General features: G+C 71.8%; 106 protein-coding genes, 1 pseudogene and 1 riboswitch (1 of these 108 running past the window's edge). Of the genes and pseudogenes, 27 read left to right on the top strand and 80 right to left on the bottom strand.

The annotated features are described in order from the left end of the window. Positions 1-153 precede the first annotated feature (153 nt). The 13 genes from AB0C28_RS26445 to AB0C28_RS26385 all read right to left on the bottom strand — a co-directional run bounded on the left by AB0C28_RS26445 (position 154) and on the right by AB0C28_RS26385 (position 10,614). Positions 154-858, bottom strand: a complete 705-nt coding sequence (locus AB0C28_RS26445) for a VIT1/CCC1 transporter family protein (RefSeq protein WP_357852418.1) — start codon at positions 856-858, stop codon at positions 154-156. After that, positions 855-2,237, bottom strand: a complete 1,383-nt coding sequence (gene lgt, locus AB0C28_RS26440) for a prolipoprotein diacylglyceryl transferase (RefSeq protein ID WP_358078080.1) — start codon at positions 2,235-2,237, stop codon at positions 855-857. Before lgt ends, AB0C28_RS26445 begins: the two co-directional genes overlap by 4 nt. Positions 2,238-2,263: 26 nt before the next feature. Then, positions 2,264-3,028 carry a thioredoxin domain-containing protein gene (locus AB0C28_RS26435; RefSeq protein WP_357852413.1) on the bottom strand — a complete coding sequence of 255 codons (765 nt, stop codon included), beginning with the start codon at positions 3,026-3,028 and terminating at the stop codon, positions 2,264-2,266. After that, positions 3,025-3,504, bottom strand: coding sequence for a DoxX family protein (locus AB0C28_RS26430; protein WP_357852410.1), 480 nt, complete (start codon positions 3,502-3,504; stop codon positions 3,025-3,027). The genes AB0C28_RS26435 and AB0C28_RS26430 overlap by 4 nt, the downstream gene beginning before the upstream one ends. A gap of 537 nt (positions 3,505-4,041) precedes the next feature. Next, entirely contained in the window at positions 4,042-4,836 is a 795-nt protein-coding gene (gene trpA / locus AB0C28_RS26425) for a tryptophan synthase subunit alpha (protein WP_358078077.1), read from the bottom strand. Between the two features lie 187 nt (positions 4,837-5,023). Continuing rightward, positions 5,024-6,229: a tryptophan synthase subunit beta gene (gene trpB / locus AB0C28_RS26420; RefSeq protein ID WP_357852505.1), complete on the bottom strand. Its 1,206-nt coding sequence runs from the start codon at positions 6,227-6,229 to the stop codon at positions 5,024-5,026. A 38-nt stretch (positions 6,230-6,267) separates the two neighbouring features. Next, a complete protein-coding gene (gene trpC, locus AB0C28_RS26415; RefSeq protein ID WP_357852405.1) occupies positions 6,268-7,107 on the bottom strand; it encodes an indole-3-glycerol phosphate synthase TrpC in 840 nt (279 codons plus the stop codon). Between the two features lie 122 nt (positions 7,108-7,229). Then, positions 7,230-7,661 carry a DUF2752 domain-containing protein gene (locus tag AB0C28_RS26410; protein ID WP_357852402.1) on the bottom strand — a complete coding sequence of 144 codons (432 nt, stop codon included), beginning with the start codon at positions 7,659-7,661 and terminating at the stop codon, positions 7,230-7,232. Positions 7,662-7,707: 46 nt separating this feature from the next. After that, positions 7,708-8,265 (bottom strand): CD225/dispanin family protein, encoded by a 558-nt coding sequence (locus AB0C28_RS26405; protein ID WP_357852399.1) that lies wholly within the window; start codon positions 8,263-8,265, stop codon positions 7,708-7,710. Between the two features lie 165 nt (positions 8,266-8,430). Next, positions 8,431-9,051 (bottom strand): DUF4190 domain-containing protein, encoded by a 621-nt coding sequence (locus AB0C28_RS26400; protein ID WP_358078074.1) that lies wholly within the window; start codon positions 9,049-9,051, stop codon positions 8,431-8,433. A gap of 110 nt (positions 9,052-9,161) precedes the next feature. After that, complete coding sequence (locus tag AB0C28_RS26395; protein ID WP_358078071.1) at positions 9,162-9,839, bottom strand: Trp biosynthesis-associated membrane protein; 678 nt, start codon at positions 9,837-9,839, stop codon at positions 9,162-9,164. 9 nt (positions 9,840-9,848) lie between these two features. After that, the gene (gene hisI / locus AB0C28_RS26390; RefSeq protein ID WP_357852391.1) at positions 9,849-10,208 is read right to left on the bottom strand and encodes a phosphoribosyl-AMP cyclohydrolase; all 360 of its coding nucleotides are present in this window, start codon (positions 10,206-10,208) and stop codon (positions 9,849-9,851) included. Between the two features lie 55 nt (positions 10,209-10,263). Continuing rightward, complete coding sequence (locus AB0C28_RS26385; protein WP_346111755.1) at positions 10,264-10,614, bottom strand: STAS domain-containing protein; 351 nt, start codon at positions 10,612-10,614, stop codon at positions 10,264-10,266. A 118-nt stretch (positions 10,615-10,732) separates the two neighbouring features. On the opposite strand from AB0C28_RS26385, the gene AB0C28_RS26380 reads away from it, so the two are divergent. Together AB0C28_RS26380 and AB0C28_RS26375 are read left to right on the top strand one after the other, a co-directional pair. Beyond that, on the top strand, positions 10,733-11,590 hold the full coding sequence (locus tag AB0C28_RS26380) for an MEDS domain-containing protein (RefSeq protein WP_357852385.1): 858 nt from the start codon (positions 10,733-10,735) through the stop codon (positions 11,588-11,590). 4 nt (positions 11,591-11,594) lie between these two features. Beyond that, the gene (locus tag AB0C28_RS26375) at positions 11,595-11,972 is read left to right on the top strand and encodes an ATP-binding protein (RefSeq protein WP_358078068.1); all 378 of its coding nucleotides are present in this window, start codon (positions 11,595-11,597) and stop codon (positions 11,970-11,972) included. A 52-nt stretch (positions 11,973-12,024) separates the two neighbouring features. Here AB0C28_RS26375 and AB0C28_RS26370 read toward each other — a convergent pair whose 3' ends face one another. Continuing rightward, on the bottom strand, positions 12,025-13,806 hold the full coding sequence (locus AB0C28_RS26370; protein ID WP_357852382.1) for an ABC transporter ATP-binding protein: 1,782 nt from the start codon (positions 13,804-13,806) through the stop codon (positions 12,025-12,027). Beyond that, positions 13,803-15,593: an ABC transporter ATP-binding protein gene (locus AB0C28_RS26365; RefSeq protein WP_357852502.1), complete on the bottom strand. Its 1,791-nt coding sequence runs from the start codon at positions 15,591-15,593 to the stop codon at positions 13,803-13,805. The genes AB0C28_RS26370 and AB0C28_RS26365 overlap by 4 nt, the downstream gene beginning before the upstream one ends. 116 nt (positions 15,594-15,709) lie before the next feature. Between AB0C28_RS26365 and AB0C28_RS26360 the strand changes: the two genes are divergently transcribed. The 3 genes from AB0C28_RS26360 (at position 15,710) to AB0C28_RS26350 (ending at position 18,241) form a co-directional block, all read left to right on the top strand. Then, positions 15,710-16,339: a TIGR03085 family metal-binding protein gene (locus tag AB0C28_RS26360; RefSeq protein WP_358078065.1), complete on the top strand. Its 630-nt coding sequence runs from the start codon at positions 15,710-15,712 to the stop codon at positions 16,337-16,339. A 317-nt stretch (positions 16,340-16,656) separates the two neighbouring features. Continuing rightward, on the top strand, positions 16,657-16,818 hold the full coding sequence (locus tag AB0C28_RS26355; protein WP_169789240.1) for a hypothetical protein: 162 nt from the start codon (positions 16,657-16,659) through the stop codon (positions 16,816-16,818). A gap of 61 nt (positions 16,819-16,879) precedes the next feature. Next, a complete protein-coding gene (locus AB0C28_RS26350; RefSeq protein WP_358078062.1) occupies positions 16,880-18,241 on the top strand; it encodes a glutamine synthetase family protein in 1,362 nt (453 codons plus the stop codon). 85 nt (positions 18,242-18,326) lie between these two features. Here the strand turns inward: AB0C28_RS26350 and hisF are convergent, their stop codons facing one another. The 9 genes from hisF to hisD all read right to left on the bottom strand — a co-directional run bounded on the left by hisF (position 18,327) and on the right by hisD (position 24,418). After that, positions 18,327-19,088, bottom strand: a complete 762-nt coding sequence (hisF, locus tag AB0C28_RS26345; RefSeq protein ID WP_346111761.1) for an imidazole glycerol phosphate synthase subunit HisF — start codon at positions 19,086-19,088, stop codon at positions 18,327-18,329. Beyond that, entirely contained in the window at positions 19,085-19,495 is a 411-nt protein-coding gene (locus AB0C28_RS26340) for a Rid family hydrolase (protein WP_357852372.1), read from the bottom strand. The genes hisF and AB0C28_RS26340 overlap by 4 nt, the downstream gene beginning before the upstream one ends. Positions 19,496-19,516: 21 nt before the next feature. Continuing rightward, entirely contained in the window at positions 19,517-20,239 is a 723-nt protein-coding gene (priA, locus tag AB0C28_RS26335) for a bifunctional 1-(5-phosphoribosyl)-5-((5-phosphoribosylamino)methylideneamino)imidazole-4-carboxamide isomerase/phosphoribosylanthranilate isomerase PriA (RefSeq protein WP_358078059.1), read from the bottom strand. Then, positions 20,240-20,569 carry a hypothetical protein gene (locus AB0C28_RS26330; protein ID WP_357852366.1) on the bottom strand — a complete coding sequence of 110 codons (330 nt, stop codon included), beginning with the start codon at positions 20,567-20,569 and terminating at the stop codon, positions 20,240-20,242. A gap of 91 nt (positions 20,570-20,660) precedes the next feature. Next, entirely contained in the window at positions 20,661-21,299 is a 639-nt protein-coding gene (gene hisH, locus AB0C28_RS26325) for an imidazole glycerol phosphate synthase subunit HisH (RefSeq protein WP_357852363.1), read from the bottom strand. After that, a complete protein-coding gene (locus AB0C28_RS26320) occupies positions 21,293-21,448 on the bottom strand; it encodes a hypothetical protein (protein WP_346111766.1) in 156 nt (51 codons plus the stop codon). Before AB0C28_RS26320 ends, hisH begins: the two co-directional genes overlap by 7 nt. Next, complete coding sequence (hisB, locus tag AB0C28_RS26315) at positions 21,445-22,038, bottom strand: imidazoleglycerol-phosphate dehydratase HisB (protein WP_106244651.1); 594 nt, start codon at positions 22,036-22,038, stop codon at positions 21,445-21,447. Before hisB ends, AB0C28_RS26320 begins: the two co-directional genes overlap by 4 nt. Next, complete coding sequence (locus AB0C28_RS26310) at positions 22,035-23,105, bottom strand: histidinol-phosphate transaminase (protein ID WP_358078056.1); 1,071 nt, start codon at positions 23,103-23,105, stop codon at positions 22,035-22,037. The genes hisB and AB0C28_RS26310 overlap by 4 nt, the downstream gene beginning before the upstream one ends. Next, a complete protein-coding gene (gene hisD, locus AB0C28_RS26305) occupies positions 23,102-24,418 on the bottom strand; it encodes a histidinol dehydrogenase (protein WP_357852356.1) in 1,317 nt (438 codons plus the stop codon). The genes AB0C28_RS26310 and hisD overlap by 4 nt, the downstream gene beginning before the upstream one ends. A 385-nt stretch (positions 24,419-24,803) precedes the next feature. Here hisD and AB0C28_RS26300 point away from each other — a divergent pair, with 385 nt between their 5' ends. The 3 genes from AB0C28_RS26300 to AB0C28_RS26290 all read left to right on the top strand — a co-directional run bounded on the left by AB0C28_RS26300 (position 24,804) and on the right by AB0C28_RS26290 (position 27,748). Then, a complete protein-coding gene (locus AB0C28_RS26300; protein WP_357852353.1) occupies positions 24,804-24,998 on the top strand; it encodes a hypothetical protein in 195 nt (64 codons plus the stop codon). Positions 24,999-25,046: 48 nt separating this feature from the next. Then, entirely contained in the window at positions 25,047-26,057 is a 1,011-nt protein-coding gene (gene ligD / locus AB0C28_RS26295) for a non-homologous end-joining DNA ligase (RefSeq protein ID WP_357852350.1), read from the top strand. 134 nt (positions 26,058-26,191) lie between these two features. Further along, entirely contained in the window at positions 26,192-27,748 is a 1,557-nt protein-coding gene (locus tag AB0C28_RS26290; RefSeq protein ID WP_358078054.1) for a trypsin-like peptidase domain-containing protein, read from the top strand. A 14-nt stretch (positions 27,749-27,762) separates the two neighbouring features. On the opposite strand, the gene AB0C28_RS26285 is transcribed toward AB0C28_RS26290, so the two are convergent. Then, positions 27,763-28,932 (bottom strand): MFS transporter, encoded by a 1,170-nt coding sequence (locus tag AB0C28_RS26285; RefSeq protein ID WP_358078051.1) that lies wholly within the window; start codon positions 28,930-28,932, stop codon positions 27,763-27,765. A gap of 53 nt (positions 28,933-28,985) precedes the next feature. Here AB0C28_RS26285 and AB0C28_RS26280 point away from each other — a divergent pair, with 53 nt between their 5' ends. Further along, on the top strand, positions 28,986-29,789 hold the full coding sequence (locus AB0C28_RS26280; RefSeq protein ID WP_357852342.1) for a helix-turn-helix transcriptional regulator: 804 nt from the start codon (positions 28,986-28,988) through the stop codon (positions 29,787-29,789). 20 nt (positions 29,790-29,809) lie between these two features. After that, the gene (ybaK, locus tag AB0C28_RS26275; protein ID WP_346111775.1) at positions 29,810-30,304 is read left to right on the top strand and encodes a Cys-tRNA(Pro) deacylase; all 495 of its coding nucleotides are present in this window, start codon (positions 29,810-29,812) and stop codon (positions 30,302-30,304) included. A 30-nt stretch (positions 30,305-30,334) separates the two neighbouring features. Here the strand turns inward: ybaK and AB0C28_RS26270 are convergent, their stop codons facing one another. Both AB0C28_RS26270 and murA read right to left on the bottom strand, forming a co-directional pair. Beyond that, on the bottom strand, positions 30,335-32,764 hold the full coding sequence (locus AB0C28_RS26270) for a transglycosylase domain-containing protein (RefSeq protein WP_358078048.1): 2,430 nt from the start codon (positions 32,762-32,764) through the stop codon (positions 30,335-30,337). A 99-nt stretch (positions 32,765-32,863) separates the two neighbouring features. After that, positions 32,864-34,174, bottom strand: coding sequence for a UDP-N-acetylglucosamine 1-carboxyvinyltransferase (gene murA / locus AB0C28_RS26265; RefSeq protein ID WP_357852335.1), 1,311 nt, complete (start codon positions 34,172-34,174; stop codon positions 32,864-32,866). 63 nt (positions 34,175-34,237) lie between these two features. Between murA and AB0C28_RS26260 the strand changes: the two genes are divergently transcribed. Next, positions 34,238-34,756, top strand: coding sequence for a hypothetical protein (locus tag AB0C28_RS26260; RefSeq protein WP_357852332.1), 519 nt, complete (start codon positions 34,238-34,240; stop codon positions 34,754-34,756). A gap of 17 nt (positions 34,757-34,773) precedes the next feature. Here the strand turns inward: AB0C28_RS26260 and AB0C28_RS26255 are convergent, their stop codons facing one another. Together AB0C28_RS26255 and dnaE are read right to left on the bottom strand one after the other, a co-directional pair. Beyond that, positions 34,774-36,156 carry an amidase gene (locus AB0C28_RS26255; protein ID WP_358078045.1) on the bottom strand — a complete coding sequence of 461 codons (1,383 nt, stop codon included), beginning with the start codon at positions 36,154-36,156 and terminating at the stop codon, positions 34,774-34,776. 114 nt (positions 36,157-36,270) lie between these two features. Then, a complete protein-coding gene (gene dnaE, locus AB0C28_RS26250; RefSeq protein ID WP_357852327.1) occupies positions 36,271-39,798 on the bottom strand; it encodes a DNA polymerase III subunit alpha in 3,528 nt (1,175 codons plus the stop codon). Between the two features lie 190 nt (positions 39,799-39,988). Between dnaE and AB0C28_RS26245 the strand changes: the two genes are divergently transcribed. Then, positions 39,989-41,356: an amino acid permease gene (locus AB0C28_RS26245; RefSeq protein ID WP_357852324.1), complete on the top strand. Its 1,368-nt coding sequence runs from the start codon at positions 39,989-39,991 to the stop codon at positions 41,354-41,356. A gap of 194 nt (positions 41,357-41,550) precedes the next feature. Further along, the gene (locus tag AB0C28_RS26240; RefSeq protein WP_357852321.1) at positions 41,551-42,489 is read left to right on the top strand and encodes an SGNH/GDSL hydrolase family protein; all 939 of its coding nucleotides are present in this window, start codon (positions 41,551-41,553) and stop codon (positions 42,487-42,489) included. On the opposite strand, the gene AB0C28_RS26235 is transcribed toward AB0C28_RS26240, so the two are convergent. After that, the gene (locus AB0C28_RS26235; protein WP_357852318.1) at positions 42,459-43,385 is read right to left on the bottom strand and encodes a chorismate mutase; all 927 of its coding nucleotides are present in this window, start codon (positions 43,383-43,385) and stop codon (positions 42,459-42,461) included. The genes AB0C28_RS26240 and AB0C28_RS26235 overlap by 31 nt on opposite strands. Positions 43,386-43,671: 286 nt before the next feature. On the opposite strand from AB0C28_RS26235, the gene AB0C28_RS26230 reads away from it, so the two are divergent. The 6 genes from AB0C28_RS26230 to AB0C28_RS26205 are packed head-to-tail and all read left to right on the top strand — an operon-like array spanning position 43,672 to position 50,452. Next, positions 43,672-45,534, top strand: coding sequence for a protein kinase (locus AB0C28_RS26230; RefSeq protein ID WP_357852315.1), 1,863 nt, complete (start codon positions 43,672-43,674; stop codon positions 45,532-45,534). Between the two features lie 10 nt (positions 45,535-45,544). Next, positions 45,545-47,278 (top strand): serine/threonine-protein kinase, encoded by a 1,734-nt coding sequence (locus AB0C28_RS26225; protein WP_358078042.1) that lies wholly within the window; start codon positions 45,545-45,547, stop codon positions 47,276-47,278. Continuing rightward, a complete protein-coding gene (locus AB0C28_RS26220) occupies positions 47,275-48,129 on the top strand; it encodes an AraC family transcriptional regulator (RefSeq protein ID WP_358078039.1) in 855 nt (284 codons plus the stop codon). Before AB0C28_RS26225 ends, AB0C28_RS26220 begins: the two co-directional genes overlap by 4 nt. A gap of 11 nt (positions 48,130-48,140) precedes the next feature. Then, entirely contained in the window at positions 48,141-48,803 is a 663-nt protein-coding gene (locus AB0C28_RS26215; protein ID WP_357852306.1) for an AzlC family ABC transporter permease, read from the top strand. Next, positions 48,800-49,111, top strand: coding sequence for an AzlD domain-containing protein (locus AB0C28_RS26210; RefSeq protein ID WP_357852304.1), 312 nt, complete (start codon positions 48,800-48,802; stop codon positions 49,109-49,111). Before AB0C28_RS26215 ends, AB0C28_RS26210 begins: the two co-directional genes overlap by 4 nt. 9 nt (positions 49,112-49,120) lie before the next feature. Then, entirely contained in the window at positions 49,121-50,452 is a 1,332-nt protein-coding gene (locus AB0C28_RS26205; protein WP_358078036.1) for a protein kinase, read from the top strand. A gap of 16 nt (positions 50,453-50,468) precedes the next feature. Here AB0C28_RS26205 and AB0C28_RS26200 read toward each other — a convergent pair whose 3' ends face one another. From AB0C28_RS26200 to AB0C28_RS26190, 3 genes are read right to left on the bottom strand one after another with little or no spacing between them, the layout of a single operon-like run. Continuing rightward, on the bottom strand, positions 50,469-51,398 hold the full coding sequence (locus tag AB0C28_RS26200; protein WP_357852499.1) for an RluA family pseudouridine synthase: 930 nt from the start codon (positions 51,396-51,398) through the stop codon (positions 50,469-50,471). Then, a complete protein-coding gene (gene lspA, locus AB0C28_RS26195) occupies positions 51,391-52,050 on the bottom strand; it encodes a signal peptidase II (protein ID WP_357852299.1) in 660 nt (219 codons plus the stop codon). The genes AB0C28_RS26200 and lspA overlap by 8 nt, the downstream gene beginning before the upstream one ends. After that, complete coding sequence (locus AB0C28_RS26190) at positions 52,014-52,403, bottom strand: TraR/DksA C4-type zinc finger protein (RefSeq protein WP_346109073.1); 390 nt, start codon at positions 52,401-52,403, stop codon at positions 52,014-52,016. The genes lspA and AB0C28_RS26190 overlap by 37 nt, the downstream gene beginning before the upstream one ends. A 469-nt stretch (positions 52,404-52,872) precedes the next feature. On the opposite strand from AB0C28_RS26190, the gene ileS reads away from it, so the two are divergent. The 3 genes from ileS (at position 52,873) to AB0C28_RS26175 (ending at position 57,344) form a co-directional block, all read left to right on the top strand. Further along, a complete protein-coding gene (gene ileS / locus AB0C28_RS26185; RefSeq protein ID WP_357852296.1) occupies positions 52,873-56,019 on the top strand; it encodes an isoleucine--tRNA ligase in 3,147 nt (1,048 codons plus the stop codon). Between the two features lie 223 nt (positions 56,020-56,242). Continuing rightward, positions 56,243-56,794 (top strand): NUDIX domain-containing protein, encoded by a 552-nt coding sequence (locus AB0C28_RS26180; RefSeq protein ID WP_358078033.1) that lies wholly within the window; start codon positions 56,243-56,245, stop codon positions 56,792-56,794. Between the two features lie 211 nt (positions 56,795-57,005). Then, positions 57,006-57,344: a hypothetical protein gene (locus AB0C28_RS26175; protein ID WP_358078030.1), complete on the top strand. Its 339-nt coding sequence runs from the start codon at positions 57,006-57,008 to the stop codon at positions 57,342-57,344. Positions 57,345-57,501: 157 nt separating this feature from the next. Here the strand turns inward: AB0C28_RS26175 and AB0C28_RS26170 are convergent, their stop codons facing one another. The 18 genes and pseudogenes from AB0C28_RS26170 to mraZ all read right to left on the bottom strand — a co-directional run bounded on the left by AB0C28_RS26170 (position 57,502) and on the right by mraZ (position 80,312). Further along, positions 57,502-59,694, bottom strand: coding sequence for a hypothetical protein (locus AB0C28_RS26170; RefSeq protein WP_358078027.1), 2,193 nt, complete (start codon positions 59,692-59,694; stop codon positions 57,502-57,504). Between the two features lie 77 nt (positions 59,695-59,771). After that, positions 59,772-60,647, bottom strand: a complete 876-nt coding sequence (locus tag AB0C28_RS26165) for a DivIVA domain-containing protein (RefSeq protein WP_357852287.1) — start codon at positions 60,645-60,647, stop codon at positions 59,772-59,774. Between the two features lie 106 nt (positions 60,648-60,753). Continuing rightward, positions 60,754-61,041 carry a YggT family protein gene (locus AB0C28_RS26160; protein WP_106244610.1) on the bottom strand — a complete coding sequence of 96 codons (288 nt, stop codon included), beginning with the start codon at positions 61,039-61,041 and terminating at the stop codon, positions 60,754-60,756. A gap of 80 nt (positions 61,042-61,121) precedes the next feature. Next, a complete protein-coding gene (gene sepF / locus AB0C28_RS26155; RefSeq protein ID WP_357852284.1) occupies positions 61,122-61,622 on the bottom strand; it encodes a cell division protein SepF in 501 nt (166 codons plus the stop codon). A gap of 139 nt (positions 61,623-61,761) precedes the next feature. Next, entirely contained in the window at positions 61,762-62,454 is a 693-nt protein-coding gene (locus tag AB0C28_RS26150; protein WP_357852281.1) for a YggS family pyridoxal phosphate-dependent enzyme, read from the bottom strand. A 216-nt stretch (positions 62,455-62,670) separates the two neighbouring features. After that, positions 62,671-64,122, bottom strand: a complete 1,452-nt coding sequence (gene ftsZ, locus AB0C28_RS26145) for a cell division protein FtsZ (protein ID WP_358078024.1) — start codon at positions 64,120-64,122, stop codon at positions 62,671-62,673. Between the two features lie 336 nt (positions 64,123-64,458). Then, on the bottom strand, positions 64,459-65,127 hold the full coding sequence (locus AB0C28_RS26140) for an FtsQ-type POTRA domain-containing protein (protein WP_357852275.1): 669 nt from the start codon (positions 65,125-65,127) through the stop codon (positions 64,459-64,461). Positions 65,128-65,241: 114 nt separating this feature from the next. Then, positions 65,242-66,639: a UDP-N-acetylmuramate--L-alanine ligase gene (gene murC, locus AB0C28_RS26135; protein WP_357852273.1), complete on the bottom strand. Its 1,398-nt coding sequence runs from the start codon at positions 66,637-66,639 to the stop codon at positions 65,242-65,244. Beyond that, positions 66,636-67,712 (bottom strand): undecaprenyldiphospho-muramoylpentapeptide beta-N-acetylglucosaminyltransferase, encoded by a 1,077-nt coding sequence (gene murG / locus AB0C28_RS26130; RefSeq protein WP_357852270.1) that lies wholly within the window; start codon positions 67,710-67,712, stop codon positions 66,636-66,638. Before murG ends, murC begins: the two co-directional genes overlap by 4 nt. Positions 67,713-67,724: 12 nt before the next feature. After that, a complete protein-coding gene (gene ftsW, locus AB0C28_RS26125) occupies positions 67,725-69,014 on the bottom strand; it encodes a putative lipid II flippase FtsW (RefSeq protein ID WP_357852267.1) in 1,290 nt (429 codons plus the stop codon). Continuing rightward, positions 68,998-70,374, bottom strand: a complete 1,377-nt coding sequence (gene murD, locus AB0C28_RS26120; RefSeq protein WP_358078021.1) for a UDP-N-acetylmuramoyl-L-alanine--D-glutamate ligase — start codon at positions 70,372-70,374, stop codon at positions 68,998-69,000. Before murD ends, ftsW begins: the two co-directional genes overlap by 17 nt. Further along, positions 70,371-71,429 carry a phospho-N-acetylmuramoyl-pentapeptide-transferase gene (gene mraY, locus AB0C28_RS26115; protein WP_106244599.1) on the bottom strand — a complete coding sequence of 353 codons (1,059 nt, stop codon included), beginning with the start codon at positions 71,427-71,429 and terminating at the stop codon, positions 70,371-70,373. The genes murD and mraY overlap by 4 nt, the downstream gene beginning before the upstream one ends. A gap of 1,109 nt (positions 71,430-72,538) precedes the next feature. After that, a pseudogene (murF, locus tag AB0C28_RS26110) lies at positions 72,539-73,756 on the bottom strand (UDP-N-acetylmuramoyl-tripeptide--D-alanyl-D-alanine ligase); the annotation flags it as partial. Further along, the gene (locus AB0C28_RS26105) at positions 73,756-75,285 is read right to left on the bottom strand and encodes a UDP-N-acetylmuramoyl-L-alanyl-D-glutamate--2,6-diaminopimelate ligase (RefSeq protein ID WP_357852259.1); all 1,530 of its coding nucleotides are present in this window, start codon (positions 75,283-75,285) and stop codon (positions 73,756-73,758) included. The gene AB0C28_RS26105 and the pseudogene murF, both read right to left, overlap by 1 nt. Positions 75,286-75,325: 40 nt before the next feature. Continuing rightward, positions 75,326-77,056 (bottom strand): penicillin-binding protein 2, encoded by a 1,731-nt coding sequence (locus AB0C28_RS26100; protein WP_357852256.1) that lies wholly within the window; start codon positions 77,054-77,056, stop codon positions 75,326-75,328. 854 nt (positions 77,057-77,910) lie between these two features. Next, entirely contained in the window at positions 77,911-78,702 is a 792-nt protein-coding gene (locus AB0C28_RS26095) for a hypothetical protein (protein ID WP_358078018.1), read from the bottom strand. Continuing rightward, on the bottom strand, positions 78,692-79,657 hold the full coding sequence (rsmH, locus tag AB0C28_RS26090; RefSeq protein WP_358078015.1) for a 16S rRNA (cytosine(1402)-N(4))-methyltransferase RsmH: 966 nt from the start codon (positions 79,655-79,657) through the stop codon (positions 78,692-78,694). Before rsmH ends, AB0C28_RS26095 begins: the two co-directional genes overlap by 11 nt. Positions 79,658-79,880: 223 nt before the next feature. Further along, positions 79,881-80,312 (bottom strand): division/cell wall cluster transcriptional repressor MraZ, encoded by a 432-nt coding sequence (mraZ, locus tag AB0C28_RS26085; RefSeq protein ID WP_106244593.1) that lies wholly within the window; start codon positions 80,310-80,312, stop codon positions 79,881-79,883. A gap of 469 nt (positions 80,313-80,781) precedes the next feature. Here mraZ and AB0C28_RS26080 point away from each other — a divergent pair, with 469 nt between their 5' ends. The 3 genes from AB0C28_RS26080 to AB0C28_RS26070 are packed head-to-tail and all read left to right on the top strand — an operon-like array spanning position 80,782 to position 85,456. Beyond that, entirely contained in the window at positions 80,782-81,759 is a 978-nt protein-coding gene (locus AB0C28_RS26080) for a MoxR family ATPase (protein WP_326626049.1), read from the top strand. Next, positions 81,756-83,021, top strand: a complete 1,266-nt coding sequence (locus tag AB0C28_RS26075; protein ID WP_357852244.1) for a DUF58 domain-containing protein — start codon at positions 81,756-81,758, stop codon at positions 83,019-83,021. Before AB0C28_RS26080 ends, AB0C28_RS26075 begins: the two co-directional genes overlap by 4 nt. Beyond that, positions 83,018-85,456 carry a DUF3488 and transglutaminase-like domain-containing protein gene (locus AB0C28_RS26070; protein WP_358078012.1) on the top strand — a complete coding sequence of 813 codons (2,439 nt, stop codon included), beginning with the start codon at positions 83,018-83,020 and terminating at the stop codon, positions 85,454-85,456. The genes AB0C28_RS26075 and AB0C28_RS26070 overlap by 4 nt, the downstream gene beginning before the upstream one ends. Positions 85,457-85,700: 244 nt before the next feature. Here the strand turns inward: AB0C28_RS26070 and AB0C28_RS26065 are convergent, their stop codons facing one another. The 10 genes from AB0C28_RS26065 to AB0C28_RS26020 form a co-directional block, all read right to left on the bottom strand. Continuing rightward, positions 85,701-86,108, bottom strand: coding sequence for a DUF3040 domain-containing protein (locus AB0C28_RS26065; protein ID WP_357852496.1), 408 nt, complete (start codon positions 86,106-86,108; stop codon positions 85,701-85,703). 230 nt (positions 86,109-86,338) lie between these two features. Continuing rightward, positions 86,339-87,580, bottom strand: coding sequence for a DNA polymerase IV (gene dinB / locus AB0C28_RS26060; RefSeq protein ID WP_357852238.1), 1,242 nt, complete (start codon positions 87,578-87,580; stop codon positions 86,339-86,341). Between the two features lie 128 nt (positions 87,581-87,708). After that, positions 87,709-88,428 (bottom strand): methyltransferase domain-containing protein, encoded by a 720-nt coding sequence (locus AB0C28_RS26055; protein ID WP_357852235.1) that lies wholly within the window; start codon positions 88,426-88,428, stop codon positions 87,709-87,711. 471 nt (positions 88,429-88,899) lie between these two features. Next, on the bottom strand, positions 88,900-89,310 hold the full coding sequence (gene nusB / locus AB0C28_RS26050; protein WP_357852233.1) for a transcription antitermination factor NusB: 411 nt from the start codon (positions 89,308-89,310) through the stop codon (positions 88,900-88,902). Position 89,311: 1 nt separating this feature from the next. After that, on the bottom strand, positions 89,312-89,872 hold the full coding sequence (efp, locus tag AB0C28_RS26045; RefSeq protein ID WP_346107765.1) for an elongation factor P: 561 nt from the start codon (positions 89,870-89,872) through the stop codon (positions 89,312-89,314). 26 nt (positions 89,873-89,898) lie between these two features. Next, positions 89,899-90,948: an aminopeptidase P family protein gene (locus AB0C28_RS26040; protein WP_358078008.1), complete on the bottom strand. Its 1,050-nt coding sequence runs from the start codon at positions 90,946-90,948 to the stop codon at positions 89,899-89,901. 53 nt (positions 90,949-91,001) lie between these two features. After that, entirely contained in the window at positions 91,002-92,615 is a 1,614-nt protein-coding gene (locus AB0C28_RS26035) for a serine/threonine-protein kinase (RefSeq protein ID WP_358078004.1), read from the bottom strand. A 272-nt stretch (positions 92,616-92,887) separates the two neighbouring features. Continuing rightward, positions 92,888-94,168, bottom strand: a complete 1,281-nt coding sequence (locus AB0C28_RS26030; protein WP_357852223.1) for a dicarboxylate/amino acid:cation symporter — start codon at positions 94,166-94,168, stop codon at positions 92,888-92,890. Positions 94,169-94,246: 78 nt separating this feature from the next. Next, on the bottom strand, positions 94,247-94,342 hold the full coding sequence (locus AB0C28_RS26025; protein WP_357852220.1) for a putative leader peptide: 96 nt from the start codon (positions 94,340-94,342) through the stop codon (positions 94,247-94,249). A gap of 44 nt (positions 94,343-94,386) precedes the next feature. Then, positions 94,387-95,430 carry an LLM class F420-dependent oxidoreductase gene (locus AB0C28_RS26020; RefSeq protein WP_357852217.1) on the bottom strand — a complete coding sequence of 348 codons (1,044 nt, stop codon included), beginning with the start codon at positions 95,428-95,430 and terminating at the stop codon, positions 94,387-94,389. Positions 95,431-95,522: 92 nt separating this feature from the next. Between AB0C28_RS26020 and AB0C28_RS26015 the strand changes: the two genes are divergently transcribed. After that, a complete protein-coding gene (locus AB0C28_RS26015; RefSeq protein WP_357852215.1) occupies positions 95,523-96,410 on the top strand; it encodes an endonuclease/exonuclease/phosphatase family protein in 888 nt (295 codons plus the stop codon). A gap of 94 nt (positions 96,411-96,504) precedes the next feature. On the opposite strand, the gene AB0C28_RS26010 is transcribed toward AB0C28_RS26015, so the two are convergent. Genes AB0C28_RS26010 through AB0C28_RS25995 form a run of 4 tightly spaced genes read right to left on the bottom strand, consistent with a single transcriptional unit; the run spans position 96,505 to position 100,189 of the window. After that, positions 96,505-97,113 carry a nucleotidyltransferase family protein gene (locus tag AB0C28_RS26010; protein WP_358078001.1) on the bottom strand — a complete coding sequence of 203 codons (609 nt, stop codon included), beginning with the start codon at positions 97,111-97,113 and terminating at the stop codon, positions 96,505-96,507. Beyond that, the gene (locus tag AB0C28_RS26005; protein ID WP_358077999.1) at positions 97,110-98,261 is read right to left on the bottom strand and encodes an XdhC/CoxI family protein; all 1,152 of its coding nucleotides are present in this window, start codon (positions 98,259-98,261) and stop codon (positions 97,110-97,112) included. The genes AB0C28_RS26010 and AB0C28_RS26005 overlap by 4 nt, the downstream gene beginning before the upstream one ends. Then, positions 98,254-99,330, bottom strand: coding sequence for a VWA domain-containing protein (locus AB0C28_RS26000; RefSeq protein ID WP_357852206.1), 1,077 nt, complete (start codon positions 99,328-99,330; stop codon positions 98,254-98,256). Before AB0C28_RS26000 ends, AB0C28_RS26005 begins: the two co-directional genes overlap by 8 nt. Next, positions 99,323-100,189, bottom strand: coding sequence for a MoxR family ATPase (locus AB0C28_RS25995; protein ID WP_357852202.1), 867 nt, complete (start codon positions 100,187-100,189; stop codon positions 99,323-99,325). Before AB0C28_RS25995 ends, AB0C28_RS26000 begins: the two co-directional genes overlap by 8 nt. Positions 100,190-100,430: 241 nt before the next feature. Here AB0C28_RS25995 and AB0C28_RS25990 point away from each other — a divergent pair, with 241 nt between their 5' ends. Beyond that, positions 100,431-100,670 (top strand): hypothetical protein, encoded by a 240-nt coding sequence (locus AB0C28_RS25990; RefSeq protein ID WP_357852199.1) that lies wholly within the window; start codon positions 100,431-100,433, stop codon positions 100,668-100,670. A gap of 49 nt (positions 100,671-100,719) precedes the next feature. Here AB0C28_RS25990 and AB0C28_RS25985 read toward each other — a convergent pair whose 3' ends face one another. The 15 genes from AB0C28_RS25985 to AB0C28_RS25915 form a co-directional block, all read right to left on the bottom strand. Beyond that, the gene (locus AB0C28_RS25985) at positions 100,720-101,178 is read right to left on the bottom strand and encodes a PH domain-containing protein (RefSeq protein WP_357852196.1); all 459 of its coding nucleotides are present in this window, start codon (positions 101,176-101,178) and stop codon (positions 100,720-100,722) included. Between the two features lie 19 nt (positions 101,179-101,197). Continuing rightward, positions 101,198-101,665: a 6,7-dimethyl-8-ribityllumazine synthase gene (gene ribH, locus AB0C28_RS25980; protein WP_357852193.1), complete on the bottom strand. Its 468-nt coding sequence runs from the start codon at positions 101,663-101,665 to the stop codon at positions 101,198-101,200. A 37-nt stretch (positions 101,666-101,702) separates the two neighbouring features. After that, positions 101,703-102,920 (bottom strand): bifunctional 3,4-dihydroxy-2-butanone-4-phosphate synthase/GTP cyclohydrolase II, encoded by a 1,218-nt coding sequence (locus AB0C28_RS25975; RefSeq protein ID WP_358077996.1) that lies wholly within the window; start codon positions 102,918-102,920, stop codon positions 101,703-101,705. Further along, positions 102,917-103,579: a nicotinamide mononucleotide transporter family protein gene (locus AB0C28_RS25970; RefSeq protein ID WP_357852187.1), complete on the bottom strand. Its 663-nt coding sequence runs from the start codon at positions 103,577-103,579 to the stop codon at positions 102,917-102,919. Before AB0C28_RS25970 ends, AB0C28_RS25975 begins: the two co-directional genes overlap by 4 nt. After that, positions 103,576-104,166: a riboflavin synthase gene (locus AB0C28_RS25965; RefSeq protein WP_357852184.1), complete on the bottom strand. Its 591-nt coding sequence runs from the start codon at positions 104,164-104,166 to the stop codon at positions 103,576-103,578. Before AB0C28_RS25965 ends, AB0C28_RS25970 begins: the two co-directional genes overlap by 4 nt. Continuing rightward, entirely contained in the window at positions 104,166-105,347 is a 1,182-nt protein-coding gene (ribD, locus tag AB0C28_RS25960) for a bifunctional diaminohydroxyphosphoribosylaminopyrimidine deaminase/5-amino-6-(5-phosphoribosylamino)uracil reductase RibD (protein WP_358077994.1), read from the bottom strand. The genes AB0C28_RS25965 and ribD overlap by 1 nt, the downstream gene beginning before the upstream one ends. A 109-nt stretch (positions 105,348-105,456) precedes the next feature. Next, positions 105,457-105,587, bottom strand: a riboswitch (FMN riboswitch). 77 nt (positions 105,588-105,664) lie between these two features. Further along, positions 105,665-106,474 (bottom strand): oxygenase MpaB family protein, encoded by an 810-nt coding sequence (locus AB0C28_RS25955; RefSeq protein ID WP_357852178.1) that lies wholly within the window; start codon positions 106,472-106,474, stop codon positions 105,665-105,667. Positions 106,475-106,612: 138 nt separating this feature from the next. Beyond that, positions 106,613-107,275 (bottom strand): ribulose-phosphate 3-epimerase, encoded by a 663-nt coding sequence (gene rpe, locus AB0C28_RS25950; RefSeq protein ID WP_357852176.1) that lies wholly within the window; start codon positions 107,273-107,275, stop codon positions 106,613-106,615. Positions 107,276-107,404: 129 nt separating this feature from the next. Then, positions 107,405-108,382: a phosphatase PAP2 family protein gene (locus AB0C28_RS25945; protein ID WP_357852173.1), complete on the bottom strand. Its 978-nt coding sequence runs from the start codon at positions 108,380-108,382 to the stop codon at positions 107,405-107,407. A 412-nt stretch (positions 108,383-108,794) separates the two neighbouring features. Beyond that, a complete protein-coding gene (locus AB0C28_RS25940) occupies positions 108,795-110,621 on the bottom strand; it encodes a transcription antitermination factor NusB (RefSeq protein ID WP_358077992.1) in 1,827 nt (608 codons plus the stop codon). An 82-nt stretch (positions 110,622-110,703) separates the two neighbouring features. Next, positions 110,704-111,630 (bottom strand): methionyl-tRNA formyltransferase, encoded by a 927-nt coding sequence (gene fmt, locus AB0C28_RS25935; protein WP_358077989.1) that lies wholly within the window; start codon positions 111,628-111,630, stop codon positions 110,704-110,706. Between the two features lie 4 nt (positions 111,631-111,634). Next, a complete protein-coding gene (gene def / locus AB0C28_RS25930; protein WP_106244554.1) occupies positions 111,635-112,183 on the bottom strand; it encodes a peptide deformylase in 549 nt (182 codons plus the stop codon). A gap of 94 nt (positions 112,184-112,277) precedes the next feature. Beyond that, on the bottom strand, positions 112,278-113,630 hold the full coding sequence (locus tag AB0C28_RS25925; protein ID WP_357852163.1) for a hypothetical protein: 1,353 nt from the start codon (positions 113,628-113,630) through the stop codon (positions 112,278-112,280). A 37-nt stretch (positions 113,631-113,667) separates the two neighbouring features. Next, positions 113,668-115,131, bottom strand: a complete 1,464-nt coding sequence (locus tag AB0C28_RS25920) for a hypothetical protein (protein ID WP_358077986.1) — start codon at positions 115,129-115,131, stop codon at positions 113,668-113,670. 50 nt (positions 115,132-115,181) lie between these two features. After that, on the bottom strand, positions 115,182-115,343 hold the end of the coding sequence (locus AB0C28_RS25915; RefSeq protein ID WP_358078127.1) for a primosome assembly protein PriA. It continues 2,175 nt past the right edge of the window; only the last 162 of its 2,337 coding nucleotides appear in the window; its start codon lies off the right edge, out of view; it ends in the stop codon at positions 115,182-115,184.

Genomic DNA, 115,343 nt, shown 5'->3' with positions numbered 1-115,343 from the left:
AGGTGCCGTGGCGGTTGCCGGGGTCGGGGTCCGCGGCGGGCCAACCTGTGCTGTCTGTGGCCGGGGTCGAGCGGTTGTCTCTGGTGCGGCCCGTTCCGTCGTTGCCGCCTGAACGGCCGCCCTTGGAGCCGGACGGTGATCTTTTACGGGCCATCACAGCCCCGCCGCCCCGACGAGGTTTCCGACGGTGAAGGTGACCACCGCCGCGACCGCACCCACCAGTAGCTGGCGTAGCCCGGAATACCACCAGCTGCGTGCCGTCACCACCGAGACGATCGCCCCGGCCGCGAACAGCGCCACGCCGGACAATCCGGCCGACCAGAGCAGGTCGTGCGCCCCGAGCAGGTACGGCAGCAGCGGCAACAGCGCCCCCACCCCGAACGACAGGAACGACGACACCGCCGCCACCACCGGCGACGGCAGATCGCCCGGCGCGACCCCGAGCTCGTTGCGCGCGTGCACCTCCAGCGCCTGATCGGGATGGAGCGAGATCTGCCTGGCCACCTCGGCGGCCAGGTCGGGCGTCACGCCCCGGTCCACGAACGTCTGCGCCAGCTCCGCCCGCTCGTCGTCGGGATGGCTGGCCAGCTCGCGCCGCTCGACGGCGATCTCGGCCTGGGCCAGCTCGCGCTGGCTGGCCACCGAGACGTATTCGCCGCCCGCCATGGACAGCGCCCCGGCAGCCAGGCCGGCGGCCCCGCCGAGGGCGATGATCCTGGTGTTGGCGGTGCCGGCCGCGACGCCTGCGATGAGCGCGAAGTTCGACACCAGGCCGTCCATCGCGCCGAACACCGATGGCCGTAGCCAGCCTCCGGTGACGTCGCGATGTCGGTGGTGGGCCTCCGCGCGACCGCTCATCGGGAGTTCTTCTCCTTCGTCGCGGGTTCAGGCTCGGGAGATTCGGCGGTGGAAGGCTCTCCTGGGTCGTTGTCCGTCGCCTTGGTGCCCGTGTCGGTGTCGGCAGCACCGGCCTCCGCCGCCGCCGAACCCGTCTCGGTGGAGCCGGTCGTGGTGGGTTCAGGGGCCGCCGGTGCGTCGTCGGTGGCATCCGCGGTGTTGTCCTGGGAGCTCTCCGTACGCGCCGACTCCGGCGTGTCCGCAGGCTCTTCGGCGGCGGCCGTGTCCGGCTGCTGGTCCCCGGCCTCTGGCTGGTCGGAGGCCGCAGGGTCCTGCGCCGAGGGCCCCGTGGACGGCCCCGTGGACGGCTCCGTGGACGGCTTCGTGGACGGCTCCGTGGACGGCTTCGTGGACGGCTCCGTCGTCGTTTCCGGATCCGGAGTCTCGCCGGCCGTGGGGGCGTCGCCTGGAGGGGCGTCGGTCTTGGAGGACTCGCCCGTGCCGGGGTCGGCCTGGCCTGCCGAGTGCTCCGGGTCGGCGTCGGCCTGCGCGCCGGGCTCGTCCGACGACGGTGGCGAGACGATCTCCACGCCCGTCTTGTTGCGGGTGGCGAAGAAGTAGACCAGGGCGAGCACGAACAGCACGATCGAGGTCCACTGATTGATCCGCAGCCCGAGGAAGAGCACCGCGTGGTCGACGCCGCCGACCGGGTCGATGCGCAGCCCTTCGATCCAGAAGCGGCCGAGCGTGTAACCGGCGACGTAGAGGGCGAACAGCCGCCCGTGGCGCAGCGTCAGGGCGCGGCCCGCGAAGATGAGGGCGAAGCCGAGCGCGAGGTCCCACAGCGACTCGTACAGGAAGGTCGGGTGGTAGAGGACGCCGGGCTCGCCGCCGTGCTCGACGTCGATCTCCAGCCCCCACGGCAGCGTGGTCGGCGAGCCGTAGAGCTCCTGGTTGAACCAGTTGCCCCAGCGGCCGATGGCCTGCGCGAAGGCGATGCCGGGCGCGACCGTGTCGGCGACCGCGCCCATGGAGATGCCGCGCTTGCGCACGGCCAGCCAGACGCCGAAGGCGCCGAGCGCGATCGCGCCCCAGATGCCGAGGCCGCCCTCCCAGATGAACAGCGCCTGGATGGGCTCCTTGATCGCGCGCGGGCCGAAGTAGGTCTGCCAGTCGGTGATGACGTGGTAGAGCCGGCCGCCGATCAGGCCGAAGATGACCGCGGGGACCGCGATGTCGATGATCGTCCCTTGCTGGCCGCCGCGGGCGCGCCAGCGCCGCTCGCTCAGCCAGACGGCGACGATGACGCCGAGCACGATGCATAGCGCATAAGCCCGGATCGGGATGATTCCGAGATACCAGACCCCCTGGGAAGGGCTGGGAATCGAGGCAAGGGGCATGTCAGGTGAGGGTAGCGGAAGCGAGGCTACTTGGCCGCCTTCGTAATCTCATCGCGAAGTTGCGACGGGCTGAACAGTACCGGATTGTCTATCTCTGTACCGTTCAATTTCACTGTCGGCGTGTGGTCGAGCTTCTGCGCCTCGCTGACCTTCTTGCTGTACGCGAGCTGCGCGTCGGCGTTCTTGTTCGAGGTCACGCAGGCGTCGAAGCCGGGATCGGTGACGCCGGCGTCCTTGCCCCACTGCTTGAGCTGGTCGGCCGTGAAGCCCACCTCACTCTCGGGGGGCTGGTTCTGGTAGAGCAGGTCGTGGAAGGCCATCCACTGCTTGCCGTCCGCGATGCACCTGGCCGCGCTGCCCGCCCGTACGGAGTTGGACTTGGTCGGCTCCTGCGAGAAGATCGTGATCGGGTGGAAGACCACCTTGGCCTTGCCCTCGGCCGCGAGGTTCTTGAACGTCGGGCCGCTGACCCGCTCCAGCTCCTTGCAGGCCGGGCACTGGAAGTCCTCGTAGATGTCCACCACGGGCTTCGTGACGCCCGCGTTGGCCATCACGACGCTGCCGTCGGGCTGCACGGTGATCGGCGCGAGCGCCGCGCCGGCCTCCTCGGAGCGGGAGATGCTGGCGGCGTACCACGCGCCGAGCCCGACGGCGGCCACCGCGACCACGCTCGCGGTCGTGTAGGCCACCACCTTGCGGCGCCTCTCCTTCGCCCGCGCCTCCGCCTGCTGCGCCTTGATCTTCTCGCGCGCCGACTGCGACTTCGTCTTGGTACGGTCGCCCTTGCTCATCGCTGGTCCCCCTCGTCGTCATCACCTGTGTCACCCTCGATGCCGAGGGCACCGTCGAGCGCGAAGCGCCCCGGCGGGAAGCGCACCGTCCAGGCGCCGAGCAGGACGAGGCCGAAGTCGCGCAGGATGTCGAGCAGGTAGGTCGGCTCCTGGCCCACCCCCAGCTGCCCGCCGCCGCCGAAGCAGCCGCAGTCGATCCGCAGGCCGTTGGCCCACGCCCAGGCGATCCCGAACACGAACGCGAACATGAGCAGCCCGGCGATCACCGCGGCCACCCGGGTGAGCAGCCCGACGATCAGCAGCACGCCGACCACGATCTCCAGGATCGGCAGGGCGTACCCCACCGCGACGGCGACCGGCTCAGGCAGCAACTGATAGGCCTTGACCGCCACGACGGAGTCGGCCGGGTTGCCGATCTTGAGCGCGCCCGCCGCGATCAGCACCCCGCCCAGCACGAGCCGGGCAACGGTTGTCACCCAGGGTATCGCCGTTGTCGCCCTCGGCAACGGTAGAGACGCGGCCACGTGTGTTCTCCTCTGGATCTGCGCGGAAGTCGCGCACAGTACCGGGATCTCCATCTGACCACGCCGCAGATAAGCATCAGCTAAGCGCGTTCCCCCTGGCCGACCTGGGAGAGTCGCCGCTTTTCACGACAAACGACACGAAGAATCGCCACGCCGCACACGGACCCAGGCCACACGGTGAACATGCTCCCCAAGCGCGCCGGCGTCTCCGCGCACGGCACCCGGGCCGCGCCCTCAGCGGGCCGCGCCCTCAGCGGGCCGCGCCCTCAGCGAGCGGGGCCCTCAGCGAGCGGGGCCCTCAGCGAGCGGGGCCCTGGCTGATGGCCGCCCGGTCCCGGCGGCGCGCCACCGAAAGCGCGGCTCCGGTGGGCGCCCAAGCGGTGGCGGTACGTACGTGAGCGCCGGCGCACGCGGCCCCGCACTCAGGCGGCCGACCGGCGTTCGCTCAGCCGCGTACGCCCCACGTTCAGGCGTCCGACCGGCGTTCGCTCAGCGGCGTACGCCTCGCGCCATGTCCCTGGCCAGCGTGGCGATGGACTCCCAGCCGGCCGCCTCGTCGGGCGCGTCGAGGATGCGCCGGATGAACGCCGACCCGACGATGACCCCGTCGGCGTAGGCCGCCACCTCGGCCGCCTGCGCGCCGGTGCCGACGCCGAGCCCGACGCACACCGGCAGGTCGGTGTGGGCCTTGGTCCGCTCGACCAGCCCTTCGGCGGCGACGTTGACGCTCTCCCTGGCGCCCGTGACGCCCATGAGCGAGGCCGCGTACACGAAGCCGGTGCAGCAGTCGACGACGGCCTTGATGCGCTGCTCGGTGGAGCTGGGCGCGACCAGGAAGACCGTGTCGATGCCGGCCGCCGCGGAGGCGGCGCGCCACGGCTCGGACTCCTCGGGCGTCAGGTCGGGCGTGATCGTGCCGACGCCGCCCGCGTTGGCCAGGTCGCGCGCGAACCGGTCGGCGCCGTACTTGTCGATCGGGTTCCAGTACGTCATGACGAGCGTGGCGGCGCCGGTCGCGGCGACGCCCTCCACCGTGCGCATCACGTCGGCGATGCGCGTGCCGTTGGTCAGCGACCTGTGCACGGCGTCCTGGATCGTCGGCCCGTCCATGAGCGGGTCGGAGTAGGGCAGGCCGATCTCGATGACGTCGCAGCCGGCTTCCACCAGGGCCGCGGCGGCGGCGATGCCACCGTCCTTGGAGGGGAAGCCGGCGGGCAGGTAGCCGACGAGCGCGGCCCGGTTGTCCGCCTTGGCCTTGGCGAAAACCGTCTGAAGAGTCGTCATGTCTATCCGTTTCGAAGGTCGAGTCTCACCATGATGCCCTGCCGCGCGCCCGCCCCAGAATCCCCCGCGCCGGTCGGGCGCCGATGTGTCACGGCGGCTTCCCGGCCGCCACGAAGCCGCCACCAAGCCGCCGCCAAGCCGCCGGGCCGCAGAACCGTCGAGCCGCGGTGTCACAGGGCCGCAGGTGTCAGAGGTTGAAGTACTTCATCGCCGTGCCCATGTCCTTGTCGCCGCGCCCGGACAGGTTGACCAGGATGGTGGCCGAGGGGCCGAGCTCGCGGCCCAGCTCCAGCGCGCCGGCCAGCGCGTGGGAGGACTCGATGGCGGGGATGATGCCCTCGGTCCTGGCCAGCAGCGAGAACGCGGCCATGGCCTGGTCGTCGGTGACGCCGTGGTAGGTGGCGCGACCGGTGTCCTTCAGCCAGGCGTGCTCGGGGCCGACGCCCGGGTAGTCGAGCCCGGCGGAGATGGAGTGGGACTCGATGGTCTGGCCCTCGTCGTCCTGGAGCACGTAGGTGCGCGAGCCGTGCAGCACGCCGACCGAGCCGGCGGTGAGGGTGAGCGCGTGCTCACCGCTCTCCAGGCCGTGGCCGGCGGCTTCGTAGCCGTGCAGCGCGACGTCCTGGTCGTCGAGGAAGGCGTGGAAGACGCCGATCGCGTTGCTGCCGCCGCCGACCGCCGCGCACACCGCGTCGGGCAGCGCGCCGGTCAGCTCCAGCATCTGGCGGCGGGCCTCGACGCCGATGATGCGCGCGAAGTCGCGCACGATCTCGGGGAACGGGTGGGGCCCGGCGACGGTGCCGAACAGGTAGTGGGTGGTGTCGACGTTGGTCACCCAGTCGCGGAAGGCCTCGTTGATGGCGTCCTTCAGCGTCTGGGAGCCGTTGGTCACCGGCACCACGGTCGCGCCGAGCAGCTTCATCCTGGCCACGTTGAGCGCCTGGCGCTCGCAGTCGACCGCGCCCATGTAGATGACGCACTCCAGCCCGAGCAGGGCCGCGGCGGTGGCGGTGGCCACGCCGTGCTGGCCGGCGCCGGTCTCGGCGATCACGCGCTTCTTGCCCAGCCGCTTGGTCAGCAGGGCCTGGCCGAGCACGTTGTTGATCTTGTGGGCGCCGGTGTGGGTGAGGTCCTCGCGCTTGAGCACGATCCTGGCGCCGCCGGCCTGCTCGCTGAAGCGCCGCACGTCGGTCAGCGTGGTGGGCCGGCCCGCGTAGGTGCGCAGCAGGTGGTCGAACTCGCGCAGGAACTCCGCGTCGTTCTTGGCCTTCTCGTAGACGGCGGCGACCTCGTCGAGCGCCGGGATGAGCGCCTCGGGCACGTAGCGGCCCCCGAAGATGCCGAACTTGCCGTGCACGTCGGGGTCGTCGCCACGCGCGCCGTTGCCGGCCAGGTCGGCGGCGGTCAGGATGGTGCCTTCGTTTGCCACTGCTATCCCTCTGCTGAGTGGTCGGGGCGCGTCGACGGGTGGGCGCCGGCGGTCACCAGCGCCTCCACTGCCTTGCGCGGGTCCTTTCCGGTGACCAGGCTCTCCCCCACCAGCACGGCATCGGCGCCGCCACGGGCGTAGGCGAGCAGGTCGTGCGGCCCGCGCACCCCCGACTCGGCGATCTTGATCACATTATCGGGGATCTTCGGCGCCAGCTTCGTGAAGACATCGCGGTCGACCTCGAGTGTCTTCAGATTGCGCGCGTTGACGCCGATGACCCGGGCGCCGGCGGCGACCGCCCGATCGAGCTCGTCCTCGGTGTGCACCTCGACCAGCGGGGTGAGCCCGATCGACTCGGCCCGCTCGATCAGCGACACCAGCGCCTCCTGCTCCAGGCACACGACCATGAGCAGAGCCAGGTCGGCGCCGTGGGCACGGGCCTCCCAGAGCTGGTAGGAGGTGAGGATGAAGTCTTTGCGCAGGATCGGGATGTCGACGCGGGCGCGGACCGCGGCCAGGTCTTCGAGGCTGCCGCCGAACTTGCGCCGCTCGGTCAGCACGCTGATGACGTGGGCGCCGCCCGCTTCGTAGTCGGCCGCCAGCGCCGCCGGGTCGGCGATCGCGGCGAGCGCGCCCTTCGACGGGCTGGAGCGCTTGACCTCGGCGATCACCGAGATCCTGTCGCCCCCGAGCGCGGCCATGGCGTCTCTGGGCGCGTGCGCCCGCTCGGCTCGCTGCTTGAGCTCGTCAATGGAGACGTCCCGCTGACGTGCGGCGAGGTCGGCGCGCACCCCGTCGAGGATGTCGTCGAGGACGCTTGGCCCTTCCGTCCGCTCACTCACGCGCTTGAGGTCCCTCCGGTCGGCTGCTGGGGGCGGCGGAGAGTTCGCGTCGCGTCCGCTCTCTCGCCTTTATCCTGCGATGGTATCGGCCCGCGTGGGGTCACCTCGCCACCGGCACCCGGTCAGGGAGCGAGGAACGCCCCGAAGGGCAGATTACGGACGACCCAGTAGACCATGACCACTCCGATGAACACCCACAGCCACGCCGGATGCGCCAGCGTCGTGCGTCGCGGCCGCCCCTGCCACGACCGCAGGACCCACCGTCCCCACCAGAACAGCAGGAACGGGATCATCGCCATGGCGAGCGGGTTGAGCCCGAGCGCGGCGACCGGGTCGAGGTGGGCCAGGGCGTGCATGGTGCGCAGCGTGCCGCACCCCGGGCAGTAGAGCTTGGTGATCGCCAGGAACGGGCAGGTCGGGTAGTGACCGGGCTCGTTGGGATCCACCAGGCCGACCACGGCGAACGCCACGCCAGCGGCGGCCGCAACACCGAGCGGCGGCAGCAGGGCCTTGAGGCGTCTCGTGCCGTGCCGCTCGGTTGTTGCGAAGCTCATGCTCTCAGTATCCGCCTTCCGGTACGTGCTCGTCGTCTCACGCGGCCTAGTACGACGAGTACGAGGACATGCTGGCGGCGAAGATCACGAAGAACAGCACGTACGCGATGATCAGCAGGCCGGAGCCGATGGCGCCGACGATCAGGCTGCGCTTCCACCACGTCTTGGCCTCTTCGGAGGCCTGCTGGGCGCCCGCGTAGTCGCCGATCTGCCACTTCTGGTTCACCTGCGACGACTTGACGATCGACACGACGCCGAGCGGGAGGCAGCAGAAGAGGGTGGTGAGGATGGCGGGGACGAGGTGGTTGTCCGGCGGGTTGCCGCCGGGGCCGCCGGGGCCGCCGCCGTAACCGCCTCCGTAGCCACCGGGAGGCTGCTGGCCGTAGCCGCCACCGCTCGGAGGCTGCTGCCCGTAGCCACCGCCGTAACCGCCACCACTGGGGGGCTGCTGGCCGTAGCCACCGCCACTCGGAGGCTGCTGGCCGTAACCGCCACCGCTGGGGGGCTGCTGGCCGTAACCGCCGCCACTCGGAGGCTGCTGACCGTAACCGCCACCGGGCGGCTGAGCGCCGTATCCGCCGTCGCCCTGGTTACCGTAACTCATGCTAATGACCCCTCATGTCGTCATCTTTGAGTCTGAGTTGCGCGCGGCAGCCTAGCGAGAAACCATCTGCTACGTGGACTAACGTCCATCTTGCGGACAATTCGTAATCGGACCGCAAGCGGGTCGTCACGGTCCGGCTACGCGCGGCACATGTCGCCGCCGGTTTCAGTAGTCGTACGAGGACGACGTGGCGGCGGCGCTCAGGCCCATCAGGGACAGCAGCATGCCGCCGAAGATGAGCCAGCACAACACCCAGATGACAACCGTGATGTACGAAGTGACCAGACCGCCCACGGCCATGCCCGAGCCTTCCTCGCCCGTGCGCTTGATCCGGTTGAGCGCGATGTGGCCGAGGATCACGCCGGGGATGCTGGTCAGGCCGCAGAAGATCAGGCCGATGATGCCCAGGACGAGCGAGGCCACCGCCATGCCGTTGGTGGAGCGGGGCGGCGCGTAGTAACCCGGCTGCCCGTAGCCCTGCTGGCCATACCCTTGCTGCCCGTAACCGCCGTAGCTGGGCGGCTGCTGACCGTAGCCCCCGCTGGGAGGCAGCTGACCGTAGCCGAGCTGCTGCGGATGGCTGGCCGGCTGCTGCCCGTAACCGCCGCCGTAGCCGCCGGGAGGCTGCTGCCCGTAACCGCCGCTGCTCGGCGGCTGCTGGCCGTAACCGCCGCTCTGGGGCTGCTGGCCGTAACTCCGGTCACCACCGTAGGGCTGCTGGCCGTAGCCTCCCCCCGGAGGCTGGGCCCCGTAGCCGCCGTTTTCACCCTGATCCCCGTAGCTCATGAGCCGGCTCCTCAAATGTCCGTGGCGAGTTGCAACGGCAGCTTATTGAGGAAACGTCCGCCTGGCGGACAAGGCTTTAGAACAATGGTGGATCCGCCAGGGCCGGGTGCTCAGCGGGGATCGGTCGGGTCGTCGCCGCGGTCGAGGGCGTCCCAGAGCGCTCTGTCGTCGGCGACCTGCGCCTGCGCGCCGGCGGGCGGGCTCTTCTCCCGGTCGTAGCGGGCCGACATGCCGGCCCACGCGCCCGCGCGCACGACCGCGACCGCTCCCCCGGCGATCATCAGTACGGCCCCCGCGCCGGACACGACGGGCCACCAGGCCACCGGCTCCCAGGGCAGGTCGGTAACGCCGTGCAGCACGTTGCGTTCGCGCAGCCAGCCGGTGACGCCGGCGTCGTCGAGCGCCGTCCACGTCCCGGCCGCGGCGGCCACGCCGCAGAGGGCGAGCAGCACGCCGACGACGCGGCGGCCGAGCCCCTTGGCGGCCAGCACGGCCACCACCCCGGCCAGCCCGGCCAGCGCGGCGGGGGTCAGCACCGGGCCGAGGTCACCGCCGGTGGGCGCGGCCGCCCCGGCGCCGCCGAGCACCCGCACCCAGGTCTGCCCGGCGGCGAAGAGCACCAGGAGGCAGCCGAGCGCGGTCGCCACGACCCAGCCCCACAACTCGCCACGCCCGGAGGCCCGGCCCGATCCGGCCGCCCGGCCGGCCGCCGTATGAGCCCCGTCCGATCCGGAAGCCCGGTCTGCCCGCTCTGCCCCGTCCGGCCCTTCTGCCCTGTCAGCCCCCATGCCGTCCGCCTAGCTCAGCACGATGTCGAGCCGGTCGGCGTCGAAGCAGGTGCGCTCGCCCGTGTGGCAGGCCGCGCCCTCCTGGTCGACCTTGACGAGCAGGGTGTCGCCGTCGCAGTCGAGCGCCACCGACTTGACGTGCTGGACGTGGCCGGAGGTGTCGCCCTTGACCCAGAACTCGGCGCGGCTGCGCGACCAGTAGGTGGCCCGGCCGGTGGTGAGCGTGCGGTGCAGGGCCTCGTCGTTCATCCAGGCCAGCATGAGCACCTCACCGGTGTCGTACTGCTGGGCGATGGCGGGGATCAGGCCGTCGGGGTTGCGCTTGAGCCGGGCGGCGATCTTGGGGTCGAGCGACATGCTGCCATTCAACCAGCCCAGGGTCGTGCCCCCGCCACCGCTGTGCCGCGCAGGCCTCCCCCGGATCTCAGGCCAGGGCCTGGGAGAGCGTGTCGTAAATGGGGAACAACGGCGCCAGATTGGTGCGCCGCAGCCGCCGCAGCACCAGCCCGTCGGGGACCACCAGGGCCATGGTCCCGTCGCGGTCGCGCAGCGCGGCCAGCTGCCGCACCAGCACGCCGAGCCCGGTGGTGTCGATGAACGTCAGCCCACTCAGATCGACCACCAGCCGGGGGCCGTGCGCGCGGACGGCCTCGTCGAGGCACTGGCGCACCCGGGAGACGTTGTCGACGTCGAGCTCACCCGCCAGGCTGACCACCACGAGCTCCCCGTGTTGATGTCGTGACATCTCCAGCACATCCACGCCCATGCTCCTCATGTCCCCTCCCACGGGTGGCCCCGCCGAAAAGGTACACCGGTCTGGGGTGCGTCACAGTGGGTTTTACAGAGAATGCGCTACGTGATGGCGTGGACCGGAGTAATTTCGGAGCCGACGCGTGCTAGGGGAGGACACGATCGTGGTGCACGTCGCGGGCTCCGTCCTCGATCCCGACCTGGGTGATCACGTCTGCCTGCCGTTCGAGGGCGAGCGGGAGCGGATGACGGCCACGCAGGCGTTCACGATGAACGGCCTGCGCCGCCGGACCAAGGTGGTGCTCATCACGCACGCCGACAGCCCCGAGCGGACGCGCGCGTGGCTGGCGCCGCTGGTGCCGGGGTTCGCCGACGCCGAGCACGCCGGGCGGATCGAGATCGTGGCGTGCGCCGACACCTACTTCACCGGCGGCTCGCTCGATCTCGAACGGGTGCACGCGAAGCTGGCCGGCGCCCACGACCGGGCCCGCGAGCACGGGCAGCACGGCGTGTACGCGCTGATCGACGCCTCCTGGGGCGTGGGCGACGCGCGCGGGCAGGCGACGTTCGAGGCGGCGACCAACGAGCTGTTCGGGGAGCGGTGGCTGGCCGCCGTGTGCCAGTACGACCGCCGGCTCTTCCCCCGCGACGCTCTCGACCGGGCCGCCTCGGTGCATCCGATCTCCCCCGAGCAGGCGCTGCTGCGCTTCGCCAACACCTGCTCGCCGCCGGGGCTGCGGGTGTGGGGGGACGTCGACCTGACCAACCGGCCGGCGTTCGCCTCGCTGCTGGCGCGGCTGGAGCACGAACCGGGCGAGGTCGTGGTCGACGCCACCGGGCTCGACTTCATCGACGCCGGCTCGGCGCAGCTGCTCACCGTCACGGCCCTGGCCAGGCCGCTCGGCAGCACCTCCGTGGTGTGCGGGGCGTCGGTGGCCCGGGTGCTCAAGCTGATCAGGGCCGACGAGGTCATCGCCGTGCGCCGGGTCGGCGATGTGTAGACAGGTGTACTGCACGAGCTTCGCACGGGGACGGATCACGTTCCTGCGCAGGGCCGTCGCCGAGCACGCCGGGCGCGCGGGGCTGAGCGGCAGGGGGCTGGAGGACTTCGTGCTGGCCGTCAACGAGATCGTCACGAACGCGGTCGTGCACGGGGGCGGGCACGGGCGGCTGCGGCTGTGGACGCGGGGCGAGCGGCTGTGGTGCGAGATCAGCGACGAGGGGCCGGGGCTGCCGGCGGGGTGGATGGGCGACATGCGCCCGCCCGCGGGGTTCGACTCCTGCGGGCGGGGGTTGTGGCTGACGAGCATGTTGTGCGAGCACATCACGATCGTGTCGGGTCCTGCGGGCACGAGCGTCACCTTCGCCGCCATGTGCGCCTGAGCCTCAGGAGCGGCGGCGCTCAGAGCGGGCAGGGCTCAGGAGCCGGGGGGCGTCAGGAGCGGGCGGCGGAGATCCAGGAGGCGTGCAGGTCGGCGTACACGCCGGGCTCGTCCACCAGCTTCGCGTGCGGCCCGCGCTGCACCAGGCGGCCGGAGTCGAAGACCAGGACCTCGTCCGCGTTCTCCGCCGTGGACAGGCGGTGCGCGATCGAGACGGCCGTGCGGCCCCTGGTGACGCCTTCGAGGGCGCGCGCCAGGCGTACCTCGGTGGCCGGGTCCACCGCGGAGGTGGCCTCGTCCAGCAGGAGCAGGTCGGGGTCGGCGAGGTAGGCGCGGGCCAGGGCGACGAGCTGGCGCTCGCCCGCCGACAGCGACTCGCCGCGCTGCCCGACCGGCGTGGCCAGGCCGGCGGGCAGGCCCTCCAGCCAGTCGGCCAGGCCGAGCTCGGTCAGCGCCAGCTCGATCTCCTCCGCGGTGGCCGACGGCTTGCCGAAGCGGATGTTGTCCTCCAGGGTCCCGTCGAACAGGAAGCCGTCCTGCGGGACCATGACGATCCGTTCGCGCAGGGAGGAGAAGCGCACGTCGCGCAGGTCGTGGCCGTCCACCGTGACACGCCCTGAGCCGGGGTCCATGAGCCTGGTCAGGAGCTTGGCGAACGTGGTCTTGCCCGAGCCGGTCTCCCCCACGATCGCGACGCGGGAGCGGGGCGGGATCTCGATCGTGACCTCGCTCAGCACGGGCACGCCGCCGGGGTAGGAGAAGTGCACGTTCTCGAAGGCGACCTCGATGGGGCCGCGGGGCAGCTGCACGCCGTTCTCGCCGGGGTCGGCGACGTCGGGAGGGGTGTCGAGGACGCCGAGGATGCGGCGCCAGCCGGCGACGGCGTTCTGCGCCTCGTTCAGCACCTCGGTGGCGGTCTGCAGCGGCGAGACGAACAGCGTCACGAGGAACAGGAACGCCACCAGCTCGCCCTGCGTGATGTCGCCCGACAGTCCGAGCCGCACGCCGAGCAGGACGATGCCGGCGATGGCGAGCGCGGCCACGATCTCGGTCAGCGGGAAGACGAAGCCGACGATGGTCTGCGCCCTGGTCTGGGCCTTCTTGTTGGCGTCCACGGCCTGGTCGACGCGCTCTGCGGTGCGCCGCTCCGAGGCGTAGGCCCTGATGACGGCGGCGCCGACGACGGACTCGCTGACGGCGGCCAGCATGTCGCCGGTGCGCTCGCGCACGACCGTGTACGCCCGCGACAGCAGCCGCTGGAAGCGCGGCAGGGCGATCATGAGCGGAACGAAGCAGGCCCAGACCAGCAGCGTGAGCTGCCAGGAGTAGACGAACATCAGGACGGTGGCCACGAACAGCTGGCCGAACGCCACGATGATCATCAGCCCGCCCCACTGCATGAAGGTGCTGATCTGGTCGATGTCGTTGGTGACGCGGGAGACCAGGGCGCCGCGGCGCTCGGTGTTCTGGGTGAGCACGGACAGGTCGTGGACGTGCCGGAAGCCCCGCACGCGCAGGGTGGCCAGGGAGGACTCGGTGGCCTTGTAGAGGCGCACGTTCATCACGTACGCGGCCAGGGCGGTGAGCACCACCGCGGCGGCGCAGATCACGACGGCGCCGGTGATGTACGGAACGTCGGGAGTGCCGCCCTTGAGGCCGGTGTCGATCGTCTGCTGCACCGCGATCGGCACGATGATCTTGCCGATGGTGGCGATGACGGCCAGCGCCAGCGTGCCCGCCAGCCCCTTGCGGAACTCGGGGGTCAGGGAGAGCCCCTGGCGCACCGTGGCCAGCGCGGAACGTTCCGAATCGCGCCGGATGCTCTGGACCGTCATGCGCTGATCTCTTCTTCCTCGATCGGGGGAATGTCGATGGCCGCGCGCTCGGCCTCCTCGCGCTCGTAGGCCGTCACCAGGTTGCGGTAGCCGGGGCAGCGCGCGAGCAGCTCCTCGTGCGTGCCGCGGTCGACGACCCGGCCCCGGTCGAGGTAGACGACCTCGTCGGCCAGCGCGATGGTGGCCAACCGGTAGGCGACGACCACGACCGTCGATGCCTCGGCCGCGTCGCGCAGGCCGTGCAGGATCCTGGCCTCGACCTGGGGGTCCACGCTGGAGGTGGCGTCGTCGAGTACGAGCAGGCGGGGGCGGCGCACGACGGCCCTGGCCAGGGCCAGGCGCTGGCGCTGGCCGCCGGACAGGGTGGCGCCGCGCTCGCCGACCCGGGTGTCGAGCCCGGAAGGCATGCGGGCGACGAACCCGTCGGCCTGGGCCAGGCGCAGGGCGGCCCACACGTCCTCATCCCCAAGATCGTTACCGCCGAGCGCGATGTTGCCGCGTACGGTGTCGTCGAACAGGAAGGTCTGCTGCGGCACCAGCGCCACCGACTCCGCGACGCCCCCGTACGGCAGCTCGCGCAGGTCGACGCCGTCGAGCAGCACCTGGCCTGAGCCGGGGTCGACCAGGCGGGCCAGGAGCTGGACGAGCGTGGACTTGCCCGAGCCCGTGGGGCCGACGAGGGCGACGGTGCGGCCGGCGGGCACGTCGAAGGTGACGTCGTGCAGCACCTCCGCTTCGCCGTAGGCATAGGAGACGCCGCTGATCCGCAACTCGGCCGGGTCGGCGGAGGTGGCGGCGGTGGTGCCGTACTCCATGGAGCCGGTCGCCTCCAGGACGGCCTGCACCCGCTGCCAGCCGACCACGCTGCGCGGCAGCTCGGCCAGCACCCAGCCCAGCGCCCTGATGGGGAAGGCCAGCAGCGTGAACAGGTAGGCCACCTGCACCAGCCCACCGGCGTCGATCGCGCCGGCCGACAGGCGGCTCGCGCCCACGGCCAGGACCGCGAGCACGCCCAGCGTGGGCAGGGCCTCCAGCATGGGGTCGAACAGGCCGCGCACCCGGCCGACGGCGATGTTGGCGTCGCGCAGCTCGTGGGCGCGGCGCCGGAACCGGTCGGTCTCCAGCTCCTCGCGGCCGAGCGTCTTGACGACGAGGGCGCCGTCGAAGCTCTCGTGCGCGATCTCGCTGACCTCGGCGCGCAGCTGCTGGGCCCGGGTGGCGAGGGGGCTGAGCCGGCGCTGGTAGACCAGGTTGAGCACGGCGATGGCCGGGAAGATGAGGAAGCCGACGAGGGCCAGCACCAGATCGGTGAACACCATCGCGACCGCCGCCGTGACCAGCATGACGATCACGCCGACCGCCATCGGCAGCGGCGCGAGGGGCGCCCAGGCGGCCTCGGCGTCGGCGCTGGCGTTCGACAGGAGCTGCCCGGTGGGGTGGCGGTGGTGCCACGACAGCGGCAGCCGCAGGTACTGCTTGGTCACGTCGCGGCGCGACCTGGCCTGCATGCGGTACTGCATGACGCCGGCCAGAATCCGCCGCCCCGCCACGCCGATGGCCTTCAGCAGCGCGGTGCCGAAGATCAGCAGCACGCCGGTCCACAGCGCGCCCGCCGTGACGTCGCCTTCGGTGAACGAGGTCAGCACCACGTTCTGCGTCGCCCAGCCGAGTGCCCAGGCGGAGGCGACGGTCATGCCTCCGTAGAGGGCGCTGGCGGTGACCGCCAGCGCGAAGACCGTCTTCTCAGTGCGGATGGCCACCCCAAGGACACGGAGTCCTTGACGCATCACGGCCGAGGTGACCTTGCTCGCCACGCGGGGGATTTCCTCTCAAGCTCGCACGTTTATACGTATGTCAGTATCACGTCTGATCACTTCGTTATTCCCACCGGTAGGGTTGGCCTGTGACTCATGCTCGTGGCGAACGCACCGCGCTCTGCGACCTGCTCGACCGGCTCGGCCCGGACGAGCCGACCCTGTGCACGGGCTGGACCACCGCCGATCTGGCCGCCCACCTCGCGATCCGCGAGCGCAGACTGGACGCGGCGCCCGGTCTCGCGCTCAAGCCGCTGGCCGGCTACACCGCCTCGGTGCAGAACCGCCTGAAGACGCGCCTGCCCTATCCCGAGCTGGTCGGCCTGGTCCGCTCACCCGGCGGCGTGTACGCCCTGCTTCCCGCGCTCGACGAGGCCGTCAACACGCTGGAGCTGTTCGTGCACCACGAGGACGTGCGCCGCGCCCAGCCCGACTGGGAGCCCCGCGCGCTGCCCGACGACCTCGAACGGCTGATCTGGAAGCGGGTCTCGGGCGGGGCCCGGCTGATGCTGCGCAGGTCGCCCGTGGGCGTGGTGCTGCACCGGCTCGGCGGCGGCGTCGCGCTCGGCGGCCCCAAGGGCGGCGCCCGGGTCGAGGTCACCGGGCGGGCGGCCGAGCTGCTCATGTTCTGCTTCGGGCGGCAGGCGCACGCCAGGGTGGAGCTCACCGGCGAGCCCGACGCCGTCAGCGCACTGCGCGAGGCCACCCTGGGGGTCTGAACGACACGCCGACCGGCCCTGCCCGCGATCGGGCCGCCGAGCGGGATCCGGGCTCGACGCCCGCCCGCCTGCACTCCGATCGACCCTTGTGACCTGGCTGAAAGCCGATCAATCTTCTGTCACGGGGCACCCACCTGCCGCGCCCCTGCCGTCACGGAAATCCCAGCGCGGCAGGCGCTCGCGCGCGGGTTCAAGCCCGTACCATGGCAGGAGAAAGAAGCCCCCCGGTTAGGATCATGTACATCTTCACAGAAGATGCCTAGTGATCGCCCAGATCCGGGTATATACGGCTGGGAATGGACTGCAGGAGGCCCCCCATGCAGGTCAAGAAGGTGATCACGTACGTGGCTGTAGCGTTCGTGGTCTTCTACCTGTTCACCCGGCCGGCCCAAGCCGCCGCCGCGGTCAACGGTGTGTTCGACGGAATCATTCAGGGAGCCAATCAGTTGGCCGTGTTCTTCTCAAGTGTTCTGACCTGACGGAAGGTTCTGTCTGCGTCAGGTGCTTCCAAGCGCTGCCAGATCGTGTTACGCAGGCAGAATGACAGATCGCCCGAGCGGCACCAAGATCAATCAGCTCGATCCCAACGCCCGGCGGATCCTCGAACGGGCCGAGCTTGAGGGCATCGAGCTGATCCGGTTCCTGTACGCCGACCACGGTGGCGTGATCCGTGGCAAGGCGGCTTCTCGGTCGCGGCTGGCCGAACGGCTCAGCACAGGCATCGGGCACACGGTGGCCATGATGGCGATGAACATGCTCGACCAGCTCCAGGATGTCGAGCACATGGGTCCGGTGGGTGAGGTACGCATCGTTCCCGACCCCGCCACGTATGTGCCGCTGCCGTACGCTCCCGGCGCCGCGGCCATGCTGTCGGACCTGCGCCGTCCCGACGGCGCCCCCTGGGAGGCGTGCGCGCGGACGTTTCTCAAGGACGCCATCGCCGATCTGGCGACCGAGGGTTACACACTCGTCGCCGCGTTCGAGCCGGAGTTCACGCTCGGCCGCAGGCTGCCCGATCCGGCGGGCGGGCCCGACCGGCTGGTGCCGATCGACGACACGCTCTGCTATGCCGGGCTGGGCTTCGACACCGCCCACGACTACACGATCAAGCTGATGCGCGCCCTGGAGACGCAAGGGCTGCGGGTCGAGCACTACCATCCGGAGCTGGGCCCCGGCCAGCAGGAGCTGTCCGTGCGCCACGCCCCCGCCCTGCGGGCCGCCGACAACCACGTCATCTACCGCGAGACCGTACGCGGCGTGGCCCTGCGCATGCAGATGTGGGCCTCGCTGGCCCCCAAACCGCTGGCCGACCAGGCCGGCAACGGCACCCACCTGCACCTGTCGCTGTGGAGCGACTCCCGTAACCTGTTCGCCGAGGACGGCGAGGTGCGGGCCGGCTTCATCGGCGGGCTGCTCGCCCACCTGCCCGCCCTCACCGCGCTGACGTGCGGCAGCGTCAACAGCTTCCGCCGGCTGGCGCCCCGCATGTGGTCCAGCGCGTACGCCGTCTACGGTCCCGACAACAGGGAGGCGGCCGTGCGCGTGTGCTCCCCGCTCGGCGACAGCGGCGAGCCCAACCTGGAGCTGAAGCCCTCCGACTCCTCGGCCAACCCCTACCTGTCGCTCGGCGCCGTCATCCACGCCGGGCTCGACGGCATCCGGCGCAAGCTCGACCCGGGCGAGGCCGTGGACGTCGACCCCGACACGGTTCCCGGCCGCTATCCCCGCCTGCCGGCCTCGCTGGAGGAGGCGCTGGACGCGCTGGAGGCCGACGAGGTGCTCATGGAGGCGCTCGGGCCGCTGCGGCGCAACGCGTACCTGACCGTCAAGCGGTCCGAGGCGGCCGCGTTCGCCGCCAAGGACGTCTCCTACGAGCTGTTCAACCATCTGCGGGTGTTCTGACCCGCGCGACAGGGACGCCCGTGACGGAACAGGCCCGGAGCGGCGCCGACGCCCGCCGGGGCGCGGCGGGCGTCAGGACAGAGGTTCAGCGGACCGGGTGGCCCGCCATCCGCAGCGTCTCCTTGACCTCGGAGATCTTCAGGGTGCCGAAGTGGAACACGCTGGCCGCCAGGACGGCGTCGGCGCCCGCCGCGACCGCCGGAGGGAAGTCCTCCAGCCGGCCCGCGCCACCGCTGGCGATCACCGGCACCCGCACGGCCGCCCTGACCGCGCGCAGCATCTCCAGATCGTAGCCGTCGAGCGTGCCGTCGCCGTCCATCGAGTTGAGCAGGATCTCGCCCACGCCCAGCTCCTCGCCCCTGGCGGCCCACTCCACCGCGTCGATCCCGGTGCCGCGCCGGCCGCCGTGGGTGGTCACCTCGAACCCGCTCGCCGTGCCCTGCGCCCGGCGGGCGTCCACGGACAGCACAATGCACTGCGCGCCGAAGCGCCTGGACGCCTCGGTGAGCAGCTCGGGCCTGGCGATGGCGGCCGTGTTGAGCGACACCTTGTCGGCTCCCGCGCGCAGCAGCCGGTCGACGTCCTCGACCGCGCGGACGCCGCCGCCGACGGTGAGCGGGATGAACACCTGCTCGGCGGTCCTGCGCACCACGTCGAGCATGGTCTCGCGCTCGCCCGACGACGCCGTGATGTCGAGGAAGGTCAGCTCGTCGGCGCCCTCCTCGTCGTAGCGCCTGGCCAGCTCGACGGGGTCGCCCGCGTCGCGCAGGTTCTCGAAGTTGACGCCCTTGACCACACGCCCGGCGTCCACGTCGAGGCAGGGGATGACTCTTACCGCAACGGTCATGCTCGCAGTGCCTCTATCTCGATCTCGACCAGCATGCGCGGGTCGACCAGTCCTGCCACCCGCACCCCGGTGCAGGCGGGCCGTACTTTGCCGAAGACCTCGTTGATGGCCCGCCCGGCGTGGTCGAAGTGGCGCTGCTCGACCACGTAGTAGCGGACCATGATGACGTCCTCGCGCGCCAGGCCGCCCATCAGGACGGCTTCGAGCGCGATGTCGATCGCGGTCCGGGCCTGTCTGTAGGCGTCGCCGACGTGGCGCACCTCTCCGTCGACCGTGGACGTGCAGCCGGACACGATCACCCGGTCACCCGCCACCACGGCGCGGGCGTAGCCGTACTTCTCCTCCCAGATGCCGCCCGAGAACACCCGGTATCCGGTGCTTTCCATACCGATGGAACCGACGCTCATCTCGCCCCCTCCCGGCAAGAGCTACACGCGTACCGCGGCCAGCGCGTTTCCCAGTGTGAACGCGTGAGCGTAGAGCGCCCTGCCCACGATGGCGCCTTCCACTCCCTCCGGGACGAGAGAAGCGAGTGCCAGCAGGTCATCGAGGCTGGAAACGCCGCCGCTGGCCACCACGGGCTTGTCGGTACGGGCGCAGATGCGGCGGTAGAGGTCGAGATTGGGGCCCTGCAGCATGCCGTCCTTGGTCACGTCGGTGACCACGTAGCGGGGGCAGCCGTCGGACTCCAGCCGGTCGAGGACCTCCCACAGGTCGCCGCCCTCCTCGGTCCAGCCGCGGGCGGCCAGGGTGGTGCCGCGTACGTCGAGCCCGACCGCGATCCGGTCGCCGTGCTCGGCGATGATCTTCCTGCACCACTCGGGGTTCTCCAGCGCGGCGGTGCCGATGTTGACCCGGCGGCAGCCGGTGGCGAGGGCGGCGGCCAGGGACTCGTCGTCGCGGATGCCGCCGGACAGCTCCACGTTCACGTCGACCCGGCCGATGACCTCGGCGATCAGGTCGCGGTTGGTGCCGCGGCCGAAGGCGGCGTCGAGGTCGACGACGTGGATCCACTCGGCGCCCGCCTCCTGCCAGGCCAGCGCGGCGGCCAGGGGCTCGCCGTAGCCGGTCTCGGTGCCGGCCTCGCCCTGCACCAGGCGTACGGCCTGGCCGTCGGCGACGTCCACGGCGGGCAGCAATACGAGCGACATTCAGATCCTCCGGTCGAAGGCGAGGGTCACGACAACGGGCGCGAGCAACAGGGAGAAGATGAGGACGCCGAAGCTGACCGGGAGCGAGCCCCACATCAGCCAGGCGATCACCTGGACGATCACGAAGCCGAGCGCCACCACCGCGTTCTGGGCGCGGTGGCGGCGGGCGAGCAGGCCGCCCTGGCGGTAGAACCGGATCGGGCGTGGGACCAGGCGGGCCAGCCAGGCGCGGCGGCGGGCCCTGCGGGCCTGCCGTTCCTCGTTGACCTGGATCGCGCGGGCCCGCTCGGCCTCACGTTCGGCCCGCCGCCGGGCGCGTTCCTTGCTCACGGTCTCTCCCGGCGGGCCTGACAGGCCAGGTGCGCGGCAGAGCGGCGGCTCATGGCGCCCCGGGCCGGGTGGTACGCGGCGGCGCGGCGGCTCATATCGTGCCGAGCCAGTTGCGCAGCAGCGCGGCTCCGGCGTCGCCGCTCTTCTCCGGATGGAACTGGGTGGCCATCAGCGGGCCGTTCTCCACCGCGGCCACGAACGGCACGCCGTGCTCGGCCCACGTGACCAGCGGCTCGGCGAAGCCGTCACCCGTGCGCAGCTCCCACTCGCGCACCCCGTAGGAGTGCACGAAGTAGAAGCGGGTGGCCGCGTCGAGCCCGTCGAACAGCACGCTGCCGCCGGGCGCCTTGACGGTGTTCCACCCCATGTGGGGCAGCACGGGGGCTTCGAGCCGCTCGACCGTGCCCGGCCACTCGCCGCAGCCCTCGGTCTCGACGCCGTGCTCCACGCCCCTGGCGAACAGGATCTGCATGCCCACGCAGATGCCCAGCACCGGCCGCCCGCCGGCCAGCCTGCGCCCGACGATCTGCTCGCCGCGCACGCCCTTGAGGCCCTTCATGCACGCCTCGAACGCGCCCACGCCCGGCACGACGAGACCGTCGCAGTCGAGCGCCGCGGCGAAGTCGGACGTCACACTCACCTCGGCGCCGATCCTGGCCAGGGCACGCTCGGCCGAGCGCAGGTTGCCCGAGCCGTAGTCGAGCACCACCACGTTCTTCTTGCTCACCACCACAACACCCCCGCCGTGATCGCCAGAACCGCGCCGACCGCGCAGACGGCCGCGCCGATCTTCAGCCCCTGCTTGAGCAGGGAGAACACACCGCCGCCCAGGAACAGCCCGATGAACACCATCACCCCGGCGAGCAGGTTGTCGGTCACAGGACGCCCTTGGTGCTGGGCACCCCGGTGGCGCGCGGGTCGAGCTCGGACGCCTCACGCAGCGCCCTGGCCAGCGCCTTGAACTGGGACTCCACGATGTGGTGGGCGTTGCGGCCGTAGGGGACGTGCACGTGCAGGCAGATCGCGGCCTGGGCGACGAACGACTCGAGGATGTGGCGGGTCATCGTCGTGTCGTATTCGGGGCCGATCATCGGCGCCATGCCCTCGGGCTCGGAGTGCACCAGGTAGGGGCGGCCGGACAGGTCGACGGTGACCTGGGCGAGCGACTCGTCCAGCGGGCACGACGCACTGCCGAACCGCCTGATGCCCGACTTGTCGCCCAACGCCTCGCGGAACGCCGCGCCCAGCGCGAGCGCGGTGTCCTCGATCGTGTGGTGGGAGTCGATGTGCAGGTCGCCCTCGGTCTTGACGGTCAGGTCGAAGAGACCGTGCTTGCCCAGCTGGGCCAGCATGTGGTCGTAGAAGCCGACCCCTGTGGCCACCTCGACCCGGCCGGTGCCGTCGAGGCCCACCTCCACCAGGACCGAGGTCTCCTTCGTGACACGCTCGACGCGACCTACGCGGCTCACAAGACTCCTTCCAGGGCGGCGCGGAACGCCGTCATCTCCTCGCCCGTGCCGATCGACACACGCAGCCATTCGGGCGGGCCCACCTCGCGGATGAGCACGCCGTGCTCCAGCATCCCCTCCCACACCTTGCGCCGGTCGGGGAAACGCCCGAACAGCACGAAATTGGCGTCGGAGTCGGCCACCGACAACCCCTTGCCGCGCAGCCAGGCCACCGTCGCGTCCCGCTCGCGCCGCAGCGCGTCGACCGTGCCGAGCAGCTCGGCCCGGTGCCGCAGCGCCACCAGCGCCGCCGTCTGGGTGAGCGTCGACAGATGGTACGGCAGCCGTACCAGCAGCAGCGCCTCCACCACGGCCGGATGCGCGGCCAGGTAGCCCAGCCGGGTGCCGGCCATCGCGAACGCCTTGGACATCGTCCGGGTGACGATCAGCCGCGGATGGGCGGGCAGCAGTGTCAGCGCCGACGGCGTGCCCTCCCGGGCGAACTCGGCGTAGGCCTCGTCCACCACGACCATGCCGGGCGCCGCGGCCAGCACCGCCTCGATCGTCTCCAGCGGCTGGGCGGTGCCCGTCGGGTTGTTGGGCGAGGTGAGGAAGACGACGTCGGGGCGGTGCTCCTCGATCGCGGCGGTGGCCTTGCCCGGATCGAGGGAGAAGTCCTCCTCGCGGGTCGCCCTGACCCACTCGGTGCTGGTGCCGCCGGTGATGATCGGGTGCATGGAGTAGGACGGCTCGAACCCCAGCGCGGTGCGGCCGTGGCCGCCGAACGCCTGCAGGATCTGCTGCAGCACCTCGTTGGAGCCGTTGGCCGCCCACACCTGCTCGGTGGTCAGGCTGTGGCCGAGGTAGCCGGCCAGGCCGGCGCGCAGCGCCACCGCGTTCCTGTCGGGGTAGCGGTTGAGCGTGCCCGCCTGCTTCCCGATCTCGCGGGCCAGGTCGGCGACCAGCTCGGGCGAGGGCGGGTAGGGGTTTTCGTTGGTGTTGAGCCGGACCGGGACGTCGATCTGGGGAGCGCCGTAGGGCGTCTTGCCCCGCAGATCGTCTCGGATCGGCAGATCGTCCAGGTTCACGCGGTCTCCGTCGGCACTCGCCAGTCGAATCGGGCCCGGATCGCGGCGCCGTGTGCGGGCAGGTCTTCGGCGTCGGCCAGCACCGACACGTGCGCCGCCGCGCCCGCGAGCGCCTCGCGGGTGTAGTCGACGACGTGGATGCCGCGCAGGAACGACTGCACAGAAAGGCCACTGGAGTGGCAGGCGCAGCCGCCCGTGGGCAGCACGTGGTTGGAGCCGGCGAGGTAGTCGCCGAGCGAGACCGGCGCGTAGGCGCCCACGAAGATCGCCCCCGCGTTGCGCACCCGCGCCGCGACGGCCGCCGCGTCGGCGGTGTGGATCTCCAGGTGCTCGGCGGCGTAGGCGTCGACCACCTTCAGCCCGTCGTCGATCGAGCCGACCAGCACGATGCCGGACTGCCGGCCGCTCAGCGCCTCGGTGATGCGCTCGGTGTGGCGGGTGGCCGAGACCTGGCCCGGCAGCTCCTTCTCGACCGCGTCGGCCAGCTCGGCGCTGGTGGTGACCAGCACCGCGGCGGCGATCGTGTCGTGCTCGGCCTGGCTGATCAGGTCGGCGGCGACGTGGACCGGGTCGGCCGTCTCGTCGGCCAGGATGGCGATCTCGGTCGGGCCGGCCTCGGAGTCGATGCCGATGCGCCCCTTGAGCAGCCGCTTGGCCGCCGCCACGTAGATGTTGCCAGGACCGGTCACCATCGTGGCCGCCGGGCACTCCTCGGTGCCGTAGGCGAACATGGCCACCGCCTGCGCCCCGCCCACCGCGTAGACCTCGTCCACGCCCAGCAGCGCGCACGCGGCCATGATCGTCGGGTGCGGCAGCCCGCCGAACTCCTTCTGCGCCGGGCTGGTGACGGCCAGCGAGCCGACGCCTGCCTCCTGCGCGGGCACCACGTTCATCACCACGCTGGACGGATAGACCGCCCGGCCGCCGGGGACGTAGAGGCCCACCCGGTCGACCGGCACCCACCGCTCGGTCACGGTGCCGCCGGGCACGACCTCGGTGGTCACGTCGGCGCGGCGTTGGTCGCGGTGGACCAGCCTGGCCCGCCTGATCGACTCCTCAAGGGCCGCCCGCACCCTCGGGTCCAGCTCGGCCAGGGCCCGCTCCAGGGTCTCGGCGGGGACGCGGGCGGAGGCGATCTCGACACCGTCGAACCTGGCGGTCAGCTCCCGTACGGCTGCCGCCCCGCGATGGCGTACGTCCTCGCAGATGGGCCGCACCTTCTCCAGGGCGGCCTCGACGTCGAGCTCGGCGCGGGGCAGCACGTCGCGCAGATTCCCGGGCAGGGAAGCGCGCATGTCGATACGGGAAATCACCCTGACAGTCTACGGAGTCCAGACCCTGAATCCGGTTCTGTCCACATCGCGGAACGGCCCGGCGGTCGCGGGGCGGCGCTCGCCGACGCACGCCCCGCGGCCGCCGCACCCCGGACCGGGCCTGCCGGGGTGGCCGCCGTGGCCGTCACGGGGGTACGGCCACGGCCGGGGAAAGCTCCGACACGCACCACTGCCCCCGGCGCGGCCTCACTAACGCGCCACGCCAAGAAAAACTTCGAGTAACCTAAAGTTAACGTTGCGTCGTTTTTACCCGCGCCGCGTGTCGTGGAGGGCGGTTTTCACCGGGTTTCCCGGCGTCTCCCCGCGACCACGGGGGCCGCCGGCATTACCTGTCCATTATGTCCACTCCCATACTCTTACCGGCATGGGACAGTGGCGCGGCCCCGACGGCATCCTGGTGGAGGCGATCATCCTCGACGATCGCCCGCTGCTGCGCGTCTCCCATCAGGTCAACGGCCGCACCTACCTGCGCGGCTACTGCGCCACCGTCGCCGAACTCGGCCAGCACGGTGTCGACCTGGCCGAACTCGTCGAACACACGCCGCTTGACCATCTGTAGACCCCTCCCCGTCACTGTCGATCAAGCAGACGGGGTACGGCATGCACCATGTCGCGGCTGCCGGCCTACTCGCCGATGCTGGCCCAGCTCGGCACCCTGACCTCCGTCCAGGGTGCGGACTGGGCCGTGGAGATGAAATGGGACGGAGTGCGCGCCCTCGCCTACGTCGAGGACGGCGCCGTCCGCCTGATGTCGCGCAACGGCAAGGACATCACCCCCGCCTACCCCGAACTCCAGCTCATGGCGGGCGCCGCCGGCCCGCTCCCCACCGTGCTCGACGGGGAGATCGTCGCCTTCGACGAGGCAGGACGGCCCAGCTTCGAGGCCCTGCAACCCCGCATGCACCAGCGCAACCCCGTCGCTGTCGCCGAACTGACCAGGACCACGCCGGTCACGTTCATGGCCTTCGACCTGCTCCACCTCGGCGACGACAGCGTCATCGCCCGCCCCTACACCGAGCGGCGCGAACTGCTGGAGAGCACGCTCACGCCGGGCTTCCGCTGGCAGGTGCCCGTCTGGTTCGCCGACCACGCCGCGCGGGCCTTCGACTCCTCGCGGCAGCTCGGGCTCGAAGGGGTCGTCTGCAAGCGCACCACCTCGCCGTACCGGCCCGGCCGGCGCAGCGCCGAATGGACGAAGGTCAAGAACGTCAGCACCGTCGAGGTCGTCATCGGCGGCTGGAAACCCGGCGGCGGGCGCCGGTCGGGGACGATCGGGTCACTGCTGCTCGGCGCGTACGACCCGCGCGGGCGGCTGCGCTACGTCGGCCACGTCGGCACCGGCTTCACCGAGACCATGCTGCGCGACCTGCTCGAACGGCTCACGCCCCTGGAACGCCCCGACCCGCCCTTCGGCGAGCCGGTGCCGCGCGAGCACGCCCGCGACGCGCGCTGGGTGGAGCCCCGGGTGGTCGGCGAGGTGCAGTACGCCGAGGTCACCGGTGACGGGCGGCTGCGGCACCCGTCCTGGCGGGGGCTGCGGCCCGACCGCGAACCGGCCGAGGCGAGCACGAACGAGATCCTTCCCCCGAACACGACCGGCGACGCCGCGGCGGGCTGACGTTTCGCTTGTCCCGGCAGGCGAACAGAGTGCGTCCGCCGTCATCCTCGCGACACGCCCACCCCGACCACTCTTCGCACCCTTATGGTGACTTAAAGTGATCGCTATATCGGTCGAGCTGCTCGGGGGACATTGTGCGGAGAACTCTGGTCACCACCCTGATCACGCTGACGGGCGCCGCGCCCGCGCTGCCCGCGGCGGCCGACCAGCCACCCGCGGCGCCGGCCGTCCTGTCGGCCGAGCAGGCGGCGGCCCCGATCCGGCCCGCGTGGGGCGCCGAGGCGTCGCCGCTGATGCGCCCCGGGAAGGCCGTGCGTTACTGGACGCCGGGCAAACAGGCCCAGGCCACCGCCTCCGACCTGCCCCAGAGCCTGCGGAGCACGACCCAGGAGACCACGGCTTCCCGGAACGCGGCCCCCGGAAGCTCAGCCCTGGGAAACGCGGTCGGAGGGAACGCGGCCCCCAAGAGCGCCACCGTGCGGCACAGCGTGCCCCCGGCCAAGCTGATCACCCCGGGCGGCGACGACAACGGATACGCCCGCATGCGCAGGCCGTACACCGACGCGCCCCTCAGCCGCATCAGCGGCCGGCTCTTCTTCGTCAACGCCGCCGGCAGCGGCGACTCCTGCAGCGCCTCCGTCATCCGCTCCGCCTCCAAGCTGCTCATCGTCACCGCCGCCCACTGCGTGTACGGCGTGCCGGACGACTCCTCGACCGGCCGGTGGCACAGCAACTTCGCCTTCGTCCCCGCCTACGACGGCCGAGGCGCCGGCATACGGGAGCGGGAGCCGTACGGGCGATGGGGCGGCCGGCGGGCGTGGAAGCCCGACGGATACACCGGCACCAGCGGCGGCGACTGGAACAGCGTCTACGACATCGCCATCATCGAGGTCGGCAAGCGCGACGGCACCCTTCAGGACGCCGTCGGCGCCTTCACCCCCATGCTCAACCAGGGCGGCAAGCACACGATCACCACCACCGGCTACCCCGGCCTGCTCGGCAGGAAGCCGTACGACGGCAGGGACCAGCTCTGGTGCCTGGGCAGGACCAGGCAGATCGCCGGCGTCAGCCACGCCGAGCCCATGCTCTCCGCCCGCAGCGCCACCGGGGAGACGGGCCGGGCGGGGCGGCTGGAGACGTACAACTGCCATCTGTTCAAGGGGCACAGCGGCGGGCCGTGGGTCATCAAGGGCACCGGCGACCTGGTCGGCGTGCTGTCGGCGGGCAAAGAGGACGGCGAGGCCGACGGCAACTCCGTCGCCAACGCCCTCAACGTCGAAGGCTACGGCGCGATCGTCAAGCAGGCCGACCCTGACGGCGTCTACGACGCGCTGTCCGTCAAGCTGAGCGGCCCCGCGCGCCCGGTCGCGCGCGGCGGCTCGGCGACCGTCACCGCCACCGTCACCCTGCGCGGGCTGGCCGCCGCCGCCCAGGTGCCGGTCCAGCTCGCGTTCCCGGCCGGCGTCCGCCCCGCCTCGGCCGGCGGGGCCGCCTGCAAGAGCGCGGGCCGGAACGTGGCCTGCACGATCGCCGCCGTCCACCCGGGCAGGCCGGTACGGATCACCGCCCGGCTCGACCTCGCGGACGACGCCGCGCGCCGGCTGCCGATCACCGCCCGCGTCACCTCCACCCGCCTCGACCCGACCCAGCGCGACAACGTCAGCACCTTCCGGCTCCAGACCCGCGCCTGACCACCACCCCTTGGTCAGGCCGGCGACGGGGCGGAGCGGCCCTCGTCCGGCCGGGCCGGCACCGGAGCCGGATCCTTCAACGTCCTGGCCAGCAGCCAGGCCAGGACAGGGAACACCATCAGGCAGGCCAGCGCCATCCTGAGCGAGGACGCCTCCGCCACCGCCCCCACCAGCGGACTGGCCAGCCCGCCCACGCTCACCGCCAGCCCCAGCGTCACCCCGCTGGCCGTGCCCACCCTGGTGGGCAGGAAATCCTGGCCGAGCGTGACATGCAGGGAGAACGGCGCGTACAGGGCGATCGACGAGGCGGCGACGAACACGTACGCCACCGGACCGGGCACGAGCACCACGCCCACGACCGCCGGGACGGCCAGCGCGTACGCCAGCCGCATCGTGCGCACCCTCCCCCACCGCGCCGCCAGCCGGCCACCCAGCACCGTCCCCACCGCCCCACCGGCGAACAGCACGAACAACGCCACCGCCCCCGCCGCACCGCCTCCCATGTAGAGGGCCACGAAGGCGCTCAACCCCACGTACACGACGGAACGGAACACGATCACCAGCGTCAGCCTGACAAAAGACGGCCAGTCGTCACTCCCCGCGGCCGGCCCCCCGACCAGCCCTGCGGCCTTGGCCGCCCGCTCACCCCCGGACAGCGCCCTGATCGCCGGCAGCGTCACCACGGCCCCCAGCACCGCCGGCAGCACCAGGAACGGCGAAGCCCCCAGACCCCACCCCGCCAGCAGCGGCGTCACCAGCACGGGAGCCGAGGCGAACCCCAGCGTCCCGCCCAGCGAGAACCAGCTCATCCGCACGTGACTGCCCTCGCTCGCGATCCGGGCCAGGCGCGCGGACTCCGGATGGTAGGCCGCCACCCCCAGCCCCGACAGCGCCACCGCCAGCCAGGTCAGCACGTACGAGTCCGTCACCCCGCCCGCCGCCACCCCCGCCCCGGCCAGCACCATGCTCAGCGGGATCAGCCACGGCATGCGCCATCTGTCGGTCAGCACCCCGAACAACGGCTGCACGATCGACGACAGCAGCGTGGCGGCCAGCACGATGCCGGACACGGCGACATACCCGTAACCGCGCCCGGCCACCAGGAACGGCACGAGAGCGGGGACCGCGCCCTGGTAGAAGTCCACGGTGGCATGGCCGGCGGCGAGCATGGGGATCCTGTTCACGGTTCCATCGTTCATCAGGGCGCTCTGGCTCGCTTCCGATAAAATGCCAACCCATGCCGGAAATCCGCCACCTGCCGCAAGCGCCCACCGGCCGGCGCCCGCTCGCGCCCGGCGCGGGCATCGACGCGCACCGGCACGACACCCACCAGATCGTGTACGCCTGCCGCGGCGTCCTGTCCGTCACCACCGGCGCGGGCATCTGGGTCGCCCCCGCCAACCGGGCCATCTGGGTGCCGGCCGGAACCGTGCACGAGCACCGGGCACACGGGGACACGGACCTGCGGCTGGTGGGGCTGACCGGCAACCCGCTCGGGCTGGAACGGCCGGCGGTGCTGGTGGTAGGGCCGCTGCTCCGCGAACTGATCATCGCCTACACCGACCCCACCGGCACCCCACCGTCCACCGGCCCATCGACCGGCCCACCCGGCGGGAGCGAGGGCGACGGCGGACGGGAGGGTGACGGTGGGGAGCGGGAGCGGTTGCTGGGCGTGCTGCTCGACCAGCTCAGGCGCGCCCCCGAACAGCCCCTCCACCTGCCCGCGCCCAAGGACTCCCGCCTGGCCGCCGTCTGCGCCCTGCTGCACCGCGACCCCGCCGACAACAGCACCCTGGACCGGCTCGCCGCCCGGTGCGGCACCAGCGACCGCACCCTCGCCCGCCTGTTCAGGGCCGAGCTCGGCATGAGCTTCCCCCAGTGGCGCACCCAGCTCCGCCTCCACCACGCCCTCCTCCTGCTCGCCGACGGCGTCCCCGTGACCACCGTGGCGCACCGGTGCGGGTGGGCGTCGGCGAGCGCGTTCATCGACGTGTTCCGGCGGGCGTTCGGGTACACCCCGGGCCGGGCCTTTACAATGTAGATTCGCTACACTGGGATGTCGTGAGCAAGACGAAAGGCAAGGGCGGCACCCCGGCCACCGTGGCGCTGGCCAAGGCGAAGGCGGAGTTCACGCTCCATCCGTACGAGCACGACGCCTCGGCCCAGGCGTACGGCGAGGAGGCCGCCGACGCGCTCGGCGTGCCGTACGAGCGGATCTTCAAGACCCTGGTCGCCGAGGTCGAGGGCGGGCTCGCGGTGGCGGTCGTGCCGGTGGCGGGCAAGCTCGACCTCAAGGCCCTGGCCGGCGCCCTCGACAGCAAGCGGGCCGCGATGGCCGACGCCGCGAAGGTCGAACGGGTGACGGGCTATGTCGTGGGCGGCATCAGCCCGCTGGGGCAGCGCAAGCAGCTCCCGACCGTGGTCGACTCCTCGGCGCTCGGCTTCGACACGATCTACTTCTCGGCCGGGAAGCGCGGGCTGCAGATCGAGACGGCTCCCGCCAACCTCATCACCCTCACCAGGGCCGTGACCGCACCCATCGGCAAGGCCGGCTGAGCTCACCTCCGCACGGGCGCTCAACGCCGTTCAGCGACGGCCCTCGCCACCCTGTTCAGGACGCTGACGCACCGGCGGCCGGACGACCCGTTCGGGACGGCTCGGAGCCTGTACGGCGGGCCGCTGGGGACGGCTCGGAGGCTGGACGGCGACCCGTTCGGGGCGGCTCGGCGGCTGGGCGACCGGCTCTTCGGGGCGGACGCGCACGGACGGCGGTGACGACACGGGAAGGTCGCTGGTGAGCCACTGCCGCAGCCGCTCCGACCGCCGCGGCCCGGGATCGTCCGTGGCCGAGTGACCGAGCAGCCACTCGAACAGCCGCCGGTGCCGCCGCCCGAACGGCCGCACGCCGCGCTTCTTCCGCTCCTCCTCGGCCAGCGCCTCCTTCAGCCCCGGCGTGTGCCCGCCGCCGAAGCGCGCCATGTTCGGCCCGGGGAACCCGCGCGGCTCCGTACGCCGCAGCGCCGGCCCCATCGACTCCACCCAGATCGGCCCGGGCAGCGACGCCCCCTGCACCGACCCGTACGAGCGGCCCCCGATCTCGACCCCGCGCAGCGGGAACTTGTAGGAGCCGCGGATGTCCCCCACGCTGACCGCCGCCGCCAGGGCGGGCGTGTAACCGGCGAACCAGGCCGAGGTGTAGCCGTTGTTGGTGCCGGTCTTGCCGGCGGCCGGCCGCCCGATGCTCTGCCCCTTCATCGTGCCCTGGTCGAAGACGCCCTTGAGCACGTGGTTGACCGCGTCGGCGATCGGCCGCTCGATGACCTGCTCGCACGAGGGCGGCACGTGCGTACGCCGCCCGTCCCTGCCGATGATCTCCATGATGGCCAGCGGCCGGCAGTAGAGCCCCCTGGCCGCGAACGCCGCGAACGACGCCGCCACCGTCACCGGGTCCATCTCGTTGACGCCCAGCGTGAACGTGGGCACCTCGCGCAGCGGCCCGCCGTCGGCACGCGCGATGCCGAGCTTCTTGGCGGTGCGGACCACGTTGCAGAGCCCGACCTTGCGCTCCAGCATCATGTAGAAGATGTTCACCGACTTCCAGGTGCCGGTCTCGATGCTGTGCGGGCCGCCCGAGCCCTCGCCGCTGGCGTTCAGTATGCGGGTGTCCGGGTCGTTCACGGAGCGGCCCGAGCAGTCGCGGTAGCCCTGCGCCGGCGACATCGCCCCAGGCGTCTGGAAGCCGTCGCCGAAGCGCCAGCCCTGCTGCAGCGCCGTGGCCAGGGTGAACACCTTGAACGTCGAGCCGGCCTGGAAGCCCTGGCCGCCCCCGTGCGCCACGTCGGCGGCCAGGTTGAAGGTGGTCTTGGCGCCGTTCTTGCGGTTGCCGGGGTTGCGGCCGAAGCGCTTGCTGGCCGCCATCGCCCTGATCCGCCCGGTCCGGGGCTCCACCATCGCCTCGGCGGCCACTTCGGTGTCCTCGGGTGAGACGTGCTCGCGGATGGCGCGGTCCGCGGCGCGCTGGGCGATCGGGTCGAGGCTGGTCCTGATCACCAGGCCGCCTCTGGCCATCCTGGCCTGCCGCTCGCGGGCGGTGTTGCCGAAGACGGGGTTCGACAGCAGCTCGCGCTGCACGTACAGGCAGTAGTACGGGTAGTCGCTCTGGGCGCAACCGCCCGGCTCGGGCCTGAGCCTGATGTCCAGCGGCGCGGCCTTGGCGTCCGCCGCCTCCTTCTGGCTGATCAGCTTGAGCCCGGCCATGCGGTCGAGCACGAGGTCGCGCCGCATCTTCAGCCGCGCCTGGTGCGTCGCGCCGAGCGAGGGGTCGGTCGAGTACGGCATGCGCACGGCCCCGGCCAGCGTGGCCGACTGGGTCAGCGTCAGCCGGGAGGCCGAGGTGGAGAAGAACCGCCTGGCCGCCGCCTCCACGCCGTACGCGCCCGCGCCGAAGTAGGCGATGTTCAGGTACCGCTCCAGGATCTCGTCCTTGCGGTACTTCTTCTCCAGCGCCAGCGCGTACCGCAGCTCGGTGATCTTGCGGGCCAGGTTCGGGGCGCGGGCCTTGTCCCGTTCGGCGTCGCTGCGGGCGCTCTCCACCAGGATGTTCTTGACGAGCTGCTGGGTCAGCGACGAGCCGCCCTGCCGGATGCCGCCGGCCTGGGTGTTGGTGAGCAGCGCCCTGAGCGTGCCTCTGACGTCGAGGCCGCCGTGCTCGTAGAAGCGGGCGTCCTCGATCGCCACTATGGCCTGGCGCATCACGGGCGCGACCGAGCCGAGCCGGACGGCCGTCCTGTTCGCCTCGTAGAACTGGGCGAACTGGCGGCCGTCCTTGTCGAGCAGCCGGGTCACCTGCGCGAGCGGCTCCTCGTGCGGGGCGGGCGGCAACTCCACGAACGTGTTCGCGACGCTCATCGTGGCCAGGCCGCCGCCACCGACGACGGGCGCGGCCACGGCGGCCACCAGCACTCCCCCGAGTGCCCCCGCCAGCCCGAGCGTGCCGACCGATCTGAGTAGGCTCACGCTAGTTGATCTGCGACGTCCGGATCAGTGGCAAACGCCCGCTTGGCACCTCTTTACCTGGGCATATTCACCGTTGACGTGTGCCGCGGAGCCCTGGCTTCACTGTTGACGCTTGAGGTTGAGCCCCAGCGAGGCGAACTGCTCGAACGGCCGGTGGTAGCCGCGCTCGATGTGGTGCACGCCGCGCAGCGTGGACGTCCCGTCGGCCACCGCCGCCGCCAGCACCGCCGAGAAGCCGGCCCTGATGTCGGGCAGCGTCACGTCGGCGCCCTTGAGCTTGGACACGCCGCGCACGACGGCCGAGTGGCGGGCGTTGGTGTCGTGGTAGCGGCAGGCCGGCCCGCCCAGGCACTGGTCGAACACCTCGATCTCGCAGCCCATCTTCTGCAGCGCGGGCACGTACACCAGGCGGTTCTCGAAGACCGTCTCGTGCAGCACCGACATGCCCTGGCTCTGCGTGAACAGCACCATCAGCGGCGTCTGCCAGTCCGTCATGAAACCCGGGTGCGTGTCGGTCTGCACGGCCGCCGCGCGCAGGCCCTCGGGAGGCGCCGTGGCGCACACGTACTCGTCGTTGATGTCGAACTGGGCGCCCATCCTGGCCAGCGTGGTGATCGCGGTGACCAGGCGGTCCTGGGGGCAGCCGTGCACGCGCACCTCGCCCTGGGTGACCAGGCCCGCCGCCAGGTACGAGAACGCCTCGATGCGGTCGCCGGTCAGCCAGGTGGAGGCCCCGCGCAGCCGTTCGACGCCCTCGATGACGATCCTGCGGTCGGGCGACAGCTCGATCCTGGCCCCCATCCGCTGCAGGAACAGCGCCAGCTCCACCACCTCGGGCTCCATGGCGGCGTTCTTCAGCACCGTCTTGCCCTCGGCCAGCACCGCCGACATGAGGATCGTCTCCGTCGCGCCCACGCTCGGGTAGGGCAGCTCGATCCGGGTGCCGTTGAGCCGCTTGGCCTTGGCGTAGATGCCGGTGTCGCCCACCTCCACCTCGGCGCCCATCGCGCGCAGCGCCTCGACGTGGAAGTTCACCGGCCGCCGCCCGATCGGGTCGCCGCCGACCAGCGGCACGAACGCCTCGCCCGCCAGGTGCAGGAGGGGGCCGAGCATGAGGATGGGGATGCGGTTCAGGCCCGTGAACGCGGCGGGCACCCGCGGCTCGATCTCAGGTCCCTGCTCGATCCTGATCTCGGTACGGGAGATGTCCACGTTGATGCCGAGGGCCCGCAGCATGGCGGCGGTGATCTCGACCTCGCCCACCTCCGGGGCGTTGTGGATGCTGCTCTCGCCGTTGCCCAGCATGGCCGCGACCATGTGCTTGGACACGCCGTTCTTCGATCCGCGTACTTCGACGTCACCCCGGAGCGGGCCGGAGGGTTCTATGAGCCAGACCTCTTCTGCAATCACGAAATGAGCCTAACCGGGGGATACCATCGAGCTGATTCGGCCGTACATGCGAGGGGGAATGGCGTGACGAGGGAAGTACGCGCTTTTGCGGTAACTGTCCTCACACTCGCCACTCTCGGGGTCGCCGCCGGGCTGCTCTGGTCCGGGCTGACCCCGCGCGCTCCGTACCAGGTCACCGAGCGGGGCACGGTGCTGGCCGACCCCGCCACGCAGGCGCTGATCGCGGCCGACGGCTGGTTCGCGGTGATCACGGGCGGGCTCGGGGTGCTGTGCGGCGGCGTGGCCTGGTTCTGCGGGCGGCGCTGGATGCTCGCCGTGCTGCTGGGGCTGTGCGCGGGCGGGGCGCTGGCCTCCTTTCTGACGTTGTGGACCGGCTCCACGTTCACGATCGGCGCGGTCACGGTCGAGGCCGCCGCGACGCCCGGGGTGAAGGTTGTCCCGGGCGCGCTCAAACTGACGGCCTCCGGCGTGCTGGTGTCGTGGCCGCTGCTGGCCGTGGGCTTCTTCGGGCTGCTGGAGGGCATGCACGGCTACCGCGAGTCTCCGCTGCGGCAGCCGTACGGCGGCCTCGACCCGAGCTGACCCGCCACCCGGAGCTCCTACAGCGGCGGCCGGCGCAGGCCGTGGCCGGTGGCCTGTTCGAACGCCCGCGCCACCCGCAGCACCCTGGCGTCCTCGAACGGCCGGCCCACGATCTGCACCCCCACCGGCAGCCCGTCCCCGGTGAACCCGGCCGGCACGGAGGCGGCGGGCGCGTGCAGGACGCTGATCCAGTACGCCGAGCGCATCCAGGCCAGATAATCGGGCAGCGCCTCACCGTTGATCTCGCTCACGTGAGGATGCTCGACCGGGAACGGCGGCACCTGGCTCACCGGCGCGAGCAGCACGTCGTAGGTGTCGAAGAAGGCCGCCATGCGCTGGTAGAGGCCGCTGCGCGCCACCTCGGCCCGGACCAGGTCGGCGCCCGTGACCATGCGGCCCTGCTCGACGTTCCAGGCGGTGTTGGGCCCGAGCCCGCTCTTGTCGCCGTGGGCGAGCAGGTAGAACCAGGCCCGATAGGTCCGGAACGCCTCCTCGGCGCCGCTCAGGTCCAGCTCCACCTGTTCGACGTGGGCGCCGAGCCGCTCCAGGACGGCGGGCGCGGTCGCGGTCACCTCCGCCGTACGCGTGTCCACGGGCAGCCCGCCCAGGTCGGGGCTCCACGCCACGCGCAGCCCCGCCACGCCCTGCTCGGGCTCGGGCGCGAAGACCTCCTTGATCGAGTACGGCGAGCGCCGGTCGAACCCGGCGATGGCCCCGAGCATCAGCGTGACGTCGTCGACCGTCCTGGCCATCGGGCCGGGCACGGACAGGGTGTACCAGGCGGCGGTCTCGGAGTGGCTGGGCACCCGGCCGGGCGTGGGCCGCAGGCCGACCACGTTGCAGAAGGACGCGGGATTGCGCAGGGAGCCGCCCATGTCGGTGCCGTCGGCCAGCGGCACCATGCCGGTGGCCAGCGCGGCGGCCGCTCCCCCGCTGCTGCCGCCGGCGGACTTGGACAGGTCGTACGGGTTCCTGGTGGCCCCGAACACCTCGTTGACGGTGTGGGAGCCGGTGCCGAACTCGGGGGTGTTCGTCTTGCCCATCGTGATCGCGCCCGCCGCGCGCAGCCGCTGGACGACCACGTCGTCCCGGTCGGGCACGTTGTCGGCGAAGAGCGGCGAGCCGTACGTGGTGCGGATGCCCGCCGTGTCGGTCAGGTCCTTGTGCGCGACCGGCACGCCGTGCAGCGGCCCGGCGGGGCCCTCCCGCCGCAGCGTGGCGTCGGCCACCTCGGCCGCTCGCAGCGCCTGGTCGGCGACGAGGGTGACGACGGCGTTGACGTGCGGGTTGACCTGGTCGATGCGGTCGAGATGGGCTCGGACGACGTCCACCGCGCTCACCTGCCTGGTCCTGATCAGCTGAGCCAGCTCGGTCGCGGTCAGGTAGTGCAGTTCACTCACGCCTGCGATCCTGCCCCACCCGTGCCGGAAGTACGACGGCGAGCCTTGCCCACGAACGACACCCGCCCACAGGCGATCATTGCCCACCGGCCGCCGCGAAGCCGTAAAAGATGATCAAGCGCCCAGGCAGGCGGGACCGAGCAGCTGCTTGAGATCGCCCATCAGAGCAGGAGACGGCGTGACTCTGAGCCGATCGCCGACGCGCATGACGGTCGTCTTAGGGCCGTTGTGCACCTGGAGGTGGACCTCGGACGTGCCCGGGTGCGTCGTCAGGATCTCCTTCAGCCGCCCCACCACCGGAGGCGTGCAGCGGGTCAGCGGCAGGCTGACCAGCAGCGGCCCGCCCGCCTCCCGGGTCAGGTCGGGCGCCGTCACCTCCATGGCGATCAGCTTGGCGACCTCCTCCCGCTTGTCGATGCGTCCCTTGACGAACACGATCGCGTCCTCGGCCAGGATCGTCGAGCACAGCTGGTACGCCGACGGGAAGATCATCACCTCGATGGCGCCCTCAAGGTCCTCCAGCTGGGTCAGCACCCACGTGTCGCCCTTCTTGGTGATCTTGCGCTGCACCCCGCTCAGGATGCCGCCCACGGTCACCACCTGCCCGTCGGCCCGGCTCTCGTCCTGCACGGCCGCGACGGAGCAGTCGGCCCCGGCGGCCAGGATGTGCTCGACCCCGAACAGCGGGTGGTCGGACACATAAAGGCCGAGCATCTCGCGTTCGAACTGCAGCAGCGTGTTCTTGTCCCACTCCCCCACCGGGATCTGCACGTCGAAGGTCTGGTCCTCGCCGCCGTCGATCGCGCCGAACAGGGAGTCCTGGCCGATGGCCTCGTTCTTCTTGATGTCGATGATCGCGTCGACGGCCTGCTCGTGCACCATGACCAGGCCCTTGCGGACGTGGCCGAGCGAGTCGAACGCGCCCGACTTGACCAGCGACTCGATCACGCGCTTGTTGCAGACGATGGCCGGCACCTTGCGCAGGAAGTCCTTGAAGTCGGCGAAGCGGCCCTTCTCCTTGCGCGCGGAGATGATGCCGTCGACGACGTTGCCGCCCACGTTGCGCACCGCCGACAGGCCGAAGCGGATGTCGGTGCCACGCGGGGTGAAGTCGAAGTCGGAGTCGTTGACGTCGGGCGGGAACACCTTGATGCCCATGCGGCGGCACTCGTTGAGGTAGAGGGCCGACTTGTCCTTGTCGTCCTTCACCGACGACAGCAGCGCCGCCATGTAGGCCGCCGGGTGGTTGGCCTTGAGGTAGGCGGTCCAGTACGCGATGAGGCCGTAGGCGGCGGTGTGGGCCTTGTTGAAGGCGTAGTCGGAGAACGGCAGCAGGATGTCCCACAGCGCCTTGACGGCGGCGTCGGGGTAGCCGTTGTCCTTCATGCCCTTCTCGAAGGAGGCGTACTGCTTGTCCAGCTCCGCCTTCTTCTTCTTGCCCATGGCGCGGCGCAGCAGGTCGGCGGCGCCGAGCGAGTAGCCGGCCACCCGCTGGGCGATGGCCATGACCTGTTCCTGATAGATGATCAGGCCGTAGGTGGTGTCGAGGATGTCTCTGAGCGGCTCTTCCAGCGCCGGGTGGATCGGCGTGATGTCCTGCTGGCCGTTCTTGCGCAGGGCGTAGTTGGTGTGGGAGTTGGCGCCCATCGGGCCGGGCCGGTAGAGCGCGAGGGCGGCGGAGATGTCCTCGAAGTTGTCGGGACGCATGAGCCGCAGCAGCGAGCGCATGCCGCCGCCGTCGAGCTGGAACACGCCCAGCGTGTCGCCCTTGGCCAGCAGCTCGTAGCTCTTGCGGTCGTCGAGCGGCAGCCCCAGCAGGTCGACCTTCTCACCCGTGGTCGCCTCGATCATCTTGAGGCAGTCGTCCATGATGGTGAGGTTGCGCAGGCCCAGGAAGTCCATCTTGAGCAGGCCGAGCGTCTCGCAGGTCGGATAGTCGAACTGCGTGATGATCGCGCCGTCCGAGTCGCGGCGCATGATCGGGACGTGGTCGGTCAGCACCTCGGCCGACATGATCACGCCGGCGGCGTGCACGCCGGTCTGCCTGATCAGGCCCTCCAGGCCCTTGCCGAGGTCCATCGTCGCCTTGACGTCGACGTCTTCCTCGTAGAGCCGGCGCAGCTCGCCGGCCTCGTTGTAGCGCGGGTGGTCCTTGTCGAAGATGCCGGCGAGCGGGATGTCCTTGCCCATGACGGCGGGCGGGAACGCCTTGGAGACGCGGTCGCCGAGCGCGTAGGGGTAGCCGAGGACGCGGCCGGCGTCCTTGATGGCGGCCTTCGCCTTGATGGTGCCGAACGTGGCGATCATGGCGACCTTGTCGGCGCCCCACTTCTCGGTCACGTAGCGGATGACGTCGCCGCGCCTGCGTTCGTCGAAGTCGATGTCGACGTCGGGCATGGACACGCGCTCGGGGTTGAGGAACCGTTCGAAGATCAGGCCGTGCGGGAGCGGGTCGAGGTCGGTGATGCCCATCGCGTACGCCACCAGCGACCCGGCCGCCGAGCCGCGCCCCGGCCCGACCGGGATGCCATTCTCCTTGGCCCACATGATGAAGTCGGCGACCACGAGGAAGTAGCTCGGGAAGCCCATCTGCTCGATGATGCCGATCTCGTATTCGGCCTGCTTGCGGTGCTCCTCGTCGTAACCGCCCGGCCAGCGGCGGTCCATGCCCTCCCAGACGGTCTTGCGGAAGAACTCGCTCTCCGTCATGCCCTCGGGGATCGGGTAGGTCGGCATGAGGTTCTTGAAGGCGAAGAATCCGGCCGGATCGACCTTCTCGGCCACCAGCAGCGTGTTGCGGCAGCCCTCGGCCCACAGGTCGGAGGAGTCGACCGCGCGCATCTCGTCGGCGCTCTTGATGTAGTAGCCGCTGCCGTCGAAGCGGAACCGGTCGGGGTCGGACAGCTGCTTGCCGGTCTGGATGCACAGGAGGGCGTCGTGGGAGGCGGCGTCGGACTCGTAGGTGTAGTGCGAGTCGTTGGTCACCAGGGGCGGGATGTTCAGCTCCTGGCTGATCCTGGTCAGCCCGTCACGGACGCGGCGCTCGATGTCGAGGCCGTGGTCCATGATCTCCAGGTAGAAGTTGTCCTTGCCGAAGATCTCCTGGTATTTCGCGGCCGCCCTGACCGCCTCGTCGTACTGCCCGAGCCGCAGCCGCGTCTGCACCTCGCCCGACGGGCAGCCGGTGGTGGCCATGAGGCCCTCGGCGTGCTCGGCCAGGATCTCGGCGTCCATGCGCGCCCACTTGCGCACGAAGCCCTCGGTGTAGGCGCGCGAGGACAGCCGCATCAGGTTGTGCAGGCCCGTCTTGTCGCGCGCCCAGATCGTCATGTGAGTGTAGTAGCCGCCCGCCGAGACATCGTCGCGCTTCTGGTGCGGCTCGCCCCACAGCACCGGCTTCTTGTTGTGGCGCAGCTCCGGCGCGACGTAGGCCTCGATGCCGATGATCGGCTTGATCCCGGCGGCGGTGGCCTGCCTGTAGAAGTCGTAGGCGCCGTGCATGTTGCCGTGGTCGGTGATCGCGATGGCGGGCATGCCCAGGTCACCGACCTGTTGGAACATCTGCTTGAGGCGGGCGGCCCCGTCGAGCATCGAGTATTCGGTGTGGACGTGCAGATGGACGAATGAGTCGCTGGACGACATGGAGCGGCGCCTCCCCGTCTCAAGCCGGTGTGCGATCCGACTTTAGTAGGCCCGGCCGACAATCCGGGGCCGCCCGGCCCGGCCCCCCGCCGGCTCTTCGCGCAGGCCCGGCGGACCGGCGTGCCGGAGCCGCCGCGATCGGCCGCACCGATATCCTCGTGGTCACGTAATGTCATCAAGGAGTCACGCCGTGCGCACGCAGACCGACGAGGGTTACCTGCCCGCCCTGGGCAACCGGCAGGTGCAGATGATCGCCATCGGCGGGGCGATCGGGGTGGGGCTGTTCCTCGGCGCGGGGGGCCGCATGGCCGCCGCCGGGCCGGCGCTCGTGCTCTCCTACGCCGCCGCCGGGGTGGCCGCGTTCTTCGTCATGCGGGCGCTCGGCGAGCTCGTGCTCTACCGCCCTGCCTCGGGCTCGTTCGTCGAGTACGCGGGCGAGTTCATCGGCCCGTGGGCCGCGTTCGCCAGCGGCTGGATGTACTGGATCAACTGGGCGTTCACCGGCATCGCCGAGCTGACGGCGATCGCCGCCTACGTGCACTACTGGGCGCCGGCCTTCCCCCAGTGGCTCACAGCCGTGCTCGCCCTCACCGTCGTCATGACGGTCAACCTGCTGTCGGTGCGGCTGTTCGGCGAGCTGGAGTTCTGGTTCGCCATGCTCAAGGTGCTGGCCATCTCGGTCTTCCTGGTCATCGGGCTGGTGCTGGTGGTCTTCGCGGTGGGGCAGGCGGGGCCGCACAACCTGGTCTCCCACGGCGGGTTCTTCCCGACCGGGTTCCCGCTGGTGCTGATGAGCCTGCAGTCGGTGGTGTTCGCGTACGCCTCGATCGAGCTGGTCGGCATCACCGCCGGCGAGACGGCCAAACCGCGCGAGGTCATGCCGAAGGCGATCAACGGCGTGGTGTGGCGGATCGCGATCTTCTACGTGGGCTCGGTGCTGCTGCTCGGCATGGTGCTGCCGTGGACGTCGTACGAGGCCGGCACGTCGCCGTTCGTGACGGTCTTCTCGGGGCTGGGCGTGCCGTGGGCGGCCGACGCGATGAACCTCGTGGTGATCACCGCGGCGCTGTCGTCGTGCAACTCCGGCCTGTACGCCACCGGCCGCATCCTGCGCTCGATGGCCATGAAGCAGGAGGCCCCCCGCTTCGCCGGCGCGCTCAGCTCCCGGCACGTGCCGATCGGCGGCATCGTGTTCACCGCGGCCATGTTCCTGGGCGGGCTGGTGCTGTTCTACTTCATGCCCGAGCGAGCCTTCAACATCGCCACCGCCGTCGCCTCCCTGGGCGTGATCACCACGTGGGGCGTCCTGGTCTACTGCCAGCTGCGGCTGCGCCGTTCCGGCCACCGCTCGGACTTCCCGATGCCGGGCACGCCCTGGACCAACTGGCTGACGCTGGCGTTCCTGGCCCTGGTGGTGCTGCTGATGCCGTTCGCCGACGAGGACCAGCGGGTCGCGTTCTACCTGGTGCCGTGCCTGTTCGCGGCCATCGCCGTGGGCTGGTGGCGGCGCACCGTCTACCGCCGCCGCGCCCCGGCGCAGGCGCGGGCCGAAGCCTAGCCCGCGCGACACGCCCGCCCCGATGATCGGCTGGGTAGTCTCGATGGCGCGAACAGCAGGAACCGTCATCCGGGGAGGTCGCGCTGGACGAGACGAGACGGAAGATCGTCCGGATCTCGGCGGCGGCCGCCATCGGCGTCGCGCTGGCGCTGGCGTGCCTGCCCCTGGGCGTCTACCCCAGGCTGGCCTGCGCCGTGCTCGACGCGGGCTGCCCCACGACCGCTGAGCCGCGCGGCGACCTGCCGCGGGCGGTGCCGATGACAGCGCTGCAGGTGGCCCAGAGCGGCACTTACGTCGCGCTCGGTGACTCCTACTCCTCCGGGGAGGGCGTCTACGACCTCGACAAGTCGCCGGTCAACGACGGGGCCGCGCGCTGCCACCGGGCGACGGGCTCCTACGTGCCGCTGGTCGCGCGAACCTACAAGTTCGGCGGCGGCACCGCCTTCTACGCCTGCAGCGGCGCCACCACCCGCCAGCTCCTGACCGGCCAGTACGGCCAGCCGCCGCAGATCACCCGGGTCGGCCCGGCCGCCAGTCTGATCACGCTCAGCATCGGCGGCAACGACGCCGGCTTCAGCAAGGTGCTGACCGGCTGCATCGTCAAGATCCCGTGGTCGTCGGCCTGCGTCGACCAGGACGCCGCCGTACGCAAGCGCATCGAGGAGTTGCGCACCGACATGGGCAAGGTGCTGCGTGAGCTGCGCGTGCGCGCCCCAGGGGCCCGCGTCATCGTGCTCGGCTACCCCCGGCCCTTCCCCGAGCACCCGGTGGCGAGCGTCGACAACATGAGCGTGGCCGACCAGCGCTGGATCAACGGCATGACGCGGCGGCTCAACGACACGGTGGGGGCTGCGGTGGCCGAGTTCGACCGGGCCATCGCGGCGTTCGGTGCGCCGGGCAGCGCCGAGTACGTGGACGCCTACGAGGCGTTCTCGGGGCACGAGGTGGGGCAGCCGCAGCCGTACCTGAACGGGCTGGCGGTGAACATGGAGGAGCTGACGGTCAACGCGCGCAGCTATCACCCCACGGGTGACGGCTACCGCCGCTTCGCCGACCTCATCACCAAGCAGGTCGCCGCAGGCCCGGGCCGCCCGATGCACAACTACCGCCTGGTCACCCCCGGCCCCGCCTGACCACCGTCGCGTTCCTCGGCCAGGTGCAGGCCCGCCTCGATGATCGCGTTCATGATCGGGGCCAGTCGCGCCTCGCCCAGCGTGGGCGCGCGTACGGCCATCCGCGCGACCAGGGCGCGCTCCCTGTCGAGGTCGCGCCCCGCGAAGCCGCCCACGGGCTTGATCCGCTGCACGGTGCCCGCCAGCTCCGCCCGCCGTTCCAGCAGCGTCGCGAGCGCGGCGTCCAGCCGGTCGATGGCCTGGCGGCACTCCGGCAGGGTGGCCGGCGCCTCGTCCCTGAGCAGCGCGCCCACCAGCACGACCGCCTCCTCGGCCACCAGCCGGTCAGCGCCCGTCCCCGTGCTCGTCCGTGCGTCCGGTGAGCTCGCCCCCACACCCGTACCCTGAATGGGGGTCGGGTCCGGAGAGCCGACGATGAGGCCGTCGGCGCCGGCCGCGACGGCGGCGGCCGACAGGCCGACGTCGGCGGAGACGTCGGCCAGCACGGGACGCCCAGAGGCGACCTTGGCCGCCCGCATGAGCCCGAGGTCCGGCCGGCCGCCCTCGCAGAGGATCACCTGGCCGTCACCCTCGGCCGCGCAGTAGTCGGCCAGCTCCAGCCACTCCGCCACGGAGGCCTCCCGCCGCCGCTCCACCACCACGGGCAGCCCGAGCCCCGCCGCCGCGCGCACCAGCGGGATGTCGCGCGTCCACGACGCCCCCACCACCACGGCGTCCGCGTGCTCGGCGATCGCCGGCAGGTCGTCGGCGGAGTACGGCTCCACGAGGGTGGCCCCCTCGATCGCCTGCCCACGCCGCGCCCGCAGGCTCACCCGGCCGCCGATCACCACGGCGGGCCCCTCGCCCACGAGCAGCCCGCCCACCGGCACCGCGCGCCGTTCCAACGTCGATGACATCCCGACTCCCTGCTCGGCCGGCCCCAGGAGCCGGCGGGACAACGAAAAAGGCAGAGACCGGTGTCTCTGCCTCGGGCCGACTCCAGGTGGTCGCTAGCCTGCGACCGGCTCTCCCGGAGCCGGCTCGGTAAACGCGTAGCGACGGCAAGTCATATCTGAACCCTACACCCCCGTCTCCACCTGCTGGGCAGCACATCTCGTATGGCGGACTGTCCTTCGCGCGAGTCGCCGTTGATCCCTGCCTATGGGAGTATTTCTTGGCCTAGAGGAGGGTTTGAGGCCGTTGATGTCGGATCGCAAGCAGGACGGACGCCGCATCGCCGGCCGCTACCAGCTGCAGGAACCCATCGGCAGGGGCGGAATGGGCATCGTGTGGCGAGCCTACGACGAGCTCCTGGACCGCACTGTCGCGGTCAAGGAGGTCAGGTACGCCGCCGCCCTGGGCGAAGAGGTGCAGCTGCTGAACCGGCGCACAATGCGCGAGGCGAGGGCGGCGGCCAGGTTCGAGCATCCCAACGTGATCGTCGTTCACGACGTGATCGAGGAGGACGGCAGGCCCTGGATCGTCATGCAACTCGTCCAGTCACGCTCCCTCGGAGCCGTGATCAAGCAGGATGGGCCGTTGCCGGCCACGCGGGTGGCGGAGATCGGCCTGGCCATGCTCGAAGCCCTGCACCGCGCCCATGAGGCGGGCGTGCTGCACCGCGACGTCAAACCCGAGAACGTGCTGCTGGCCGACGACGGCCGGGTCGTGCTCACCGACTTCGGCATCGCCACGCTGGAGACCGAGACGCAGCTCACGGTGACGGGCCTGGCCGGCACGCCGGCGTTCATCGCGCCCGAGCGGCTCAAGGGGCTGCCCGCGCGGCGCGAGTCGGACCTGTGGTCGCTCGGCGCCACGCTCTACACGGCGGTGGAGGGCCGCTCGCCGCACGAGCGCGGGATGGCGCTGGCGACCATGCACGCCGTGCTCACCGACGAGCCCGACCCGGCGCAGAACCTGGGCCCGCTCGAAGGCGTGATCAACGGGTTACTGAACAAGGAGCCGGTGCAGCGGCTGACGTACGAGGAGGCGCAGCGCATGCTGCGCGGCGCCATCGCGCAGGCGAGTGCGCCTCCGACCGCCCAGTTCCCGGCGGCGCAGGAGCTGCGCGTGCCCGCCCCGGCGCAGCCGAAGCGGGCCGTCGCCGCGACCGCGCCGAAGCGGCCGGCCAAGGCCAGGCGCCCGTACGCGCCGGTCGAGGACGACACCCCGACCGATCCGAACCTGCTCCCCTCGGCGCCGGAGTCCGAGCCGGTGGCGCCGCCCGAGACGGGTGCGCGCATCCCGCGCCCGCCGGCCGCGCCCTCGCGCCAGGAGACCGCCTCCACGGTGGAGTCGGGCCGGCCCGAGCAGCAGCGCAAGGCCGGGACGGTCATCGCGGCGGCCGTGGCGGTCGTGCTCGTCGCCGGCATCGGCGGCTACCTCGGCCTGCGTTCGGCCCCCGACGAGCCCGCCCAGGACACGGACACCTCCGCGGCGACGGGCGTGACCGGGTCCCCGGCGCAGTCGTCGCCGGGGACGGCCTCCACCCCGCCGCCCTCCCCTTCGGAGACGGCCAAGGAGCCCAGCCCGAGCCCGTCCACGAGTCCGGCCACGAGTCCGCCGGCCAGCCCGTCCCCCGGGAAGAAGAGCCCGATGGACGCGGCGAAGGCCGCGCTGCCCTCAGGGTGGAAGATGTACACGGACAAGAAGCTCGGCTTCTCGATCGGGCTGCCCCCGAAGTGGGACGTTCTGACGCGCAGCGGCAGGCAGGTCAGGTTCAAGGGCCCGGGCGCGGCGTCCAACGCCTACGTCATGATCGAGCAGGCGGCCAAACCGGGCAAGGACCCGTACAAGGACTGGAAGAAGCAGGAGCCGCGACTCAAGAACGGCTTCGGCGGCTACAAGAAGATCGGCATCAAGAAGGTCGAGGGCTTCCACAAGGCCGCCGCGGACTGGGACTTCACCTGGAGGACCAACACCGGGCTGACCCGCGTCCGCGACCGGGGCTTCGTCACCGAGAACGGCAAGGCGTACGCGATCTACTGGCACACGCTCAACAGCCACTGGAAGTCCGACTACGACTTCTTCGAGGGCTTCTGCGCGACGTTCGTGCCCGCCAAATAGACTGCGCGGCGTGCACGTCAGCAAGCGCTACCGACTGATCGAGCCGCTCGGCGAGGGCGGCATGGGAGTGGTGTGGCGAGCCCACGACGAGTTGCTCGACCGTACGGTCGCGATCAAGGAGGTCCGCTACACCGGTGTCGGCGACGCCAAGCGGGCCGAGCTGAACCGCAGGACCATCAGGGAGGCCAGGGCGGCGGGCCGCCTCGACCACCCCTCGGTCGTCGTCATCCACGACGTCGTGGAGGAGGACGGCCGGCCGTGGATCGTCATGCAGCTCGTCCGCTCGCGGTCGCTGGCCCAGGTGATCGGCGAGAGCGGGCCGCTGCGTGAGGGCCAGGCCGCGGTGATCGGCGGCCGGGTGCTCGACGCGCTGCGGGCCGCGCACGCGACCGGGGTGCTGCACCGTGACGTCAAACCCGAGAACGTGTTGCTGGCCGACGACGGCCGGGTGGTGCTCACCGACTTCGGCATCGCCACGCTGGAGACCGAGGCGGGGCTGACCGCGACCGGCGGGCTGGTGGGCACGCCCGCCTACATGCCGCCCGAGCGGCTCAACGGCGAACCGGCGCGGCCCGAGTCGGACCTGTGGTCGCTGGGGGCGACGCTGTACGCGGCCGTCGAAGGGCGGCCGCCGTACAAGCGCGACTCGTGGGCCGCGACGGTGGCGGCGGTGCTGCGTGACGCCCCTGAGCCGCCGGTGCGGGCAGGGGCGCTCGAACCGGTCATCATGGGGCTGCTGCGCCGCGACCCCGCCGCGCGGATGCCGGCCGAGGAGGCCGCCAGGCTGCTGTACGCGATCGCGTCCGCGCCCCGGCCACCGGCGGCGTCCGACCTCCCCTGGAGGGACGAGCCGGGCCGGCAGACGAGCGGCCGGACGGGCAATCCTTCGGGCGGCCACACGAGCGGTCCTGCGGGGGGCCGGGCGGGTGGCCAGGCAGGCGGCCAGGTCGGCGGCCAGGTCGGCGGCCAGGTCGGCGGCCAGGTCGGGCATCGCGGATATGACACGCACGGGTCCGTCCCCTCCGGCGGCGGGGTGCATCCGACGCTGCCCAAGCAGCGGCCGGCCGGGCGGGCGAAGGCGCTGTGGATCGGCGTGCCCTCGGCGCTGGCCGCCGTGGCGGCGCTGGGCACGGCCGGCGTGCTGCTGTCCGACCGCTGGTCCGCGCCGCGCGCGACCCCGGACCCGACGCCCACGTCCGGCCAGGTCACCACCACGCCCGACGCCACCCCTGAGCCCACCCCGACCCGTACCCCCACGCCTGAGCCCACCGTCACGCGCACGCCGCTCCCGGCGGGCTGGAGTTCCTACAGCAACGCGGCGGGCCGCTTCCGCATCGCCCTGCCGCCGCGCTGGCAGGCCAGGAAGGACCCGGAGCGCGACAGCATCCGCGTCACCGGCCCCGGTAGCCCGGGAGCGCTGATCGTGGAGTGGACGGTCCCCGACATCGCGTGGGACGACCCGGTCGAGCACTGGGCCGGCCTGGAGCGGGAGATCAGGGCGAGGGGCGAGTTCTCCGGATATCGGCGGATCGGCATCAGGCCCACCGGCTACCTCGGTCTGCGGGCCGCCGACTGGGAGTTCGTCAGGGTGCGCGGCGGCGAGACGATCCACGTGATCAACCGCGGCTTCCACACCGACGACGGCCGCCCGTACGCGCTCTACTGGGAGACCACGCACGCCCGGTGGAAGCAGGACCGGCACTACTTCGACACGTTCGCCAGGACGTTCAAGCCGGCGCGATGAGTCCGCCCGAGCGTGAGCAGGCCCGGTTCTGGCGGCATCCGGCGGTGCCGGAGACCGACCTGCTCAAAGCCCGTTATGTCACCCACCGCTTCGCCAGGCACGCGCACGACGGCTACGCCATCGGCCTCATCGTGTCGGGGGTGGAGGAGTTCGACTACCGCGGCACGCTGCACCGGGCGAGCGCGGGCGAGATCGTGCTGGTCAACCCCGACAGCGCGCACACCGGGCACGCGGGGGTGCCGGGCGGGTGGGCGTACCGGATGCTCTACCCGTCGATCGGCGCGCTGGAGGCGATCGCCGCCGAGCTGGGCGCGCCCGCGGGCACGCCGCACTTCCCCGCGCAGGTGGCGCGCGACGACCAGGTGGCGCGGCTGCTGGCACGGGCGCACGAGGCGGCCGAGCGGGGCGACGCGCTGGCCGCCTCGACGCTGAGCCGGGCTCTGTTCGCCCGGCTGCTGACCCGGCACGCCGCGCCCAGGCCGCCCGGGGGCGGGCCCGCCGAGGGTCCTGGAGCGGTCCGTGAGGCGCTCGATCTGCTGCACGAGAATCTGGTCGACCCGCCGACGCTGGACGTCCTGGCGGGCGCGGTGGGGGCGCGGCCGTTCGCGCTGCTGCGGGCCTTCAAGGCCGCGACGGGGATGCCGCCGCACGCCTACCTGATCTCGCTGCGGGTCCGCCAGGCGGGCCGGCTGCTGCGTTCCGGCGTACGGCCCGCGCAGGTGGCCGCCGAGGTGGGCTTCACCGACCAGGCGCATCTGAACCGGCACTTCAAACGCATCATGGGCGTGCCGCCCGCCGCGTACCAGCGGGCTGCAGGATCGTACAAGACCGGGACATTTCCCTCCGCCTAACCTCGGGTGGCATGGAAGAGACAACACACCGCTCCGCCGCCGTGCGGGACGGTCTCGGCGTCGGCCTGGCGGTGGGGCTGTCCGGCCTCGCCTTCGGCGCCGCGGCGATCACCGCGGGCCTGTCGGTGCCGCAGGCGTGCGTGCTCAGCCTGCTGGCGTTCACCGGGGCCTCGCAGTTCGCGCTGACCGGCGCGGTGGGCGCCGGCGGCGACCTGGCCGCCGCCGCGCTCGGCGCGCTGCTGCTCGGCGGCCGCAACACACTGTACGGCCTGCGCCTGGCCGACCTGCTCCGGGTCCGCGGCCCGCGCCGCCTGCTGGCCGCCCAGGGCGTCATCGACGAGACCACGGCCGTCACGCTCGCCCAGCCGACCCCCGAGGCCGCCCGCACGGGCTTCGTGACCACGTTCGCCAGCCTGTACCTGACCTGGAACCTCACCACGCTGGCCGGCGCGTACGGCACCTCGTCCCTGGGCGACCCCGGCGTGCTGGGCCTGGACGTGGTGGGCCCGGTCGCGTTCCTCGCCATCCTGTGGCCCCGCCTGAAGGCCGGCGGCGAGCTGCCCGCGCTGGCCGCCGGCGCGGCGGTGATCGCGCTGTGCGCCACCCCGTTCTTCCCGCCGGGCGTGCCGGTGCTGCTGTCGGCCGTGGCCGTTCTGGTGGTGATGGCGCGATGACGCTGTGGTGGGCGATCGCCGTGGTCTGCGCGGGCTGCTACGCGCTGAAGCTGGCCGGACTCGCCGCGCCGCGCAAGGTGCTGGACCATCCGATGGTGCGCAGATTCGCCGAGCTGGTGCCGGTGGCGCTGCTGGCGGCGCTGATCGCGGTGCAGATGTTCACGGAGGACGGAGCGCTGCGCTTCGACCCGGCCCGCGCGGCGGGGCTCGGGGCGGCGGTCGTGGCGCTGCTGCTGCGCGCTCCTTTTCTGGTGGTTCTGGCGGCAGCGGCGGCTGTTACGGCGCTTGTCCGGATCGTTCTTGGGTAGTCGCGGTGCATGTCCGATTCAGCGGTGATGGTCGGTGGGCGATATCGGCTGCTCAAGACGATCGGCCGGGGCGGCATGGGCACGGTGTGGCAGGCCCACGACGAGGTGCTCGGCAGGGACGTGGCCGTCAAGGAGGTGCTGCCGCCCACCGGCCTGACGGACGAGGAGCGCGAGGAGTTCGCCGTACGCACGTTCCGCGAGGCCAGGGCGGCGGGCCGGGTGGCGCACCCCGGCGTGGCCGCCGTCTACGACGTCCTGGAGGAGCAGGGTCACCCCTGGATCGTGATGCAGCTCGTGCACTCCCGCACGCTGGGCGAGCAGATCCGCGACGAGGGCCCCATGTCCCAGCTCGACGTCGCGAGCGTCGGGCTGCAGCTCACGGAGGCGCTGCGCGCCGCGCACGCGGCCGGCGTGCTGCACCGTGACGTCAAGCCGGACAACGTGCTGCTCACCGAGGACGGCCGGGCGGTGCTCACCGACTTCGGCATCGCCACCACCGAGGACGAGGCCCCGGTCACGAGGACCGGCATCCTGATCGGCACCCCCTCCTTCATGGCGCCGGAACGCGCGGCGGGCGGCCGGGCCCGGCCGGCGTCGGACCTGTGGTCGCTGGGGGTGACGCTCTACATGGCGGTCGAGGGCCGCTCCCCCTTCCACCGCGACAACGCGCTGGCGACGCTGGGCGCGGTCATGCACGCCGAGCCGGAGCCGCTGGCCAGGGCCGGCGTGCTCGCTCCCGTGGTGATGGGGCTGCTGCGCAAGGATCCGTCCGAGCGCATGACGCTGGACGAGGCCGCGCGGCGGCTGAGCGTGATCCTGGCGGGCGGCGCACCTGATCAGACCGGCCCTGTCGCGCTGCCCGGCGTGACGCGGCGCGCCGGGCTTCTGGGCCGGCCCGGAGATGGGAGCGGGCGCGGGCGGGCGCTGCCGCTGGCCGTCATCGCCGGGGGCGCGCTCGTCGTGGCGGTCGTCACGGGCGGTGCGGCCTGGTGGTCGAAGCGCTCGGACGACCTGCCGAGCGGCCCCGGCACCGTCCCCGCCGTGGTCGCCAGCACCGCCCCCGACCGGACGACACCGGCCACCGACCGGGCCACCCACCCGACCGGACCTGAGGACACCGCCTCCCGGCCGCCGGCGTCCCAGCCTACGGAGCGCGGCACCGTACCCCGGAGCACCGGCTCTCAGAGCAACGGCCCGCGCAGCACCCCGCCGCCCACGCGCGAGCAGCCGAGGACGCCCGCCCCCAAGCGGAGCGCGACCCCGTCGCGGGAGGCGACGGACGACAAGGAGAAGAAGGACGACACCCCGGCCAGGACACCTGGCCAGGTCGAGGGCTCATAGCCCGGACGAGCAGCCCTCAGGACTCCTCGCGGACGATGTCGAGCGCCTTCTGCAGGTCCTGCGGATAGTCGGTGCTGAACGACATCCACTCCCCGCTCGACGGATGCTCGAACCCCAGCGCCACCGCGTGCAGCCACTGCCGGGTGACCCCCAGGCGGGCGGCCAGCGTGGGATCGGCGCCGTACAGCAGGTCGCCCACGCACGGATGGCGCAGGGCCGACATGTGCACCCTGATCTGGTGCGTACGCCCGGTCTCCAGCTTGATGTCCAGCAGCGACGCCGCCCTGAACGCCTCCACCGTGTCGTAGTGGGTCACGGACGGCTTGCCACCCGCCACCACGGCGAAGCGGCCGTCGCCCGACGGGTGCCGGTCGATGGGCGCGTCGACCGTGCCCCTGAACGGGTCGGGGTGGCCCTGCACCAGCGCGTGGTACCGCTTGTCGACCGTGCGCTCCTTGAAGGCCCGCTTGAGGTGGGAGTAGGCGTGCTCGCTCTTGGCCACGACCATGGCGCCCGTGGTGTTGGCGTCGAGCCGGTGCACGATGCCCTGGCGCTCGGCGGCGCCGCTGGTGGCGATGGTGTGGCCGGCGCCGAGCAGCCCGCCGATCACGGTCGGGCCCGTCCAGCCGACGGTGGGGTGGGCGGCCACCGCGATGGGCTTGTTGATCACGATGACGTCGTCGTCCTCGTACACGATGGTCATGCCCGGCACGGGCTCGGCCACCGGCATCGGCGTGGTCACCGGCGGCGGCATCGTCACGTCGAGCCATGCTCCGGCGTGCACCCGATCGGACTTGGCCGGCTGCTGCCCGTCCACCAGCACCTCGCCGGCCAGGATCAGCTCGGCGGCGCGCGTACGGGAGAAGCCGAACAGCCGCGACAGCGCGGCGTCGAGCCGCTCTCCCTCCAGGCCGTCGGGCACGGGCAGGCTGCGCTGCTCACTCACCGTCACGCACCTCCTTCGACCCGTCGATCTGCACGTTCCGCCAGGCCAGCAGCACCGCCAGGATGCCGCCGCAGACGATCGCCGAGTCGGCGATGTTGAAGACGGGGAAGTAGTCGATGACGGGGAAGTTCCCGGGCAGGACCTCGATGAAGTCGACGACGTGGCCCTGCAGTTGCGTGGAGCGCCCGATCCCCGACGGGTAGCGCAGCAGCCGGTCGGTGAGGTTGCCGATCGCGCCGCCCAGCAGCAGGCCGAGCGAGACCGCCCAGGCCCTGCTGCCGAGTTTGCGCGCCGTACGTATGATCGCCACGACCACCCCGGCCGCGATCAGCGTGAAGACGAACGTCATCCCCGTGCCGATGCTGAAGGCGGCGCCCGAGTTGAAGATCACCCGGAACTGCAGCACGCCGGGGAGCACCACCAGCGGCGGCTCGCCTTCGAGCGTGCGCAGCACCACCGTCTTGGTGACGAGGTCGGCCGCGTAGATCACGGCCGCCAGCGCCACGAGGACCGCGAACAGGCCCCGGCGAGGCCCGCGCCCTGCCGGGGGCGCCCCCTCCCCGCGCCCGGCGTCGGCCGGAGCCCGGTCCTCGGGAGGGTCGTCAGGGGTGCCCGCTACCGGCGCTCCTCCTTCTGCTTGCAGGCCACGCACAGCGTCGCCCTCGGGAACGCCTGGAGGCGTTCCTTGCCGATCGGCTTGTGGCACGATTCGCACACTCCATAGGTCCCTGCGTCGATCCTGGCGATCGCACGTTCGTTCTGCGCGACCAGATCGCGCGCATTCAGGGTAAGGGCGATCTCGCGTTCGCGCTCGTACGTCTTGGCTCCGGCGTCCGCCTGGTCGTCGCCGGCGCCCTGGGTGACGTCACCAGAGGCTATCTCCGACTCGTGACGGTGGATGTCCGCCTCGAGCTCGTCGATCTCGGTCTGGAGCCGGCCGCGGACGTCGGCCAGCTCCTCTTCCGACCACATCGACGGTGTAGCGGTCTGCGTGACTGCCGCCATGCCTGCCTCCATGCTGAACAAGGGCCTAAAGGGTGCGGGCAGCTTAGGATCCTTATAACGGAACGGCAAACGACCCGCCGGACGGTTTACCTCCCCCGTACTATCCCGCCTCGCGCATTCAACTCCTTCTCAGCGGCGTCCATTCCCACAACTTTGCGCCGTTTACGACTCACGTACCGAAGCTCGGGCGCCGGCAGGGCAGCCACCCGGGAAAACCTGGAAGCCTTCGCCCCCGCTCTGCGTTATGGTTTGAGTCTGCAAGGCGTTGATGGGGCCCTCGACTGTGAGGGATATCACCCCGGAGCCGCCGGAAGAACGGCTCTTCGAGCTCATTAGACCCGGCCGCAGTTCGAATGAAGAGGGCCCCGCCCCGAGCGAGGCCAAGAAGGGTGGTACCGCGGAGCCGTCCGGCTTCGTCCCTTCACGCAACAGCCCTGCCGGCCGATCAAGCGTGGAGGTCCCGCCCGAGATGTCTTCTCCGTATTTCCGCTCTCTTTCCGCGCAGGTCGACCTGCCCGCGCTCGAGCGCGAGGTCCTCGACCGGTGGAGGGACGGGAAGATCTTCGAGCGTTCGGTGGAGCAGAACGCCGGCAACCCCTCCTGGGTCTTCTACGAGGGCCCGCCCACCGCCAACGGCCTGCCCGGCGTCCACCACGTCGAGGCCCGCGTGTTCAAGGACCTCTTCCCCCGCTACAAGTCCATGCGCGGATTCAGCGTTCCGCGTAAGGCCGGCTGGGACTGCCACGGCCTGCCGGTCGAGGTCGGCGTCGAGCGCGAGCTGGGCCTGTCCGGCAAGAAGGACATCGAGACGTACGGCATCGCCGAGTTCAACGCCAAGTGCCGCGAGTCGGTGCTGCGGCACGTGGACGCGTTCGAGCAGATGACCGAGCGGATGGGTTACTGGATCGACCTGTCGCAGGCCTACCGGACGATGGACCCGTCCTACATCGAGTCCGTGTGGTGGTCGCTGAAGGTCGTCTTCGACAAGGGGCTGCTGTTCCGCGACTTCCGGATCACCCCCTACTGCCCGCGCTGCGGCACCGGGCTGTCCGACCACGAGCTGGGCCAGCCCGGCGGCTACGAGACCGTCTCCAGCCCGTCGGTCTACGTCCGCATGCCCGTGACCTCGGGCCCGCTGGCCGAGCTGGGCGCGGCGCTGCTGGTCTGGACGACCACGCCGTGGACGCTGGTCTCCAACACGGCCGTCGCCGTCCACCCCGACGTCACCTACGTGGCCGCCCGCACGGCCGACGGCGAGGTGCTGGTCGTGGCCGAGCCGCTGCTGTCGGTGCTCGGCGACGACGTGACCGAGCTGTCCCGCCACACCGGCCGCGACCTGGAGCACACCACCTACACGCGCCCGTTCGACCTGGTCGACATCCCCGGCGCCCACTACGTGGTGCTCGGCGACTACGTCACCGTCGAGGACGGCACCGGCCTGGTGCACCAGGCGCCCGCCTTCGGCGCCGACGACCTGGCCGTCATCAAGCGTTACGACATGCCCGTGGTCAACCCGATCGGCCCCGACGGCCGTTTCCTCGACGACGTGCCCATGGTCGGCGGCCGGTTCTTCAAGGACGCCGACGAGGAGCTGACCGAGGACCTGCGGGCGCGCGGGCTGCTGTTCCGCGGCGGCCACTTCGAGCACAGCTACCCCCACTGCTGGCGCTGCCACACGCCACTGCTCTACTACGCGCTCCCGTCCTGGTACATCCGCACCACCGCGGTCAAGGACCAGATGCTGGCCGAGAACGCCGGCACCAACTGGTACCCCGACACGATCAAGTGGGGCCGCTTCGGCGAGTGGCTGCGCAACAACGTCGACTGGTCGCTGTCGCGCTCGCGCTACTGGGGCACGCCGCTGCCGTTGTGGGTGTGCTCGCAGGACGAGTCCCATGTGACGTGCGTCGGGTCGCTGGAGGAGCTGAGCACGCTCGCGGGCCACGACGTCTCGGCGCTCGACCCGCACCGCCCGTACGTCGACGACGTCACCTTCGGCTGCCCCTCGTGCGGCGCCGAGGCCAGGCGCGTGCCCGACGTCATCGACGCCTGGTACGACTCCGGCTCCATGCCCTTCGCCCAGTGGGGCGAGCGCGGCAAGCCCGAGGGCCTCTACCCGGCGCAGTTCATCTGCGAGGCCACCGACCAGACGCGCGGCTGGTTCTACTCGCTGATGGCCGTCGGCACGCTCGTCTTCGGCCAGTCCTCCTACGAGAACGTGCTCTGCCTCGGCCTCATCCTGGCCGAGGACGGCCGCAAGATGAGCAAGCACCTGGGTAACATCCTGGAGCCGATCCCGCTGATGGACCAGCACGGCGCCGACGCGCTGCGCTGGTTCATGGCCTGCTCCGGCTCGCCCTGGTCGGCCCGCAGGGTGGGGCACAACACGCTGGAGGAGATCGTCCGCAAGGTCCTGCTGACGCTCTGGAACACCTCCTCGTTCTTCACCCTCTACGCCAACGCCGAGTCGTGGACGCCCGAGTCGCTGGCCGAGGCCACCGCCCCGGCCGAGCGCCCGCTGCTCGACCGCTGGGCGCTGGCCGAGCTGCACCGCACGGTCGCCGAGGTCACGGCGGCGCTCGACGAATACGACACCCAGCGGGCCGGCCGCCGCCTGGCCGACTTCCTCGACGACCTGTCCAACTGGTACGTACGCCGCTCGCGCCGCCGGTTCTGGCAGGGCTCGCAGGACGCCTTCGCGACCCTGTACGAGTGCCTGGAGACGGTCCTCAGGCTGATGGCACCCATCACGCCGTTCGTCACCGACCACCTCTGGGACGTCCTGCGCACCCCGGGTGCCCCGTCCTCGGTGCACCTGACCTCCTGGCCGCAGGTGCGCGAGGACCTGCTCGACCCGGCGCTGTCGGACCAGATGGCCCTGGTGCGCCGCCTGGTGGAGCTGGGCCGCTCGGCCCGCGCCTCCTCGGGCGTCAAGACCCGCCAGCCGCTGCGGCGCGCCCTGGTGGGGGCGCACGGCTGGCCGGCACTGCCCGCCGAGCTGCGCGGCCTGGTCGCCGACGAGCTCAACGTCCAGGCCATGGAGGACATGTCCGGCTTCAGCGCCGACCTCGTGTCCTACACGGTCAAGCCCAACTTCCGGGCCCTGGGCAAGCGCTTCGGCTCCCAGACCAAGCTCGTGGCCGCCGCGATGGCCGCCGCCGACCCGACCCGCGTGGCCCGCGCCCTGCGCTCGGGCGCCACGGTCATGGTGGAGGCGGACTCCCTGGGCGAGATCATGCTCGGCCCCGACGAGGTGATCGTCAACGAGCAGCCCCGCTCGGGCTGGGCCGTGGAGACGGGCGCCATCGGCACCGGCACCGGCGAGACCGTGGCCCTGGACCTGGAGCTCGACGACGAGCTGCGCCGCGCGGGCCTGCTGCGCGAGGTCATCCGCCTGGTCCAGGAAGCCCGCAAGTCGACCGGTTTGTCGATCACGGACCGCATCGACCTGTGGTGGACCGCCACCTCCCCCGATCTGGCGGCCGCGCTGCGCACGCAGGGGCAGGTGGTCACGGAAGAGGTCCTGGCCACGACCTTCACGGAGGGCACCGAGGCCGGCCTTCCGTCACACGTGGACGAGGACCTGGGCCTGACCTTCCAGCTCCGCCGCGCCTGACCCCGCTTCACCGAGAGGGGCGCCCTGTCACAGGGCGCCCCTCTCGCTCTCCCCGCTGTGAATCCCGGCGGTGACACCTCACCCCATCAGCCGTCGCAGCGGGGTCAGGCAGAGCTCATCGTGCTTCGGCTCGTGATGCGATTCCGCGGATCATATGACGCGGACCACCGGCTCGGCGTGCTCGTGGAGCGGGTTGTCGGTGGCGCCTGCCATCGTGTCCCGCATGGGTGAGCTGGTCGAGCGGGTGGATGAACGGGACCGCGTGCTGGGAGTCGTGGATCGGGCGGAGGCGGAGCGTCGGCGCTGGATGCATCGGATCGCGACCACGATCTGCCGCGATCCGATCGGGCGGATCCTGGTGCTGCGCCGAGCGGAGCAGCACACTCGTTTTCCCGGCCACTATGACGTGATGGTCGGCGGTGCCGTGAACGTGGGCGAGTCGTATGAGGACGCGGCGGCTCGCGAGCTGGCCGAGGAGCTGGGCGCCGACGTCCCGGTGCGTTTCATGTTCAAGTTTCTGTGCCTGGACGGGGTCGGCCCTGTCTGGTTCGGGGTGCATGAGGCCGTGATCAGCCAGCCGTTGGTGCCAGACGCGTCCGAGATCGCGTGGAATGCCTGGCTTACGGAGCTCGAACTGCGGGAGGTCGTGGATCGATGGCCTTTCGTTCCCGGTGGGCGAGAGGCGTTGCGCCGGTATCTGGTGTCTGGCAACGAGCCCGCTCGTCCGCGCTCAGCGGAGCGCTCTCCCCGGCCAGCCGCCATGCCTCCGGGCTGACCAAGAACGCCAGCAGCCAGCCGGCCGCCCCCGCCAGCGCGACACCGGCGTGCCCGGGCTGCGGCGGCAGAGACGATATCCGCACGCGGCGGCACACGGGGAGATCGGATACCCATACGCCCATTCCATCGCACCGGCGGTTGATTGATACCCGACAGCATGGACGGGGTTCCTGGCGAAGCCGGCATCGGCCACGCCGCTGGAGACACTGTTGGAGCAGCACCGCTCCTGGATGGTGCGAGAGCGGGGCTCGGCCCCGGCTACGGTGCTGAGCTACGAGAAGGCCGCCCGCCGGTTCCTTCGTGAGCAGGCGGCGATCGAGGACGTCTTCGCGCCTCAGACCCTGGCAGGGGCCGACATCAACGCCTTCCTGCTCCGCGACGATCGTGTCTCGGCGGGGTCGGCCAAGGGGCGCATGGCGGCGCTGCGCTTCCTCCATCTAGGCATCCATCTGCGGGGCATCATCGCCTCAGCGCTGGGGACGGCGGTTCTCCGGTCGGTGGCGGCGCTAGGCCGACGTGCAGCCCACCGGCGGTCCGCCGGTCGGTGATGGCGCTAGGCCGACGTGCAGCCCACCATGACGGCAGCCGACACCCAGCCCCAGCTGGACGGCCGCGACAGGAGCACCGCGGTCGGCGTCCTGGTGAGGTTGCCGGACCCGGTGCGGGTCGGAGCGGTGGTTGAGGCGTGGGTGCGGGGATGCTGTTTCAGGAGACGGTCTGGCGGTCGTGCTGGCACACCGAGCAGCTGGTCAGGCCGGCTGCTTCGGCGGCGGCGAGGGTCATCGTCTCGACGCCGGTCTCGCCTGCGCCCCTGACCAGGGGGCAGGCGGTGCTGTGGTAGCGGCGGGTGCCGATGATGACCTTCACGACTCCCTGGCGCTCGCTTCCGCCGGAGCCGGCGGTGGGCTTGCCGACCCCTGGAGCCGGCTCGTCCTTGGTGCCGGACGCCGGGGTTTTCGTGGAGGCGTCGGAAGCGGACGGTCGGGGTGTGCCTGCGGAGGGCCCGCCCTTGGTGGCGGGAGTGTCGCCCTTGGTCGCGGGGCCGCCGTCACCTCGCGGTGTCTCTCCCCTGCCGGTCGCCGTCTTGGGGCCGGCCTTGGGGTCGCCGCCGCCCTCTGTCTTTCCCGGGCCGGCGGCGGGTGCGGCGCCCTGCGGTCGAGCCGGCGTGCCTGGAGGCAGCGGGCCCTTGGGCTTGGCCTGTGACTCGGACGAGGAGGCTGGCCGCTCGTGCAGGATCAGGGTCTCCCCCTGCGACGGCGACAGCGACTGCTCAGAAGGGCTGGAAGAGCCAGAAGGACGCTGGGACGGCTTGGCGCCGGCTCCGGTGGTTCCTCCCGTACTTCCCGTACTTCCGGTACGCCCTGACGTCGGCGACACGGTCACGCGGGGCTGCGGCGCCGTTGCGGGTCCTGGGCCGTCGTCATCCTGGTCATGCGCGTCCCTGGTCTGCCCTGTCTTGCCCGCGGACTGACCGGGCTTGCCTCCGGACTGCCCAGGCGTGGTACCCGGCTTGCCGGCGGACTGGCCCGGCGTGCCCGACTGGCCGCCCTTGCTGCCGGGCTGGCCGGGCGTCGTGCTCGCCTGGCCGCCCTTGGCGTCGGCTTCATCCGGGTGGGTCGGCGTGGTGCCGGGCCGGCCCGGCTTGGCGGTGGGCTGGCCGGGCTTCGTGGCTGCCTGGCCGGGTCTGGCGCCGGACGGCTCCGGGGACGAGCCTGGCCGCTGCGTACCGCCCGTGGCGGGCTGTCCAGGCTTGCCGGCCCCGGTCTGCGGCTTGCTCGAAGGCCCGCTGTCACCGGGTGAGGTGTCGCCGGTGGAGGGCCTACCGGAGGCAGGCGTACCGGGCACACTTGCACCAGCGGCCGGAGTCGCGCCCGAGCCGGGCTTCCCGGATCCGGGGGTGCCGGAAGACGGCCTGCCCGAGGGGGACGTGCTGGAAGACGGGCGGCTCGAAGACGAGTCGGTGGGGCGCGGCCCTGAAGAGGGCTTGCCTGCTCCGGCCTTGCCCGGCCCCGGTGCCCCTTCGGCTCGCTGCCCGGACGCGCCTTCGGCTCGCTGCCTGGACGCTCCCTCGCCTCTCTGGACGAACGGGGGCGGCCGGAAGTATGAGGTCTCCGCCTGCTCTGCGTCCGAGCCGGGCTCGGGGGCGGCGGAGAAAGTGTCGGTGCTGTCGGCCGTCGGACGGCCGAACCACCCGGGGGCGCCATCCTCGTGGGCGGCGGCAGGCTCCGGGTCGGGGGTGGAAGCCTTCGTGTCGGGCTTCGGCGGGGTGACCGGCGGACGGAGGTCGCGGGTCTCCGCGGAGTTTTCGGCCCGGCTCGCCGCGATGTCCTTGACGGGGGCGGACTTGCCGGGGGCGGAACCGGGGGCGACGACGGGCTCGGGGTCGGCGGCAGGCGGCAGCTGCCGTCCGCCGAGCGCTGCGTCCGGCAGGCACGCCGTGCAGGGCGTGAAGCCCTCCTCGCGTGCCTCCTCGTAGGTGAGCTCCTCGTGATCCCGGCCGGTCAGCTGCCTGCAGCCGGATACGTGGTAGCGCTTGCGTCCCGGGATCACCAGCACGATCGCGTCCGGCGCGACGCCGCCCCCGGTGGGGCGGCGCATGGCGGGCGCGGGGACCGTGGCGGTCCGCTGCGGCGCCTGCGGATGCGGTCGGGGGTGCGGCTGGGGCCGCATGGGTGGCTGGTGAGCCATGGGACCGGTCTGGTTGTACGGCGGAGCCGGCGGCATGAGCCCCTTCGGGGGGGTGGCCGGCGCAGCGGCCTGCCCACCTCCGGGAAAAAGCTCGTTACGCCGTAGGAACGCCCCGATCACCAGGAACAGCGCGGACAGCACGCTGACCACGATGGACCACATGATCAGGAACGGCTTCGCCAGTACGAAGCCCGCGATCAGCAGAACCACTGCCGCGAGCACCAAACCAGCACTGATAAGGATCACAGAGGGCTCTTTCGAGTGACAGGTCCTAGTGACCCGCTACTTTACCGGCGGTCGTTGTGGGGACCGTCACCGCCGGGGAAGGCACCCTGCGGAGCCTCTCCGCCGAACGGGCTCTGGCCACCGGGCAGAGGCTGCTGGCCACCCTGAGGCACGGCGTGCGACATGGCGGGAGCCTGGCCCTGCGGGCCGCCGGACATGACCGGGAAGCCGCCGCTGCCCTCCGCGGAGACGTTGAGCTCGGCGAGCTGGTTCTCCAGGTAGAGCTTGAGCCGGCTGCGGTATTCGCGTTCGAAGCTGCGCAGCTCCTCAACCTTGCGCTCGAGCTCGTCGCGCGTCTGCACGAGCGAGCCCATCGCCTGGCGGTGGCGCTCCTGCGCGTCGCGCTCGAGCGTCTCGGCGCGGGCACGGGCGTCGCCGATGACCTGCTCGGCCTGGCGGCGGGCCTTGGTGAGGATCTCGTCGGCCTCGCGGCGGGCGCGGGTGACCGTCTCGTCCGCCTCCCGGCGGGCGTCGGCGATCGCCTGGTCGGCGGTCTGCTGGGCGAGCGCGAGAACGCGGGCCGCGGTGTCCATGTTGTCCTCGGCGGGAGGCATGTTCATGGCCACGGGGACCGGCTGCTGCTGCACCGGCGGCGGCTCGGGGGCCCGCATGGGCTCCGGCTGCGGCGGCGCCATCATCTCGGGCTTGGGCTGCTCCTGGACCGGGGCGGAGGCCATGGGCATGTTCATGCCGCCCGGCACCTTCCCGCGCAGGCACTCGGCCAGCTTGGCGCGGAGCTCCTCGTTCTCTTGGATCAGGCGGTCGAGTTCAGCCTCCACCTCGTCGAGGAAGGCGTCGACCTCCTCCTCGTCGTAGCCCGGTCGCAACCGGGTGGTACTGAACTGCTTGTTCCGCACATCAGCGGGCGTCAGCGGCATTTTTTGGTCTCCTTGGCGCGCTTGGAGTCTGTCCGGAGGACGGTTACCCGAATCACCTCAGCGCGGACACGAGTTGGATCACGACCGAGCGCCGCACGGGCCCGGCTCATCGCAGCGTTCCGGCGATCTGGATCAAGATCAGCACCACGATGAACAGGACAGTGAAGCTTAGGTCAAAGGCCACCGTACCCAACCGGAGCGGAGGAATGAAACGGCGGAGGAACTTGAGGGGCGGGTCCGTGGCGGTGTATGTGGCCTCTGCCAGCACCAGTACAACGCCGGAAGGCCGCCACTGCCGGGCGAAAGCCTGAACCGTCTCAAAGATCATTCTGCCGATGAGCAGCACCAGATAGAGGGACAGGACAACGACCAAGATCCCACCGACGACATCCACGGCCCGGCCGCGCCTCCACTTCTGATGTGCCCGCCCGGCCTCGGTGAGACCGGGTTGGGTCCGATAGGCATACAGAGACTCTAACTCTGGTTGAAGAATCCGCGTTCCGCGATTCGGGCCTTGTCCTCGGCGGTCACCTCGACATTGGCAGGGGACAACAGGAACACCTTGTTGGTAACACGTTCAATGCTGCCATGTAGGCCAAAGACGAGACCTGCCGCGAAATCAACGAGCCGCTTGGCATCGCTGTCAACCATCTCGGTCAGATTCATGATGACGGGGGTGCCGTCGCGGAAGTGCTCGCCGATCGTCCGCGCCTCGTTGTACGTCCTGGGGTGCAGGGTCGTGATGCGGGCCAGATCGGTCGTGCGGCGTTCCAGGATCGTCGTGGTGGGCCTGGGGGCGGGCACCCCGGCCTCGGGCTCGTCGTCGCGGTCCTGGACCGCCACGGGCCGTTCCTCACCGGTACGCTGCACCTCGTCGTCGTAGGCGTAGTCGTCGGTGTAGGTCTCATATCTCTCGTAGCGGTCGTCCTCCACGAGACCGAGGTAGACCGCCATCTTGCGCATCGCGCCGGCCATCGCTACGTCGTCCTCCTGCTCATGGTCGCACTTCCCCTGGGCCCGTCGCCGGGTCCGGGGCGGTAGGCGTGCCCCCTGGAGCTCACCGCTAGATCGACCTCTATCTGGTCGCGGGCTTGAAGACCCACTTGAGGGGACATTACCTGACGAAGGGCTTGCGACGACCGAGCAACGCCGTACCGACGCGCACGTGTGTCGCGCCGTACGCGACGGCCTGCGCGAGGTCCTCGCTCATGCCGGCCGAGATCATCGTGGCCCGGGGGTGCTGCTCCTGCAGGCGCGTGGCCAGGTCCCTGAGCTTCTCGAACGCCCTGGCCGGCTCCTCGCCCAGCGGGGCGACCGCCATGACGCCGCCCAGCCAAACCCCGTCGGCCAGGGCCACCTCGTCGGCGAGCGGGAGCAGGTCGGCGGGACGGGCGCCGCCCCTGGCCGGGTCGTCGTCGAGCGCCACCTGCAGCAGGCACCCGACCGAGCGGCCCTGGCGCACGGCCTCCTTGCTGATCGTCTCCAGCAGCCTGAGCCGGTCGACGGAGTGGATCACGTCGGCGTACCCGACCACGGAGCGGACCTTGTTGGTCTGCAACTGGCCGACGAAGTGCCAGGTGAGCGGCAGCCCGGCCAGCTCGCGAGCTTTGACCGCGGCCTCCTGGTCGCGGTTCTCGCCGACGTCGCGCACGCCCAGCTCGGACAGGATGCGCACGTCCTCGGCCGGACGCGTCTTGGTGACGGCGATCAGCGTGACCTCGCCCCGGTCGCGGCCCACGGCGCGGCAGGCCGCCGCGATGCGCGCGTCCACCTCGGCGAGACCGGACGCGATCTCGTCCCTTCTCACGTGCCTTCTCCCCTCGCGTTCCTCGTACGCCCCGCACAACCAGCCCCGCAAATCCGCCGCAAATCCGCCCCGCACAACAGCCCCGCACAATCCGCCTCGCCTGGCCCGCACACGACGGCGCCGCTCCCGTGTCCCTGCGGGGAGCGGCGTCAGGCGATGTGCGGTTTCCGGCTGCTATTCGACGACTGCTACTTGAGGACTGCTATTCGAGGACGGCTATTTGAGGAAGTCGGGAACGTCGAGTTCCTCTTCCTGCTCCTCGAAGATCACCCGAGGACGTTTGGGCGGCTCCGACATGCGGGAGGTGATGGGCGTGGGCGGGTTGGCGGGCTCGGGCGTGGGCCGGGGGATCGAGACGGGGCCCGACGGCTCGTCCGCCGGCTCGTCGGCGACAGCCTCGGCCGCCTGCGGGGGCTCGACCGGGCGCACGGGCTCGGGGCGCGGCTCGACCCGCGGCTCGGGCCTGAACTCCGCCCGGGGCTCGGGCCTGAAGTCCGTACGCGGCTCAGGACGCGGCTCGGCGCGGAAGTCGGAGCGAGGCTCGGGCCTGACGGGCTCAGGACGCACCTCAGCGCGCGGCTCAGGCCGCAACGCGGGCGGCTCGGACTTCACACTCGGGGACGCCACGCTCGGCCGCACAGGAGACGACGGAGGCGGCGCGGCGGGCTGTGCGGCGGCCGGGCGCCCGGCCGGGCGCGGCACCTGCTTCTCCGCCGGCCCGGGCACGTCGTCGAAGCCGGCCGCGATCACCGTCACCCGCACCTCGTCGCCTAGGGCGTCGTCGATGACCGTGCCGAAGATGATGTTGGCGTCGGGCGCGGCAGCCATGGAGACGAGCTGGGCCGCCTCGTTGATCTCGAACAGGCCGAGGTCGGAGCCGCCCGCGATCGACAGCAGTACGCCGTGGGCGCCGTCGATGCTGGCCTCCAGCAGCGGGCTGGAGACCGCCATCTCGGCCGCCGCCACCGAACGGTCGTCGCCGCGCGCGTGGCCGATGCCCATGAGGGCGGAGCCCGCGCCCGACATGACCGACTTGACGTCGGCGAAGTCGAGGTTGATCAGACCGGGAGTGGTGATCAGGTCGGTGATGCCCTGGACACCCGACAGCAGCACCTGGTCGGCCGCCTTGAACGCGTCGAGCACGCTCACCTGGCGGTCGGAGATCGACAACAGGCGGTCGTTGGGGATCACGATGAGGGTGTCGACCTCGTCGCGCAGGGTCTCGATGCCCGCCTCGGCCTGCGAGGCCCTGCGCCGTCCTTCGAAGCTGAAGGGCCTGGTCACGACACCGATGGTGAGCGCGCCGAGCGATCTGGCGATGTTGGCCACGACGGGCGCGCCGCCGGTGCCCGTGCCACCGCCCTCACCGGCCGTGACGAAGACCATGTCGGCCCCCTTGAGGACCTCCTCGATCTCCTCACGGTGGTCCTCGGCCGCCTTGCGGCCGACATCGGGGTTGGCGCCCGCGCCAAGCCCGCGCGTGAGCTCACGGCCCACGTCGAGTTTCACATCGGCGTCACTCATCAGCAGCGCCTGGGCGTCGGTGTTTATGGCGATGAACTCGACGCCCTTGAGTCCCTCTTCGATCATCCGGTTGACGGCGTTGACTCCGCCGCCGCCGATGCCGACGACCTTGATGACCGCGAGGTAGTTCTGCGGTGCTGCCACGACGAGGGGCCTTTCCGCTCGTTGACTTGCCATTTCGGTGCGGATCATCTCCGCTTTTTGTTAGTTCGGGTAACTCTCGACCTCAGGTTGAGATTTAGATTTATGTCAACCTGAGGATTGATACGGACAGTAGGAGTTACGCTCCAGGCGGGTCAACTAACCGCGCCGCAAGCACGTCCGGCGTGTCGCGGGCTGTCCGTTTCGCTCCGCAGTCACGCCTGGTCGCGGGCCTCCACTGCCGAAAGTCCGGCTTACAGGCTCTCACGCCGCGACCCCCGCCTCGCACAGGCTCGGCGATGCCGTTGCCCCTCGGTTGCCAGACCCTGACGATCACGATCACTTCAGGGTCACCACGTCGGGTGAGCTGACGTCGTACAGGGTGACCGCTCTCTCCCGTCTGAGCAGCGCGACCAGGATGCGGCCCTTCTCCTCGGGCCGGTCGGTGCCGCCCCAGATGACGGTACGGCCGTCGGAGAGGATCAGGGTCACCCCCTCGGCCGTGCCCGCGCGGACCTGCCTGACCTTGGCCGCCACCTCGTCCGGCACGGACCGCACGACCTTGAGCGCCGCCGTCATGACCGGGTCGCCCTGGGCCGGGCGATCGACCTTGAGCAACGGCAGCATGGGCGGCACCGCGTTCTTGACCTCGATCACCACGCCCTGGCCGTCGACGATCGCGAACTTGTCGCCCGTCTGGACGGCGGCGACCGGTTCGCGCTCGACGACCTCGATCTTGAGCGTGCCGGGCCAGACCCGGTCCACCTTGGCGCCGGCGAGCTGTCTGATGGTCAGGACGCGGCTCTGCACGTCGGCGAGGTTGACGGTGGCGAGGGGATGGAGGTCGGGCACGCCGGCCTGCTGCTTGATGCGCTCGCTCGGCACTGTGAGATTTCCCACGATCTCTATCGAACGCACGCCCAGCACGGGCGAGAAGAACACCAGCCACGCGGCGGTGCCCACCACCCCGGCCGTCAGCAGCACCAGGAAAGCCGTGCGCGCCTTCATCGCCCTCCCACCAGCATGCGCCCATGTCGGCACCGAACCTACGCCGACGCACGGCCTGACACCGCGCGCCACGCCCAACCCGCATCAGCGCTGAGGGCCCCCTCAGCACGCGGTTCAGGACAGGCGCGCGACGATCTGCGGCCCGAGCTCGGTCACGTCACCCGCGCCCATGGTGAGGACGATGTCGCCGGGCCTGGCCCGCTCGGCCACCAGCCCGGGCACCGAGGACCGGTCGGGCGCGTACGCCACCCGCTCGGGCAGCAGCGGCACCCGCTCGGCCACCATCGCGCCGGACACCCCCGGCTCGGGATCCTCGCGGGCCCCGTAGACGTCGAGCACGATGGCCTCGTCGGCCAGCCCGAGCGCCGCGCCGAACTCGTCGGCGAAGTACCGGGTGCGCGAGTAGAGGTGGGGCTGGAAGATCGCGATGACCCGGCCCGTGCCGGAGTAGGAGGCCACCACGTCGCGCGCGGCCCGCAGATCGGCGGCCAGCTCGGTCGGGTGGTGGGCGTAGCTGTCGAACACCGCGATGCCGCCCGCCTCGCCCTTGGCCTCGAAGCGCCGCTTGGCCCCGGTGAAGGCGCCCAGCCCCTGCCTGATCTCCTCGAACGGCAGCCCCAGCTCGTCGGCCACGGCGATCACCGCGGTGGCGTTGAGCGCGTTGTGGGCCCCGGGAACGGCCAGGCGCACCTCGCCCCTGCCCTCGACGGTGAACACCGTGCCGAACCCGTCGGGCCTGACGCCGGAGATCCGGTAGTCGTCGCCGGTCACGCCGTAGGTCTTGACCCGCAGCCCGCGCTCGGCCGCCCGGCGGGCCGCCTCGGCCGCGCCCGGGTCGTCAGCGCACGCGATGAGCAGCGAGCCGATCCGGTCGGCGAACCTGGCGAAGCTGTCGTGGACGGCCCGCGGGTCGCCGTAGTTGTCGAGGTGGTCGGCCTCGACGTTGGTCACCACGGCGATGTCGGGGGCGAGCATGAGGAAGGAGCCGTCGCTCTCGTCGGCCTCCGCCACGAACACCTGCCCCTGTCCGTCGTCGGCGCCCAGCCCGGTGGTGACGAGCTGGCCGCCCACGCAGTAGGACGGGTCGGCGCCGCACTTCTGCAGCGCCACGGTCAGCATGGACGTGGTCGTGGTCTTGCCGTGGGTGCCGGCGATGGCGACCGCGGTGCGCCCGGCCATCACGGAGGCGAGGGCGGCGGCCCGCGGGATGATCCGCAGCCCCTGCTTGAGCGCCTCGCCCAGCTCGGGGTTGGAGTCGCGGATCGCGGTCGAGACGACCACGGTGTCGACGTCTCTGATGTGGGAGGCGGCGTGGCCGATGTGCACGGTCGCGCCCAGCTCGCGCAGCTCGGTGATCAGCTCGGAGCTGCGGGCGTCGCTGCCGGTCACCCGTACGCCGCGCTTGAGCAGGATGCGGGCGATGCCCGACATGCCGGCGCCGCCCACGCCGATGAAGTGCACCCGCCCCAGCTCTTCTACGGTGACGGGATCGACCAGCTTGACGAGACTCATCGGGCTATCTCCAACACTTTCCTGGCAAGCATGATATCGGCGTCCTTCCTCCCCAGTCTGGAGGCGGCCTCCGACATGGCGACGACCCGCTCGGGGTCGCGGAGGATGGGCAGCACGTTGTGGATGATCCATTCGGGTGACAGCTCGGCGTCGTCGGCCACCAGGCCGCCGCCGCCGCGGACGATGCGCTCGGCGTTGATGCGCTGCTCGCCGTTGCCGTACGGGAGCGGGACGTAGGCGCCGGGCAGCCCGACCGCGGTCAGCTCGGCGCAGGTCAGCGCCCCGCTACGGCACAGGGCCACGTCGGCGGCGGCGTAGGCGAGGTCCATGCGGTCGATGTAGGGCAGCAGCACGTATTGCGGGTCGCCAGGCGGCGGCTCGTGCTCGACGGTGTTCTTCGGGCCGATGACGTGGAGCACCTGCACCCCGGCCCTGCGCAGCACGGGCGCGGCGGCGAGCGCGGCGTGGTTGATCGACCTGGAGCCCTGCGAGCCGCCGAACACCAGCAGCGTCGGCCGGTCGTTCTCCAGCCCGAACCACGAGCGCGCCTTGTCGCCCGTGGACAGCCGGTCGAGCGTGACGATGTCGCGGCGCAGCGGCGTGCCGATGTATTCGGCCTTGGGCAGCGTGGTCTCGGGGAACCCGCTGAAGACGTGGTCGGTCAGCCGGGCGCCCAGCCGGTTGGCCAGGCCGGGACGCGGGTTGGCCTCGTGGACCACGATCGGCAGGCCGCGCCGCTTGGCCGCCAGGTAGGCGGGCGTGGCCACGTAGCCGCCGAAGCCGACTAGGACGTCGGCCTGGACCCGGTCGAGTATGGCGGCCGTGGCGTTGATCGCCCCGGCGAGCCTGCCCGGCACGGTGAGCAGGCTCGGAGTGATCGCCCTTGGCAGCGGCACGGCCGGCACCAGCTCCAGCTCGTAGCCCCTGGCGGGCACGAGCCGCGACTCCAGGCCGCGCTCCGTGCCCACGCAGGTGATGCCGACGCTCCGGTCAAGATGGCGCAGCGCGTCCGCAAGGGCCAACGCGGGCTCGATGTGCCCGGCCGTCCCCCCACCGGCGAGGACCACCCTCATCTCGGTCACTCCCTAACGTGTCGCTCGGCCTTTGGACGTACCCCCCAGGCCAAGCCAGCTTAGGGCCCGCGCGGCCGGTCCGGGGCCACGAGCCGCCAAGGCCTCTCGCGCACCCGGCTCGCGTTTGGCGAACGACAGCAGCATGCCGAGCGCGGCGAGCGTGGGCAGCAGCGAGGAGCCGCCGTACGAGACGAGGGGCAGGGGGATGCCGGTGATCGGCAGCACGCCGAGCACGGCCCCCATGTTGACGGTGGCCTGCCCGACGATCCAGGCCACCATGGCGGCGGCGGCGAGCCTGGTGAAGGCGTCGTTGACGCGCACGGCGACGCGCAGCCCCGCGTAGCCGAGCAGCCCGAACAGGGCGACCACGATCAGTGTGCCCATCAGCCCGAGCTCCTCGCCGAGGATGGCGAAGATGAAGTCGCTCTCGCCGTGGGGCAGCCAGTTCCACTTCTGCCGGCTCTCGCCGAGCCCGAGGCCGAACCAGCCGCCCGAGCCCATCGCGATCTGTCCCTGCACGGCCTGGTAGCCCGCGCCCTGCGCGTCGGCCCACGGGTCGAGGAAGGCGCCGATGCGCGCCATCCGGTACGGCTCCACCTTGATCATTATCGCCGCCGCGAGCACCGCCAGCGCCATGATGCCGCCGAACAGCTTGACCGGCGCCCCCACCACCCACAGCAGCGACAGGAAGATCATGAACAGCACCAGCGTGGTGCCGAGGTCGCGGCCGAGCATGACCATGACGGCCAGGATCGCGGTGCCGGGCATGAGCGGGATCAGCATCTGCCGCCACTCGATGCGGCCCTGGCGTACGCGCCTGGACAGCAGGTCGGCGCCCCACAGCACGAGCCCCAGCTTGGCCGGCTCCGACGGCTGCACGGTGAACGGGCCGATGTAGATCCACCGCTGCGCGCCCAGCTCGGCCGAGCCGATGAACAGCACCATGACCAGCGCGATGATCGACAGCGCCATCAGCGGGTAGCCGGCCCACCGGAAGAACTTGACCGGCAGGCGCGAGCACAGGTACATCACCGGCACGCCCACCGCGGCCGACAGCGACTGCTTGATGAACCACGAGAACGGGCTGCCGGTCTTGTTCAGCGCCTCGATGCTGGAGGCCGACAGCACCATCATCAGCCCCAGCGCCAGCAGCAGCGCGCTGCACATGATGATCAGGTAGTAGGTGGTCAGCGGCTTGTCCAGCAGCTCCTTGAGCACGCCCAGTTGCTCGCGCGCCCAGCTTCCCGGCCCCTCCTGCGCGGCGGCCGGCCGCCGCACCCGTTCCTCAGCGCTCGTGCTCACGCCGCGCCCTCAGCCCGCGTACGGCACGCGCGAAGGCCTCCCCCCGCGCCGGATAGTTGGCGAACATGTCAAGGGAGGCCCCCGCCGGGGAGAGCAGCACGGTGTCCCCTGGCGAGGCCAGCCGGGCGGCTTCGGTGACGACTCTTTCCATCGCACCAGTGTCCCGATCGGCGATGTCCACGAGGGGGACATTCGGCGCGTGTCGCGCGATGGCTTCGGCGATCCGTGCGCGATCGGCGCCCAGCAGCACCGCTCCGCGCAGTCTCGGGGCCGCCTGGCGCACCAGCTCGTCCACGTCCGCGCCCTTGAGGAGACCGCCCGCCACCCACACGACCGACGGGTACGAGGCCAGCGCGGCGGCGGCGGCGTGCGGGTTGGTGGCCTTGGAGTCGTCGATGTAGTCGACCTCGCCGATCCGGTCCACGTGGGCCAGCCGGTGCGGGTCGGGCACGAAGTCGCGCAGCCCCTGGCGTACGGCCTCGGACGGCACGCCGAGCGAGCGGGCCAGCGCGGCGGCGGCCAGGGCGTTGGCCACGTTGTGCGGAGCGAAGGGGCGCACGTCGTCCAGCGTCGCGAGCTCCTCGGCGGCCTCGACCGGGTCGGCCACGAACGCCCGGTCCACCAGCAGGTCCTCGACCACGCCGATCTCGCCCCGCTTCGGCACGCGCAGCGTGAACCCGACGGCGCCGGGGTAGGGCGCGGCCAGCCGGGCGGCCTCGGGGTCGTCGGCGTTGAAGATCACGGTGCCGGCACGCTCGAAGACGCGGCCCTTGGCGGCGGCGTACTCGTCCATGGAGCCGTGCCAGTCGAGGTGGTCGGGGGCCACGTTGAGCACAGCCGCGGCGTGCGGGGCCAGCGTGCTCGACCAGTGCAGCTGGAAGCTGGACAGCTCGACGGCCAGCGCGTCGTACGGCTCGGCCACCGCCTGGACCACGGGCGTGCCCACGTTCCCCACGGCCAGGGCCTTGTGCCCGGCCGCCAGCAGGATGGAGGTGAGCATGCGGACGGCGGTGGTCTTGCCGTTGGTGCCGGTCAGCGCCAGCCAGGGGGCCGCCTGGGCGGGCCGCAGCCGCCAGGCCAGCTCCACCTCGCCGACGACCTCGACCCCTTCGCGCAGCGCGGCGGCGATCAGCGGGTGGTGCGGCGCCCACCCCGTGGTGACCACCCGCGTCGCGCCCTCGGGCAGCACCATCTCGCCGAAGCGGGTCTCGACGCCCACCCGCGCCAGCTCGGCGGCGGCGGCCAGTTGCCGCTCGCCCTCCGCGGCCTCGACGACGACGACCCGCTCGCCGCGCGCGGCCAGCACCCTGGCCACGGCGGTGCCGGACACGCCGAGCCCGGCCACGCAGGTGAGACTCATCGGGGCATCCACTCGACGTAGAACAGGCCCAGCCCGAGCGCCGCGCACAACATCGCGATCAGCCAGAAGCGGACCACGATCGTGGTCTCCGCCCAGCCCTTGAGCTCGAAGTGGTGCTGCAGCGGCGCCATCCTGAACACCCGTTTGCCAGTCATCTTGAAGAACCCGACCTGGATGATCACCGACAGCGTGATCATCACGCACAGGCCGGCCAGGATGATCAGCAGCAGCTGGGTACGGGTGGCGATGGCCAGCCCGGCCAGCACGCCGCCCAGCGCCAGCGAGCCGGTGTCGCCCATGAAGATCCGGGCGGGCGGGGCGTTCCACCACAGGAACCCGATCAGCGCCCCCAGCACGGCGGCGGCCACCACGGCCAGGTCGAGCGGATCTCGTACCCAGTAGCAGTTGGGGCCGAGCTGGTCGATGCAGTTGTTGCGCAGCTGCCAGTTGCCGATCAGCACGTACGCGGCCAGCACGACGCCGGTCGCGCCGCTGGCCAGGCCGTCGAGGCCGTCGGTGAGGTTCACCGCGTTGGAGAACCCGACGATCATGATGAGCACCCAGATGGTGAACCCGACGATGCCGATCGAGGGCGGGCCGAAGTCGCGCAGGAACGACAGGCGGGTCTCGGCGGGGGTGATGCCGTACACGTTGGGCTGGCGCGTCACCAGGACGGCGAAGACCGCGCCCACGATGAGCTGGCCGAGCGCCTTGGCGCCGCTGCGCAGGCCGAGGCTGCGCTGCTTGTAGATCTTGATGAAGTCGTCCAGGAACCCGACCGCGCCGAGTCCCGTCATCAGGAACAGCACCAGGCCGCCCGACACCGTCGGGGGCTCCAGCATGGCCAGGTGGGAGGCGCCGTAGGCCAGCAGCGAGGCCAGGACGAAGACGATGCCGCCCATCGTGGGGGTGCCGCGCTTGCCGAGGTGGGCCTGCACGCCCTCCTCGCGGATCTCCTGGCCGTAACCGCGCCGGGAGAACAGCCTGATCGCCAGGGGGGTGCCCAGCATCGAGAGGATCAGGCCCACCGCGCCGGCGATGATGATGTTGGTCACTGGGGGGAACCTCCGAGGATGATCTCGGCCGTGCGTTCCAGACCCATGGCCCTCGGCCCCTTGATCAGCACCGCGTCACCGGGCCGCAGCCACGGGCCCAGCTCTGCCGCCGCCGCCTCGGCGTCCGGCACGTGCACGATCCGCGTCGGCTGCCCGTAGTGCGCCCCTCCCCCGGGGCCCGCCGGCCCACCGACCGGCGGCCCGCCCGGCGCTCCTGGCGGCATTCCGGGTGGGGGTCCGCCCGGCGCTCCTGCGGGGATCCCGCCGGGCACCCCAGGGGGTCCTCCCGGCGTCTCGGGCGCCATGCCCGTCGGCGCTCCGGGAGGTGCGCCAACCGGAAATCCGTCCGAGGAAGGTGCACCTGCCGGGAATCCATCGGGCGCTCCGGGCCCGCCTGCGGGGGCACCGCTCGGCATCGCGCCTATGAGGGGCCCGCCGGCCGCGGGAGGGCTCTGCCAGCCCTGGCCGTCGTCTTCCTGTCCGTGCCAGCCCTGCCCAGGAGGCACGGCGCCCTCGTCGGGCACCTGCCATCCCGACCCGGGAGCCGGCTGGTGCACACCCGCGTCGAACTCGGGCCGGCCCTGCGGCTGCGCACCGCCCGCCTCGGGGCCGTACCAGCCCTGCGGTACGCCCGCGTCGGGGGTCTGCCAGCCGGTCTGCGGTGCGCCGTGCTCGGCGTCCGGCCCGTACCAACCTTGCGGTGCGGCGTGCTCGGTGTCGGGTCCGTTCCAGCTCTGTGGCGGCCCCTGCTCGGGGCCGTTCGGCTGCCAGTCCTGCGGCGCGGGCCCGTGGGGCGGCCCAGGAGGCGTCTGCGCGGGCCCAGCGGGCGCCTGCGGGCCGGGAATCCCCGCGCCAGGCACCGAAGGCCAGCCGGGAGCCACAGCGCCCGGCACCGCGCCACCCGGTCCGGCGCCCATCGGCCCCTGACCCATCGGCCCAGGGCCTGCCTGAGGACCGCCGATGCCCGGCTGCCCGGGCCCCATCGAGCCGGCATCGCCCGGCCCGGCGCCCATCGGCCCACCCATCGGGCCGGGGTCTGCTTGGGGGAGGGTCGCGGGGGCGGCCATGCGGGCGGCAAGTTCCAGGGCGGCGGTCTGGGCGGCCTCATGGGCGCCGTCGAGCACCGGGCCCGCCTCAGGGCCGGCCACGATCAGCCCCGCCAGCCCCGCCCCGCCCGCCAGCCGGCCGAGTTCGGCGTTGAGCGCCGGCCCCTCCTCGCCCAGTTCGCGCAGCGCCGCGATGACCGCGAAGCGCCGGCGTCCCTTGCCGAGGGTGGCGAAGGCTTCGAAGGCCGCCTTCATGGAGTCGGGGTTGGCGTTGTACGCGTCGTTGACCACGGTCACGCCGTCGGCCCGGTCGGTGACCTCCATCCGCCACCGGCTGCGCGGCGTGGCCTCGGACAGCTCCTCGGCGATGGTGGCCACGGGCAGTCCCAGCTCGTAGCCGGCCGCCGCCGCGGCGAGCGCGTTGGAGACGGCGTGGGCGCCGTACAGCTTCAGTGACACGTGCGCGGCCCCCGACGGGGTGCGCAGCGTGAAGGAGGCGCGCCCCCTGGAGTCGATCACGATGCCCTCGGCCCTGATCGCCGCGGACTCGCCGCACCCGAAGTACGTGACCCGCGCCTCCGTACGGGAGGCCATCCCCCGCACGAGCGGGTCGTCGGCGTTGAGCACGGCGACGCCCGTGCGCGGCAGCGACTCCACCAGCTCGCCCTTGGCCTTGGCGATGGCCTCCTTGCCGCCGAACACGCCCAGGTGCGCGGTGCCGACGTTGAGCACCACGCCGATCTGCGGCGGCGCGATGCGGGTCAGGTCCTTGATGTGGCCGATGTTGCGCGCGGCCAGCTCCAGCACCATGAAGCGGGTCTCGAGGTCGGCCCGCAGCACGGTCAGCGGGTGGCCGAGCTCGTTGTTGAAGCTGCCGACGGGCGCGATGGTCGCGCCGATCCGCGCGGTGATCTTGGCCAGGAGGTCTTTGGTGCTGGTCTTGCCGGCCGAGCCGGTCACGCCGATCACGGTGACCTTGGGCAGCGTGCGGACCTGGGCGGCGGCCAGTTCGGCGAGCGCCGCGGCGGCGTCGGGCACGATCACGGCGGGCGCGTCGACCGGCCGGCCGGCCAGCACGGCGACCGCTCCCGCGCGTACGGCCTGCGCGGCGTAGTCGTGACCGTCGACCCGCGCGCCCTTGATGGCGACGAACAGGGATCCCGGTTCTACGGCCCGCGAGTCGATCACGACGGGCCCGCGCACCACCGCGCGGGGATCGGCCATGCCCGACAGGGCGCCCGAGGTTATCTCGGCGATCCTGGCCAGAGGCAACGGGATCATTAGTGCTTCCTGCTTTCCTTGCGTGCGTCGATCGCTTCGGCGACCACTTCGCGGTCGTCGAAGGGGATCACCTCGCCTGAAACGTACTGACCCTGCTCGTGGCCCTTCCCGGCCACGACGATCACGTCGCCGCGCCCGGCCCGGGCGATCGCCAGGCCGATGGCGGCCGCGCGGTCGGGCTCAATGATCACATGAGCGCGGTCGTGCTGCGGAACGCGGAGGGCCCCCTCCATCATCGTCGCGAGGATGGCCAGCGGATCCTCGGATCGGGGATTGTCGCTGGTAAAAATAGCGACATCTGCCAGTTCGGCGGAGATTTCCCCCATGAGAGGGCGTTTGCCCTTGTCGCGGTCGCCACCGCAGCCGAGCACGATCGTCAGGGTCCCGGCGGTGACCGATCGCAACGCGCGCAGCACCGACTCGACGGCGCCCGGCTTGTGCGAGTAGTCCACGACGGCCTGGAACTCGTCGCCGGCGTCGGTGACGCGCTGCATGCGGCCGGGCACGCCGGTGAGCGTGCCGACGCCGTGCACGGCCGTCTGCAGCGGCACCCCGGCCTCGACCAGCGTGACGACGGCCCCGAGCGCGTTGGAGACGTTGAACGGGCCGGGCAGCGCGATCTGCGCGTCGGCCTCGACGCCGCCGGGCCCGACCACGCGGAACGCGCTGCCGTCGGCCCCGAGCCTGGCGTCGACCGCGTGCCAGTCGGCCTCGGGGTCGCCCAGCGCCGAGAACGTGGTCATCGGCACCTTGGCCAGCCCGATCAACTCGCGCCCGTAACGGTCGTCGATGTTGGTCACGCCGACCCGGCTCAGCTCCGGCTGGAACAGCTTCACCTTGGTCGCGAAGTAGTCCTCGAAGTCCTTGTGGAAGTCGAGGTGGTCCTGCGACAGGTTCGTGAACAGGGCGACGTCGTAGTAGAGGCCGTCGACCCGGCCGAGCGCGAGCGCGTGGCTGGAGACCTCCATGGCGGCGGCGCTGACGCCCTCCTCGCGCATGAGCGCGAACAGGCCGTGCAGCGCGGACGCCTCAGGCGTGGTGAGCGTGGGCTGGAAGCGCAGCTCGCCGGCGTGGATCTCGACCCCGCCCACCAGGCCCGCCCGGTGGCCGGCGGCCCGCAGGCCCGCCTCGATCATGAACGTGGTGGTGGACTTGCCGCTGGTGCCGGTGACGCCGAGGATCTGGATGTCGTGGGCCGGCTGCCCGTACACCCAGGAGGAGATCGGCCCGAGCAGCGCGCGCGGGTCGGGCACGATGAGCACCGGCAGCCCGGTGGCCACGGCCGCGTCGCGGCCGGCCCGGTCGGTGAGCACGGCGACGGCGCCGCCGGCCATCGCGTCGGCGGCGAATGTGGCGCCGTGGACGCGGTTGCCGGGCAGCGCCACGTAGAGATCGCCGCGTCTGACGTCGCGGGAGTCGATCGTGACGCCGGTCAGGGCGGCATGGGGCGACCTCGACGTGCCGGAATCGGCGTCGAGCATGGTCGCGAGCCCGGTCAGCGGGCGAGGCGGGCTGGTCGTGGGACGCATAGACGACGGGGGACGCACGGCGAGAGCGTACCTTCCCTGGTCACTGTCCCGCGCGCATCCGCACCTGCGGCGCGGCGGAGCCCGTGGGTGGAATCTTCATGCTCTTGATGGCGAACGTCATCACATCCTTGAACACGGGGGCCGCCAACTGCCCGCCGAAATGGCCGTTCTTCGGGTTCTGCAGCACCGAGAGGACCACCAGCCGCGGATTGTCGGCCGGCGCGAACCCGACGAAAGACGCGGTGTAGCCGTCGTAGCGGCCGAGCCGGGCGTCGTAGCGGTTGGCCGTGCCGGTCTTGCCCGCCACCCGGTAGCCGTCGATGGCGGCCAGCTGGCCGGTGCCCTCCTCGCCCACAGCGCTCTCCAGCATCGTCGTGATCTCCCTGGCCGTCGTCTCACTCACCACCCTGGTCTGCTTACCGGGAGGAGCGGGGACGAACCTGCCCGTCGCGTCCTTCGTGCCGGCCACGATCCGCGGCTCGATCTTGACGCCGTCGTTGGCGATGGTCTGGTAGACGCTGGCCATCTGCAGCGCGGTCACCGACACGCCCTGCCCGTAGGCGACCGTGCAGTTCTGGCTGCCCGACCACTTCTTGTAGTCGGGCAGCAGGCCCGCCTCGGCGCCGGGCACGCCGCCGCCGGGCGTGCTGCCGAAGCCGAACGCCGTGAGCATCTTGTGCAGCCGCTCGCTGCCCACCTTACGCGCCGCCATGACGGTGGCCACATTGCTGGACTGGGCCATGGCCTGGCGGAACGTCATCGACTCCGTCTTGTGCGCGTGGGCGTCACGCAGCACCTGGTCGGTGCACCTGATCCGGTCGGGCACCTGGAAGACCGTGTCGGGCGTCACCTCACCGGCCTCCAGCGCGGCGGCGGCGGTGATCACCTTGTTGGTGCTGCCGGGCTCGAAGACGTCGGCGGCGGCCTTGTTGACGTAGTGGGACTGCGGGGCCTTGCGCCAGTTGTTCAGGTCGAGCTCGGGGGCGTTGGCCATGGCCACGATCTGCGCCGTCCGCACGTCCATGACGATCACGGTGCCGCTCTCGGCCCCGGACTCGCGCACCTGATCGCCGATCGACTTCTGGGCGGCCCACTGGATGTCGCGGTCGATGGTCAGCCGCACGTCCTGGCCGTCCTCGGGCGCGGTGCGCTCGCTGCTGGTCATCGGGATCTGCTGGCCGTCACGGCCGGTCTCGACGCGTTTCTTGCCGTCGCGGCCGGCCAGGAGGGAGTTCTTCGCCTGCTCCATGCCGCCGAGGCCGCTGCCCTCGTCGCCGACGAACCCGATGAGGCTGCCCGCCAGGTCGCCCGCCGGGTAGAGCCGCCGGTAGGTCTTCTTGGCCGCCAGCGCGGGGATGGGGGCCTGGAGCAGCCGGGTGGCCACGACGGGGTCGACGTCCCTGGCCAGGAGCTGGTAGTGGGTGCCGGTCCTGGACAGCTTGGCGGCGATCTCCCGCTCGTCCTTGCCGAGTTGCTGGGCGAGGAGCTTGGCGGCGCCCGCGCGTACAGCCTCGGGGACCTTCGTCGGGTCGATCGACACCTCGCGGGCCTCGACCGTGACGGCCAGCGCGTTGCCGTTGACGTCGGTGATCGAGCCGCGCTTGGCCGGGATCGTCTCGGTGTGCGTGCGCTGGTCGGCCGCGGCCGCCGCGTACACCTTGGACTCCAGGCCCTGCATCTGGATGAGCCGCCCGGCGAAGATCGACAGCACGAACGTCATGCCGATGAGGCCGATGTTGATGCGCCTGCGCGGGCTGCCCAGCCGCAGCACCAGCGGCGGGCGCGGCGGCGGGGGCGGCGGCCTGCGCGGGCGCCAGGGGGGCGGTCCTTCGCCGTCGCGGCGGCCCGTCGTGCGGCCCGCTGTCCTGTCGGTGGCCCGGCCCGTAGTTCTGTCCGCTGTCCTGTCCGTCGTACGGCCGCGCGCCGCGTCCGGACGGGATCCGCCTGCCGGGGGCCTGCCCGCGGGCGTACGGCGAGCCGACCCGTCACCGGTTCGCTCACCGGCCCTCTCGCCCGCCCGATCACCAGCCCGGTCACCGGCCCGGTCACCGGAACGGCCGTGCGCGCGCTCGTCCCGGCCCTGGACGCGTCCTCTGAGCCGCTCGTCCTCGTCGCGCGACCGGGGCGCACGGCCTCGGGGGCGGTCGCCGTCGTCGCGTGACTGAGGGGCCCGCCTTCTCGGGGGGTCGTCGTCGTCACGGTCGCGCGAACGCCCGCGCGGGCCGTCGTCCCGTGACCGGCCCCGTGGGCCGTCATCGCCGGGCCGCGATCGGCCGCGCGGCTCCTCTCCCGGCTCACGCGGCGGGCGCGCCCGGCCGTCGTCGTGCCCGAACGGGAGGTCGAGCGGGTCGAGCCGCTCACGGGGCCGCCGCGGCGGGTTCTCCGGCGAGCCGGAACGACCCGCACCATCCGCTCGGCCACCGCCCGAACGACCGTCGTCAGAGCGGCCGCCGTCGGAAGGCCCCTCGTCGAAACGTTCCTCGTCGAAACGACCGCCGGAGCGGCCGCCCTGGCGTCCGCTCCTGCCCGGTCCGCCCGGCGTACGACGAGCGGCGCCTGGCCCTCCTTGAGAGCCGGCGCCGCCTGCGCCGCGGCCGGGTCCCTGCCCCCTGCCGCCGGAACCGCTCACCGTGTGCTGTCCGCCTGGCCGGCCTGGGTGTCGGTCGTGCCGCTGGTCCACGGGTTGACGTCGTCCCACCTGCGGCTGAGGCCCTGCTTGTCGGCCATGTCGGCGATGACGCCGGGCTGCGTCTTGCGCTGGTATTCCTGCTCGATCTTCTCCTTCTCCTGCTCGGCCACCGCGATCTGCTCGCGCAGCGACGCGTCGGTGATCGCGTCCTGGGCGAGCATGGTGTTGAGCAGCAGGAGGCTGACGAGGCCGCCGCAGAGCAGGCCGACGACGAGCAGCACGAACGGCGCCCGCGACCGGCGCGACGGATGCCGCGATGCGGCGGGCCGGGCCGAGGGACGGGACGACGTCGCGCCGCCGCTCTCGGGGCGCGCCGGGCGGGCCCGCTCGGCGGGCGGCGCCGTGCGGCCCGGCGCGGGACGCGTGCGGACCGGCGTCCTGCCGCCCGCCTCGCCCCGCGTGCGCTCGCGGGCCGGCGCCTTGGGCTCGGCGCGCAGCCGTTCGCCCTGCGCCCTGCTCTCGGGACGGGCCCGCTCGCCGACCGGCCGCTTGCTCTCGGCACGCTCGCGCTCACCGGCGGCTCTCCTGCCGTCGGTGCGCTCGCCCACGGGCCGCTTGCCGTCGGCGCGCTCACGCTCGCCGGCCGGCGCCTTGCCGTCGGTCTCGGGGCGGGTGTCGGGACGGGGACGCGGCTTGGGCTGGTACGACGTCGCCGACCGGCGCGTGCCCGTCTTGGGCACGGCACGGCGGACAGGCGCACCCCTGCCGGTCTCCTGCTCAGTCGTCAACACGGATCCTCTCTGCCGCCCGTAGCCGGGCCGAGGCCGCCCGCGGGTTGCGGGCGAGCTCTTCGTCGCTTGGGAGCTCCGCTCCCCTCGTCAGCAGGCGGAACCTCGGCTGGTGAGCCGGTAGCGGGACGGGCAGCCCTGGTGGGCTGGTGTCCTTGGTTCGCGCCGTGAGGGCCTGCTTGGTGAGCCGGTCCTCGAGTGAGTGGTAGGAGAGCACGACCACTCGCCCACCGAGCGTCAGCGCGTCGAGTGCCGCGGGCAGCGCCGCCTCCAGGGCGGACAGCTCCGCGTTCACCTCGATGCGCAGCGCCTGGAAAGTCCTCTTGGCGGGGTTGCCCCCGGTGCGCCGGGTAGCGGCGGGGATCGCATCGCGCACGATGTCCGCCAGCCGCTTCGTCGAGGTTATTGCCTCTTTGGCCCGTTCTTTGATGATCAGGCCCGCGACACGCTGAGCGAATCTCTCCTCGCCGTAGTCGCGCAGGATGCGCGTGAGCTCCGCGGCGGAGTAGGTGTTGACCACCCGATCGGCGGTCAGCTCCTGCGAGGTGTCCATGCGCATGTCGAGCGGGGCGTCATAGGAATAGGCGAAGCCGCGCTCGGCCTCGTCGAGCTGCGGGGAGGAGACGCCCAGGTCGAACAGCGCCCCGTCGATGACGGGACGCCCCGCCTGGTCGAGCACCTCGGCCAGGTCGCCGGAGGAGGCGTGGACCAGGGTGGTCCGGTCCGCGTAGGGGGCGAGCCTGCGGGTGGAGAACTCGATCGCGAAAGGGTCGCGGTCGATCCCGATCAGGTGCAGTGCGGGGTGTGCGGCGAGCAGGGCCTCCGAGTGGCCGCCGAGGCCGAGGTTGGCGTCGACGACGACGGGTGCGGGCCCGGTCAGCGCGGGAGCGAGCAGCTCCAGAACGCGCTCGAGCATCACCGGAACGTGACCGCCCGTGCCGACGTTGTCGTCCATCTCCAACCCCCCTCTCGCGTCCTTGCTCGCGGATGACGCGTATCGCCGATCGTTCGCCGGTCCTTCCTGGGTCCCCACCCCGGCGCCGTCCGGCCAGGTCCCCATCCGCACCCTCTTCGTGGACGCCCGCCATCTGACACCGGGGAAGGTGCATCAGCTGGCGGACAGTGGTTGCGGGTGGAGACCTCGCCGAACGACATCACCGACGGATCGACCGTGGTCACTACAGAATCCCTGGCAGCACCTCCTCCGACAGCTCGGCGAAAGCCTGCTCCTGCGCGCTGAGATAGGTGTCCCAGGCCTGCGCGTCCCAGATCTCCAGCCGGGTGTTGGCCCCGATGACGACGCAGTCACGCTCCAGCCCCGCGTACTGGCGGAGGCTCTGCGGGATCGTGATGCGTCCTTGTTTGTCTGGTTTCTCGTCGGACGCACTGGCGAAGAAGACGCGGCTGTAGTCACGCACCGCCTTGGCGGTGACCGGGGCGGTGCTGAGAGCCTCGGTAATGCGCTGGAACTCCTCCACGGGAAAGACGTAGAGGCATCGCTCCTGGCCTTTGGTGATCACAAGACCCTCCGCCAGCTCCTCACGGTACTTAGCCGGCAGGAACAGCCGTCCCTTGTCGTCCAGACGCGGTTGATGGGTGCCGAGGAACATCGGCCCCACCTCCCGTGCCTCGTGAAGCGCTCAGCGCTGGTGCACCGGGCTCTCCACTGCGCACCACCATACTCCACTTCTCCCCACCGTCAACTGATTCGAACCGTCTTCATCATCGGTTTCCCTTGCGTTACCGCAGGTCAGAGCGGTGGAGTGGAGTGGAGGGGGGTGACGGGGCGGTCAACCCTCATGGGCGTGTCGAGGGTTTGAATCGCCGTGGAAATAGGGGCGGCGGGCGTCCGGGGAGCTCGGCGGGGAGGAAAGTGGAGCGCTTGGCGGGTGCGCTGTGTCACGGGATTCGCACCTCTATGCGACATGAACGGGAACATCGCCGGGGTTCCCTGAATATCCACAAATGTCGCTGAAGAACCCACAGCGTCGTAGGGTCGTACAGACAATGGAAAAGGAATGGCATGGCTCCCGCAATGGCACCGCACGGGACAGCCGTCGCACTTCTCATGGAGGCCTGGTGGCAGTAACCCATGACGTCCCTCCCCAGCTCGACGAGCTGGTCTCCACCGCCCACCGGATTCGGCAGGCGATCGAATCGGTGATCGAGGGCAAGAGCGACGCCGTCCGTCTCACGCTGACGGTCCTGCTCGCCGAAGGCCACCTGCTGATCGAGGACGTGCCAGGGGTCGGCAAGACGATGCTGGCCAAGGCGCTCGCACGCTCCATCGACTGTCCCGTCCGGCGGGTCCAGTTCACCCCCGACCTGCTGCCCAGTGACATCACCGGGGTCAGCGCCTACAACCAGCAGACCCGGGAGTTCGAGTTCAAGCCCGGCCCGGTGTTCGCCAACATCGTGGTGGGCGACGAGATCAACAGAGCCTCCCCCAAGACGCAGTCCGCGCTGCTGGAGTGCATGGAGGAGCACCAGGTGACGGTCGACGGGAGGACGTACCAGCTGGACGCGCCCTTCATGGTGATCGCCACCCAGAACCCCATCGAGATGGAGGGCACCTATCCCCTCCCCGAGGCCCAGCGCGACCGCTTCACCGCGCGCGTGGCGATGGGCTACCCCGAGCCGCACGCCGAGCTGGAGATGCTCGACGTGCACGGGGGCACCTCGCCGCTCGACAAGCTCCAGCCGGTCGCGACGACGGCGGAGGTGCGGGCGCTCATCGAGGCCGTACGCGGCGTCTACGTCTCACAAGCGGTCAAGAAGTACGCCATCGACCTGGTCGTGGCCACCCGCCACTCCCCCGACCTGCGGCTCGGCGCCTCCCCCCGGTCCACGCTGCAGCTCGTCAGGGCCGCCAGGGCGCACGCGGCGCTGACCGGCCGCGACTACGTCATCCCCGACGACCTCCAGGACCTGGCCATCCCCGTGCTGGCCCACCGGCTGCTGCCCAGCGTGGAGGCGCAGGGCCAGCGGCGGCTGCCCGAGCAGGTGGTGACCGATCTGATCAGGCGCGTGCCGGTGCCGGAGACGCGAGCGTCGTGAGGGCCGGACTGCGGGCGCTGACCTCCAGGGGCAGGTCGTTCCTCGCCTCCGGGATCGCGGCCCTGGTCATGGCCGTCATCCTCGGGGAGAACGACCTGTTCAGGATCGGAGTCCTGGTGACGGCGCTGCCGCTGCTGGCCGCGATGGTGGTGGCGCGCACGCGCTACCGGCTGAGCTGCGCCAGGCGCCTGGACCCGCCGCGGGCCGAGGTGGGCGGCGAGGCCACCGTCACCCTCCGGCTGGAGAACGTGACCAGGCTCCCGACCGGCCTGCTGCTGATCGAGGACACGGTGCCGTACGCGCTGGGCGTGCGGCCCAGGTTCGTGCTCGACCGGGTCGAGTCGCGCGGTGTGCGCGAGATCGACTACCGGGTGCGCTCGGACCTGCGCGGACGTTACACGATCGGGCCGCTGGCCATCCGCATCGCCGACCCGTTCGGGCTGGTCGAGCTGACCCGCTCGTTCACGATCAGCGACACGCTCGTGGTGACGCCGCACGTCGCGGCGCTGCCCCACGTACGGCTGTCGGGTGAGTGGACGGGCGGCGGCGACAGCAGGACCAGGAGTGTGGCGGCGGCCGGCGACGACGACGTGGCGCCGCGCGAATACCGGCAGGGCGACGACCTGCGGCGGGTGCACTGGCGCTCGACGGCCCGCTACGGCGAGCTGATGGTGCGCAGGGAGGAGCAGCAGTGGCAGAGCCGCGGCGCGCTGCTGCTCGACACCCGCAGGCACGCCCACCGCGGCGAGGGCCCGCGCTCGTCCTTCGAGGTGGCGGTCTCGGCTGCGGCCTCGATCGGCGTGCACCTCGCGCGTGAGGGTCTCGGCCTGCGGCTGGTGACCGACCAGGGCGCCGAGCACCTGACCGACGACGGGCTCAGCTACTCGCTGCTCGACACGCTCGCCGTGATCAGGAACAGCCCGGCCCGCTCCCTGGAGATGGGGGTGTCGGCCCTGCGGCAGGGCGGCGGCGACGGGCTGATCGTGGCGGTGCTCGGCGCGCTCGACCCCGAGGAGGCCAGGGACCTGGCCAGGCTGCGGCACAGCGGCATCACCGGTGTGGCCGTCCTGCTCGACGTCGGCACCTGGGAGAGCGGCGGCGGCCAGGCCGCCGCCGAGAACCAGCAGGCGATGGAGACGGTCCTCGCCGGATACGGCTGGCGCATCGTCCGCCTGCCCGCCGGCACCTCGATCGCCTCCGTCTGGCAGGACGCCGCCAGCCGTGACAGATACACGGTCAACCGGACGGGGGGCGCGGCATGAGACTCACCATCGCCTCGGGGGTGGCCGCGTTCACGGCGGCCATCCTGCTCTATCCGCTCTTCCAGAGCGGGACCTGGTTCTGGACGTCGCTCGGCGCCGTGCTGGCCGTCGTCGCGGCGGGCCTGGTGACCACCCGCCTGTCCCTGCCCGCGTGGGCGGCGCCGCTGCTCGGCCTGGCCGCGACGTGGATCTACCTGACCGCGGCGTTCGCCGCCGGCAAGGCGTGGGCGCTGGTGATCCCCACCAAGTCGTCGGTGCTGGAGCTGGCCAGGCTGCTGGGCACCGGCTGGGACGACATCCAGCGCTTCGCCGCGCCGGTGCCGGAGACGAGGGGCATCACACTGCTGACCGCGGGCGGCGTGGCGGTCATCGCGATCGCCGTCGACCTGCTCGCCGCGCGCGTACGGCGGGCGGCGCTGGCCGGGCTGCCGCTGCTGGCGCTGGCCACGGTCCCGGCGACGATCCTGTCCGACCCGATCAGCTGGCCGGCGTTCATCGTGGCCGCGCTCGGGTTCGTCAGCCTGCTGATCTCCGACGGGCGCGAGCGGGTGGGCCACTGGGGCAGGGCGGTGCTGGTGCGCAGGGCGCGCTCGGCTCCTTCGCCGACCCGGTCCGCGCCGGGCGGCGCCCGCGCCGCGGCCGACACCAGCGGTCTGCGGCTGTCGGGCAAGCGCATCGGGTTCGCCGCGATCCTGCTGGCCGTGCTGCTGCCCGCGGCACTGCCGGCGATGGAGCCGGTGTCGTTCTTCACCTTCGGCGTGGGCGGCAGGGGCTCGGGGCCGGGCAACTCGATCAGCATCGCCAACCCGATCGCCAGCCTGAAGGGGCAGCTTGACCTGCCGGAGCGGCGGGTCGTGCTGACCTACACCAACAACGACGACACACCGCGCTACCTGCGGATCTACGCGCTGGACACGTTCGACGGGCAGCAGTTCGGGATGACGCAGCCCAAGGGGGCGCCGCAGAACAGGACGGAGAACGGCCCGCTGCCGCCGCCGCCCGGCCTCAGCCGCGACCCGCAGATCACCAACGTGGTGACGAGCGTCCAGATCAGCGACGACCTGGCGCGGCTGCGGTTCCTGCCGCTGCCGTACCCGCCGCGGCAGATCAGGGTGGACGGCGACTGGCGGGCCGACGTGGACACGCTGATGGTCTTCTCCACCCGCGAGGAGGCCGCCGGCCTGGAGTACGAGGTGCTCACCGCCGAGCCGAAGCCGACCGCGTCCCTGCTCGAATCGCTCGACGCCGCGCAGCCGGACACGGATCCGCGCTTCCTCACCCTGCCGGACAACCTGCCCCCCGAGATCGCCCAGCTCGCGGAGGAGGTCACCGCGGGCGCCGGCAGCAGCTACGAGGCGGCGGTGAAGCTGCAGGAGTTCTTCACCAAGACCGGCGGCTTCACCTACAGCCTGCGTACGCAGGGGCACGGCAACTCGGCGCTGCGGGACTTCCTGCTGCGTGACAGGGCGGGCTACTGCGAGCAGTTCGCCGCGTCGATGGCGGTGCTGGCCAGGCTGGTGGGCATCCCGTCGCGGGTGGCGATCGGCTACACCGGCGGCGTCAAGTCCGGCGACCGGTGGGAGGTGGGCACGAACGACTCCCACTCCTGGCCGGAGCTGTACTTCGAGGGCGTCGGCTGGCTGCCGTTCGAACCGACCCCCTCGGGGGCGGCCGGGCAGGGCAGCGCCCGTGTGCCGGAGTACACCCAGCCCCGCCCCGAGGCCACGCGGGAGACCACGGCGCCGACGCCGGGGGCGACCAGCTCCTCGGCCGACGAGCCGCAGGACCCGTCGGCCCGCCGCAACCCGCGTGAGGTGGACCGCGAGGGCACGGTCCTGCCCGGCGAGCTGCCGCCGGACGACTCGATGCCGCTGATCGCCCAGATCGGCATCGGGGCGGCGGCGCTGCTCCTCTTCCTGCTGATCCCCGCAGGACTGCGGCTGGTGACCAGGAACAGGCGCGTGCGCAGCCTGGGCTTCAAGGTCGCGCAACCCGCCGACGAGCTGACGGCCAGGGTGGCGTCGAACAGGAGTCACACGTCGGTGGCGGCCGCGTGGGCCGAGCTGGACGACATCCTGTACGACTACGGCATGGCCCGGGGGGCCAGCGAGACCCCGAGGGCGCTGGCGCGGCGGCTGACCCAGCAGTACGAGTTCGACGCCGACTCCGCCGCGGCCATCGCCGGGATCGCCTCGGCGGTCGAGCGGGTGCTGTTCGCCAGGGACGCGGGCCGGATCGAACCGATGCGGAAGGATCTGCGCAAGGTGCGGCAGGCCCTGGCGGCCACGACGTCTCGCGGCAGGCGGGTGCGGGCGGTGCTGCTGCCCCCGTCGACGCTGCGGCGGCTGCGGCTCCTGGGCGAGCGGCTGCTCGACGGGTTCGACCTGCTGGAGAACATCAGGTTGCGGCGGACGGCGACCCAGAAGGGCGCCTGAGCGGCGGATCGTGCGGCGCGGCCGTTCCCGGAAGGGGGCGGCCGCGGCGTCGTCTCCGGCCCGCCGTTGCTTCATGCGGGGGAACTCGGCCCGGCGCGTCCGTTGCTTCATGCGGGGGAACTCGGCCCGGCGCGTCCGTTGCTCCATGCGGCCGGGGTGGCCGTCCCTTCATGCAGGGGGCACCCCGGCCTGACGCGGCCGTCCACCCGTGGGGAGGACGGCCGCGACCGATCGGTCTGGCGGGTCAGCGCTCGTCGTGACGGCGGCGCCAGCGCTCTTCCATGCGTTCCATGAAAGTGCCCCGGTTGCCCCGGCGGGCCTGCTTGCCCGGAGGAGCGGCGGCGCCGGCGGCGGGGGCGGCGTCACCGAACCCGTTCATCTTTTTCCAGCTGGACAGGCCCCACAGACACGCGGCGAGCATGACCACGAAACCGCCGACGCCGAGCGGGATCAGAGCGTTGCCGCTCATGACGACGCCGATCATCATCACCACGACACCGAGGGCAAAGCCGATGGAGGCTTTGACCAGGCGGCGCTTGTAATGGCTGCGCGGATCGCTGATCCTTACGGTGTTGGCCCACTTCGGGTCCTCGGCGTAGAGGGCCTGCTCGATCTGGTCGAGCAAGCGCTGCTCGTGCTCAGAGAGCGGCACGGCGCCTCCCAAGGACGGCCCCAGGACGGGGAAGACGGCAACGGACGACACGGGGTGTCCGAACCTCGCGGTCGGTCATCCCCAGAATACGAGGCTGTAGACGTAGGCGAAAGCAAACGTCCAACGCAGACCAAACCGGAGGTGACGTCATGGCTCTATTGTGGACCATCTCGCCCCCCTCTCCCCAAAATCCTGACACGGATGCCCCCACCAAGTCCGGACATCGAACGTCATGTCTCTATTTCATCAAGCTTGCCACGTACTAGCGACGCCGGGAGCACCGCATCGGGCCCGAATCTTCGAATGGCCTTGTCCATGGCCTGCTCCGCCTCGCGCCACCCGGTCTCCTTCTCGCCGAGGCTGAGCTGCCGGGTGGCCTCTCCGGCCGGCCGCAGATTTTCCATCCTGACCCCCACCAGGCGCAATCGCACCCGATCGAGCCCGGCCGCCTCGAACAGCTCGACCGCGGTGGCGTAGACGACCTGGGCCACGTCGGTGGGCTCACGCAGCGTGCGCGAGCGGTTGATCGTGGTGAAATCGGCGCGGCGTAGCTTCACACTTACAGTTCTTCCCACGTGACCGGCCTTACGCATGCGCGCGGCCACCCGCTCGGAAAGACGCAGCAGCTCCCGCTTGATCACCTCGGGGTCGTCCACGTCGGCCGCGAACGTCTCCTCGTTGCCGATGCTCTTGTCGGGCACGTGGGAGGTCACCGGCCGCTCGTCGCGGCCCCAGGCCAGCGCGGCCAGATGGCCGCCCACGGCCTGGCCCAGCTCGCGCTGGAGCGTCGCCGGCGGCACCCTGGCCAGGTCTCCGACCGTGCGGATGCCCAGGCGCACCAGGGACTGCTCGGTGCGCTCGCCGACGCCCCACAGGGCCGAGACGGGCAGCGGGTGGAGGAAGCCGACCACCTGATCGGCGGGCACCACCAGCAGCCCGTCGGGCTTGCACTGCTTGGAGGCCAGCTTTGCCACGAATTTGCTGCTGGCAACGCCCACGGAACACGTGATGCCGAAGCGGTCGAGGACCTGCTCCCTGATCATGGCGGCCACGGCCGCGGGCGGCCCGAGCCGCCGCCTGGCGCCACCGACGTCGAGGAACGCCTCGTCGGACGCGATGGGCTCCACCAGCGGGGTGATCGTGTGGAAGATCTCCATGACGCCCTTGGAGACCTCGGCGTATTTCCCGTGGCTGGGCGGGATGATCGTGGCCCGCGGGCAGAGCCTGCGCGCCCTGCTCATCGGCATCGCGGAATGGACGCCCTGGGCCCTGGCCTCGTAGGTGGCGCTGAGCACGACACCGCGCCCGGCGGGCGAGCCCACGATCACCGGGCGGCCGCGCAGCTCCGGCCGTTCGAGCAGCTCGACGCTGGCGTAGAAGGCGTCCATGTCGACGTGGAGGATCGGGCAGCCGCTGTCATCGGCCCCGGTGCGTGGAGCGGGGCCGATGCCGGTGATCTGCTTGCGAGACACGCGACCGATTCTATCCGAACAGGCGTTCTACACCGAGGGGGGTGGCCATCGATTCTTTCCTCTCCCGATCCACTTCCGGTGCCACTTCCGGCGCCGCTTCCGGTGCCCCGTTCACGTCCGTGGCGGGCTCAGTTGCGGTGCGCGAGCACGTGCAGCTGGGTCGCGACGTCGCGCAGCACGGGATGGGTCGCGGCGGCCTGCTCCAGCGCCACCAGGGCCTCGGCCGCGCCCGGTTCGCCGTCCACGAGCCGGCTCGGCACCAGGTCGGCGAAGACGCGCACGCCGTGGACGGGACCGGGCGAGAAGCCGGTCGCGGTCAGCAGCTCGACCAGCGTGTCGGCGGCGAAGCGCCGGGGCGTGGGGTCGCGGTCGCCCCAGCTGCCGCTCGGGTCGGTCAGCACCGCCCTGGCCTCGTCGAACTGACCGGACAGCGCCCGGTGGATGGCGCTGGCCACGGGGTTGGCGGCCAGCACGCTGACGGCACCGCCCCTGCGCAGCAGGCCCGCGACCGCGGTCAGCGCGCTGATCGGGTCTTCGACGTATTCCAGCACGCTGTGGCAGAGCACCAGGTCGGCGCAGTCGCGGCTGAGCAGCTCGCCAAGGTCGGCGGCGTCACCCTGGAGGCCGCGCACGGCCACGCCCTTCTCCTTGGCGCGGCGCTCCAGCGCGGCCAGCGAGTCGGGGCTCGGGTCCACGACCGTGACGGCGTGCCCGAGCAGGGCCAGCGGCACGGCGAACCCGCCGGTGCCGCCGCCGGCGTCGACGATGTCGAGCGACTCGCGGCCGGTGGCCGCCGTGCGCTCGGCCAGCATGGACCGCAGCGCGTCCCAGACGACGGCGGTCCGCACCGCCGGGGTCCTCGTGACGCCTTCAGCGCGCAACGTCGGCTCGCCTCCCTCTCCCTGAGCGACGCCCGGACGGCGAACGCCCTCGCGCCCGTCGCCCTCGCGCCCATCGCCCTCGCGAACGTGCACGTCGCGCCGGGCCTTCCTCGTGGACTCGACTCGTGGACTCCTGGACGGGCCCAGCCTACGCCGTACGCCGGAGCTCCCGCTCCCCACCGGCGAGACTCCCCCGCGGTCCTTGACCGGGGGCATGGAACGGGGGCGGCGACACAGGGGCCAGGAACGGAAGATGGGGAGGTGTGAAAACGGAAAGGGGCGCGTCGCGGCTGGTGACGCGCCACTTGTCCGTACGGCCGCGAGGTGCGCGGGCACAGGCCGGGCGGAGGCGCCAGACCTGGCCACGCGAGCCCGCGCGGGCCGGCGTGGTTGGAACGTACCCCGAACACGCCCTCCAGGCCCGCCGAAACGGGGTGTCTAAAGGGTGAGGCTTGGCTTGAGTTGTTTGAAGCGGGCCAGCAGCCCGTTGACGAACTGGGGGGATTCGTCGGTCGAAAGCTCTCCCGCCAGGTGCACCCACTCGCTGATGACCACGCCCTCCGGCACGCCGGGGATCCACAGCAGCTCGTAGGTGCCGCCACGCAGCAGGTTGCGGTCGACCGCGGGCATCCGGTCGAGCGTCCAGCCCTCGGCGTAGGTGGTGATCAGCTCGTCGATGCGCGCGTGGTGCCTGGCGACGCCCTCGACGATGGCCGAGGTGTATTCGTTGACCGGCGGCTCCTGCCGCTCCACGCGCTCGGCGAGGATCTTCAGCGGATCCTCGCTGCGCAGCTCTGCCTCGAAGAGGATGTCGAGCGCTCTTCTGCGTGCTTTGCCGCGTGCCGACACCTCAGGCCCGGCCGAGGTATTCGCCGCTGCGGGTGTCGACCTTGACCCTCTCACCGGTGGTGATGAACAGCGGCACCTTGATCTCGGCGCCCGTCTCCAGCGTGGCGGGCTTGGTGCCGCCGGTGGAGCGGTCGCCCTGCAGACCCGGCTCGGTCTCGGAGATGGTCAGCTCGACGGCCGCGGGCAGGTCGACGTAGAGCGCGGAGCCCTCGTTGAAGGCGACCGTGGCCAGAGTGTTCTCCAGCATGTAGTTGGCGGCGGTGCCGACGGTGCCCTGGGGCACGTTGACCATGTCGTAGGTCTCGGTGTCCATGAACACGAAGTCGTCGCCGTCCTTGTAGGAGAACTGCATCTCGCGCTTGTCGACGTTGGCCACGTCGACCTTCACGCCGGCGTTGAAGGTCTTGTCGACGACCTTTCCGGAGAGCACGTTCTTGAGCTTGGTGCGCACGAACGCGCCGCCCTTGCCCGGCTTGACGTGCTGGAACTCCACAACGGCCCACAGCTCCCCGCCGTCGAGCTTCAGCACCATGCCGTTCTTGAGGTCGTTGGTCGTCGCCACTCGTTCTTCTCCCGCGTGTGGCCGCTCTAAAGGACGAGCAGCTCCTTGGTCGTCTTGGTGAAAAGTTCCGGCCCGCCCTCACGTGTCACCAGGGTGTCCTCGATGCGAACCCCGCCCCGGCCAGGAAGATAAACCCCGGGCTCGACGGTGATCGGAACTCGATCCTCTAGTCTACCGGTCCTGGCGGGGCCGAGGAACGGCTCCTCGTGGATCTCCAGGCCGACGCCGTGGCCCAGACCGTGCCTGAAGTGGCCTCCGTGGCCCGCCTCCTCGATCACGGAGCGAGCCGCCGTGTCGACCTCCCTGGCCGTGGCGCCGGGCGCGAGCGCGTACCGGCCGGCCCGCTGGGCGGCGGCGACGAGGTCGTAGAGCTCGCGCTGCCAGGCGGCGGGCAGACCGAGGCTGACCGTCCTGGTCATGTCGGCGTGGTAGCCGTCGTACCGGGCGCCGAAGTCCATCGTCACCAGGTCTCCGGCGCGCAGCTCCCTGGAGGTGGGGGCGTGGTGCGGGACGGCGCCGTTCTCCCCCGCGGCCACGATCGTGTCGAACGCCGGCTTGTCGGCGCCCAGCTCGGCCATGCGGCCCTCCAGCAGGCGGGCCAGCTCGCGCTCGGTCATCCCGGGCGCGATGGCGGGGCAGACGTCGGTGAACGCCTGGTCGGTGATCGCGCATGCGGTACGGATGCGGTCCAGCTCGGCGTCGTCCTTGACCGCCCGCAGCGGCTCCACCACCGGCCCCAGCGGCACGAGCCGATCCCCCCGCCCATCCCCGAGCCTCAGGTAGGCGGCCACGCTCATGCTCGCCGCCTCGATCCCCGTTCCCGGCTCCGCCAGCCGGCCCGCCACGTCGGCCGCCTCCTCGCTGGGGACGTCGAGCGCGCGGGCCGCCTCGATGTAGCGGTTGTCCGTGACCAGCAGCGCGCCGCCGTCGGCCCGGATCAGGACGGCGGCGTTCGAGCTGGCCAGCCCGGTGAGGTAGCGGACGTTGACGGGGGAGGTGACGAGCAGGGCGTGGACGCCGTGGCCGGGCAGCAGCCCGGCCACCCGCGCCCGGCGCGCCGGATAGTCGAAGCTCATGGGGTCAACCTACGCGCTATGCCCCAATCGTCACTTTCGCCCTTCGCGTCCGGTCAGGCGCCTCGGCCGTACCGGTCGGGGATGCGCCAGTCGAGCAGGAACCTGGCCGCGGGGCCCGTCCCGTTCATGTCGCCCTTCTCCTGGGCCCGTATCAGGTCGCGGTAGACGCCGGCGATGTGGTCCAGAGCGGAGTCGACGTGTCCCTCGCGGGCCTTTCTGGCGGCTTTGCGCAGTTTCTCGCGGGCCTTGCCGGCGACCGCGGGGTTGATGCCGTTCGTCCGCTCCTGGGCGGTGATCGCCTCGTCGAACCTCTGCAGCCACTTGCCGTACCCGCCGGCCGGGGCCACGTCCCCGAGGGTCGCCTTGGGCGCGGCGGTCTCGATCAGCGAGGTCGGCTCGTCGTCGGGGTCGAGGGTGCGCACCAGGCCGGACTCGTCGTCGGTGGGCGTGGGGGACGGCGAGGTGGGGGGCGGCTCCTCGGTCGTGAGCGTGGGGGACGGCGTCGGGCTCACCACCGCGACCGGCGCCTCCTGCCTGGCTCCCGCCCACATCACCATGCCCACCGTCACGGCCGCGATGACCAGGACGGCCACGCCCAGCTGGATCACCAGCTTGCGGTTGGGCCCCGAGGGCGGGGCGGGCTCCAGGTCTCCCGCCTGGTAGATCGCGGTGTCACCGGCGCGCGGCGGCGCCCCGCCGAGGTGCTGGAACACCTCGGTGGCACCCGAACCGGCCCCCTGCCCAGCCCCGGCCGCCGGTCCCGCACCGGCACCCATCGCACCCGCGGCACCGGGTGCCGGACCCATCGAGCCCGCCGCACCGGGCGCCGTGCCCATCGTGCCCGTCTGGCCGGGCACCATACCCATCGCGCCCGGAGCGCCGGGTGCCGTGGGAGGCGCCTGGGGGGCGGGTTTGGGCCGGGCGATGGCGGCCAGGGTCCTGCGGATGTTCTCCCCGCTGGTGGGCCGCTGCGCCGGATCCTCGGCGAGCATGGCCAGCAGCAGCCGGTCGAGCTCCGGCGGGACTTCGCCCCTGATCGCGCTGGGCGGGACGGGCCGTCCCCCGCTCTCCCCCGCCGTCTCCGCGGGCACCCGCCCGCACAGCAGCTCGTAGCAGACGCAGCCGAGCGCGTACACGTCGCCGGGGGCCTGGGCGGGCTGCCCCGCGGCCCGTTCCGGCGCCGCGTACCGCTCGTCCCCCCGTACCGGCTCGCGGTCGTCCATCCCGAACCCGACGACCTTGAGCACCCCGCTGCTCGCCAGGCGGAAACTGTCCGGATCGACCTGCCCGTGCACGACGCCGGCCCGGTGCGCCGCGTCGAGCCCGGCCGCGGCCTGGCCGATCAGGTCGCACACCTCCATGATCCGCAACTGCCCGCGCGCCGCGCGCTCCTCGCGCAGGCTGTTCCCGGTGAGGTACTCCATCACCAGGAACGGCGCCCCTTCGTGCTCGCCGACGTCCAGCACCATGGCCGCGTTCGGATGGATCACTCTGGCCACGGCCTGGGCGTGCTGCCTGAGCACCTCCCGGGTGCCGGCGCCGGCGGCCTTGGCACCGAGCACCTTCACGGCCACGACCCAGTCGGCCCGCGTGTCGTATCCGCGCCACACCTCGCCCATCGGTCCGCTGCCGATGCGCTCGTCGAGCCGGTACCGGTCAGCGATCAAGGACGGCGCGCGCTCCGTCGCGTCGGACATATCCCCGCCAATTACTCGAAAATTGAGATTTCCGACCACCATAGGCCCCCACGGCCCCTGCCGCCCCTCCAACGTCCCGTACGGGCCCGTACGCCTCCTCCAACGAATAAGGGAGGGGGCGGAACTCCGCCCCCTCCCCTCGCGTGCTGAAACAGCCGTCAGGCCGCCGTCATCAGGCCGCCGTCATCAGGCCACCGTCATCAGGCCACCGTCATCAGGCCACCGTCATCAGGCCACCGTCATCAGGCCACGGCCGGCTGCGGGACGCGCGGCGCGGGCGCGTCGTCGAGCGACTGCGGCGGCGCGTTGAAGACCGCCGTGTCCAGGCGGCCCTCCGAGCGCGCCACCAGCACCGGCACCACCATCTGACCGGCCACGTTGGTCGCGGTGCGGATCATGTCGAGGATCGGGTCGATGGCCAGCAGCAGCCCGACGCCTTCCAGCGGCAGCCCCAGCGTGCTCAGGGTGAGCGTCAGCATGACGGTCGCGCCGGTCAGGCCCGCCGTCGCGGCCGAGCCGACCACCGACACGAACGCGATCAGCAGGTAGTCACCCACCCCGAGCTGCACCCCGAACACCTGCGCCACGAAGATCGCCGCCAGCGCCGGATACACCGAGGCGCAGCCGTCCATCTTGGTGGTCGCGCCGAACGGCACCGCGAAGGCGGCGTAGTCGCGGTCCACGCCGTTGCGCTCGATGGTGACCCGCTGCGTCAGCGGCAGCGTGCCGACCGACGAGCGGGAGACGAACGCCAGCTCGATCGCGGGCCAGGCGTTGCGGAAGAACGCGACCGGGCTGACCTTGCCCCACACCGCGAGCAGGGCCGGGTAGACGGCCAGCAGGACGATGAAGCAGCCGATGTAGACCCCGGCGCTGAACTTGGCCAGCGGCGCGAGCAGGTCCCATCCGTACGTGGACACGGCCTTGCCGATCAGCCCCGCCGTCCCGATGGGCGCCAGGCGGATGACCCACCACAGCGCCTTCTGCACCAGCTCAAGCACGGAGCGGGCGAGGCCCAGGAACGGCTCGGCCTTCTCGCCGACGGCCAGGGCCGCCGCGCCGAGCACAGCGCCGAGGAAGACGATCTGCAGGACGTTGAGCTCGGTGAAGGCGGTGACGATGTTCGTCGGGACGATGCCGGTGACGAAGTCGAGCCAGGTGCCGGCGTTCTCGGGGGCCTTGGCGGCACCGGTGTCGAGAGTGACGCCCTGGCCCGGGTTGATGACCAGGCCGAGTGCGATGCCGACGACGACGGCGATCAGCCCCGTGGCCAGGAACCAGAACAGCGTCTTGCCCGCCAGCCGGGCCGCGCCGCTGACATTGCGCAGGTTCGCCACGCTGACCAGCACGGCGGTGAAGACGAGGGGCGGCACGGCCAGCTTGAGGAGCTGGACGAAGATCTGGCCGACCCTGGTCAGGGTCTCGGTCAGCCAGGTCACGTCCCACGTTCTGGCGGCGAAGCCCAGTGCCACGCCGGCGACGAGGCCCAGCAGCAACTGCAGGGAGAAGGAGAATCTCTTCACGGAGGGGTACGACTTCCGGTGTGAGGGCATGCCGAGGGCACGCCCGGGTGAGGACATGGACGAACGCGGGCGGAGCGGTCAGTAACACATCGATCCGTGCAGGCGGCACAGATCGATGTGCAGCCGCTCCACGAGCCACACGATCACCAGGGAGAACCTCACGAGTCCCCACAACACCGGCAATTATGGCCGGATTCCCCCATTCGGGGTGATTCACCTCACTCTGCGGCGATCTCCTTGATCGTCTCGATCAGCCGCAGCCGCTCCTCGTGCGTCCGGCCCAGCGGCGTCACGTTGAGCGTGGTCACGCCCGACTCCTTCAGCGCCCGCACCCGGTCGCGCACGAAGCCCTCGGTGCCGATCAGCGACATCTTCTCCAGCAGCTCCGCCGGGACCTGCGCGGCCGCCTCCTCCTTCTTGCCCTCCAGGTAGAGGTCCTGGATCAGCTCGGCCTCCTTCTCGTAGCCGTAGCGCCTGGCCAGGTCGTTGTAGAAGTTCTTGCCCCTGGCGCCCATGCCGCCGATGTAGAGCGCCGCCATCGGCCGCCCGAACTCCAGCAGCCCCGCCACGTCGTCGCCGATCGCCAGCGACGCCTGCGCGATCACGTCCAGCTCGCCCAATTCGGGGTCGCGCCTGGCCTTGCCCGCGGCCAGGGCCGGGCCCCAGACGTCGGCCGCCTTCTCGGGCACGTAGAAGATCGGCTCCCAGCCCTCGGCCACCTCGGCGGTCAGCTCGACGTTCTTGGGCCCGATCGCGGCGACCACGATGGGGATGCGGGCGCGTACCGGATGGTTGATGAGCTTCAGCGGCTTGCCGAGCCCCGTGCCCTGGCCGGCGGGCAGCGGCACGGTGTAGTGGCGCCCCTCGAAGTTCACCCGCTCGCGCCGCCAGACCTGGCGGCAGATCTCGACGACCTCCCTGGTACGCCCGAGCGGCGCGGTGTACGGCACCCCGTGGAAGCCCTCGATCACCTGCGGCCCGGAGGCCCCCAGGCCGAGCGTGAAGCGCCCGTCGGAGACGTAGTCCAGGCCCGCCGCCGTCATGGCGAGCAGCGTCGGCGTGCGCGAGTAGATCGGCAGGATGCCGGAGGCGATCTGCAGCCGCTCGGTCTTCGCCGCGATGTAGCCCATCTGGCTGACGGCGTCGAACGAGTACGCCTCGGCCACGAAGACGATGTCGAGCCCGGCCTGCTCGTAGTCGGCCAGTTCGGCGACCGTCTCCTTGAAACCGCCCGAGTAATTGAGTGCCATCCCGATGCGCATGCCGGCTCCCGCCCAACCGAATGATGTTCTGTTATGCCGGGAACACTCTATCGTGTCGGCGTGGCGGACCGGGAGCCGCTAGCCTGGATCAAGTGCTGAGCCGGGTCGTCGTCGTCGTATCCGCCGTGGTGGCCGTGGCCCTGGCGGGTCATCAGCTCATCCCCGCGCTCGGCGGATTCACCCCTGTCATGGAGAGCCTGCTGCCCTGGCTGGGGCTGGCGGTGCCGGTGCTGCTGGCCGCCGCCGCCATGGCACGTTCCACCAGGGCCGCCGCCGCCGCGCTGGTGCCGGGGGTGGTGTGGGCGGTGATGTTCGGCTCCGCGCTGCTGCGCACCCCGCCCGGCGGGCCCAGCGACCTGACCGTCGGCACCGTCAATGTGGGCGTGCGCAACAGCGCCTCGGGCGAGGCCGTACGCGCGATCGCCAAGGACCTCGACGTCCTGGCCGCCCAGGAGCTGACCAGCGGCGGGCCCGCGGCCAAACAGCTCAACAAGATGTTCAAGTACCACTATCCGGTCAGCACGGTCGGCCTGTGGAGCCGCTACCCGATCAGCGACACCAAGCCGCTCGACGTCGGCATGGGCTGGCCGCGCGCCCTGCGGGCGGTCGTCTCCACGCCCAAGGGCAAGGTGACCGTCTACGTCATGCACCTGGCCTCGGCCAGGCCCGGCCACACCACCTCGCGTGACGCCTCGCTGGCGCAGGCGCGCAAGCTCATCGACGCCGACCCGAGCAAGCGCATCCTGCTGCTCGGCGACCTCAACACCGCCACCACCGACCGGGGCATGCGCGGGCTGACACCGCCGCTGACCGACGCCCAGAGCGCGGCGGGCGACGGGTTCGGGTTCACCTGGCCGGCCGAGTTCCCGATCACCAGGCCGGACCACATCCTGTTCAAGGGCATGACCGCCACCGAGGCGGGCGTCGCCCCGGCGACCGGCAGCGACCACCGCGCCGCCATCGCCTCCCTGCGCCTCTGAACACGCCCCTGAGCACGTCTCTGAGTCGCCTCTGAGCGCCCATGCGGCGTCCGGGCGCGCACGAGGCCGGACGCACGGGCATCCGGGCGCCCGGCTAGGTGAGCGACGCCCCCGAGCGGCCGGCCGCCTGAGCGCCGGCCTTGAGCCGCAGCCGGTCCAGGTCCTGCGGGGTGTCGATGTCGGCGGGGTCGCCGTGCTCGTCGCAGGCCACCTCGGTGACCAGCTCGGGATGCGCCTTCATGAACGGCCGCGCCCCCACGTCGCCCACCGCCAGCGCGGACACCTCGGCGAAGTGCTCACGGGCGATCAGCACCGGGTTCCTGCGCCGGCCCCCGTAGGTCGCGACCGCCAGCCCGGCGCCGGAGCCGATCAGCGCGCGTACCGCGCCCGGCCCGATCAGCGGCTGGTCCACCAGCGCCACCACCACCGACTCCGCCTCCTCCGGCAGCGCGGCCAGCCCCAGCCGCAGGGAGGAGCCCATGCCGGTGGCCCAGTCCGGGTTGCGTACCGTGACCGCGCCGCGCACCTGCACCGTGGCCGCGCCGAGCACGACAACGACCGGATGGCAGCCGCCCTCCTCCAGCAGCCGCACGCCGCGCTCCACCAGCCGCTCGCCCCCGAACTCGACCAGCGCCTTGGGCCGGCCCAGCCGGGTGCCCTCACCGGCGGCCAGCAGCAGCCCAGCGACCCTGCCCGACCTCACGGCGCCTCGTGCCCGCTCTCGGGCCCGCTCTCGGGCCGGCCCTCGGACTGTGCCTCGGGCTGCATCTCGTGGTGGATGCGGCCATCCGTCACGGACAGCGGACGCCCCGAGCCGCCCCAGCGCAGCTGGATGAGCTCGGCGGCGATGGACACGGCCGTCTCCTCGGGCGTACGCGCGCCGAGGTCGAGGCCGATCGGCGAGCGCAGCCTGGCCAGCTCGGCCTCGGTGAGACCGGACTCGCGCAGCCGTTCGAGCCGGTCCTCGTGGGTGCGGCGGGACCCCATCGCGCCCACATAACCCGCGCCGGTACGCAGCGCCACCTCCAGCAGCGGCACGTCGAACTTGGGGTCATGGGTGAGCACGCAGATGACCGTGCGCTCGTCCACCCGCACCGAGGCCAGGTAGTCGTGCGGCCACTTGACCACGACCTCGTCGGCGTCGGGGAAACGCTTAGCGGTGGCGAAGATCGGCCGCGCGTCGCACACGGTGACGTGGTAGCCGAGGAACTTGCCCACCCTGGCCACCGCCGCGGCGAAGTCGATCGCCCCGAAGACCAACATCCGCGGCGGCGGCGCGAACGAGTGCACGAACACCGCCAGGTCGTCCAGCCGCCGCTCCCCCTGCCCCCCGTAGTGGCGCAGCCCGGTCAGCCCCTGGGCGAGCATGCCGCGGGCGTCGTCGTCCACGGCCTCGTCGAGCCGGTCCAGGCCCAGCGTGCCCACGGAGCGGTCGGTCCAGATGATCCGGCGCGCGCCCACCCGGCCGGGGCCGGAGACGATCGTGGCCACCGCGACCGGCTGGTGCGCCTCCACCGACGCCGCGATCTCCCCCAGCTCGGGGAACGTCTCCAGCGACACGGGCTCGACCAGGATGTCGATGATGCCGCCGCAGGTCAGGCCGACGGCGAACGCGTCGTCGTCGCTCACCCCGTACCGCTGCAGCACGGGGGTGTCGATCTCGGCGGCCAGCTCGAACACCGCGCCCTCGACGCATCCGCCGGACACGCTGCCGACGACCTCGTCGCCGCGCACCGCCATGGACGCCCCCGGCTGCCTGGGCGCGCTGCTCCACGTGCCCACCACCGTGGCCAGGCCGAACTTGAGCCCCGACCGCCACCACTTCATGATCTCCGGCAGCACGTCACGCATGGGCGAGCCTTTCGCTGAGTCGTTCGTAGGCGGCCAGGCTGTGCCCGGCCACCAGGTCGTCGAGATGGGGCAGCGCCGCGCGCATGCCGCCGGTGAGCGGCTGGTAGTCCGCGTACCCCTTGTGCGGGTTGACCCAGATCACCTTGTACGCCTGCCTGGCCAGCCGGGCCATCTGGGCGCCCAGCAGCTCGGGATCGCCGCGTTCCCACCCGTCCGAGGCGATCACCGCGATCGCGCCCCTGGCGCTGTAACGGGCGAGGAATTCCTTGAGTTCCGCGCCCAGCCGGGTGCCGCCGCTCCAGTCGGGGATGACCTTGGACGCCTCGTTCAGCGCGGTGCCGGGGTCGCGGTGGCGCAGCTCGGCCGTGATCGGGGTGAGCCTGGTGCCGACCGAGTAGACCCTGGTGAACCTGGGCTCGCTCCTGACCAGCGCGTGGGCGAAGCGCAGCAGCGTCTCGGCGTACGGGGCCATGGAGCCGCTGACGTCCACCAGCAGCACGACCGTGCGCGGCTTGGAGGTGTGCCTGCGGTGGCGGAGCCTGGCCACCTCGCCCTTCCTGAGCGCGTCGCGGATCGTACGGCGCTGGTCGAGCACTCCCCTGTGGGCGCTCTCGAAGCGGCGCGAGCGCCGCCGGGCCCGGCCGCCCTTCAGCATGGCCAGCATGCGATGCACCTCGGCCCGTTCTGCCTCGCTCAGCCTGGCCACATCACGATGGCGCAGCACCTCCATGCGGCTCGCGGTCGCCGGGGCCGTCGTGCCGTCGTCCTCGCCCGTCTCGCCGTCGCCGTCGCGCGCGGCCAGGTGGCGGGTGACGCTCGTGACCGTCGTACGCGCCGGCGTGGCCCGTTGCCCGCCGAAGTAGGCGGCGAAGCAGCGGTCGTAGCGGGGCAGGTCGTCGGGCGTGGCGCAGAGCGTCAGCCGCCCGGCCCAGTAGACCTCGCCGGGGTCGTCCACGTCGAGGTGGCCGAGGGCGCGCAGCAGGTTCTGGGTCCGCTCGTGATCGGCCGCGACGCCCGCCGCGCGCAGTGTCCTGGCGAACCCCGTCATGGTGGCGGCCAGCTCATTCATGGGAGAGCAGCCCGTTGCCGAGCACCGCCGCGACGTCCTCCCGGTACTTCAGCGCCGCGCCGAGCGTGGCGGCGGCCCGGTCGGGGTCGAGCTCCTTGGCGCCCAGCGTCAGCAGCGCCTCGGTCCAGTCGAGCGTCTCGGCCACCCCCGGCGGCTTGACCAGGTCGGCCCGCCGCAACCGTTCGGCCGCCCGCGCCACCTGGGCCGCCAGCGTCTCGGTGCACTCGGGCAGGCGGCGCAGCAGGATGGCGACCTCGCGCTCGAAGCTCGGGTGCTCCAGCCAGTGGTAGAGGCAGCGGCGCTTGAGCGCGTCGTGCACCTCGCGGGTCCTGTTGGAGGTGACCACGACCACCGGCGGCGTGCTCGCCTTCACCGTGCCCAGCTCGGGGATGGAGATCGTGAAGTCGGAGAGCACCTCCAGCAGGAACGCCTCGAACTCGTCGTCGGCCCGGTCGATCTCGTCCACGAGCAGCACGCTGGGCTGCGTCTCGACCGCCTTCAGCAGCGGCCTGGCGATGAGGAACCGGCGGTCGTAGATCTCGCCCTCCAGCCTGGCCACGTCGGTGATCCCGGCGGCCTCGGCGGCCTTGAGGTGGAGGAGCTGGCGGGCGAAGTCCCAGTCGTACAGGGCCTGGGCCGCGTCCAGGCCCTCGTAGCACTGGAGCCTGATCAGCGGCGCGTCCAGCAGTGCGGCGAGGGTCTTGGCCAGCTCCGTCTTCCCGACCCCCGCCTCGCCTTCGAGGAAGAGCGGCCGTCCCATGCGCAACGCCAGGAAGGCCGCCGTGGCCAGGCCTTCGTCTGCCAGGTAGGCGTGCCGGTCGAGGAGCTCGATGAGCTTGTCCGGCGACTCGATGTCCATTGTCCTGATTGTCCGCCGCAGCACCCCTTCAGGCTACGTCCACACGCGGCCTTGCGATATTCACCCGCGTATCGACCCGGAGTGACCGTCACGAACTGTAAGCTTCTGCTCACCGAACGAAGGGACGACAAGGCATGCCCCCGAGCCTTGCGCACGACATACCGATGGAAGAGCTCCGCCGCGGCCCGGACCTCGGCGTCGAGTCGCCGGCCCGGACGCAGATCGGTGAGGATTGATGCTGATGCAGCTCAGTACGCCCGAGCCCTGGGACAGACCCGTGTCACCGGAGGCCAGGCAGCGGAGCAAGATAACCGCGGCGCGGCGGGCGATCGACGTCGCCCTGCAGACCCGCTTCCTGTGGATCAGCCGGGAGAGGCGCGAGGCCATCTTCTCCTGCGAGGACCTCGACGACCTGCAGCACCTGCTCATCCGCATCCTCACCGTCGACACGGTGGACGAGCTCTTCCCCGAACCGGGCTAGGCCGACCCTCGGGTGCCTCCCCGGATCAGGGCCGTCTCGCGGCTCCGGATCAGGGCCCTTCCTCCCGCGCCTCCCCGCGCTCCCGGATCAGGGCCCTCAGCTCGGCCAGGGCCTGACGGGCGCGCTCCTTCTCCGAGCCCTGGATGCCCATGGCCCCGACGGTGTGGCCGTCGGAGAAGTCGATCTTCGGCCACGGATCACCCACCACCATCGTGACCTCCAGCGCCTCAGGCCACGTGTAACGGTGGGTGCGGACGGCGTTGACGATCGTCAGGCCCTTCTCGTCGGCCTCCACCCGCACCCGGCCCAGCAGATGGAGCACGTACGCCACCGCGCATCCGAACGCCACGATCGCCACCCGGTCGGGCAGCTGGAACGGCGGCGCGATGAGGACGGCCATCACCACCGCCCCCAGCACGATCACGACGGCGAAGCCGTAGGCGACGAGGCGCCCCCGGCGCGGGCGCCAGGTGACGGGCAGGGGCGGCGGGGACACGGGCTCTGACACGAGGGAAACCTACCGTAGATCAGGCCAGGTCCCTCAGGAGGAGGGCGGTCTCAAGCGCGGCGACGGCCGACTCGTACCCCTTGTCCTCCTTGCTGCCCGGCAGGCCCGAGCGGTCGAGCGCCTGGTCCATCGTCTCGCAGGTGAGCACGCCGTTGCCGACCGGTGTCCGTTCGTCGAGCGAGATCCGGGTCAGGCCGGCCGTCACCGAGTCGCAGACGTAGTCGAAGTGGGCGGTCTCGCCGCGGATGACCGCGCCCAGCGCCACCACCGCGTCACAGCGGCGGGCCAGCGCCTGGGCGACCACCGGGATCTCCAGCGAGCCCGGCACGCGTACGACCGTGGCCGTCGCGCCGCTGTCGGCGCACGCCTGCACGGCGCGCGACACCAGCTGGTCGGTGATCTTGGCGTGCCAGCTCGCCGCCACCACGCCCACCGTCAGCCCCGACGCGTCGGGCGCCGAGGCGCCCGGCCGTCCTTCCCCGCTCATATCTCCCCCTTCAGCCGTAGCCGGTTGTCTGCCCTGGTCACGATGCCTCCGAGATGTCGTGGCCGAGGCGGTCGCGCTTGGCCCTGAGGTAACGCTCGTTGTACGGGTTCATCGCCACGGGCATGGGCTCGCGGCCGAGGACCTTGATGCCGTAGCCGTCCATGCCCTTGAGCTTGGCCGGGTTGTTGGTCAGCAGCCGTACCGACTTGACGCCGAGGTCGGCCAGGATCTGGCCCGCGTTGGAGAACTCCCGCGCGTCCACTGGCAGCCCCAGCTCGACGTTGGCGTCCACGGTGTCGCTGCCGTTGTCCTGGAGGCTGTAGGCGCGCAGCTTGGCCAGCAGCCCGATGCCCCGCCCCTCGTGGCCGCGCAGGTAGACGACCACGCCGCGGCCCTCCTGGGCGATGGCCGACATGGCGTGGTCGAGCTGCACCCCGCAGTCGCAGCGCAGCGAGCCGAACACGTCGCCGGTCAGGCATTCGGAGTGGGCCCGCACCAGGATGTTCTCGCCGCCGGCCAGGTCGCCGAAGACGAGCGCGACGTGCTCGCCGCCGTCGAGCGCGCTGGCGTAGCCGAAGGCCCGCCACATCCCGTACGCGTTGGGCAGCCGCGTCTCGGCGACCCGCGTCACCATGCTCTCGGCCCGCCGCCGGTAGTCGACGAGCTGCTCGATGGACACCAGCGCCAGATCGTGCTCGTCGGCGAAGCGGCGCAGCTCGGGCAGCCTGGCCATGGTGCCGTCGTCGTTGACGACCTCGGCCAGCGCCCCCGCCGACGACAGCCCGGCCAGCCTGGCCAGGTCGACGGCCGCCTCGGTGTGGCCGCGCCGGGCCAGCACGCCGCCCTCGTGGTAACGCAGCGGGAAGACGTGGCCTGGGCGGACGAGCTCGTTGGGCTCGGTGGCCGAGTCGGCGAGCGTGCGGATCGTCTTCGCCCGGTCGGCCGCGGAGATGCCCGTGGTGACGCCGTCGCGGGCGTCCACGGTGATCGTGTACGCCGTGCGCATGCGCTCCTTGTTGTGGAACACCATGAGCGGCAGGCCGAGCCGGTCGAGCTCCTTACCGTCCATGGCCACGCAGATCATGCCGCTGGTGTGCCTGATCGTGAACGTGCACAGCTCGGGCGTGGCCTTGGCCGCGGCGAAGATGAGGTCGCCTTCGTTCTCCCTGTTCTCGTCGTCGACGACCACCACGGGCTTGCCGGCCCGGATGTCCTCGATCGCGCGCTCGATCGGGTCGAGCGTGATGCCGCTCACTGTGCCACCGCCATTTCCCCCAGTGGCGCGGAACGGTATTCGCGCAGCCACTTCACGAACCCGACCAGCACCAGGACGAAGAAGATGCCGTACACGTAGCCGGAGACCACCAGTCCCGAGCTGAACGCGAGCGGCACCCCGACCAGGTCCACGGCCACCCACACGATCCAGAAGTCCACCAGCGCCCTGCCCTGCGCCCAGGTCGCCAGCGCGCTGCCGACGAAGATGTAGGCGTCGGCGGCCACCAGGAAGGCGCCCTTCGGCAGCGGCTCGTGCGCGCCCCACGACAGGCCGGTCACGAAGAACAGCACGCCCACCGCGGCGGTGCCCAGCACCATGAGGCCGATCAGGGTCAGCCGCTCCCACGGCCTGGCGGGCCTGACGGCCAGCTTTTTACCGTCCTGGGTGCCGCGCCGCCACGCCCACCAGCCGTAGACCGCCAGCCCCGCGAACAACGCCTGCTTGAGCGCGTTACCGGTGATGTGCGCGTTGATCGAGGCGATGAACAGCAGCACCGAGCCGGTGAACTGCACCGGCCACGTCCACATCGACCTGCGCATGGCCAGCAGGACCGTCGACAGGGCGGCGATGTTGCCGACCAGGTCGGTCCAGAGCACATGGGTGCCGAATATCTTGAATCCGGCCTCGGCCCAGTTCACTGCCTGACCACCAGCCTCTCCACATACTTCGCGATCACGTCGACCTCGATGTTCACCATGTCTCCCACCTGGCGTTCGGCCATGGTGGTGAGCTTCAGCGTGGTCGGGATGAGACTCACGCCGAAGCTTTCGTCGTCAACCGTGGTGACCGTCAGGCTGATTCCGTCGATCGCGATCGAGCCCTTCTCCGCGACGTAGCGGCTCAGCGCGGGCGACAGGGAGAAGCGCAGGTCGTCCCAGCTCTCGCCGGGGTCGCGCGACAACAGCACGGCGGTTCCGTCCACGTGGCCCTGCACGATGTGGCCGCCGAGGCGCTGGTCGGCGCGTACGGCCCGCTCCAGGTTCACCGCGGAGCCCTCGGTGAGGGCGCCGAGCGAGCTGCGTTCGAGCGACTCCTTGATCACGTCCACGGTGAACACGTCGCCCGCGACCTCCACGACCGTGAGGCACACGCCGTTGACGGCGATCGAGTCGCCGTGTTTCGCGTCGGAGGTGACGACCGGGCCGCGCACCGACAGCAGGGCTCCTCCGCCCTCCTGCCTGATCGCCACCACTTCGCCCAGTTCCTCGATGATTCCGGTGAACATCACTTCTCCCTGCCTGGTTGGGGGTTGGGCCGGGCGATCAGCCTTATGTCCGGCCCTATCTGGGAAATTTCGTCAAATGTCAGGCGATGCGACTCGCCGATCGTGCGCACTCCCGCGCCGCCGAGCGCCGCCCGCCCGGAGCCGAGCAGCGCCGGCGCCACGTACGCCACCACCCGATCGACCAGGCCCTGCCCGACGAACGAGCCGGCCAGCGTCGGCCCGCCCTCCAGGAAGACGCTCACGACGCCGCGCGCGGCCAGCTCACGCAGCAGGACCTCCAGGTCCAGGCCGGCGCCGCGGCGCGGCACTCGGATCAGGTCGACATCGCCGCGCGGCGGGTCGCTCTCGCGGTCCGGCGCGAGCTGCGGGCCGGTTGCGTGGTGCGGCGCGCGCAGCAGATCGGCCTCGATGCCGGTACGGGCGTCGTCGGCGACGGCGACGAGCGTGGGCGCCTGGCCGTCGAGGACCCGGGCGGACGGGGGCGTCCTGCCGTCGGGATCGACCACCACCCGCAGCGGCGCGCGCCCCTCGGCAGCCTGGCCGGCGGGACGGGCCGTGAGCAGGGGGTCGTCGGCGAGGACGGTGCCGATGCCCGCGACGATCGCGTCGGCGGCGGCCCGCAGCCGGTGCACGTCGGCCCTGGCCTCAGGGGAGGTGATCCACTGGCTGGTGCCGTCCTCTGCCGCCGACCTGCCGTCGAGCGTCGCGGCGAACTTCCAGGTCACGTGGGGCCGTCCGAGCCGCGCGTACGTCAGCCACTCCTCGTTGACCCGCTCGGCCCGCTCGGTCAGCACCCCGAAGGTGACCTCGACGCCGTGGGCACGCAGCCGGGCCGCGCCGCCGGCGGCCTTGGGGGTGGGATCGGGGACGGCGACGACCACGCGGGCCACCCCGGCGTCGAGGAGGGCGAGGCTGCACGGCCCGGTGCGGCCGGTGTGGTCGCAGGGTTCGAGGGTGACGTAGGCGGTGCCGCCCTTGGCCCGCTCGCCGGCCCGCTCCAGCGCGACGATCTCGGCGTGGGGGCCGCCCGCGTACGCGTGGAAGCCCTCGCCGGCGACCTGGCCCGCGGAGTCGAGCACGACGCAGCCCACGACAGGGTTGGGGCTGGTGGTGCCGTGTCCGCGCCCGGCCAGCTCGACGGCCCGCGCCATGGGGGCGACGTCTTCGGCGGGTATCTCCACCCGGGTCTCCTACTCGCCAGTAGCTCAAAGCCATGGCGGGCCCCGGGGGATCTCGCCGCGGCGCACCCTCGTGCACCACGGCAGGCGCCCGGCTGGGACGCCGGACACCTCGCGCGCTTCCTCCCATCCGGACTTTAACCGTCGGTCCCGGAATTTCACCGAGTCAACCGGCCGATGGCATCGGCCGGGTCGCGGACTGTCACCGCCGGTTCGGAATTTCACCGACCCCGGAGCACGCTAGCTCTCTTTCGGCCTCCAGTCTGCCATGCCCGTTATGGGAAGCGCGACCGCCCCCGCCTATTTGACCAAGCGCTCGTTCAAGCAGCCATGAGCCGGTGCGCGCGCCGCGCCGCCGGGCTGTAGCGGACGTGCCCGGGGACCAGGCCGAGCCCGGTGTGCAGCGTGCGCAGCGTCGCTGTGGCCCACAGGTCGCCGACCGGCGTCGCGGGCAGGCCGTAGAGCCGGCGCGCCCAGCGCGGCAGCGTGGCGAACGCGAGCAGGGTCAGCGCGGGCATGGCGGGCTTGAGCGGGGTCAGCAGGCGCGGGAGGGGCGCGTTGAGCGACAGCCGCAGCGGATGGGCCGCCTCGGGGACGAAGCGCAGCCCCGGGCGTTCGGCGTCGATGTATTCGCGCAACTCGGCGACCGAGCCGGGCACGTCGTCCGGGTCGAGGCCCACCACCTCGGCCGCCCTCCGCCACTCGGCGACGAACGTGTCGGCCTCGTCGTCCGACAGGCGCACCCCGGCGCGGCGGGCCACCGACAGGTAGGAGTCGACCTCGCCCACGTGCACCCACCGCAGCGCGTCGGGCTCGTCGAGACGGAACCTGCGGCCGGTGTCGGGGTCGTAGGCGGTCAGCGTGGCGTGGATCTTGCGTACACGGCGGCCGGCCCGCTCGACCTCGGCCATGGTGCCGTAGGTGCGCACACGGACGAACTCGGTCGTCCGTACGAATCGTGACCAGGACTCGTGCGGGTCCATGAGCGCGGAGTTCTGCAGGACGCCGCGCATCGCCCGCGGATGCAGCCCCTGCATCAGCAGCGCGCGGAAGCCGCCCACCAGCAGGATCGGCTCACCCATCACCCGCCACGTCACCGAGCGGGGCCCGAAGATGCCATGGTCGCTCATAAGTGAAGAGTTACCCAGCTAACGCCCGCTTCATGTCACATCTCCCAGTCCCGGCTTCCTGCCACGAAGCGAAACGAACGGACGGAAGGTGGAAGGACCATGGTCACGAAGTGGCGCGAACCACTGCCACGAGCGCTGTCACAAAGTGGCGCGAATGGCCGCGGCGCGGAGCTCGTCGATGGCGACCACCGGGTCGGAGGCCCCGTAGACGGCGCTGCCCGCCACGAACACGTCGGCGCCCGCCGAGGCGCAGCGCTCGATCGTGCCGGCGTCCACACCACCGTCGACCTGCAGCCAGACCCTGCCGCCGTGCCGGCCGATGAGCTCATGCGCCCGCCGGATCTTCGGCAGCACCACGTCGAGGAACTTCTGCCCGCCGAACCCCGGCTCCACGGTCATCAGCAGCAGCATGTCGACCTCGTCCAGCAGGTCTTCGTACGGCTCCACGGGGGTCGCCGGGTTGAGCGCGAGCCCTGACCTGGCGCCGAGTGCGCGGATCTCCCGCAGCGTACGGATGGGCGCCTTGGCCGCCTCCGCGTGAATCGTCACACTGCCCGCCCCCGCCTCCGCGTACTGCGGCGCCCAGCGGTCGGGGTCGGCGATCATGAGGTGACAGTCGAGCGGGGTGTCGGTCGCCTTGCGCAGCGCCTCGACCACGGGCAGCCCGAGGGTCAGGTTGGGCACGAAGTGGTAGTCCATGACATCGACGTGCAGCCAGTCGGCATTCGGCACGGCGGCGGCCTCATCGGCGAGCCTGGCGAAGTCGGCGGCGAGGATGCTGGGCGAGATCTGTACGGCCATGATGGCCCAGTGTATTGAAAATCCCCACGTCCCCGGCCCGCTCGCCCACCCCCGCACGACCACGAGCGACCTTGGGCCGCCCGCACCTGCCACGGTCGGCCCCCAGGGGCCATCTCCCCCGGGGCCATCTCAGCGGGTGGCCTTCTCCCGTGTGGGGCGCGACATGAGCCCGAGCCTGATGAACAGCACAGGCGCGCCCACCTGCACCCACAGGGCCAGCAGCGCGTACCCGACGTACGTGGCCACCGCACCGCCCGGCAGCAGTTCGCGGCCGGCGTACCAGATGGCCACCGCCACGACCGTGCCGAGCGCCCAGCGAGCGGCGCGCAACCGCAGCGGGCCGCCCGCGTCGAACCAGCCGAGCCGGTACATGATCGACGTCCCGGCCAGCGTGCCCAGCAGCACGCCCGCCATGATGACGATCGGCTCCAGACTCTCGGGATCGATCACGCCGGCCGAGCTCCAGCTACGCGGCACGACCCATCCGGCGTACGGCGCGTTGGCCAGCGCGGCGGCGCCGATCAGCGCGGCGGACAGCCCCGCCGAGGCGACGAGCTGCGCCCACAGCGGAAGGCCGTGCCACCAGCGCGTGGCGGGCCGCTCCATCCGGTTCGCCACGAGCAGGACGACCAGCCCCAGCAACACCCCGGCCACCACGTCGGAGATGAAGTGCACGCCCAGATACACCCTGCTCAGACACACCAGCGCGATCAACGACCCCGCCGCCCACCACGCCCACGGCCGTCCCACCTCGGAGGCGAGCCGGCCCAGGCCCGCGGTGCCGTTCTGGGCATGCCCAGACGGCAGCCCGAACGCCCCCTCGACCGACAGCGGCTGAACCCTGGCGTCGATCCAGTACGGCCTGGGCTGGTGCGCGGCCAGCTTGCCGATCATGTTCGTGGCGGCGGCCAGCAGAACCACGAGCCCGAGCCGCAGACCCAGCGCCGGGCTCACGCACCAGTAGAGCACCGGCAGGCAGAGCAGGAAGAACGTGTCCGTGCCGAACACCGACACCAGCTCCAGCACGGGGCGCACGGCGTCGGGCAAGCCCTGAAGCCAGATGATCGGCCCCAGCTCCGCCAGGTGAAGGTCATCGAGGAGATCCACGCCGTCGATCGGACCACACGCCCCTTCCACCACGCCAGACAACGCACCCACCGATCACAACCCCGCACCGCTGCCCGTCATCCGCCCACCGAACCCTGACACGATCCCACCCCGACACCCCCACCCCACGCGACGGTCACCCAAGCCGCATCCCACACCCGGCGTCGAGTCACGGCACGTCCGGTCAACTGATCCACCAACGGTCCCAGCCCGGCACTTCGCCCCCACCCTCGCCAGCACGCACGTCCTCGCGCGTCAGCCAAGCACAGCCGACACCAACGTCCCGCACGCCTGGAGTCGCGCCCCTGTCTCCGCCCCAGCACCTCTGGCCCGAACCGATGGGGTGCTCGATCGTGTCGCTCCGGAACGGCCGCCTGTGTTCCCTCGTTGGGACGGCGGCTATGAGGATGGGTTAGGGGCGTTTGCGCAGGAGGGCCAGGAACATGGCGTCGGTGCCGTGGCGGTGGGGCCAGAACTGGGCGTGCGGCCCGTCGCCGAGCCTGTCCACCTCGGGCAGGTAAGCGCGGGCGTCGAGCTGTTCGACATCGTCTCTGCGGGCCAGGACGTCGCCGATCACGACCCGGGTCTCGGCCAGGTGCGGGGAGCAGGTGACGTACGCGACGACACCGCCTGGGCGCACCGCGTCGAGCGCCGTCTGAAGCAGGCTCCGCTGCAGCTTGCCCAGGTCGGCGATGCCGGCGGGGTCGCGGCGCCAGCGCGCCTCGGGCCGCCGCCGCAGCGCGCCGAGCCCGGTGCAGGGGGCGTCGAGCATGACCCGGTCGAACACGCCGGGCCGCCACGCGGGCTCGGTGCCGTCGGCGGTGACGACCGTCGCGTCCCTGGTCGTCTCCCACACCAGCCGCGCCCGGTGATACTGCACGTCAGCAGCCAGCACCCGCGCCCCACCGGGAAACGCCTCTCCCAGCCCCTCACCCGAACCCGAACCAACGCCCTCATCCGAACCTGAGCCAACGCCCGAACTCGTGCCAACGCCCGAGCCAGAGCCCACGCCCGAAGCCGAGCCAACACCCGTACCGGAGTCCACGCCCGAACCCGCGCCGGCGCCATCCTCCGTGCGCGCGGCATCGCCAACGCGGGACTCGGCGTCCAGGCCGGCCAGGTCGCCGTGGACGGCGATGGCGTCCAGGAGGCCGGCCTTGCCTCCGGGGCCGGCGCACATGTCGAGCCACACCTCGTCGCCGTCCCCGTCGAGCGGCACCCTGGTCAGGGCGAGCGCGACCAGCTGGCTGGCCTCGTCCTGGACGGCGGCGCGGGTCTCGGCCACCGCCTCGATCTGACCGGGGTCGCCTTCGCGCAGGTAGGCGGCGTACGGCGAGTAGCGCCCAGGCAGGGCGCCCGAATCTTCGAGCTCCGCCACCGAGCTGCGCCCCGGCCGCGCCACGAGCGTCACCAGGGGCCTGGCGTTGTCGGCGGCGAGCAGGTCGGCCAGTTCGTCACCGGGACCCAGCACGTCGCGGAAGGCGGAGACGATCCACCGGGGATGGCCGTGGGCGACGGCGAGGTGGCCGACGGGGTCGTCGGACGGGTCGGGCGCGACGATGGGTATCCATTCCTCGATCGTCCTCGACGCGATCTTGCGCAGCACCGCGTTGACGAACTTGGCCGCCCCCTGGCCGATGCGCAGGCGTACGAGGTCGACGGTGGTGCCGACTGCGGCGTGCGGCGGGACGCGCATGCGCAGGAGCTGGTGGGCGCCGAGCCGCAGCGCGTCGCGCACGTCGGGGTCGGGCTCGCGGTCGCTGCACATCTCGATGACCGCGTCGTAGGTGCCGAGCCCGCGCAGCGTCCCGTAGGCGAGCTCGGTCGCCAGCGCGGCGTCGCGCCCCTTGATGCCGCGCTCGCGCAGGAGGCGCGGCAGGAGCAGGTTGGCGTACGCGTCACGCTCGTCGACGGCGCGCACGACGTCGAAGGCGGCGTTGCGTGCCGGGTCACGGGCGGGCCTGCGCTGCCGTCCCGCGCGGTCCCCCCCGCCACCCGAACCGCCGCTCCTGCCGCCACCCGTGTTGCCGCGCCTGTCGCCGCCCGTATTGCCGCTCGTGTTGCCGCTCCTGCCACCGCCCGAACCACCGCCCGAGCCACTGCTCCTGCCGCCGCCCGAGCCGCTGCTTCTGCCGCCACCCGTATAGCCGCCTCGGCCGCCGCCGGAGCCGCCGCCACCCGTGTAGCCGCCACCGGACCCGCCCGTGCCGCCGGATCCCTGGCTCCCCCTGGCCCTCATCACGTCGAACTCTCATCCAGGCCCGGACGGGCGGCCATCCGGACGCGTACGGCCCGCTTCCAGCGCAGAGCAGCGGGCTCGATCACGTGAAGCTCTCCTTGGCCTCCGGGCGGACCCCGCGGGCCCACTCGCCGGCCTGCATCACCCGCTTGCCCTGCGGTTGCACCTCGCCCAGCAGCAGCGCGTCGGTGGCGGTGCCGACCAGCACGGTCGTCTTGGTGGCGACGATCTCGCCCGGCGCCGAGCGCTCGCCCTCGGCCACCCGCGCCGCCCCCAGCTTGACCCGCTGGCCGCGGAACTCCGTCCACGCCCCCGGGCCGGGCGTGCAGGCCCGGATGAGCCGGTCGATGTGCATGGCGGGCTTGGTCCAGTCGACGCGGGCGTCCGCGACGGAGATCTTGGGCGCGATGGTGACGCCGTCGGCCGGTTGCGGCCTGGCCTCCAAGGTGCCGTCCTCGACGCCGTCGAGGGTGGCGGCGAGCAGCCCGGCCCCGGAGATCGACAGCCGCTCCAGGAGGGTCCCGCTGGTGTCGGACGCGCGGATCTCCTCGGTCACCACGCCGTAGACCGGCCCGGCGTCCAGCTCTTTGACGATCTGGAACGTGCTCGCCCCGGTGATCTCGTCGCCGTGCAGGATCGCGTGTTGCACGGGGGCGGCTCCGCGCCAGGCGGGCAGGATCGAGAAGTGCAGGTTGATCCAGCCGTGCCGGGGCACGTCGAGCGCCACCTGCGGCAGCAGCGCGCCGTAGGCCACGACGGGGCAGCAGTCGGGCGCGAGCTCGCGCAGCCGGTCGAGGAAGGCCGGGTCGCCGGCCTTCTGCGGGCGCAGCACCTCGATGCCCGCCTCTTCGGCGAGCTCCGCCACCGGCGACGGATGGACCTTGCGCCCCCGGCCGGACTGGGCGTCGGGACGGGTGACGACGGCCACGACGTCGTGCCGGGGCGAGTCGATCAGGGTGCGCAGTGACGGCAGCGCCGTCTCGGGCGTGCCCGCGAAGACCAGGCGCATGCTCTCAGAGTGCCTTTCCGCCGGTGGCGTGGGGCGACATCCTGATGACGGGGGCGGCCAGGCCGCTCCACTCCGCCTCGCGCACGGCCTTCATGGCCAGCTTGCGCTGCTTGGGGTCCATCCGGTCGATGAACAGGATGCCGTCGAGGTGGTCGGTCTCGTGCTGGAAGCACCGGGCCATCAGGTCGGTGCCCTCCAGCATGACGGGCTCGCCGTGCATGTTGAAGCCCTTGGCCACGGCGCGGACGGCGCGCGGCGTCGGGAACGACAGGCCGGGGAAGGACAGGCAGCCCTCCTCGCCCTCCTCGTCGCACTCGTCGGACAGGTCGAGGTCGGGGTTGATCAGGTGGCCGACCTGGTCGTCGACGTAGTAGGTGAACACGCGCAGCCCGACGCCGATCTGCGGGGCGGCGAGGCCGGCGCCCGGTGCGTCCATCATCGTGTCGGTGAGGTCTTTGACCAGCTTGCGGAGCTCCTTGTCGAAGTCGGCGACGGGGGTCGCCGGGGTGCGCAGCACCGGGTCTCCGAACAGCCGGATGGGCTGGATCGCCAAGGGGTCACTCCGTTTCTCGGTACGCGGGACCAGGTCAGTTTAGTGCAGCCACCGGCCCCGGCCCGCCGTCCTCACAGTGCCGGCGCGGACCCCGCTACCGGCCCTGGCCCGCCGACCCCGAGTGGGTGTGGGCCAGCGAGCGGGCCTTCATCGCGGCCTTGCGCGCGGCCTTCACCACGGCCTGGTCGTCGTGGGCCGTGGCGAGCATGTCGAGGACGGCGATCGTGTCGGGATGGCCGACCGCGGGCATCTCGCGTACGAGCTTGATCAGGTCTTCGCCCGGCTCAGGCGGGTCGAGCCGGCCCGCGGCGGGCGCCGACAGGTGCATGAGCGCCGCCAGCGAGTCGACCGCGATCCAGGTGTGGTCGTCGGAGCTCAGCGTGGGGGCGGGGAGGTCGCGGATGTGCAGCCAGGAGGCGGCGTAGCGGCGCATCAGCGGGTGGTCGAGCGCCTCCCGGACGGGAGCCTCGGCCTCGGGGCCGAGCTCCTCCAGGATGGCGCCGACGGCGCCGCGCTGGCCCGCCGTGCCGGACTTGGCGATCTCGATCAGGTCGCGGGCGGCCGACTCGGGCGCGCGCCGCTCCAGCCACCCGGCCACCGCGCTCTGCGTGGCGCTGCCCTTGACCAGCGCCTCCACCAGCTCGGCCGCCGACAGGTCGGCGAACACCTCCACCTCGGCCGCGGTCGGCGCGTCGTGCCCCTCGCGCAGCAGGTCGCGGCGGACGGCCCAGACGCCGAGCGGGGTGAGCGCGGTGCGACCGGCGGGGGTCTGCTCGACCAGGCCGCAGTAGGTCAGCAGCGACAGCGCCTCCAGCAGCTCCGCGGGCAGCGCGGCGGCGATCCTGCGCATCTCGACCGGGCCGGGCGCGCAGGCGACCTCGTGGGACTGCAGGATGCCCCGCGCGAGGTTGGCGGTGGCCACGCCGGAGCGTACGGAGTAGATCGTGGCCAGCATCTCGGCCAGGTGGCCGTCGACCACGGCCGAGCCGGTCAGGCCGTCGTCGGCGCGGTCGAGCACGTCCATCACCACGCCGTCCCAGAACTCCAGCGTGGCCTCCACCGTGAGCTGCATCGACAGCGGCCCGCGCGAGGCACGGCCGCCGAGGATCTGCAGCAGCCCGGTGTTGACGGCGACGATCCAGATGAGGCGCAGCCGCCCGGCCGGCAGGCCGAGGTCATCGGCCGCGGCGGCCGCGTCGGCCTCGCTCAGGTGCCCCTCGGGGCTCACCTGGCGGTTGCCCGTCCAGGAGGTGAGCCTGATCGCGTCGGCGACGAGCGGCACCGAGGGCACCGCTTTGGCCAGCTCCGCGTCGGGTGCGAGGAGGACCGGCGGGAACGTCAGCGCCTCGTGCTCCACGGGAGTCTCCTCAGGGGGCCGTGGCGGCACGGCGGCCTGCTCATCGATCAGCTTGCGCAGCTCGGCGAGGTCGAAGACATTGTTTGCCACCCACGAAACTTACTGCACACCGGTCACATGAGCGTACTCAACGGATGGCGCGGGAGCGGGCTTTGAACGCCGCCTTACGCGCCGCCTTGGCCACCGTTCCGTCGGGGATCGAGCGTCCGAGCAGTTCGAGGACGTCGACGACGTCTGGGTGGTCGACCCGCCACATCTCCTCGATGAGATGGGCGGGAGGACCGGAGGCCGCCATGTTCTCGGCGAAGATCTCGGGCTCCTCCTCGGCCGCGGGCATCGCCAGGGCCAGCATGTCGACACTGACCCAGAGCAGCTCCTCCTGGGTGAGCTGTGGCGCGGGCAGGCCGCGCGCGGCCAGCCAGTGGATGGCGTGCGGCCGCAGCTCCTGGTCCTCCAGGTAGTCGCGGATCCGGGCCTCGGCCTCGGCGCCGAGCCGGTCGACGATGGTGATGGCGATGCCGCGGGCCACGGCGGGCGCGCCGGAGGCGGCGGCGAGCAGCTCGGCGGCGGCCTCTCCTGGCACCCGGCCGGACAGCCAGCGGTCGATGTCGGCCTCGGCCAGCTCGGTCGGCACGCCTTCGAGCAGCCCTTCGATGAGCCCGTGCGCGTCGGCCTCGGCCAGGTCGGGGGCCTGGGGAGCCTCGACGCCGAGCGAGAGGTAGTGCTCGCGCAGCGCCCAGACGCCGAGCGGCGTGAGCTCCGCGGTGTCGCCGGAGACCTGAAGCATGCCGCTCCACTCCAGCCGGCCGAGCACGGTGTCGAGGTCGGCGCCGCCGGCGATCTCGTCGAGGTAGTCGCCGACCACGGTGACGGGCACCCGCACCTGGAGGCGGTAGAGCATGTCGAACAGGTCATAGAGGCTCTCGTCGAGCTCCGCCGAGCCGGTGACGGCGCCGCCGGTGTCCTGTTCGAGCAGGCGGGCGACGCGGGCCGCCCAGGCGTCGAGCGGGTCGTCGCCGCCGGGCAGCGGCTCCTCGGCCAGCATCGGCACGTCCGCCAGCGCGGCGCGCAGCTCGTCGGGCTCGGCCAGCCGTACGGCGGGCAGCGGGGTGCAGCCGGGACAGTCGCAGGGCGCCTCGCCCAGGTCGGGCAGCTCACCCGAGGGAATGGCGACCGACTGCTCGAGCGACTCGGGGCCGATGGAGCTGAACAGGCTCTTGGCCATGCCGAAGTTCGCCTCGTCGGCGAGGGCGCCTGGCATGCGGGTCGCGATGTCGTCGAGCCGCTCGCGCATGAGCGTCACGGTGGCCGCGCTCACGTGGCCCGCCTCGCTCAGGTAGGCGACGAGCGTGCGGGCGGCGGCGACGGTCTCGGGCGCGCTCTCCGGCGGGGCGATGACCTTGCGCGGGTAGATGGACAGCAGCAACTCGTCGAAGGTCTCGGGAGTGAAGTCGCCCAGTTCGTTGACGTTGAGGTAGTCGCTGGCGTAGTCGCAGAGCAGGCGGACCTCGTCCGCGTCCACTTCGACTTCCCGCGCCCGCCCCCAAGCACGCAGGTCGTCGATGGCCTGGTTCACCCATTCGATCGACACAGGGGCACGCTAACGGCTACCCAACGGTATGAGCGAATCGGGGAAACGGTCTAAATCAGGTCGAGCGGGTCGACACTCACCCTCACGACATCAGGCGTCTTACGCGCCGCACGCACCCCAATGGCCCCTTTGAGCGCGGCGGACAGGGCGGCTCCGCCCCCTCTGCGTACCCGGATCATGGCGCGTTCCTGGCCGGCCTCGTCCACCGGCAC

Source organism: Nonomuraea sp. NPDC048892 (genome assembly GCF_040649735.1).
Classification (GTDB): domain Bacteria; phylum Actinomycetota; class Actinomycetes; order Streptosporangiales; family Streptosporangiaceae; genus Nonomuraea; species Nonomuraea maheshkhaliensis.
The sequence above is the reverse complement of the archived record's forward strand: the minus strand, read 5'-3'. Positions and strand labels throughout refer to the sequence as shown.

Coding starts and splice junctions, on each gene's coding strand:
- AB0C28_RS26445 (WP_357852418.1), bottom strand. CDS start 858: ATGAGCGGTCGCGCGGAGGCCCACCACCGACATCGCGACGTCACCGGA.
- lgt (WP_358078080.1), bottom strand. CDS start 2,237: ATGCCCCTTGCCTCGATTCCCAGCCCTTCCCAGGGGGTCTGGTATCTC.
- AB0C28_RS26435 (WP_357852413.1), bottom strand. CDS start 3,028: ATGAGCAAGGGCGACCGTACCAAGACGAAGTCGCAGTCGGCGCGCGAG.
- trpA (WP_358078077.1), bottom strand. CDS start 4,836: ATGACGACTCTTCAGACGGTTTTCGCCAAGGCCAAGGCGGACAACCGG.
- AB0C28_RS26410 (WP_357852402.1), bottom strand. CDS start 7,661: ATGAGCTTCGCAACAACCGAGCGGCACGGCACGAGACGCCTCAAGGCC.
- AB0C28_RS26405 (WP_357852399.1), bottom strand. CDS start 8,265: ATGAGTTACGGTAACCAGGGCGACGGCGGATACGGCGCTCAGCCGCCC.
- AB0C28_RS26400 (WP_358078074.1), bottom strand. CDS start 9,051: ATGAGCTACGGGGATCAGGGTGAAAACGGCGGCTACGGGGCCCAGCCT.
- AB0C28_RS26395 (WP_358078071.1), bottom strand. CDS start 9,839: ATGGGGGCTGACAGGGCAGAAGGGCCGGACGGGGCAGAGCGGGCAGAC.
- AB0C28_RS26385 (WP_346111755.1), bottom strand. CDS start 10,614: ATGAGGAGCATGGGCGTGGATGTGCTGGAGATGTCACGACATCAACAC.
- AB0C28_RS26370 (WP_357852382.1), bottom strand. CDS start 13,806: ATGACGGTCCAGAGCATCCGGCGCGATTCGGAACGTTCCGCGCTGGCC.
- AB0C28_RS26365 (WP_357852502.1), bottom strand. CDS start 15,593: ATGCGTCAAGGACTCCGTGTCCTTGGGGTGGCCATCCGCACTGAGAAG.
- AB0C28_RS26355 (WP_169789240.1), top strand. CDS start 16,657: ATGCAGGTCAAGAAGGTGATCACGTACGTGGCTGTAGCGTTCGTGGTC.
- AB0C28_RS26350 (WP_358078062.1), top strand. CDS start 16,880: ATGACAGATCGCCCGAGCGGCACCAAGATCAATCAGCTCGATCCCAAC.
- hisF (WP_346111761.1), bottom strand. CDS start 19,088: ATGACCGTTGCGGTAAGAGTCATCCCCTGCCTCGACGTGGACGCCGGG.
- AB0C28_RS26340 (WP_357852372.1), bottom strand. CDS start 19,495: ATGAGCGTCGGTTCCATCGGTATGGAAAGCACCGGATACCGGGTGTTC.
- priA (WP_358078059.1), bottom strand. CDS start 20,239: ATGTCGCTCGTATTGCTGCCCGCCGTGGACGTCGCCGACGGCCAGGCC.
- AB0C28_RS26300 (WP_357852353.1), top strand. CDS start 24,804: ATGGGACAGTGGCGCGGCCCCGACGGCATCCTGGTGGAGGCGATCATC.
- ligD (WP_357852350.1), top strand. CDS start 25,047: ATGTCGCGGCTGCCGGCCTACTCGCCGATGCTGGCCCAGCTCGGCACC.
- AB0C28_RS26280 (WP_357852342.1), top strand. CDS start 28,986: ATGCCGGAAATCCGCCACCTGCCGCAAGCGCCCACCGGCCGGCGCCCG.
- dnaE (WP_357852327.1), bottom strand. CDS start 39,798: ATGTCGTCCAGCGACTCATTCGTCCATCTGCACGTCCACACCGAATAC.
- AB0C28_RS26235 (WP_357852318.1), bottom strand. CDS start 43,385: ATGTCATCGACGTTGGAACGGCGCGCGGTGCCGGTGGGCGGGCTGCTC.
- AB0C28_RS26230 (WP_357852315.1), top strand. CDS start 43,672: ATGTCGGATCGCAAGCAGGACGGACGCCGCATCGCCGGCCGCTACCAG.
- AB0C28_RS26220 (WP_358078039.1), top strand. CDS start 47,275: ATGAGTCCGCCCGAGCGTGAGCAGGCCCGGTTCTGGCGGCATCCGGCG.
- AB0C28_RS26215 (WP_357852306.1), top strand. CDS start 48,141: ATGGAAGAGACAACACACCGCTCCGCCGCCGTGCGGGACGGTCTCGGC.
- AB0C28_RS26210 (WP_357852304.1), top strand. CDS start 48,800: ATGACGCTGTGGTGGGCGATCGCCGTGGTCTGCGCGGGCTGCTACGCG.
- AB0C28_RS26205 (WP_358078036.1), top strand. CDS start 49,121: ATGTCCGATTCAGCGGTGATGGTCGGTGGGCGATATCGGCTGCTCAAG.
- AB0C28_RS26190 (WP_346109073.1), bottom strand. CDS start 52,403: ATGGCGGCAGTCACGCAGACCGCTACACCGTCGATGTGGTCGGAAGAG.
- ileS (WP_357852296.1), top strand. CDS start 52,873: ATGTCTTCTCCGTATTTCCGCTCTCTTTCCGCGCAGGTCGACCTGCCC.
- AB0C28_RS26180 (WP_358078033.1), top strand. CDS start 56,243: ATGGGTGAGCTGGTCGAGCGGGTGGATGAACGGGACCGCGTGCTGGGA.
- AB0C28_RS26165 (WP_357852287.1), bottom strand. CDS start 60,647: ATGCCGCTGACGCCCGCTGATGTGCGGAACAAGCAGTTCAGTACCACC.
- sepF (WP_357852284.1), bottom strand. CDS start 61,622: ATGGCCGGCGCGATGCGCAAGATGGCGGTCTACCTCGGTCTCGTGGAG.
- AB0C28_RS26140 (WP_357852275.1), bottom strand. CDS start 65,127: ATGAAGGCGCGCACGGCTTTCCTGGTGCTGCTGACGGCCGGGGTGGTG.
- murC (WP_357852273.1), bottom strand. CDS start 66,639: ATGAGTCTCGTCAAGCTGGTCGATCCCGTCACCGTAGAAGAGCTGGGG.
- murG (WP_357852270.1), bottom strand. CDS start 67,712: ATGAGGGTGGTCCTCGCCGGTGGGGGGACGGCCGGGCACATCGAGCCC.
- murD (WP_358078021.1), bottom strand. CDS start 70,374: ATGAGTCTCACCTGCGTGGCCGGGCTCGGCGTGTCCGGCACCGCCGTG.
- AB0C28_RS26105 (WP_357852259.1), bottom strand. CDS start 75,285: ATGCGTCCCACGACCAGCCCGCCTCGCCCGCTGACCGGGCTCGCGACC.
- rsmH (WP_358078015.1), bottom strand. CDS start 79,657: ATGGACGACAACGTCGGCACGGGCGGTCACGTTCCGGTGATGCTCGAG.
- mraZ (WP_106244593.1), bottom strand. CDS start 80,312: ATGTTCCTCGGCACCCATCAACCGCGTCTGGACGACAAGGGACGGCTG.
- AB0C28_RS26070 (WP_358078012.1), top strand. CDS start 83,018: ATGAGACTCACCATCGCCTCGGGGGTGGCCGCGTTCACGGCGGCCATC.
- AB0C28_RS26040 (WP_358078008.1), bottom strand. CDS start 90,948: ATGAGCTTCGACTATCCGGCGCGCCGGGCGCGGGTGGCCGGGCTGCTG.
- AB0C28_RS26020 (WP_357852217.1), bottom strand. CDS start 95,430: ATGCGCATCGGGATGGCACTCAATTACTCGGGCGGTTTCAAGGAGACG.
- AB0C28_RS26005 (WP_358077999.1), bottom strand. CDS start 98,261: ATGCGTGACGTGCTGCCGGAGATCATGAAGTGGTGGCGGTCGGGGCTC.
- AB0C28_RS26000 (WP_357852206.1), bottom strand. CDS start 99,330: ATGAATGAGCTGGCCGCCACCATGACGGGGTTCGCCAGGACACTGCGC.
- AB0C28_RS25995 (WP_357852202.1), bottom strand. CDS start 100,189: ATGGACATCGAGTCGCCGGACAAGCTCATCGAGCTCCTCGACCGGCAC.
- AB0C28_RS25990 (WP_357852199.1), top strand. CDS start 100,431: ATGCAGCTCAGTACGCCCGAGCCCTGGGACAGACCCGTGTCACCGGAG.
- ribH (WP_357852193.1), bottom strand. CDS start 101,665: ATGAGCGGGGAAGGACGGCCGGGCGCCTCGGCGCCCGACGCGTCGGGG.
- AB0C28_RS25965 (WP_357852184.1), bottom strand. CDS start 104,166: ATGTTCACCGGAATCATCGAGGAACTGGGCGAAGTGGTGGCGATCAGG.
- AB0C28_RS25955 (WP_357852178.1), bottom strand. CDS start 106,474: ATGAGCGACCATGGCATCTTCGGGCCCCGCTCGGTGACGTGGCGGGTG.
- rpe (WP_357852176.1), bottom strand. CDS start 107,275: ATGGCCGTACAGATCTCGCCCAGCATCCTCGCCGCCGACTTCGCCAGG.
- AB0C28_RS25940 (WP_358077992.1), bottom strand. CDS start 110,621: ATGAGGGCCAGGGGGAGCCAGGGATCCGGCGGCACGGGCGGGTCCGGT.
- fmt (WP_358077989.1), bottom strand. CDS start 111,630: ATGCGCCTGGTCTTCGCGGGCACGCCCGAGACGGCGCTGCCGTCACTG.